A 112,321-nucleotide genomic window follows, 5' to 3' on the forward strand; every position below is an offset into this window, starting at 1 on the left:
TCATGCCCCCGCACTGAGCGGGGGCCGCGTCCCACCCGTCGCCGAGGAGGGCCCGAAGTGTCCCATCGTCCCGTGACCTCCCCTGGGCGCGCCCGGTGAACGCGACCACGGGACTCCAGCTGCTCCTCGTCGCCGGCGGCGCCGTGGCCGTGGCGGCGGTGGCCCGCCGCAGGGGCTGGCCCGCGCCGCTGCTGCTCGTGGCGGCCGGGCTGATCGTCTCGCCGGTGGTCCCGGCCATCCCGCTCGACCCCGAGCTGGTGCTGTTCGTGTTCCTGCCGCCGCTGCTCTACTCGGCCGCGCTCGACAGCTCCTACCTGCGGCTGCGCGACGTGTGGCGGCCGGTGGCGCTGCTGTCGGTGGGCCTGGTGCTGGTGACCACGGCCGCCGTCGGCATGGCCGTCCACCTGCTGCTGCCCGAGCTGCCGCTGGCGGCGGCGTTCGCGCTGGGCGCGATCGTCGCGCCGCCCGACGCGGTGGCGGCGATCGCCGTGGGCCGGCGGCTGGGCCTGCAGCGCCGGACGCTGACGATCCTCGTCGGCGAGAGCCTGTTCAACGACGCGACGGCCCTGACCGCCTACCGGGTCGCCATCGGGGCGGCCACGGGCGCCACGGTGGACCTCGCGATGGCGGCCGGCGAGTTCGTGTACGCGGCGGCGGCCGGCGTGGGCATCGGCCTGGCGCTGGCGCTGGCGTTCGCCTGGGTGTTCCGGCACACCCGCGACTCGCTGGTCGAGAACACGCTCATGCTGCTCATCCCGTTCGCCGCCTACCTCGCGGCCGAGTCGGTCCACGCCTCGGGCGTGATCTCCGTGGTCATCGTCGGCCTCTACCTGGGCAACCAGATGCACCTGCGCGGGTTCGGCACGCGGCTGGTGTCGGCGTCGGTGTGGAAGGTGACCGACTTCTTCCTGGAGACGATCGTGTTCGCGCTGATCGGCCTCCAGCTCGTGACGGTCGTGCGGGGCGTCGGCGGTTACGGCGCGGCGGAGCTGGCGCTGTACGCGGGTGTGGTGTTCCTGGTGACGGTGCTGGTGCGCTTCGCCTGGATGTTCCCCGCGGCGTACGTGCCGAGGCTGCTGCGGCGCGGCGACGACAGACCCGCGCCCGCGCAGGTGGTGATCGTGAGCTGGGCCGGCATGCGGGGCGTGGTGTCGCTGGCCGCCGCGTTCGCCATCCCGGACGACGTGCCGGGCCGGCCGATGCTGCTGTTCCTGACGTTCACCACCGTGATCGGCACGCTGCTGGTGCAGGGGCTGTCGTTCCCCGCGCTGATCCGGCGGCTGCGCGTGTCGAGCGAGGAGGAGCGCTACCAGGACCTGCTGGCCGAGGCCAGTGCCCAGCAGGCGGCGCTCACCGCCGGCCTGGAGGCGCTCGACCGGGCCATGGAGGCCGAGGGCGGCGAGCCGGACGAGATCCAGAAGCAGGTCATCGACCAGCTCAAGGAGAAGTCGTGGCGGCGCTCGCTCACCGCCTGGGAGCGCCTGGGCGGCGGCACGGCGCAGGGCGGCGCGGAGACGCCGAGCTCGCTCTACCGCCGCCTGCGCCGCGACATGCTGCGCGCCGAGCGCGAGGTGTTCGTCCGGCTGCGCGACGAGCGCAGCCTCGACGACGAGGTGATGCGCGAGGTGATGGCCCAGCTCGACTTCGAGGAGGCCATCCTGGACCGCTAGGGGCCGCCGCCCGTGGGCGGCGCGGCTACCCCATGGCGTTGTCGACGTAGCACCACTTCCACTGCTCGCCCGGCTCGTACGACTGGACGACGGGGTGGGCGACCTGGTGGAAGTGCTTGGTCGCGTGCTTGCCCGGCGAGGAGTCGCAGCAGCCGATGTGCCCGCACTCGAGGCAGCGGCGCAGGTGCACCCACCGGCCGCCCGCCGCCAGGCACTCCTCGCACCCCTCCGGGGTACGGGGCGCGGGGTCCGCCGCCTGCGAAAGATGTTCACACATTGCCATAGGCGAAATCCTAGAACTTCACCCGCATATCGGTGCCTCCGCACCCCTCGCTGGCGGCGGGGCCTCCGTGGCTGGAGGTGCGCGACCTGGAGGTCGCCGAGTTCCGAACCCCGGCGCCCGCGCGGAAGCCGTGGCGGCGGAGCGTTGGGTAGGGTCACCGATATGCGCCCCTTCACGACCCGGATCTCCGCGCTCGCCGCCGTCGCCGCCCTCGCCGTCACCGCCGCGGGCTGCGCCGAGGTCAACAACACCATCGACAAGACCCAGGCATGTCTGGAGGCGCCCAAGATCGTCGCCGACCTGGGCAGTGAGATCGCCAGGCTCAAGGACGACCCCCAGGCGATGGACAAGGCACTCGACGACGCCGGCAAGAAGCTGAACGAGGTGGCCGACAAGGCCGCCAACACCACGCTCAAGGAGGCCACCGACGACCTCGCGAGCACGCTGCGGGGCATCGACGTCAAGGACGTCAACGACGCGGTGGACGCGGTCCAGAAGGTCGGCACCGACACGGCCGCCTACCTGAAGAAGGTCGCGGAAGCCTGCGGCTGACCCGGAGCCCGCGATCGAGTCGGGGCTGTAGCTGAGCCGCGCCAACCCCGGCTTCTCTAGGGGAAATAGGGACGAACTAGCTTCACAGGTATGGAGCCGGATCCCCGTTTCACGCTCGCCAACGAGCGCACGTTCCTGACGTGGCTCAGCACCGCCCTGGCCCTCAGCGCGGGCGGGGTGGCCATGGCCGCGGTGCCGGAGGGCGTCTTCGCGCCGTGGGCGCGCACCCTGCTCGCCGTCGTCCTGGTCACGCTGTCAGCGCTGGCCGCCGGCATGGCCTACCCGCGCTGGCGCAACATCCAGCGCGCGCTGCGCCGGCAGGAGCCGCTCCCGCCGCCCGCCCTCGCTGTCGTGTTCGGGGTCGGGGTGACCGCGGTCGCGGTGATCGCGCTGATCTGCATCGTGGTCGCGGCCTGACATGTCCGGGCCGGCGCACGACGACATCTGGGACCCCGGGCTGCAGAGCGAGCGCACCCGGCTGGCCTGGGTGCGCACGGCCGTGGTGCTGTCCACGGGCGGGATCGCCGCCGCCGGGCTGACGCTGCGCCATGGCCTGCCGGCGGCGACCGCGGCCGGGTTCGCGCTGGCCGCGCTGTGCGGGGGCGTGCTGCTGCTGCGCACCGGCCTACGCTTCCGGCGGGTGCAGGAGGCGCTGCACGGCGGCCGGCCCACCGACAACCGGGTGGACGCCCTGCTGGCCTGGATCGGCACGCTGTGCGCCGTGGCCGGCGCGTTCGCGTTCGTGCTCACCGCGTGATCATGCCTGGTGAGGGCATTGATGGTGGCTTGCCGGAAACGCCCCGCCGGGATGACACTCGGTCTAGGGGGTGAACCCATGGAAGAGGTACGCAGAGTAGTACCGTTCGAGTGCCGCCGCTGCTGGCACGTGTGGGAAGAGGAGTACCTCGTCAGGTACGGCGAGGACCGTCACGGCAACGACAGGATCGTCTGGCTCCAGGACGGGGTGGCCGTCCCGCCGCCCACCGAGGGCATGATCTGCCCCCGCTGCCACTGCCAGCAGGCCACCACGTTCCCCGACGGCTACCTGAGGCGCCATCCGGAGCTGATCCCGTCTCAGGAGCCCGCCAAGCCGGACGACAAGCCGCTGCTCAGCCCCGTCCCCAAACGGCTTCGGTTCCTCTGACCCACCAGGTCCCGGGGGCGCCGCCTCCGGGACCTCCGAGCACATGACTCCGGCTCATGTAACGTGACATCCGGTGAGCGTTCTCTAGCCTCAGGTGTCACAAACCCCTTCTTGCGGCGTTCGGCGGGCGTGCCGGAGACTCGAAGCGGCGCCCGCGCTCCTGACGGAACCCGTGGCGGCGGCGCGCCCGCCGCCAGGCGAGGGCGGCACCGCGGCGCGCGGGCGCCCTCTCACCTGGAGGTGGGGGTCCGGCTCAGCTCAGGCTCTCCAGCCCAGCCCAGGTTCGGCTCAGCTCAGGCTCTCCAGCCAGGCCCGGTGGAGCCCGGCGAAGCGGCCGGAGGCGGCGATGAGCCGGTCCGGCGCGCCGTCCTCGACGATCTCGCCCCGGTCCATCACCAGCACCCGGTCGGCGATCTCGACCGTCGAGAGCCGGTGCGCGATGATCAGCGCCGTCCGGTCGGCCAGGATGGTCCGCAGCGCCCGCTGCACCAGCCGCTCGCTCGGCACGTCCAGGCTGGAGGTCGCCTCGTCCAGGATCAGCACCGCCGGGTCGGCGAGGAAGGCCCGGGCGAAGGCGACGAGCTGCCGCTGGCCCGCCGACATCCGGCCGCCCCGCTTGCCCACCTCGGTGTCGTAGCCGTCGGGCAGCGCCGCGATGAAGTCGTGGGCGCCGATGGCCCGCGCCGCCTCGCGTACCTGCCGGTCGGTGGCCTCCGGCCGGCCGAACCTGATGTTGTCGGCGACCGTGCCGCTGAACAGGAAGTTCTCCTGCGTCACCATGACGACGGCCGAGCGCAGCGTGGCCTCGTCCAGCCGGCGCAGGTCCACGCCGTCGAGCAGCACCCGCCCGCCCGTCGGGTCGTAGAAGCGCGAGATCAGCTTGGCCAGCGTCGTCTTGCCCGCGCCGGTCGCGCCGACCAGCGCCACACTCTGGCCCGCCGGGATGGTCAGGTCGAGCCCCGGCAGGATCGGCATCTCCTCGACGTAGGCGAACCTGACCCGCTCGAAGCGCACCTCGCCGCGCGGCTCGGCCAGCGGCTCGGGCTCGCGCGGCTCCGGGACCGACGGCTCCTCCTCCAGCACGCCCGACAGCTTCTCCAGCGCCGCGCCCGCCGACTGGAGCGTGTTGTAGAACTGGCTGATCTCCTGCATCGGCTCGTAGAACTGCCGCAGGTACAGCAGGAACGCCGCCAGCACGCCGACCGTGACCTCGCCGTGCAGCGCCAGCCACCCGCCGTAGAGCAGCACGCCGCCCACGGTGAGGTTGCCGATCAGCTTGATGCCCGGCGTGAACAGCGCGACGAGCTGCATGCTGCGGGCGTTCGCGCCGCGGTAGTCGTCGTTGAGCCGGGTGAAGATCTCCTGGTTGCGCGGCTCGCGGCGGAAGGCCTGCACCGCCCGGATGCCGGTCATCGACTCCACGAAGTGGACGATCACCAGCGCGACGGTCTCGCGCGTGCGCCGGTACACGATCGCCGACTGGCGGCGGAACCAGCGGGTGACCAGCAGCAGAACGGGCAGCGGCAGCAGCGCCACCAGGCCGAGGTGCACGTCCAGCACCAGCAGCAGCACCGCCGTGCCGAACAGCGTGAGGACCGCGGTGACCAGGCTGTCGAAGCCCGACTGCAGCAGCTCGGCGATGGCCTCGATGTCGGAGGTCAGCCGGGAGATCACACGGCCGGAGGTGTACTTCTCGTGGAAGCTCAGCGACAGCCGCTGGAAGTGGTCGAACACCCGCCGGCGCAGCTCCAGCAGGATGCCCTGCCCGATCTTTCCCGAGAGCTGCAGGAACGCCTGCCGGGTGAGCGCCTGCGTGACCGCCGCGGCCAGGATCACGCCGATGACGGTGAGCAGCGTGGCCGGCCCGCTGCCCTTGAGCATCGGCGGGATGCCGGCGTCGATGCCGACCTTCACCAGGTACGGGATGGCCAGGCCGGCCGCGTTGGAGACGACGATGATGCCGGTGAGCAGCGCGATCGCCCTGCGGTGGGGCGAGAGCAGGTCGCCCAGCAGCCGCCGCGAGCGGGCCCGCAGCAGCACCGACACCTTCTCCGACAGCTCGTCCTGCTCCTCGGAGGCGACCCCGCGCCAGTCGGCGACGGCGGTCCCCGTGGTCCCTTCTGTGGTCCCCGTGGTCTCAGAGGCCGCCGTGTCGTCGGCCGTTCCGGTGGACGTGGTGGCGTCGGCGCTCAACGCAGGGCTCCTTCCGAGGGGTCGAGGTCGGCGTCCTGGGCGAGCAGCTCGCGGTAGGCGGGCACCTCGGCCAGCAGCTCGTGGTGGCGTCCGACGTGGGTGATCGTGCCGCCCGACAGCAGCGCGACCTTGTCGGCGAGCAGCACCGTCGAGGCGCGGTGCGCGACCACGATGCCGGTGGCGTCGCGCAGCACGTGGCGCAGCGCCTGCTCGACCAGCGCCTCCGTCTCGACGTCCAGCGCCGAGAGCGTGTCGTCGAGCACGAGGATCCGCGGCCGGTTCAGCACCGCCCGGGCCAGCGCGAGGCGCTGCCGCTGCCCGCCGGACAGCGACATGCCCTGCTCGCCGATCCGGGTGTCGAGGCCCCACGGCAGGTCGTGGACGAACATCGCCTGCGCGGTGCGGATGGCGTCCTCCAGCTCCTCCTCGGTGGCGTCGTGGCGGCCGAGCGTGAGGTTCTCGCGCACGCTCATCGAGAACAGCGTCGGCTCCTCGAAGGCCGTGGCCACCACCTGGCGCAGCGCGGGCAGCGTCAGGTCGCGCACGTCGTGGCCGTCGATGGTCACGCGCCCCGCGGTCGGGTCCACGAGCCGGGGCACCATCGCGGTCAGCGTCGTCTTGCCGGAGCCGGTGGCGCCGACGATCGCGATGGTCTCGCCGGGCCGCACGTCCAGCCAGACGTCGCGCAGCACCGGCTGCTCGGCGCCCGGGAAGCGGAACTCGACGCCCTCGAAGCGCAGGTGGCCGCGCGGGTTCTCGATCACCGCGGTGCCGCCCTGGATGGCCGGGACCGTGTCCATGACCTCCATGACCCGGTCGGCGGAGGTCATCGACTCCTGCGCCATCGCCAGGATGTAGCCGAGGCTGGCGATGGGCCACACGAGCTGGAGCATCATCGTGGTGAAGGCGACCAGCGTGCCCAGCGTCAGCGCGCCCGAGCCCACGGCCAGCGCCCCCAGCAGCAGCACCAGCGCCAGCGTGAAGTTCGGGATCACCTCCAGGAAGGTGAAGAACCGGGCCGACAGCCGCACCTTGTCCATCGACGTGCGGTACACCTTGAGCGCGGCGTCGTCGTAGCGGTCGTAGACGTGGTGGCGGCGGCCGAACGCCTTGATGGTGCGGATGCCGATGGCCGACTCCTCGACGAGCGTGGCGAGGTCGCCCTGCTCGTCCTGCACCTGCCGGGAGATCTTGATGTAGCGCTTCTCGAAGCGCATCGACACCAGCACGATCGGAACGGCGGAGGCGGCCACGAGGAGCCCCAGCGGCCAGTACATGTTCAGCAGCAGCACCGTGACGGTGGTGAGCTGAAGGACGTTCATGACCAGGAAGAGCATGCCGAAGCCGAGGAAGCGGCGGATGGTCGACAGGTCGGTGGTCGCGCGGGACAGGAGCTGCCCCGACTGCCATTCGCCGTGGAAGGCCATCGGCAGGCGCTGCAGGTGCGCGTACAGGTCGTCGCGGATGCGGGTCTCCAGGCCGAGCACGGGACCGACCTGGGTCCAGCGGCGCAGGAAGATCAGCACCGCCTCGGCGGTCCCGACGCCGAGCGCCAGCAGGCCGAGCGGCAGCAGGGCGCCGGAGTCGCCGCTGCGCACGGGGCCGTCGACGACGTCCTTGCCGATGAGCGGCATCACGATGCTGGCGGCGATGGACAGGACCGCGACGAGCCAGATGAGCACCAGCTTGCCCACGTACGGGCGGAGGTAGGACTTCATCCGCCACAGGGCGTGGGACGAGAGCGCGGGGAGTGAGAAGGGCAGGGGACGGCGAGGTGAACGTGTATCGGGAGGCATCCCCACCAGGCTAATACGTGGGATCAACCCATTTTCGGTCCGCCACGCTGACGGTCAGCCGCGCCGTCATGGCCGTCGTGCTCGGCGTTTCCCGCCCTTCTCCGCCCGGCCGAATCGGCCCCGATATATCGCCCGGGTTAGCTTTTTCGAGCAGTTGATAGGGGATGAAGTGGCCGTTCTCCCCGGTCAGGAAGCGTCGTGGCTGTAGAGCGCGTTCATGGCCTGCACCAGCGGCGCGACGTACGTGCCCGAACCTCCCGGGGTCTTCGACCCGCCCCACTGCGCCTGCCACTGCCCGGTCGCGGTCGTGCGCATCGTCGTGTGGTTCAGCGTCCCGCCGGTGCTGCTCTTGTTGTAGATCGTCCAGTGGTGCGCGGTGTAGGCGTTCGTGGCCGACGACCTCGACACCGTGTCGTCGTACGAGGAGGCGAGGAAGGTGTAGTCCGTCCCCATCTGCGACGGCGGCTGGGCGCCCAGCCACTTCAGGAAGCCGCTGCCGTCGCGCATGTCGCTGCACTGCTCGTGGGTGATGGCGCACACGTCCACCACGGCCGTGTTGATGCCCTTGTGCGGGGTGGCGAGGGTGACGACGTCCTCGATGTACAGGTACGGGGGCCAGCCGCTCGGCCAGGCCGTCGCGCCGACGTCCTGCGTCTCCATCGACACGGCGGTCAGGTCGGGCGCCTCGGTGGCCGCGCCGTACCGGTTGACCCCCTCGATGGCGGCCTTGGCGATGAGGCCGCCCATGGAGTGCGCCATGATGTCCACCGGGACGCCCTGGCTGGAGTAGGAGGAGTAGACGGTCCACGCGAGCTGGCGGCCGACCTCCTGGATGCGGGTGTCGGTCGTGCCGTTGAACTTGATGTCGCAGTTCGTGCTCTTGTTGTAGTAGCCGAACGTGTAGACGTCGGTCCACCCGTTGGCGAGGAGCAGGTCCCTGGCGTTCTGCCAGGAGCTCGCGCAGTTGGTGTCGGCCTCGCGGTCGAAGCCGTGCACCAGCAGCGTCACGCGGTGCCCGTCGCCGCGCGAGGGCTCCGCCGAGGCGGGCGTCGCGCCGCCGGCCAGCACCGCCGCGGCGACGGCCGAGGACATGACCGCGGCCAGGCCGCGCCTGAGGAGTCTGTGCATCCGCGCACTCCGTTCCATGGGATCGCAAGCACGGTAGAGCGCGGACGATCATGCGCGAATCGGCCGTCGTACCCGCTAGTAGCGGACGGTCCGGCGCCGCGACTAAGTCGGCGGGAGCCCGCGAGTAGGTCGATCGGGCTCGGCGAGCAGGTCCAGCCCGGCGAGCTGGCCGCGGGAGGAGACGCCGAGCTTGGGGAACGCCTTGTAGAGGTGGTGTCCGACGGTGCGGGGGCTGAGGAGGAGGCGGACGCCGATCTGCCGGTTCGACAGGCCGGCGGCGGCCAGGAGGACCACCTGCCGCTCCTGAGGGGTCAGCCGCCCGAACGCCGCCGTCCTCGCTCTCGCCCCCGCCGCTCGGGTGCCGCCCGGCTGCGCGCTGTCCGGCTTCCTGGGGTTCTCCGGCTTGGTGGTTCTCTCCGGCTTCGGCTTCGCGTTCTGCGGCGGCCCGGGGTGCTCGCGCGGGGTGGCGGTCTCGCCCGCGGCCTGGAGCTCGCCGTGCGCGCGGCGCGCCCACGGGGCCGCGCCCAGCGCCTCGAACGTCGCGAAGGCCGCGCGCAGGTGCCGCCGCGCCTCCGTCCTGCGGTGCGCGCGCCGCAGCCACTCCCCGTACAGCAGCGCCGTACGAGCCTCCTGGTACGGCTGCCCGGCCGGGACGGCGACGGCCCTGGCGTAGTGCCGGCCCGCCTCGTCGCCCTGAGCCAGCAGCCCCTCCAGCCGCGCGGCGACCGCGTGGGCCCAGGGACGCCCGGAGGCCGCGGCCCAGCGCGCGTACCTCGCGGCCGGCTCCACGGCCAGCTCGCGCAGGCCGGCCCGTACGGCGGCCTCCACGAGGTCGGGGGCGGCGTGCGGGGCGACGAGGGGGTGATGGCCGGCGCCGGACCAGACGGCGGCGAGCCGTTCGACCGCGAGGAGCGGGCGCCCCAGCCCCAGCTCGCACAGCCCCAGGGCCCACGCGGCGACGGCCCGCGCGACGCCGCCGGTCAGGTCGGTGGACGGGGCGGCCAGGAGGGGGCTGACGCCGCCGCCCGTCGCGGTCACGAGAGGGCCGACGCCGCCGCCGGTCGCGGCCAGGTGGTGGCAGCGCTCCTCGTCACCGCTCACGGCGGCCAGCCAGGCGAGGAGGGCGCGAAGGTGCGCGGCCCCGTGCCGGTGCCCGGTCGCGTCCGCGTGGCCGATCGCGGAGGCGGCGCGCAGTCCCGCCGTGGCCGCCGCCTCCGCCTCCGCGTGACGCCCGCGCAGCAGCTCGGCCTCCGCGAGGAGCGTCAGGGCGTCCGGGAGCATGCCGAGCAGCCCGAGACCGCGGCACCGCTCGGCCAGCAGGGCGGACAGCTCCCACCCGGCGGCCTCGTCCCCGGCGGCGAGCCCCATCCACGCGGCGGTGGCGAGCACGTCCGGGTGTTCCGTGCCGGAGACCCGTACCGTCTGGACGGCGTCCCGCACCGGGGAAAGGTCCGTGACGTCCTGCCCCGCCGCCATCCGCCCCGCCACCGCCGCGCCTCGCGCGAACGCCTCCAGCGCCACAGTCCCCGCCCGCGGAGTTCCCGCGTTTCCCGCGCCGCCGCCGCACTGAGGGGAGCGGGGAGCATCGTCCACCCGGCCTCCGGCGCGCGCTGACGGATCACCAAGGACGGGCGGATCCCCAAGGACGGCCGGTTCAGCGAGCGGGGAGGGATCATCGAGCGGGGAGGGATCATCGAGCGGGGAGGGATCATCGAGCGCAACGGGATTCCTGAGCGCAGCGGGATCAGTGAGCGCGCACAAGTCAATGAGGGCGGAGGGATCAGGGAGCGTCGCCGGATGATTCCGCGACGGCGGGTGAGTGAGCGCGGGCGGATTAATGAGGGGATGCGGATGGATGAGCGTGGACAGCAGGGCGGCGGCGGTGGCGGCCGACGTGGGATCGCCCGCCGAGGACGCCGCCCGCACGGCCCGCGCCGTCATCACCGTCGCCAGCCGGTTGCCGTCGGCGAACACCTCCTGCCCGGAGCTCGCGTCCGAGAGGCGAGGGAGGCCGCCTGCGCCGAGGGCGGCGTCGCCTGTGCGGGTGAGGACGTGGACCCCGCGACCGGCGTCCGTGCCGTCATACGGGTGGCGCGAATGCTCGGCCCCGGCCAGGAGGAGGCGGGCCGCCCTCTCGGGGAAACCGTGGACGATCTCCACACCCGCGCGCACCGCGGCGAGACGGGCGCGGACGATCGGCGACGACGGATACGCCTCGGCGCGGTCCGCCAGCCCGGCGGCCCGCCTTGTGAGCCCCGCCTGAAGCGCCAGCTCCGCGGCGGCCACCAGCCTCTCGCCCGCCCGCCGGGGATCCGGGCTCAGCTCGCCCGCCCGCTCGTACGCGACCGACGCCTCGACGACCCGGCGCTCGTACGCGGTGGACGCCCCGACCATCCCGCTCTCGTGAGCGGCCGGTATCCCGACCATCCCGCTCTCGTGAGCGGCCGGTATCCCGACCATCCCGCTCTCGTGAGCGGCCGGTATCCCGACCATCCCGCCCTCCTGAGCGCCCGGCATCCCCACCACCTCACCCTCATGAGCGCCCGGCCCCACGACCACCTGCTGGTAGGCGTCGGCGGGCGGCGTCGCCATGACCCCGCCCGGTAGCCCCGCCCCCTCACCCCGTACGGGCGGAAAGGCGTGGGCGGCGGCTCGGTGGAGGGCGGCGGCCAGGGACTCGTCGGGGGAGGTGGCGACGGCGGCGAGATGCCATGCGCCGCCCCCCGAGCGCTTCACCCCGTCCTCCGGTGACGGTGACAGCGCCTCGGCCAGCGCCCGGTGCGCCGCCACCCGCCGGAAGTACGGCGCCGACCGGTAGACCGCGGCCCGGAACAGCGGATGCCGGAAGGTCAGCCCGGTGGGCGAGAGGTGGACCAGCTCCTCGCGTTCGGCCGGCGCGAGGTCGGCAGCCGTGACGCCGAGCCGCCCGGCGGCGCGCAGCACCAGGTCGAGGTCGCCCCTGTCGTCGGCCGCCGCCACCAGCAGGGCGGTCCGAGTTGCCTCGGGGAGGCGGTGCAGGGGAGTCTCGAACGCGCTCCGCGCCCGGCCCGACAGGGGGCCGCACGAGCAGGCCAGCGGCAGCGGCCCGAGCCGGCCCGCCCGCTGCTCGGGAGTCAGGGCGGCCACCAGCTCGACCAGCGCCAGCGGATTGCCCGCGGCCTCCTCGGCGACCCTCCGGCGCACCTGGGGCGCGAGGCCGGGCGCGCGGGCGGTGAGGAGCTCGCGGGCGGCCGCCTCGTCCAGCCCGGCCAGCGGCATCCGGGGGACTCCGGCCGCCTCGCCGAACCCGGTCCCGCGCGGCCCGGCGCCACCCGGTACGCCGTCACCCGCGGCGAAGATCATGGCGACCGGCTCACCGCCGAGCCTTCTGGCCGCGAACAGCAGCGCGTCCGCCGACGCCGCGTCCAGGCGGTGCGCGTCGTCCACCACGCACACCACCGGCCGCTCGGCCGCCAGGTCGGCCAGCAGGCCCAGCACGGCCGGCCCCGCGAGCCGGGCCCGCGACCGGTCGGGCGCCCGCTCCACCGCCTCGCGCAACGCCTCCGCCTGGGCGGCGGGCAGCCGGCCGGCGCGGTCCAGGAACGGGCGGAGCAACGGGTACAGCGCCGCGAACGGCAGCTCGCTCTCCGCCTCGATGCCGAGCGCGCGCAGGACCAGGAACCCGGCGCGCTCCGGAGGCGCGACGTGGTCCAGGAGAGCGGTCTTCCCGATACCGGGCTCGCCCGTGACCACGACGGCTCCACCGCGCCCCGCCCGGGCGGAGGCCAGCAGCGCGTCGATCCGGGCCTGCTCGCCGGCGCGTCCGTACAGCATCCACCCTCCTGACGATCAAGTCAGGAGTCAGTATGGGACCTTGTCCACCCCCGGGTAAGGGGCCTTTCGCGGTGCGCTGTCAGAGGACGAGCCGCTGCTCGCTCTGGGTGCGCCATTCGACGAGCATTACCGTGGCGTCGTCCTGCAGGCGGTCCTGCTGGTGTTCGAGAAGCGTCTGGATGAGCCGGCGCAGCGTCTCGGGCGGCGGCACCCCGTCGGCCTCGCGGCGGATGACGAAGTCCACGAACCGCTCCAGGCCGAACACCTCACCGTCCGGGCTGCGCGCCTCGATCACCCCGTCGGTGTAGAAGAGCAGCCGATCGCCGGGTTCGAGCTGGTAGCGGGCCGGCGGGCGGACGGCGCCCAGCTTGAAGCCCATGGGCGGGTCCGGCTCGGTTCTGAGCGTCGCCACCAGGCGGCCGTGGCGCAGCACCAGCGGCGGGTGGTGGCCGCGGTTGACCCACCGCAGGACGCCGGTGCGCAGGTCGAGAGCGGCCAGCACCCCGGTGGCGAACTGGGTGCCGCCGAACTGCTCGAAGACGGCCGCGTCCACGGCCTCGCCGATGCCGGGCAGATCCACGTCCTCGCGGCGGGTGTTGCGGCAGGCGCCCACCGCGATCGTGGCGGTGAGTCCCGCGGCCGTGTCGTGTCCCATGGCGTCGAACACCGCCAGGTGCAGCAGGTCGCCGCCCACCGCGTAGTCGAAGGCGTCGCCGCCGGCCAGGTAGGCGGGCTCCAGGGCGGCGGTGACCACGACCCGCCCGGTCGCGAACGTCCGCACCGGCAGCAGCCTCCACAGCATCTCCGCCGACAGCTGCATGGGCTGGGCGCGCACGAGCCGGGCGTACGTGTCGCTGGTGCTGCGCTTGTTGGCCAGGATGAGCGCGGTCAGCGCGGCGAGCTGCGAGGCCCGCCACCGCACGCGCTCGTCGTCGCGGGGCACGGTGACGGCGAGCACGCCGAGCCGTTCGGTGCCGTCCAGGAGCGGCAGGTACATCCGGCGCGGCTCCTGGGCGGAGGGCGGCTGCCCCGCCTCGGGCTCGTCGGTGGCGGGGCCGCTGGTGGGCCTGGTCTGGACGATGTCCAGCATGCGGAACGCGCGTCCGGCCACGGTGGAGTCGACGCGGATCCGCTCGAACGGCGTGCCGTCCTCGTGCCGCTGGCCGGGCAGCGGCACGAGGTACTGCTGCTGCAGGTCGGCCACATAGAGCAGCACGTCGGAGAAGCCCACGTGCTCGGCGTGCCGGCTGACCAGCCAGGGCAGCTCTTCGAGCGTGGCGAGGTGATGGGCGGCGACCAGGCCGCCCAGCATGCGCTCACCGTTGTCCCGCACGCGCTCACTCCTCGTAGTCTTCGAAGTCCTTTCTACCTGGGTCCTGCGGGTTTGGCACTGATGTACGGGCCGGTCCCGGGCGGTGTCCCCGGGCGGCGGGGCCGGTGCGGAGACACGCCGGTGGGGGCGCCAAAGAAACGGCAAAGGTTGACCGGCCCGCTCTGGCGCCCCATGTGTGCCGCCGGATGATGGAATCCGGGGGTGAATTCGGATGAGAACGATGAAGGAGAGTCACGAACTTCGCTGGGGCGGCATCGCGGGCATCGCGGCCGTCGTGGTGGCGCTCATCGCCAGGCTCGTCATGGGGAGCGCCCCGAATGTCGCCGAGTCGGCGTCGAGCATCGCGGGGTTCCTGATCGAGTATCGAACCCAGGTCATGGCGGCGTCGGTGCTGTACGCGATAGCCACGATGCTGTTCCTGTGGTTCGGCGTGGCGCTGGCCACGGCGTTCCGGCGCGCGGACGACGCGAGTGACACGCCCACGCTGGTGCTGGCGGGTTACGTGCTCGTCTCCACGGTCATGTTCATCGGCGTGGCGATCTTCGCCGGGCTGACGTACGCCATCACCACGCACCGCGGCGCCCTGATGGCCCTGGCCGCCGGCCCGTACACCGCGCTGACCGTGATGAACATGATCAGCGGCATCGCGGTGGCGGCGACGTTCGCCGTGACGGCCGCCGCGATCATGCACACGCGGGTCCTGCCCATGTGGATGGCCTGGTTCGCGATCGTCGTCGCGGCGCTCAAGCTGCTGACGGCGCTGGGCACGGGCAGCACGGCGCGGGCGCTCGCGCCGGACGCGCCGCTGATGGTGGTGGTGCCGGCCGTGTTCATGGGGGTGTGGGTGCTGGTGGCCAGCTACATGCTGATCCGGGAGCACCTGCCCATGCCCGCCGCGGGCACGCGGCCCGTCATGGGGCACTAGACGGGACGCGCGGCACCGGGCGCGGCCTAGGTCGATTTCGCGCCGCCGCCCGGCCCGGCCTCGCGCCGCCGCCCGGCCCGGCCTCGCGCCGGCGCCGCGCCCGGCCCCGCACCGGCCGGACCCCGGGCGGCCCCGCGCCAGCCGGACCCTGGGCGGCGGCGCGCCGAAGGTCCCTGACATCGCGGACGAAGGTCATCACGGCGCTCGCCGGGCCGGTTTTCGGGACATCCGCCTATTACCGTGAGCCGAGGGAAGACATCCCGTCGTCGTGGAGATGGAGAGCGATATGTCGGATCTCGGGAGCTTCGGACGCAGGGTCGCCGAGCGGCGCGCATCGCTGGGCCTGACCCGTGAGCAACTGGCGGGCCAGGCCGGCGTCGACGCCGGGTACGTCCGGTACCTGGAGGAACAGTCGGAGCCGTCCGCGCGGGAGGTGGCCGACCGGCTGGCCGGCGCGCTGGGCACGACGGTGGCCGAGTTGCTGGACGAGGGGCCGGTCGGCGCGGGCGAGGCGGCGCCGGGCGCGGAACTGGCCGACCTGGACGAGAAGGAGTGCCTGCGCCTGATCGCGCCGGGCGGCGTCGGCCGCATCGCCTTCGAGGGCCGGTACGGCCTGACGGTCCTGCCGGTGAACTACCGGCTGTCCGACGGCGGCGCGATCGTGTTCCGGACGACGCCCGGCGGCGCGACGGACGCCGACCTGCGCACCGGCATGCGGGGCGTCGAGTACAAGGTGGCCTTCGAGGTCGACCGCGTCCACGAGCTGACCGGCGGCGGCTGGAGCGTGCTCGTGCAGGGCTCGCTGCACCACGTCACGGACGAGGAGGAGGCCGCCGCGGCGGCGACGGGCGTCGAGCCCTGGGCCGGCGGCGACCGCCGGCAGTACCTCCAGATCAGGCCGTCGCGCGTGACGGGCCGCCGCATCCTCACCGACTGAGGAGACCTGCGGGGGAGGGCGGCTGACGGGAAGTCTTGACCCGAACCTGGTCACCGGGGGCGAGCCGTTCGGGTACGGAACGAGGGACCAAAGACCCTAACCGGGGTGGATGCGGCTGAAGGAGGCTGGCGGGACCCGCCGGATTGGGCCACGTTTCTCCGGAAGGTGCCGATGACCGCCGTTCCACCAGTCGCGCCCCGTGCCACGACGGCCGGACGCACCTCCCGGCCCGGTCCACGAGGAGCTGCTGGGGCTGAGCGCCACCGCTCTGACCTTCGCCGGCAGCTACCCGGCGCTGCTGGCCGGCGGCCTGGTGCTGGGCATGACCGGGGCGACGTTCGCGCCCGGCATGCCGCTCGCAACGGCCGGGTTCCTGGCCATGGCAGCGGCGCTCGGGCTCGGCAACGGCGCGGTGTTCGCGAACCTCGGCCGGGCCGTGCTCGCCGCGTCCGTGGGCAGCGCCACGGGCGTCGTCGGCGCCTCCGGCGGGCTGGGCGGTTTCCTGCCGCCCATCGTCAACAGGGCCGCCACCGACCGTCCGCTGAACGACGCGCTGCCCGGGCCCGGCCGGGTCTCCGGGGACCTGCGGACTCCGCACCAGAAAAGGGGCCGGGCGGCGAGCCGGAGGAGCTCGCGACCGGCCACGGCCTCGACCACGCGGCTCGAACCGGGACGGCAAGGGCCTGCCCGACGGGCTGTTCCCCAAGCGCAAGGAGGACTCGTGAGCGATCGCGCCATCCACATGACCGCGTCGGTGCTGCTCGGCCACCCGGACGAGCGGCTGGTCGAGGCGCTGCCCCTGCTCACCATGACGGTGGACCGGCTGCCGCCCGGCGAGGCGGCCGCCCGCCTGCGCGCCTTCCTCACGCACCTGGCCACGACCCCGCTGCCGCGCCTGGCCGAGCACTACGTGGCGACGTTCGGCCCCGAGCGCCGCTGCTGCCCGTGCCTGACGTCCTACGCCTACGGCGACACGCGGCAGCGCGGCATGGCGCTGCTGCGCTTCGAGCACGCCTTCCGCGAGGCCGGGTTCGAGCCGGCCGGCGGCGAGCCGCCCGACCATCTGGCCGTGATCTGCGAGCTGTCCGCGCGCGGCGGCGTCGCCCAGGCGGGACGGCTGCTGCGCGAGCACCGCGCCGCCGTGGAGACGCTCCACCGGGCGCTGCGCGAGGAGCGCTCGCCGTACGCCGACGTCGTCGCCGCGGTGGTGGCCACGCTGCCGCCGCCGAGCGCGCGCGAGCGCGCCGCCGCCCTCCGGCAGGCGCAGGAAGGGCCGCCCGAGGAGCAGGCCGGTCTGGAGCCCTACGCGGCGGGCGAGCCGCGGTGAGGCGCGGCCGATGCGGATCGGCGGCCCGTCGCGGCCGGGCCGGCTGATCTCGCATGTGACCAACGGCCAGCACACTCGCATGTGACCAACGGCCCCCACAACCGGGACTTCGTCCCCGGGCGTCCCGGCGGCCCCGCGACCAGGCTGGGAGTGACAGTCCTGGGACGTGGAGGCGATGGGTGATGGGCGGACGGATCGTGGTCGGCGTGGACGGGTCCGCGCCGGCGACGGCGGCGGTGGAATGGGCCGCCGCAGACGCGCGGCGCCGCGGGCTGGCGCTGCGCCTCGTGCACGTGTGCGAGCAGTGGGCGTCGGCGGTGGGCAGCACGGAGTACTGCTCCGGCGTGCTGGAGGCGGCCGCCGAGCGGGCGCGCTCCCTCGCGCCGGACGCCGACGTGAGCACCGGCATGCTGAGCGGTGGCGTGATCGACGCGCTGGTCGGCGAGTCGGCCCTGGCCGAGAGCATGGTGCTGGGCAGCAGGGGCCTCGGCGGGTTCGCCGGGATGGTGCTCGGCTCGGTCAGCATGGCCGTGGCCGGCCACGCGGCCTGTCCCGTGGTGGTCGTGCGCGGCACCGCGGTGGTCCAGCACGGCCAGGTCGTGGTGGGTTACGACGGTTCGGAGCACTCGCAGGCCGCCATGCGCTACGCCGTCGAGCAGGCGCGCGCCCGCGACGCGCAGCTCCACGTCGTCTACGCCTGGCAGCTCCCGGTCTTCTCCCCGTACGCCGCCGGATACGGCCCCCTCCTGGAGGACGCCTACCAGCAGGAGGTCAAGATGGCCGCCGACCGGGTGGTGCCCTGGCGGGAGAAGAACCCCGACGTGCGGATCGTGGACGACCAGGTGTGCGAGCACCCGGTGTCGGCCCTGATGAAGGCGGCGCTCACCGCCGACCTCGTGGTGATCGGCTCGCGCGGGCTGGGCGGGTTCGCCTCGGCCGTGCTCGGCTCGGTCAGCCACGGCGTGCTGCACCACGTGGCGTGCCCGGTCGCGGTCGTACGCCCCAGAAAGGAACGTCCCGGACAGGAACGCCACGGACACGAACGCCCCATGCAGGAACGTGCTGCTGCGCAGGAACGTCCCGGAAAGGAGCGGACATGACCACGTCCCCGGAGGGCGCCGGCCCCGACGTCCGGTCGCTGCGAGCGGAGCAGGTGATGAGCCGCGTGCTCGTCGCCGTCACACCCGACGAGTCGCCCCTGATGGCCTGGGAGCTGATGCGCCGCGCCGGCGTTCACCACCTGCCGGTCGTGGACGGGCGGCACGTGCTCGGCGTCCTGTCGCGTGAGCGGCTGGCCGCCTCCTGGTCCGGCGGCCCGTACGAGCAGTCCGGCCGCCGGGTCGGGACGATGCTGGGAGGCGAGCCCCGGCCGCGCGTCGGCCCGCGCGACACGCTGCGCCGGGTCGCGTGCGTCATGGCGGACGCCGGGGCCGACGCGGTGCCGGTGGTCTCGGAGCGCGGCCTGGTCGGTCTCATCACGGCCAGGGACGTGCTCGTCGCCGTCGCGGGCCGCGCCTGCGCCGAGGACCGGCCGGGCGGCACCGGGGACCGGCCGGGCGAGGTCATCACCGGGATGTTCCACCTCCAGCCGGTCGTGCCGCCCCGGTCGTGACCCAGGGGGCGCGTGACGTCATCTCAGCGCGGCTCTGCCGGACTGTCAACACTGCGTCGGCAGTTCACTGAAAAGTTTCGTCGAAAGCTTGCAAGTCGGCGAAACGCGCGGATAACGTCTGGCCGTGTCAGGCCGTCCTCTGTGCCCCCCAGGAGCTGACCATGGCCAACCTTCCCCGCCGCCGCCTCCTCCAGCTCGGTGCTCTCGCCGCCGGCGGCGCGGCGCTGTCCGCGTGCGGCGGGGGAGACCCGGCCGCCGCGCCGGCCTCCGGTCCCACCGGCACGGCGGCGACCGGCGACGTCACTGTCTGGAGCTGGCAGGGGCCCGCCGCGATGATGAAGCAGCTCGTGCCCGGCTTCCAGAAGGCGTTCCCCGGGATCAGGGTCGACGTCCAGGACATCGGCAACCCGGCCATCTGGGACAAGATCACCACGGGCATGGCGGCGGGCGGCCAGGGGCTCGGCGACGTCCTGCACATCGGCGTCGACTACCTGCCCGCCTACATCGAGAAGTTCCCCGGCGGCCTGGCCGACCTGCGGCCCCTCGGCGCCGACCGCCACCGCGGCGCGTTCGCCCCGGGCATGTGGGAGACCGTGAGCCGGGACGGCAAGACCTACGCCCTGCCCTGGGAGGCGAACTCGGCGGGCTTCTACTACCGGGCCGACCTGTTCGAACGGGCCGGCGTGGACGTGGCCGCGCTGGGCACCTGGGACGACGTCATCGAGGCGGGCGTCACGCTCAAGGCGAAGACCGGCGTCCAGCTCCTCGGCATCGACAAGCCCGCCTCCCAGGCCGACTCCGCCAACCTCTTCCAGATGCTGCTCCAGCTCCAGGACAGCTTCTACTTCGACATGCAGGGCAACATCACGCTGGACACCCCGCAGGCGGTCACCGCGCTGACGATCATCAAGCGGCTCAACGACGCCGGGCTGATCGCCGACATGGCCGGCGGCTGGAACACGATGATCACCTCGATCAAGAAGGGTTCCGTGGCGGTGCAGTCCATGCCCACCTGGTTCGGCGGCATCATCGAGGAGAGCGCCCCCGACCAGAAGGGCAAGTGGAAGGTCCGGCTCCCGCCCGCCGTCACCGAGGGCGGCAAGGTGGCCGCCACCGTCAACTCCACCCACCTGGCGGTGGCCGGCACCAGCAAGGTCAAGGAGGCCGCCTACGCCTTCGCCGAGTACGTGCTGACCCGCCCGGAGAGCCAGGTCGCCATCTACAAGGGCAAGGGCATCGCCCCCGCCCTGATGTCGGCCTACGACGACCCGGTCTTCCACGAGCCGTCCGCGTTCTTCGGCGGCCAGAAGAAGGGCGAGATCTTCCTGGAGGCGCTCAGGAAGCCGTCCTACGTGACCAACTACTCCGCCGACTACCCCCGGGCGCTCAAGGTCGTCACGGACGCCCAGAGCAAGGTGCTGCTCAAGGGCGCCGACCCGGCCACCGTGCTCAGGGAGGCGGCCGACCTGCTCGCCCAGCAGACCGACCGCAAGGTGGTGCGGTGACCGCGCTCGTGGAACGGGCCGGCGCCCCACCGGCGCACCGCGCCCCGTCCCGCCGCGGATGGACGGGCGCGAGGCTCGCGCCGTACCTCTTCGTGGGGCCCGCGCTGCTGCTGTTCGCCGTCTTCAAGCTGTACCCGATCGCGTGGTCGTTCTGGCTCAGCCTGTTCAAGACCGACGGCGCCCTGCAGACCTTCGCCGGCGCGGCGAACTACCGGCGCCTGGTGGCCGACCCGCTGTTCTGGTCGGCGCTCGGCAACACCGTGACCATCCTGCTCGTCCAGGTGCCGCTCATGCTGGCGCTGGCGATCGCCCTGGCGGTGGCGCTGAACTCCCCGCTGCTCGCGGTCAAGGGCTTCGTCCGCCTCGGGTTCTTCATGCCCATGGTCACCGGCCTGGTGGCCTACGGCCTGCTCTTCGCGGTCCTGCTCAACCCCCAGTCCGGCCTGGTCAACTGGGCGCTCGGCCTGGCCGGCGTCGGCCCCGTCCCGTGGCTGACCCACGGACTGTGGGCCAAGGTCGCCGTCGGGCTCGCCCTGACCTGGCACTACACCGGCTACAACGCGGTGATCTACCTGGCGAGGCTGCAGGCCCTGCCCGCCGACCACTACGACGCCGCCGCGGTGGACGGCGCCGGGGCCTGGCAGCGCTTCCGGCACGTCACGCTGCCCGGGCTGCGGCCCGTCATGCTGCTCACGATCGTCATGTCCACGATCGGCACGCTCCAGCTCTTCGACGAGCCCTACGTCATGACCGGCGGCGGCCCGGACAACAGCACGATGACCCTGGGGCTGTACCTGTACGCCAACGGCTTCAAGTTCTTCGACTTCGGCTACGCCTCGGCCATCGCCTACGCCCTGACCGTCATCATCGGCATCCTCGGCGTCGTCCAGTTCAAGGTCCTGGGAGAGCGGTCATGACGCGCCGCGTGATGCTGACCTCGTCGCTGCTGGTGGCGGTCGCGGTGATGCTCGTGCCGTTCTACTGGCTGGTGGTCGGGAGCACGCACCGCACGGCCGAGGTGTTCGGCGACCCGCCGCCGCTGCTGCCCGGCGCGCACCTGCTCGACAACCTCGCCACCCTGGAGTCCACCGTCGGCTTCGGCCGGGTGGTGCTCAACTCCACCCTGATCGCCACCCTCTACACGCTGCTGGCCGGGCTGGTGTGCACGATGGCCGGCTACGGCTTCGCGAAGTACGACTTCCGCGGCAGGGAGCCGCTGTTCGGGCTGCTGATGCTGGGCCTGGTCGTCCCCGGCCAGGTGACGCTGGTGCCGCTGTTCAAGATGATGCTGGCGCTCGAATGGCTCAACACCTACCAGGCGATCGTGCTGCCCAACCTGGCGCTGCCGTTCGGGATCTTCCTGATGCGGCAGTCGATGTCCGCCCTGCCCGACGAGCTGCTGTCGGCCGGGCGCGTGGACGGCTGCGGCGAGCTGCGCCTGTTCTGGCGCGTGGTGCTGCCGCCGATGCGGCCGGCGCTCGCCGCGCTCGGGATCTACCTCTTCCTCTACCAGTGGAACGACTTCGTGTGGCCGCTCATCGCGCTGCGCACGCGCGACGCGTACACGATCCCGCTGGCCATCGCCTCCCTCCAGGGCGCCAACGACACGGACTACGGCGCGATCCTGGCCGGCACCGCCGTCGCCGCGATCCCGATGGCGATCCTGTTCCTCCTTCTGCAACGACACTTCGTCTCCGGACTTCTCGCGGGAGCTGTCAAAGAGTGAGCGTGACGACCGCCGGGCTGGTGCCCGTGCCCACCGAGCCGTTGGTCGACGACGTGCGGCTGGCCGTCCTGAGCGGCGTCCCCGGGACCGCCGCCCGCTGGGAGCGGGCCACGCGGCCCGACGGCACCGAACTCGTGGAGATCCACTCCGGTGAGGAGCTGGAGATCCGCCTGTCGGTGCCGCTCGGCGACGCGGTCGGCTTCTGGCACTCCGACGCCGGATGGAAGCGCACCGTGGTCGCCGACTGGGCGGGCCTGGCGAGGGTCTCGCTGGTGAGCGGCGCCGCGGCCGGCTGCCTGTACGACAGCGCCGGCACGTCCATGCTGGCCTTCGCCGCGCTGGACCCGGTGCCCGAGACCACGATGCGCTACGGCGTCTCCGAGGAGAACAAGACCTTCGTGGTGCACCTGCGCGTCACCGCGACGGACTCGCCGTACCGCCTGATCTTCGCCCGCGCCTCGGCGAGCGTCGCCGCCGCGATGCGGAAGCTGCGCGGCGCGCTCGGACGGCCCGCCCGGCCCCCGGAGGGGGCGCGCGTGCCGGTCTACTCGACCTGGTACGGCTTCAGCCAGGCGGTCGAGGCGGACGCCGTGGAAGCCGAGGCGTCGCTCGCGGCGGAGCTCGGCTGCGGGGCGATCATCCTCGACGACGGCTGGCAGGAGCTCGGCAATGGACGCGGATACCACGGCGTCGGCGACTGGCGCGTGGACACCGCCAAGTTCCCCGACTTCGCCGCGCACGTCGCCCGGGTGCGCGGCATGGGCCTGGCCTACCTCGCCTGGATCGCCCCGCTCCTGCTCGGGCCGCGGGCGGAGTGCTTCCCGGAGCTGTCGGCCCACGCCCCCGCGGCGGACGTCGTGCCGGGCGCGCACGTCCTCGACCCGCGGGTGCCCGAGGTCCGCCGGCACGTCGTGGACACGTGCGCGCGGCTCGTCCGCGACCACGGGCTCGACGGCCTGAAGCTCGACTTCCTGGAGACCGTGATGGCCTACGCGGGCACGCCCTCTCCGGGGGACGTCGCCGACGTGGGCACGGCCATGCGCGTGCTGCTCGCCGAGCTGGTGGCGGCGGTCGAGGTGGTCCGGCCCGGCGCGCTGATAGAGCTCCGGCAGCCGTACGCGGGGCCGGGCATGGCGCCCTTCGGCGCGATGCTGCGCGCCGACGACTGCCCGGCCGACGCGGTCGCCAACCGGGTGCGGACCATCGACCTCGGGCTGCTGGCCGTGGGCGGCGCCGTGCACTCCGACATGCTCATGTGGGACCCGGCGGTGCCCGCCCGCGGCGCCGCCCGGCAGCTCATCGGCGCGTTGCACTCGGTGCCCCAGATCTCGGCGCGGCTGAGCGAGCTGACCGGCGAGCACCGCCGGATGCTGGCGTTCTGGCTGGAGCGGTGGCGCGAGCTGCGGCCGGTGCTGCTGGACGGCGACGTCGAACCGGGCCGCCCCGACGAGCTCTACCCCGTCGTGCGCGCCGAGCTCGGCGCGCGCTGCGTGACCAGCGTGACCGCGGACCGCGTGGTCCCGGTCGACGCCCGGCGGCACGCCGAGGTCACCGTCGTCAACGGCACCTCGTCGGGACGACTGGTGCTGGAGGTCGAGGGAGGGACGCTCCGCGCCGTGCGGATCTTCGACGCCGACGGCTCTAGGATCGAGCCGTCGGACCGGCGGCTGGGGCCAGGCCTGTGCGTGCTGGACGTTCCGCCCTCCGGCCTGGCCGATCTGGAGGTGGCACCATGAAGATCGGCATCGTCGAGGTGGCGGAGAGGGCCGGAGTCAGCGAGGCGACCGTCAGCCGGGTGATCAACCGGCGGGCCGGGGTGTCGGCCAAGACCCGCGCGGCCGTCGAGAGCGCGATGGCCGAGCTCGGCTACGAGCGCTCCACCCGCGGTCAGATCGTCGCCGTGATCACGCCATGGCTGTCCAACCCCTTCTTCGCCGAGGTGGCCGAGCTCGTCGAGGCGGCGCTCGCGCCCCACGGGCTCAAGGGGGTGGTGTGCCCGGCGCTGCCCGGAGGCATCCAGGAACGCGAGTTCGTCACCGCCCTGGCCGAGCACGGGGTGGCGGGAGTGGTGTTCCTGTCGGCCAGCAACACCATCGAGGGAGCCGATCCCGAGACCTACGACGTGCTGGCCGCGCGGCGCATCCCGTTCGTCGGCGTCAACGGCGGTTTCGAGGGGCACGACGCGCCGGTGCTGTCCACCGACGACCACATGTCGGCGGAGCTGGCGGTCGATCACCTGTGGTCGCTGGGGCACCGCAGGATCGGCCTGGCGTCGGGGCCGTCGGGCAACCGGCCGGCCGATCGGCGTGCCGAGGGCTTCCGCACGGCGATGACCCGGCGCGGCGCGGCCGAGTCCGACGCGCCCGTGGTCAGGCAGCACTACACGGTCGAGGGCGGCCAGTCGGCCGCCTCGGAGCTGCTCAGGCGGGGGGTGACCGCCGTCGTGGCGGCCAGCGACTTCATGGCGCTCGGCGTGTACAGGGCGGTGCTCAGGGAGGGGCTCTCGGTGCCCGGCGAGGTCTCGGTCGTGGGGCACGACGGGTCGATGATCATGGAGTTCGTCGACCCGCCGCTGACCACCGTGCGCCAGCCGATCGACCGGCTGGCCAAGGAGGTCGCACGCAGCATCGTCGCGCTGGTGAGCAACCGCGACGTGCCACAGGGGGAACTGCTCTTCAGCCCCGAGCTGGTCGTGCGCGGGTCCACCGCGCCGCCACGCGGGGCCTGACCACCGACAGGTCAACCGATTCCGGGAGTATCCCCATGAAGCGCAAGCTCTGCTCCGTCCTCATCGGCTCTTCCCTGCTGGCCGCGGCCGCCCTCACCCCGGCGCGGGCGGCCGACGGCGGCCCGCTGATCGTCGTCAACCCCGGTTTCGAGAAGGGCACCGAAGGCTGGACCTTCACCCCGGGCACCGGCGTCGCCACCAACCGCCCCCACGGCGGGTCCAGGCTCGTCTACCTCGACGCCGGTCCCGGGATGAGCGTCAGCCAGGCCGTCACCGCACCGGCGGCGGGCCGCTACTCGATCTCGGCCTGGATCTCCACGGGCGGGCCCGGCGGCACGTTCGCCGTCCGGCGCAACGGCGCCGACGCGGGCACCGTCGCCCTGCCCTCCCGCACCGTCTACGCCCGGTACACCGTCTCCGACGTGGAGCTCGCCGCGGGTGACCGGCTGGAGATCGTCTTCGGCTCCGGCTCCGGCTGGGTCAACGTCGACGACGTCATGGTGTCGCCCGGCTCCGCCGGCGGCCCGCGCGTCACCTCCTCCAACGCCGAGATCGTCGAGATGTTCGCGTGGTCGCGGGACAAGGCCCGGAGCTGGGTGCACCAGGACGGCGTGCCCGGCCCGCTCAACGTGGACGAGCGCCGGCCCGGCGGCACCGGCGAGGGCGCCTACGCCGCCACCTACTGGGCCGGGTACGCCCACCGCACCGGCTACTACTCGCGCGACTTCGCCCACCAGCTCGCCGGTGCGCACATCCTGGGGCTGGACCGCGAGAACAAGACGATGCTCCGGTCGTTCGCCGCCTCGGCGACCGAGCAGCACAAGTACTACCCCGTGTGGGCGCTGAACTTCGACGCCACGACCTACCTGGACATCGACTACCGGTCACCGGCCTCCTTCGTCCGGGAGGTCCCGGCCACGTTCGAGCTGGTGGAGAAGGCCAACCAGGCGTTCAGGTGGACGGGCGACCGGGCCTACCTCGACGACGCGGCGTTCTGGGACTACTACCGGCACGCCACCGGGGAGTTCGTCGACCTGCACGACGGCCTGCTGCCCAACGGCCCCGCCAAGGTGGCCGAGGGCACGGGCAAGGGCATCTTCGCCGGGTCGGCCAGCTACAACGAGACCGGCGACGAGCCGCTCGCCGAGGCGGGCGACGCGATCGCCGCCCAGTACCAGGCGTACCGGGCCCTGGCCGAGCTCGCGCGGGACAAGCACGACCCCGCGACCGCGCGGCGGGCCGCCGAGCAGGCCCGGACGCTCAAGAGCTACTTCAACCGCACCTGGAGCGTGAAGCCGGGATCCGGCGAGATGGTCCGCGCCTACACGGTCGACGGGACCCCGCTGACCGGCTTCGGCAAGGAGAACAGCTGGTTCATGCCGATGAAGGGCATCATCGACGCCGGGCCCCGCAACGAGGCGTATCTCGACTTCATCGACGCCCAGGCCAGTGGGGCCGGTCGGCCCGCCAACATCGAGGCCGTCACCTACCTTCCCGACACCTTCTTCCGGCACAACCGCGACGACACCGCCTGGAAGTGGATGCGCTACGTCTACGAGCAGCGCGATGCCGCCCACGTCAGCGGCCGTCAGGGGTTGAACGGCGACTACCCGGAGGTGTCGTTCACGCTGGTCGCGCAGACGGTCGAGGGGCTGATGGGGATCCAGCCCGACGCGCCGCGCCACACGGTCGCCACCCAGTCGCGGCTGCCGTCGGACATCGGGTGGCTGGAGGTGGCGGACGTGCCGGTGGGCGACGGCACCGTGACGGTACGGCACGACGGTCGGACGGCGACTACCTTCACCAACGGGTCAGCGCGTCCGTACCTCTGGGAGGCGCGGTTTTTGGGCGAGCACCGGTGGCTCACGGTCAACGGTCACACCGTCGCGGGGCTGCCCCGGACGATCGACGGCGTCAGGTACACGGTCGCCCTGGTGCCGGTCGCCGGTGGCCGGACGGCCACCGCGCGCGTGACCGGCTGACGGACGGCGGGCCCGGCGTGGACGGTCGCGCCGGGCCCCGTGGTCAGTCGTTGCCCAGCTCCATCGCGGCGCGGTCGAGCATCTCCTCCTCCTCGGAGACCTCGCCGCGCGAGGCGATGGCCTCGGCGCCGCCCTGCGGCATCGCGCCGATCAGCCCGGTCGAGGCGGCCTGGGCGGCGCCGATGAGCGCGGGGTGGTGGGTGCCGACCATGCCGAGGCTGGCGTACTGCTCCAGCTTGGCGCGCGAGTCGGCGATGTCGAGGTTGCGCATGGTGAGCTGGCCGATCCGGTCCACCGGGCCGAACGCGGAGTCCTCGGTGCGTTCCATCGACAGCTTGTCCGGGTGGTAGCTGAAGTTAGGGCCGGAGGTGTCGAGGATCGAGTAGTCCTCGCCGCGCCGCAGCCGCAGCGTCACCTCGCCGATGACGGCCGTGCCGACCCAGCGCTGCAGCGACTCGCGCAGCATGAGCGCCTGCGGGTCGAGCCAGCGGCCCTCGTACATCAGCCTGCCGAGCCGCCGCCCCTCGTTGTGGTAGGTGGCGATGGTGTCCTCGTTGTGGATCGCGTTGACCAGCCGCTCGTACGCGGCGTGCAGCAAGGCCATGCCCGGGGCCTCGTAGATGCCGCGGCTCTTGGCCTCGATCACCCGGTTCTCGATCTGGTCGGACATGCCCATGCCGTGCCGCCCGCCGATGGCGTTGGCCTCCATCACCAGGTCGACCGGGCTGGCGAACTCCTTGCCGTTGATCGTGACCGGGCGGCCCTGGTCGAAGCCGATGGTCACGTCCTCGGCGGGGATCTCGACCGAGGGGTCCCAGAACCGCACGCCCATGATCGGGTCCACGGTCTCGATGTTGGTGTCGAGGTGCTCCAAGGTCTTGGCCTCGTGGGTGGCGCCCCAGATGTTGGCGTCCGTGGAGTACGCCTTCTCCGTGCTGTCGCGGTAGGGCAGCCCGTGGGCCAGCAGCCACTCCGACATCTCCTTGCGCCCGCCGAGCTCGGAGACGAAGTCCGCGTCGAGCCACGGCTTGTAGATGCGCAGGTGCGGGTTGGCCAGCAGGCCGTACCGGTAGAACCGCTCGATGTCGTTGCCCTTGAACGTCGAGCCGTCACCCCAGATCTGCACGTCGTCCTCGAGCATGGCCCGCACCAGCAGGGTGCCCGTGACGGCGCGGCCGAGCGGCGTGGTGTTGAAGTACGACCGCCCGCCCGTGCGGATGTGGAACGCGCCGCAGGTCAGCGCGGCCAGGCCCTCCTCGACCAGCGCCGCGCGGCAGTCGACCAGGCGCGCGACCTCGGCACCGTACGCCAGGGCGCGGGCCGGCACCGAGGCGATGTCGGGCTCGTCGTACTGGCCGATGTCGGCGGTGTAGGTGCACGGGACGGCGCCCTTGTCGCGCATCCAGGCGACGGCCACCGAGGTGTCGAGACCGCCGGAGAAGGCGATGCCGACCCGCTCGCCGGCGGGCAGGGAGGTGAGAACCTTGGACATGGAAAGAGATTATGCATTGCTACGCATGTTCATGCAAAGCGGGTTCGGGTAAAAAGACCGGCGGTCGCCCTCTTCCGCGGGCGGGACGATGGTCCCTCCGCAGACGGGACCTCGTTCCCTGTGCGCCCGGTTCGTGCGGGTGTGTCCTTAATTTGTGGACTTCCGCAACCGGAGGGGGCGGCCATGACGAATCCCGTAGTTGTGGGGATAGACGGATCGGACGCGGCGTACGCGGCACTCGGCTGGGCGGTCCAGGACGCCACGCGCCGGGGCCGGCCCCTGCGGATCGTGCACGTGCGCGAGCCGTGGAGGAGCGAGCACCCGGACGGCGGCGGCGGACTGTCGCTGACCGAGCGGAGCGCGCTGCTGCTCGCCGGCGCCGAGGAACGGGCGCGGCGGCGCGCCCCCCGCCTGGAGGTCACCACGGCGCACCTCTTCGGCGCGGTCGTCGAACGCCTGCGCACCGAGTCCGAGACGGCCGACACCGTCGTGGTGGGCAGCCGGGGGCTCGGCGGGTTCGCCGGGCTCGTGCTCGGCTCGGTCGGGCTGGCCCTGGCCGGCCACGCGCACGGCCCGGTGGTCGTCGTGCGCGCCCCGGAGCGGGGCGCCGGGGGCGGGGGCGAGGTGGTCGCCGGGTTCGACGGCTCCGCCGACGCCGAGGCCGCCCTGGAGTACGCCATGGACCAGGCCGCCGCCCGCGACACGCGGCTGCGCGTCGTCTACGCCCGGCACACCGTGGTCCTCGCGCCGCAGGCCGCCGGGTACGGGCCGCTGCTGGCCGGGGCGATGGCCGACGAGGCGGCCGAGGTCGCGCGGCGGCTGCCGATGTGGCGGGACAAGTACCCCGACGTCGAGGTGGTGGAGTCGGTCATGACCGGCCATCCGGTGCCGGTCCTGGCGGCGGCCTCCCGGACGGCCGCCCTGGTCGTCCTCGGCTCGCGCGGACTGGGCGGGTTCGCCGCCTCCGTGCTGGGCTCGACCTGCCACGGCGTGATCCACCGGGCGCACTGCCCGGTCGCCGTCGTCCGCGCCCCCTGGAGAAGATCATGACCCCCGTCGCCGGCGCCGCCCGGAGGCCCGGTGTCGTCCACGCCGCCGGGGGGCCCGATGTCGTCCGCGCCGCCTGTGGGGGCGCCGTCATCCGTGCCGTCGGCGGGAGTGCCGTCGGCCGCGCCGCCTGGAGGAGATCATGACCGTGGTCGTCGCCCCGCCCTGCCTGACCGACGCCGCCCGCCGCGACTGGGACCTGCTCCAGGCCCCGACGCCGGACCCGGCCGCGTTCGACCCCGAGATGGCCGGGATGCTGCCCGAGCCCGCGCGGAGCTGGGTGCTGCACGCCATCGCGCCCGGCACGCCCCTGCGCCGCGCGGTCGTGCTGGACAGCCACGGCGTCATCCGGCTGAACGGCTGGCACCCCTACCGCGCCGCGCAGGTGCTGCTGCCGCCGGAGGGCTTCGTCTGGTCGGCCGGCGCCCTGTTCGGGCCGCTCACCGTGCGCGGCTTCGACCGGTACCGCGACGGCACGGGGGAGATGCGCTGGCGGCTGTTCGACGCCGTCCCCGTGATGTCCGGGACCGGGCCGGACATCACGCGCAGCGCCGCCGGACGGCTGGCGAGCGAGCTGGTGCTGGCGCCCGCCGCCGCGCTCGACCCCCGGCTCACGTGGAAGCAGGTGGACGAGCGGCGGGCGGCCGTCCGGGTGCCCGTCGCGGGTGAGGAGCACGAGGTGACGCTCACGGTCGCGCCGGGCGGCGCGCTGGAGGCCGTGAGCCTGTCCCGCTGGGGCGCCCCGGAGGGCGGGCCGTACCGGCACGAGCCGTTCGGCGTGGAGGTGCTGCGGGAGGAGACGTTCGGCGGGTACACGATCGCGGCGGAGGCGCGGGGCGGCTGGTGGCCCGGCACCGCCCGGTGGGCCGAGGGCGAGTTCATCCGCTTCTCGATCGAGCGAGCCGTCTTCCGCTGACCCCACCCGCCGTTCAGCGCGCGAGGACGCGGCCCGCGCGGGTGCGGTCCGTGACAGTACGGTCCGCGCGCGAGGACGTGGTCCGCGCGGGCCCCGTCTGTGGGAGTACGGTCCGCGAGCGAGGGTGCGGTCCGCGACTGTGCGGTCAGAGGCCGCGGATACGGCGGCCGGTGACCTGGTGCGGGAGGATCCGGATGTACAGCTCGCGCGCGCCGCCCGCCCAGGGCGAGACCTGCGCCCCCATGACCGCGTCCAGCTCCTCCTCCTTCACCAGGTGGGCGGGGCCCTGCACCAGCACGCTCCACCCTTCGCGCCGCGCCTCGTCGATCTGGTCCACCTCGAACCCGATCTTGACCTCGACGCCCTCCATGCCCGTGCGCAGCGCCTGGTCCATCTGGCCGCCCTGAGCAGTGCGGAAGACGACCGCGCCCTCGTGCAGCTTGTAGTTCACCGGCAGCACGGTCGGGCCGTCCGGCCCGGCGAAGGCGACCCGGCCGATGCCGCCCGGAGCGATCAGGCGCAGGCACTCGTCGCGGTCCAGCTTCTCCAGCATGGGCGCCGCCCGCGCCGGGCCGGGGCCGGGTGGCCGGTCGGCGGAGCCGCCCAGCAGCTCGCCGGGGGAGACCCCAAGCGCCCCGGCCAGCCGGGTCAGCGCGCCGGTGGCGATGGTGTCGGGGTGCTCCTCGACGTACTCGACGTACCCGGGCGCCATCGCGGCGCGCTCGGCGAGCTGCTCGCGCGTCAGCCCCCGGCGCTCGCGGTGGTAGGCGATGCGGCGTCCGAGGTCGCCGGTCATGCCCGGCTCCCCTGCTCGCCCGAGCCCACGGTGGTCCGGCCCCCTTGCTCGCCCGAGGCCACGGTGGTCCGGCCCCCTTGCTCGCCCGAGGCCACGGGGGTCCCGGCCGCCTCGCCGTCCCCGGTGCCGGCGTGCGGGACGCGGCCCGTCACGGACAGCTCCGCGAGGTCCTCCACGACGGCGTCCGCGCCCGCCGCCCGCAGCGCCGCCGCCCGCTCGCCCGACCGGTCCACGCCCACCACCAGGGCGAACCCGCCGCGCCGCCCGGCCTCCACGCCCGGCAGCGCGTCCTCGACGACGGCCGTCCGCCCGGCGGGCGTCCCGAGCCGGCCGGCCGCCTCCAGGAACAGCGCCGGGTCCGGCTTGCCCGCCAGCCCGAGCCGGGCGGCTTCCACGCCGTCCACCGTCACGTCGAACAGGTGCGTCAGCCCCGCCGAGGCCACCATGGCCCGGCAGTGCCGGCTCGCCGACACCACCGCCGTACGGCAGCCGCGCCGCCGCAGCTCGTGGAGCAGGGCGACGGTCGAGGGGAAGGCCGCCACGCCGTGCCGCCCGATCTCGGCCACGAACAGCGCGTCCTTGGCCGCCCCCAGCCCGTGGACGGTGGCGGCGTCCGGACCGTCGCCCGGGCTTCCCTCGGGCAGCGTGATGCCACGAGAGGCCAGGAACGTGCGCACCCCGTCGAGGCGCGGGCGCCCGTCGACGTGGCGCAGGTAGTCGTCGCGGACGTCGAAGGGCGCCGAACGTCCGCGCAGGAAGGCGTCGAAGACGTGTTTCCACGCGGCCGCGTGGACCCGCGCCGTGTCGGTGACCACGCCGTCGGTGTCGAACACGACCGCGTGGACGGTCGCGAGGTCGATGGCGGCCATGCCCAGGACGGTACCCGCCATCCCGGCATCTGAGACATGCGCCGTACGCGCCGTGGAGGACCTTGGGCCCGCGCACCCGGGACGTTCGCCGCTGCCCGGCGCCGGGGCGGGGAGAGGAGCCTGGGAGTGGAAGGAAGGAGAGAGGGGGACACCATGGCACTGGAAGTGAAGGACGTGATGGGCCGCGTGGCCATCGCCGTCCTGGAGGACGCGTCGTTCAGCGAGATCATCGGCGCGATGAGGCGGTTCGCCGTCGGCGCCGTCACCGTCATCGACGCCGGGCGGCGGCCCGTCGGCGTGGTGTCCGAGGACGACCTCCTGCTGAAGGAGAGCGATCCCGTCGGGCACAGCGTCTCGATGTTCGAGTCCCACCGGCGGCACGAGGAGCACCACAAGGCGGCCGGCGTCACGGCGGCCCAGCTCATGACCTCCCCGGCGATCACCGTCACCCCGGAGACGCCGCTGCGCGAGGCGGCGCGGCTGATGCGCGACAGGCGCGTCAAGCAGCTCCCCGTGATCGACCCCGTCAGCGGGCGCATCGCGGGCACCCTGCACCAGCGGGACGTGCTGCGCGTCTTCACCCGCCCGGCGGCCGACCTGCTCGCCGACATCCAGGCCCGGATCCCGGACCTCGCGGCGTACGCGATCGAGATCGACCAGGGCGTCGTGACCATCAGGGGCAGGTGCCGGCGCCGGTCGCAGGCCATCGCGCTGGAGCAGGCCATCCGCGGCATCGAGGGCGTGGTGGACGTCGTCTCCGCGCTCGACCACGACGAGCAGGACGTCCTCGTCGTCCCGCCGCTGCTCTGAGCAGGCGGAACGCGGCCGGGAAAAATTCTTGGGAAAAGGTCGCGGGGGATGTCGAGAACCCGTGAGCGGCTCCGACCAAGCGGTGAACGACGGCCCGGCGGCAGACCGGGCGGTCACCGAACGAGACCAGGGAGCCGGCGCCATGCGGAAGATCATCTACTACGTCCACACCTCTCTCGACGGCCACATCGACGGTCCTGAGGGAGAGTTCGACTGGCCGGCCGTCGGCCCCGAGATGTTCGCCCACTCCGACGAGCTGACCGCCCGGGTGGACACCTTCCTGTACGGGCGCGGCGTGTGGGAGGCCATGTCGAGCTACTGGCCGAACGTCGAGGCGTACTCCGACGACGAGCACGACCTGAAGTTCGCCCCGATCTGGCGGTCCACGCCGAAGGTCGTCTTCTCCACCACCCTCGACAAGGCCGACTGGAACACCCGGGTCATCGGCGCCCGCCTCGCCGAGGAGGTCACCGAGCTGAAGCGGCAGCCCGGCAAGGACATGCTGCTCCTCGGCGGTTCGGCGCTGGGCGGCGAGCTGGCGCGGCTGGGCCTGATCGACGAGTACCACGTCGTGGTCCACCCGGTCGTGCTCGGCGGCGGCCGGCCGCTGCTCGCCACGCGGGGGGAGCGGCGCGCTCTGCGCCTCGTGGAGACGCGCACCTTCGACGGGTGCACGGTGCTGCTCCGCTACGCCCCCGCCGGCGATGAGCCGGAGGCCCGATAGGGCCTCAGCCGGCCTCCCACCTGGAGTCGTCGTGCTTCCAGGTGAGCCGGTCCACGACGTCCACCACGCCGTGGACCCGGCCGGTCATCCGCGCGGCGATGGCCGCCTCCGTGCGGCGCTCCATCCACCCGCTCAGCGTCACGACGCCCCGGCGCACCTCGACGGTGACGCCGGAGGTGTCCGTCCACAGCGCCCGGTCGAGGATGTCGTCGCGGATCTCCGCCGCGATCTCCTCGTCGCCGCGCAGGAACAGCTTGACCAGGTCGCGCCGGCTGACCACGCCCACCAGGCGTCCCTCGCCGTCCACCACGGCCAGCCGCTTGACGTCGCGGGAGTCCATGAGGCGGGCGGCCGAGGCGACCGGCGCCTCCGGCGGGACCGTCACCGGGGGCGACGTCATGAGCTCGGCCGCCGTGTCGCCGGCGGCCTTCTCCCGCCCCTTGGGGTGGCGCAGCCGCGCCCGCAGCGGCGGCCGGTAGCCCTCGCGGTAGAACTGCTCGCGGAACTCCTCCTTGCGCAGCAGGTCGGCCTCGGACACGACGCCGACCACGCGGCGGTCGTCGTCCAGCACGGGCACGGCGCTGACGCCGCCCTCGATGAGCGCCAGGGCGATGTCCTTGAACGGCGTGCTCCCGGTGACGGTGACCACGTCACGCGTCATCACGTCCCTGACGGTCGTCTTCATCGCCGTGTCCGCCTCTCCGTATCGGGTCCGGACTCTCATCACAGCCGCGCCGGGGGCGGCCCTGTAGAGGCGTAGGTCCCGTACGGGACCGCCCTTCGGCGGCTGCGGGCGCCGGCCTCGCCGCGAAGGTCCCGGCGGCGGGGGCGCAGGGCCCCTCGTCGCGGGACCTTCGGCCCTGCACGCGGCGGCGCGCCCGTGATGGTCTGGTGTCATCACCTCCGGGAGGTATCGCCATGATCACCCGAACGGCAGAGCACACGGAACGCGCCATCCAGAAGGCGCTCGAAGCGGCGCGCTGGGCGCCGTCCGTGCACAACACCCAGCCGTGGAGCTTCGCCGTCTCCGGCGAGGAGATCAGCCTGCGCGCCGACGTGGACCGCAAGCTGCGCATGGGCGACCCCTCCGGCCGCGAGCTGCTCATCAGCTGCGGCGCCGCCCTGTTCACGATCCGTACGGCGCTGCGCTGCGAGGGCGTCGAACCCGTCGTGCGCGTGCTGCCGGACCCGGACCGCCCCTCGCTCGTCGCCACGATCACGCTGGGCGAGCCCGCCGAGCCCGACGACCGGGTGCGCGCGATGGGCCGGCAGATCGAGCGGCGGCGCACCCACCGGGCCGGGTTCACCGACCTGCCGGTGCCCGAGCGGCTCATGGACGGCCTGGTGCGCGAGGCCAGGATCGAGGGCGCCCGGCTGACGCCGGTCCGCGCGCCGGTCGCGGTGACCATGCTCGCCGCGCTCACGCAGGCCGCGCAGGGCGCGCAGTCCCAGGACCGCGTCCTCACCCTGGAGGTCATCCGCTGGGCCCGGCCGCCGGGCAGCTCCCGCCGCGACGGCGTGCCCGCCGAGGGCTACCCGCGCACCGCGCCGCCCACCGACCCCGACTTCCCGCAGCGCGACTACGCCTGGCGGCACGAGTGGGGCAGCGAGGCCGACCTCAGCCGCTCCGCGTCCGTGGGCGAGGTTGCGCTGCTGACCACGACCGGCGACACCCGCGAGCAGTGGATCGCGGCCGGCCAGGCGCTCCAGCGGACCCTGCTGCACGCCTGCGCGCACGGCGTCAGCGCCGCCTTCCACACGCAGGCGCTGGAGATGTACCACCTGCGGGAGTTCCTGCGCCACGAGCTGTGCTCCGACGAGTACCCCCAGATGATCATGCGGCTGGGCATCACGTTCGACGACAAGGACAGCGTCCGCCGATCTCTGGCCGAGATGCTCCAGTGACGTGCGGACCCCGGCGGGCGGGGGTGCGAAACTGGTCGTATGACGCAAGGGGAGCACCGCCCGCTGATGCCCAACATGCGCCTGGACGAGCTCCTCGCCGAGCTCCAGGTCCGGCTCAACGCGGTGCTGGCCACCCGTGACCGGGTCCACACCCTGCTGGAGGCGGTCGTCTCGGTCGGCAGCGACCTCGACCTGGAGACCGTGCTGCGGCGCATCGTCGAGACGGCCACCAACCTGGTCGACGCCAGCTACGGCGCCCTCGGCGTGGTCGGGCAGGAGCGCACGCTGCTCCAGTTCATCCCCGTCGGCCTGACGGAGGAGGAGATCGCCCGCATCGAGCACTGGCCGCACGGCCTCGGCCTGCTCGGGCTGCTCATCAAGGACGCCCGGCCGCTGCGGCTGGGCCGCATCTCCGACCACCCCGAGTCGTACGGGTTCCCGCCGGGCCACCCGCCGATGGGCACGTTCCTCGGCGTGCCCGTGCGGGTCCGCGACGAGGTGTTCGGCAACCTCTACCTGACCGAGAAGCGCGGCGGGGGAGAGTTCGACGAGGAGGACGAGGCCATCGTCATCGCGCTGGCCACCGCCGCCGGCGTCGCCATCGAGAACGCCCGCCTGTACGAGGAGACGCGGCGGCGCGAGACCTGGCTGGAGGCGTCCTCCGACGTCACCACCCGGCTGCTGTCCGGGGCCGACCCGCGCGAGGTGCTCGCCCTGATGGCCGCCCGCGCCCGGCAGATGACGGACGCCGACCTGGTGCAGGTCCTCCTGCCGGGCGAGGACGGCGCGCTGCGGGCCGAGGTGGTCGAGGGCGACCTGCCGTCCGAGGCGGCCGGCCTGTCCTACGAGCTGACCGGCTCCGCCGCGGGCGAGGTGTTCACCGGCGGCCGGGCGCTCAGCGCGGGCGACCTGCTGGAGTCCGAGTCGCCGCTGCGCGGGTTCGGCTACGGCCCCGAACTGCTGATGCCGCTCGGCGCGGGCCAGACCGTACGCGGGGTGCTGGCCCTGGCCAAGCGGTCCGGGCGGCTGCCGTTCAGCGGCTCGGAGCTGCGCATGCTGGAGGCGTTCGGCGGACAGGCGGCGATCGCGCTGGAGCTGGCCGAGGCGCGCCGCGACGCCGAGCGCCTCACGCTGCTGGAGGATCGCGACCGCATCGCCAAGGACCTGCACGACGTGGTCATCCAGCGGCTGTTCGCCATCGCCATGACGCTCATGAGCACCGTACGCCTCGTGGAGCGCCCCGAGGCGTCCGGCCGGCTCCAGCACGCCATCGACGAGCTGGACGAGACGATCCGGCAGATCCGCTCCACCATCTTCGCCCTGCAGAACGTGCCCGACGTGGCCGCGCCGAGCCTGCGCGCCCGCGTGGTGGACCTGGTGGAGTCGGCGCGCGGCCACCTCGGGTTCATGCCGGGCCTGCGCATGGAGGGTCAGCTCGACCACCGCGTGCCCGAGGAACTGGCCGAGCAGCTGCTGGCCGTGCTGCGCGAGGCGCTGTCCAACCTGGTGCGCCACGCCAAGGCGTCCAAGGCGGAGGTGTCGGTGGAGGTCGCGGGCGAACGCCTCACGCTCACCGTGCGCGACAACGGGGTCGGGCTGGCCCCGGACGGGCGGCGCAGCGGCCTGCGCAACATGGAGGAGCGCGCCGTCGCGCTCGGCGGCGACTTCGACCTCAGCTCCCCGGAGGGCGGGGGCACCCGGCTGTGCTGGAGCGTCCCCGTCTGATTCCGCGTCCGGCTCAGCCGCGGGTGATCTGCCGGCCCGTCACCTGCTCCATGTCCACCACGATGTAGTGGTTGCGCTCGCCCGGCGCCCAGGCGGCCGGCGCCAGCTCCGACAGCCGCGCGATCTCGTCCGGGTCCCGCACGGCGCGGGCCCGGCCCACGGCGGTCACGGACCAGCCGGTCCGCCGGTCCACGTCGAACTCGTCGGCCTCGAAGGCCACCACGGCGTGCCGGGTGGCCGCGGCCAGCTTCGAGCCCGCGCTGGTGCGGATCACCACGCTGTCGCCGTAGAGGCGGAAGGTCACCGGCTGCACCGCGGGAAGGGCGCGGTCGGTGAACACGATCCGCCCGATCGGCGCGCGGGACAGCAGGCGCAGGCACTCCTCGCGCGTGAGCACCCGCAGTCCGGACGAGTCCAAGGTGTGCATGTCTCCAGGATCGGCGGCCGGGCCGTCCGTGCTCAGGGCCGAAGGTCCCCTCGTGGCCGCCGTTCGGCGCCGGAGACGGCCGAGATCGTCCTGTTCCTGGCTCTTCGTGCTTGTCCGGCCGAGGGGACGTCAGTCGCGCTTGTCGGCGCGCAGGCGGGCGGCCAGCGCGGCGGCCTGGGTGCGGCGCTGCATGTTGAGCTTGGCCAGCAGGTTGGACACGTAGTTCTTGACGGTCTTCTCGGCGAGGAACAGCCGCTCGCCGATCTGCCGGTTCGTCAGGCCCTCGCCGATGAGGTCGAGGATGTGGCGCTCCTGGTCCGACAGGGCGGCCAGCGGGTCCTGACGGGTGGCCTGGTCGCGCAGCCGCTGCAGCATCGCCGCCGTGGTCTGCGGGTCGAGCAGCGACTGCCCCGAGGCCACCGTGCGCACCGCGCCGACCAGGTCGGAGCCGTGGATCTGCTTCAGCACGTAGCCGGACGCCCCGGCCATGACCGCGTCGAACAGCGCGTCGTCGTCCGCGTACGAGGTGAGCATGAGGCACGCCAGCCCCGGGAGCCGCGAGCGGGCCTCCCGGCACACGTCCACCCCGCTGCCGTCGGGCAGGCGCACGTCGAGGACCGCCACGTCGGGCTTGAGCGCGGGGATGCGGGCGACCGCCGACTCGGCGGTGCCGGCCTCGCCGATCACCTCGATGTCGTCTTCGGAGTCGAGCAGGGCGGCCACGCCCCGCCGCACCACCTCATGATCATCGACGAGGAACACACGAATCATGACTCCGACGCTAACCGGCGGCTCGGGCCTTCCGGAAGGGCCGAAGGTCCCGGAAAGCCGCGTGTCCCGGGCGGCGCCCGCGGGGAGGCGCCGGGCCGAGGACGCCCGCGGCGCGGGTGGGGGCATCGGCCGAGGGTGTCCGCGGCGCGGGTGGGGGCATCGCGCCGCGGGTGCCCGTGACGCGGGTGGGAAGGACTCGAAGGGGGCGGACGGGGGAGGACATCGATGATCGTCGCCGGTGTGGACGGATCGCGGGCCGGCCTGGAGGCCGCCGGGTGGGCGGCGGCCGAGGCGGCCCTGCGCGCGGCGCCGCTGAAGCTCGTGCACGCCCTGCCGTCCTGGGCCTGCGAGCCCGGGGGCGGCCGGTACGCCGAGGTGGCCCGCTGGATGCGCGAGGGCGGCAGGACCGTGCTGGCCGCGGCCGAGGAACGGGTGCGGCGCGAGCGGCCGGAGGTCGCCGTCGAGGCCGCGCTGCTGCCCGGCGATCCCAGGGCCGCCCTGGTGAAGGCCGCGGCCGGCGCGGAGCTGCTGGTCATCGGCGGGCACGGCCTCGGCGGCGTGCGCGGCATGCTCGTGGGGTCGGTGGCGTACGGCGTGGCCGGGCACGCGCCGTGCGACGTGGTCGTGGTGCGCGAGGCGGCGCTGCCGGCGCGCGGCGAGGTGGTGGCCGGCGTGGACGGCTCGTCGTCGTCCGGCCGGGTGCTCGGCTTCGCCTTCGCCGAGGCGCGGCTGCGCGGGGCGACCCTGCGGGCCGTGCACGCCTGGTCCTGGCCGAGGATCGGCGGGTTCCCGCCGGCCGACCCCGAGCGGGAGGGCGACGAGCTGGCCGCGCTGAAGGCGGCCCTGGCGGAGTGGCGGGAGCGCCACCTGGACGTGCCGGTGGTCGAGGAGGTCGTCCAGGGACACCCGGTGGCCGTGCTCCTCCAGGCCGCGAAGGCCGCCGACCTGCTGGTCGTGGGCTCGCGCGGTCACGGGACGTTCGCCGGCATGCTGCTCGGCTCCGTCAGCCAGGCCATGCTGCACCACGCGCCCTGCCCGCTCGCCGTGGTCCGCGGCGAGGAGTGACCGCCGCCCGCGCCTTGTCGCCGCCCGCCTTGTCGCCGCCCGCTTTGTCACGGCTCGCGCAGATCGCGGCAGTGATCCGGAAAGGCGATCTTCCCCCCGGCGGAGCGGAGTAGGATGGCGTCGGACCCGACCCGTACGGCGTTCGGATCGAAGGAGGCGCCCCCCGTGAGCGAGCTGGAGCGAGTCCCGCCGGGTGTGGATCCCCGCGTCCCGAGCGTCGCCCGGGTCTACGACTACCTCCTGGGCGGCAAGGACCATCTGGCGATCGACCGCGCCTTCGCCGACAAGCTGCTCGCCGTCGCGCCCGAGACGCGGCTCGTCGCCCGGGCCAACCGGCTCTTCCTCGTCCGCGCCGTACGCCACCTGGCCCGGCAAGGCGTGCGCCAGTTCCTCGACCTCGGCACCGGCATCCCGACCTCGCCCAGCGTGCACGAGGTGGCCCGCGCGGTCGCGCCCGACAGCCGGGTCGTCTACGTCGACTACGACCCCGTCGTCCGCCTCCACAGCGAGGTGCTGCTGGCCAGCTCGCCCGGCGTCGAGGCCGTCCAGGCCGATCTGCGCGAGCCCGGCGTCATCCTCGGCGACCCGCGCGTCATCCGCCTGATCGACTTCGCGCAGCCGGTCGGCGTGCTCATGGTCGGCATCCTGCACTTCATCCTCGACGACGAGGACCCGGCCGGCATCGTGGCGGACTTCCGCAAGTGGATGGCGCCCGGCAGCCACCTCGTGCTCACCCACGCCATGGCCGACAGCTCGCCCGAGGCGATCGCCCAGCTCAGCACCGCGACGGCCGGCACGTCGGCGCAGTCGGTGTTTCGCACCCGCGAGGAGGTGCTCCGGCTGACCGAGGGATTCGAGCTCGTCGGGCCGGGCCTCGCCCCGGTCCACGAGTGGCGGATCGCGGGCGAGGAGGAGGACGAGCCGCCGATCCCGCTGCTGGAAGGCGTGCCGGCGGTCCGCATCGACGCCGCCGTGGGCCGCCTGACCACCCCGGCCGGGCCCGACCGCCTCTGACCGGCCGGGCTGGGCTGGGCCGGGCCGGTCAGGGCGAATCACGGCGGGTCACGGCGGGTCAGGGCAGGGGTCAGCGGTCGGCGCGCAGGCTGCCCACCGGGTGCGGCCCCTCGGTCTCCAGCCGGTACTCGCGGCCGGACTTGTCGGCGTTCTCCTGGACGACGGTCTCGGACGGCGCCTTCTCGCCGCCCATGAGCGCCTCCTGCATCTTCTCGAAGCGCTCGTGGGCGTCCTGGACGTATCCGGTGCCGAGCGTCGTGTAGTCGATCTGGGTGGCGATCAGCTCGCGCAGGTAGCCCTTGTTCGGCTCGAAGGTGAGCGGAGCGGGCAGCGCGGGCGCCACCACCTCCTCGGGGTCGCGGCCGTCGTGCCTCTTGAACAGCTCGGCGGCCAGCCGCAGGTGCTCCAGCTCCATGTTGAGGTGGAGCTCCCAGATGTTCTTCACCTTCGGGTCCGACTCGGTCTGCATGAAGGAGTGGTACAGGTAGCACTCGTTGTACTCGTGGTTGAGCAGCATCTCCCACCAGCTCTCGCCCGGGTCGACCAGCGACTCGTAGTGGGTGACGTGCTCCTCCTCGATCAGCCCGATCTCCTGGTAGAGCCGGCGGGCGATCGGCTCCATGTACGTGGGGCCGACGTTCATGTAGAAGTTCATGGTCTGCTGCTCGGCCGCCATGATGGTCAGCGCGTGCAGCTTCGAGATCGGCTGGGCGGAGCTCCTGTCGTACGGCTCGCGGACGTTGTCGACCGGGTCGCGGTGGTGCAGGTACGTCGGGCGGCCCGGCATGACCTCGGTGAGCTGGTCGACGATCTTCTCGGCCCGGCGGTGCTCGATCATCTCGTACAGGTTGGCGTACCGGTACAGGTGGTCGAAGTCCTCCAGCACGCCGAACTGGTAGGCCTGCTTCAGGTACGGGTCCGGCTCCATCCGCGCCACCCACGCGGTCAGGTCCACCGCCACCTGCTCGTACGCGAGCGTGGTCTCCAGCACCGAGGCCAGGCCGGGCAGCAGCCAGTTGACCGCCTTCTGCTGCTGGGCCTCGATGTAGCGCACCCGCGCGAGCTGCTGCTTGAGCTCCAGGTCGGGGCAGTGGCGGGCGAGCTGGTGGCTGAACAGGATCGCCTCCACCTCGATGCCGTTCATCGCGATGATCCGGCACCTCGTGTAGGGATCGGCGTGGTCCGGGTCGATCGGGGTGACGTTGAGCTCGCGCCAGTTGCGGAGTTGCTTGTCCAGGGGGATTCCGCGCTCCCGCAGCGGGTTGAAGGTCATGTGCCGCGCTCCCTCGCTGTCGGCTCCGTGAACCAGCCGCCCTACCCGAGGGGCCGGAGGGCAATCGCCCGGCCGCGCGTGAAGGGGGGCCTGCCGGGTAGCTGGACGGGAGGAAGCGCCACACCCTGTTCCGAGGGAGGCTCTCGATGGACACCCCGAGAACCAGAGCGGACCGCACGCCCGTCCAAGTCGCCGCGCTCATCGTCGGCGCGGTGTTCCTGCTGGTGGGCGTGCTCGGCTTCATCCCGGGCATCACCACCCACTACAGCGCCATCGCCTTCGCCGGGCACCACTCCGGGGCGTTGCTGATCGGCGTGTTCCAGGTGTCGATCCTGCACAACATCGTCCACCTGCTGTTCGGCATCGCCGGCATCGTGCTCTCCCGGACCTGGAGCGGGGCGCGCGGGTTCCTGATCGGCGGCGGGGTCATCTACCTGCTGCTGTGGATCTACGGGCTGATCGTCGCCAAGACCAGCGCGGCCAACTTCGTGCCGCTGAACACGGCCGACGACTGGCTGCACTTCCTGCTCGGCGTCGTGATGATCGCGCTCGGCTTCCTGCTGGCGCGCCGTCCGGCCCTCACCAAGTAGGTCCGTCCGGCCGTCACCCAGTAGGGCCGTCCGGCCCTCACCGGGCCGCTCTGTCCGGGCCGGGGCCGAGCGGCTCCGGCCGGCGGCGCAGCGACCGCACGCTGTGCGCGGCGCGCCTCAGCCGGCGCCCCGCGTACGGCACGCCGCCGCCCAGCGCGGCGCCCACCGCCAGCCAGGCGCACGTGGCCCGCTCCAGCACCCACACCGGGGCGAACAGCGACGCGGTCCACGGGAACACCCGCCGGCCGCCGGCCCTGCGCCTGCCCGCCTCGGCCAGGCCCACCGCCAGCCCGGCGGCCACGGCCAGCGCGCCGAACCGGCGCCGCGCCAGCCCGGCCGCCGCCGCGGGCAGCACCGACAGGAACAGCGCCAGCCGCGCGGGCTGCGCCAGGTCGTCGTACGCCTGCCGGACACGCTGCGACCAGAACCGGGAGACGTCCGGCGGCAGGCGGCGCACGTACAGGCCCGGCGCGTGGTACTCGACGCCGCCCCGGGCCCGGACGGTGCGGATCAGCTCCAGGTTCTCGAACAGCACATCGCCGTCGTAGCCGCCCATCTCCCAGAAGAAGGAGCGCCGGACCCCGAACGTCCCCGGGTAGTCGGCGCCGACAGCCCGGTTCAGCAGCGTGCGGGCGGTGTCCCAGCGGGCGTGCCAGGGGAGCGGGTCGAAGTGGTTCTGCGGGCGGACCAGGTCGGCCCCGGCCAGCAGGGCGTCCATCCCGGCCAGCGCGGCGGGCTCGTAGCGGACGTCGTCGTCGGCGATCACCACGTGCTGGGCGCGGGCCAGCCGCAGGCCCGTCGTCACGCCGTTCACCTTGCCGTTGGCGAACCGCAGCCCGGGGTCCGGGCGCACGTGGGTGACCAGCCCGCGCCAGCGCCCGGCGTGCCGGTCGAACAGCTCGTCCCGGCTGCCGTCCACGACGATCACCCGCGCGTGCCGGGACAGCTCCCGCAGGTACGCGGTCAGCTCCTCCAGACCCGCGTCGTCCTCCCAGCGCAGGGGCAGCACGTAGTCGAGCCCCTGCCGGTCCTCCATGCCCGCCACGCGGGCGGCGGCCGGCGCGGGCGTCCTCCCGGTCGTCGGCGCGGGCGCCTTCCCGGCCGTGGACGTGGACGGCGTTCCGTTCATGGAGGTCGCGCCCGCCTCGCCCGGTGTGCGGGGCGTGCGGGTCGTGCCGTTCACGGGGGTCGCGCCCACCACGCCCGGTGTGCGCGTCGTGCCGGCCATGGGGGTCGCGTCCGCCTCGCCCGGTGCGCGGGTTCCATGGGGCGTGCAGGCGAGGCGGCTCATGTGGTGCTCGCCACCGCGCTCTCCTCGCCGGCCCGCGCCGCGCCGCCCGCGCCGCCCGCGCCGTCCGCCCCGGGCGGCTCCAGGGAGGACGCCCCGCGCCGCCAGCACCCCAGCACGTGCTCGGCCCACAGCCGCTCCACCTCCAGGGCGCACGCCGCCCCGTACAGGATGTCGCCCGCCAGCGACGGGTCCTGCGCGGCCAGGCCCGCGCACAGGTCGTGCGCGGCGATCTGCTCGTGGACGGCGTCGGCCTGCACGTGTTCGTCGAAGAAGCGGGCCGTCGCCGCGTCGCCGCCGAGCCGCCGCAGGCCCTCGGCGTACTGCCGGTTCGGCAGCGAGGACGTCATCTCCAGCGCCGCGAGGTGCCCGGCCGCCGCGCCCCGCAGCCTCCGGTGCAGCCCGAACAGCGACATCACGTTGGACACCGCCAGCGTGATGCCGGGGACCCGGTCCAGGTAGGCGCCGTAGGAGTCGTCCAGGCCGAGGCCCCGCATGGTGACGCGGAACAGCTCCGCGTGCATCCGCTCCGTACGGCCGCCGCCGTACTCGTCGGACTGGATCTCCACCAGCGCCGCCTTCGGGCCGCCGCGCAGCCGGGGGATCGCCCACGTGTGCGGGTCGGCCTCCTTGAGGTGGTACACCGAGCGGTGCGTCACGAACTCGCGGAACTGCGCCAGGTCGGCGTGCCGCCGCAGGAACGCCGCCGTGGACGGCCCATCGCCGGGCGCGGTCATCTCCGCCAGCGCCGCCCGCACCCCGCCGGGAGGCACGTCCGGCGGCCGTGGCACCGCCCGCGCCAGGGCCCGCTCGAAGCGCCGTTCGAGGACGGACCGGAAGGCCAGCAGCGACGGCTCCCACTCCCAGCGCGCATCGACGCCGTCGAAGCCCTGGTAGTGCAGCTCGTAGCAGGCGAACAGGGCGAGCTGGAGATCCCCGTCGCCCATCTCGTACGGCGCCCGCGCGGACCCGGCGGTGGCCGGCCGGACAGCGGCCCGCCCGTGCGGCAGCGGGGCGTGCCCGCCGTCCGCCCGCGGGTCGGCGGGCGGGGCGGTGGCGAGTCGGGCGAACAGGGCCGCGGTGACCGGCCCGCGGGGACGCGGCAGGCGCATCACGCCTCCCCGGTCAGCCGGTAGACCGACACGTGCGCGCGGCTGTCGTCGCCGAACGGCGCGCCCTCCCAGTCGGCCCAGCGCGACTCCAGCGTCATGCCGGCCAGCCGGCCCATCAGGTCCAGCTCGGCGGGCCAGGCGTAGCGGTGGTTGGCGGGCAGCAGCCGCAGCCCCTCGTCGGTCATGCGGACCCGGGTCGTGTACATCATCTGCGTGGCGGGCGCCAGGCGGGCGGCCTCGGCGGTGACGGCCTCCTCCGACAGGGACAGCAGCCGCAGCGCCGGCCCGCGGGCGAAGCCGTTCAGGTCCGGCACCCACGCCTCCACGACGAACCGGCCGCCCGGCTCCAGATGCCCGGCCGCGTTGCGGAAGCACTCCACCTGGGCGTCCTGGGACGGCAGCGCGAAGATCGTGTTCGTGGTCAGGGCCACCAGGGCGAACCGGCCCTCGACCCTGGTGACCGAGAAGTCGCCGACGGCCACCGGGATGCGGTCGCCGCCCGGTTTCCGCCGCAGCTCCGCGACCATCTCCGGCGAGCCGTCCACGCCCGCCACGGTCAGCCCCCGGGCCGCCAGGGGCAGCGCGAGGCGCCCCGTCCCGATCCCGAACTCCAGCACCGGACCGCCACCGGCCAGCCGGAACAGCCGCTCGACGGTGGCCTCGGTCGGCAGGTCCCGGGCGGTGGCGTCATAGATGTCGGCGATGCTCCGCCCGTAGGCGGAGGCGTCGAATGCTGCCGCCATGAGACCCCCGTTCCCTCATGTTTCCGCAGGTGAAGTGCTGCCCGCGCGGTTCCGGGGCAAACTCGGCCGCTCGGGGGCGGGAGAACGGCCGGGGAGGAAAGGGGGACGCCCCGCGACGGGGTGCCGTCGCGGGGCGTCCTTCGGGAGTGGGGCGGGTCAGCGTGCCGCGAAGTCCTGGGTCCAGTAGATCTGGCCCTTGGAGTTCTTGGCCGCGCCGACACCGATCAGGTTGTACTTGCAGTTCATGATGTTGGCCTTGTGCCCGGAGCTGTTCATCCAGGCCTCGACCACGGAGGCCGGGCTCGGCTGGCCCATGGCGATGTTCTCGGCCCAGCCCGTGCCGCCGGTGAAGCCGGCGCCGCGGATGCGGTCCATGAAGCTGCGGCCGTCCTTGGAGGTGTGGCTGAAGTAGTTCTGCGCCGCCATGTCGGCCGAGTGGTCGTAGGCGGCCTTGTGCAGCTGCGGGTCGTGCTTGAGCGGCTGGCAGCCGCCCTTGGCCCGCTCGGCGTTGGTCAGCCGGACGACCTCGTTCTCCTCCGTGCTGCCGACCGTGCCGGACGTCGAGCTGGAGGTGGGGGTCGGCTTGGTGGTCGCCGTGCGCGTCGGCGTCGGGGTGACCGTGCGGGTCGGCTTCGCGGTCGGCGTCGGGGTCACCGTGCGCGTCGTCGTCGGGGACGCGGTGGCCGTCGGCTTCGGCGACGACGTCTGGGTCCCGCTCGGGGACGGGGTGGCCGTCGGCGTCGCGGTCGCCGTCGCGGTGGAGCTCGACGTCGGCGACGGGGACGGCGTCGCGGCGGGGTCGCAGGTCAGCTTGACGGCCTTGGACTTGCCGCTGTTGCCGCGGTAGTCGGTGGCCGTCGCGTAGTAGGTGCCCGGCGCGCACGCCATGGAGATCGTCACGCGGCTGAAGCGCCCGCGTGCCGCGCCGCTCTTGACGACCGGGTCGTCGCCCGGCACGGCGCGCAGGATGCGGACGCGGACCAGCCCGGGACGGGCGCAGTCCTCCCGGACGGCGGACGCCTGGATCCGGCCGGCGGTGCTGAGAGTGGGCTCGTTCACGGTCAGCCGGCACGCGGCCAGGGACACCGACTCGGCGTGAGCGGTGGCCATGGGCGCGGAGAGCGCCGCGACGCTGACGAGGCCGGCGAGTACCCCTAGGGGTCTACGCATATGGGGTTTCCCTCCAGTTTTGCGGTAAGGCTGGATGGACTCCGCATTCTGTCGGCATCTGACACCCGTGTCATGAAATTCCGGATATTTGGGTGACCAGAAGAGATCAGAGAGACGCCCGGGGCGGTCCGCGACGCCGACCGGAGCGGCCTACGATGTGATCGTGACCAGCAGCCCCCGGAGTGAGGCGCGCGCGTCCGCCCGTGGCAGGGCCGTCCCCAGCATCCGCGACGTCGCCGCCGCCGCGGGCGTGTCCCACCAGACCGTCTCGCGCGTCCTCAACGACTCGCCCCGGGTGAGCGCCGAGACCCGCGCCGCGGTGCTCGCCGCCATCGACCGGCTCGGCTTCCGCCCCAACCGCGCCGCGCGCGCCCTCGGCCTCGGCCGCGCCCACGGCGTGACCGTCGTCATGTCCGACACCATGCTGTACGGCTACGCCTCCACGCTCCAGGGCATCGAGGAGGCGGCCCGGGTGGAGGGCATGGCCGTGGGGGTGCGCGTCGTCGAGTCCGACGGGCCGGGCGACGTCAAGCAGACCGTCGACTACGTCAGCGACCCCAGCGCGGGAGCCGTGGTGGTCATCGCGTTCGACCCGGCGGGCACGGCGGTGCTGGAGGCGCTGCCGCCGCACCTGCCCGCGGTCGCCGCCACCGAACCGGCCGCCCCCGACACGGGCCGGGTCGCCCTGGCCCTCGACGAGCGCGGCGCCGCCGCCGACGCCACCCGGCACCTGCTCGGGCTCGGTCACCGCACCGTCCATCACGTCGCGATCCCCTCGGAGGGCCGCTCCGGCGGGCGCCGCGCCGGCTGGCACGACGCGCTGCGGGGGGCGGGCGCCCCGGTGCCCGCGGTCATCGGCTGCGGCTGGGACGTCGCCGGCGCCTACGAGGCGGGCCGGCGCCTGCTGGCCGACGACCCCGAGGTGACGGCCGTGCTGTGCGGCAACGACGACATCGCGCAGGGCGTGCGCCGGGCGCTGTACGACGCGGGCAAGGACGTGCCGGGGGACGTGAGCATCGTCGGCTTCGACGACATCCCGGGCTGCGCGTACTGGACCCCGGCGCTGACGACGGTGCGGATGGACTTCGCGGGGCTGGGCAGGGCGTGCCTCCGGGCGGCGGTGGCCGAACTCGCGGGCCGGCCGCAGCCCACCCTCACCCTGACCCCGCCCCGCCTGATCATCCGCGAGTCCACCGCCCCTCCCCGCTGAGCCCCTCGAGTGAGGCACGGAAAAGGGCGGGCCACCAGGCCCGCCCTTCATCCCGGTGCGACGGATCAGCGCGCGCCCGCGCCCGCCCGCCGCTTGGTCCACACGTCGAAGGCGACCGCCGCCAGCAGGACGATGCCCTTGACCAGCATGACCCGCTCGCTCGGCGAGCCGATGAGCGACATGCCGTTGTTGATCACGCCCATGATCAGGCCGCCGGTGATCGCGCCGACGACCTTGCCCACGCCGCCCTGGACGGCCGCGCCGCCGATGAACGCCGCGGCGATCGCGTCCAGCTCGAACGAGTTGCCGGCCGTCGGGCCGGCCTGGTTGAGCCGGCCGGCGAAGATGATGCCGGCGATGGACGCCAGCACGCCCATGTTGACGAAGATCCAGAACACCACGGACTTGACCTTGATGCCCGACAGCACCGCGGCCTGGAGGTTGCCGCCGACCGCGTAGATGCGGCGGCCGAACACCGACCGGTTGGCCAGCAGCGAGTAGCCCAGCACCAGCAGGGCCAGCAGCACCAGCACCCACGGCAGGTTCCGGAAGCGCGCGAGCTGCACCACCACGGCCATGATGAGCACGGCCGCCGCGGCGATCTTCAGGACGAACACCGGCAGCGGGTCGACGCTCTGGCCGTACCCGGCGCGGGCGGCGCGGGTGCGCCACTGGGCGGCGGCCATGCCCGCGATGGCGATCAGGCCGATCAGCAGGCTGAACACGTCGGCGCCGCCGAGCGGGCCGAGCCCGACGTTGCCCAGGTAGCCGTCGGTGAAGCCGTTCGACAGGGTGCGCACGGCGTCGGGGAACGGGCCGATGCCCTGGTTGCCGAGCACGGTCAGCGTGAGCGCCCGGAACAGCAGCATGCCGGCGAGCGTCACGATGAACGACGGGATGCCGAAGTAGGCGATCCAGTAGCCCTGCCACGCCCCGATCAGGCCGCCCGCGACCAGGGTGATGAGCAGCGCGAGCGGCCAGGGGACCCCGTAGTTCACCATGAGCACGGCCGCCACGGCGCCCGTGACCGCCACCACCGAGCCGACCGACAGGTCGATGTGCCCGGCGATGATGATCAGGATCATGCCGATGGCCAGGATCAGGATGTAGGAGTTCTGGACGACGATGTTCGAGATGTTCTGCGGCTGAAGGAGGGCGCCGTCGGTCAGCACCGAGAACAGCACCACGATCAGCGCGAACGCGATGTAGATGCCGCTCTGGCGGATGTTGATGGACAGGCCGCCGAGCTTCAGCCGGCCGGGCGGCTCGCCCTTGGCGTCCCGTCGCGGGCCCGCCTCAAGATCGGCGGGGGTCGTACTGCTGCTCATCCGGACTTACTCCTGTCCCATGGTCATGTGGTACATCAGGCGCTCCTGGGTCGCCTCCTCGCGCGGCAGCTCGCCGGTGATCCGGCCCTGCGACAGCGTGTAGATGCGGTCGCACAGCCCGAGCAGCTCCGGCAGCTCCGAGGAGATGACCAGGACGGCCTTCCCCTCGTCGGCGAGCTGGTTGATGATCGTGTAGATCTCGTACTTGGCCCCGACGTCGATGCCGCGCGTCGGCTCGTCGAGGATGAGCACGTCGGGATCCGTGTAGATCCACTTCGACAGCACGACCTTCTGCTGGTTGCCGCCGCTCAGCTTGCCGACGACGCTCTGCACGCTCGGCGCCTTGATGTTCATGCTGCGCCGGAACTGGTCGGCGACCCGGTACTCCTCGTTCTCGTTGACCCAGCCGTTGCGGCTGAGCCGGCCCAGGCTGACCGAGGAGATGTTGCGCTTGATGTCCTCGATGAGGTTGAGGCCGTACCGCTTGCGGTCCTCGGTGGCGTAGGCGATGCCGAGCTTCACCGCGTCCTGGACGTTGCGGATGTGGACCTCGCGGCCCTCCTTGTAGACGCGGCCGGAGATGCCGACGCCGTACGTGCGGCCGAACAGGCTCATCGCCAGCTCGGTGCGACCGGCGCCCATGAGCCCGGCCAGGCCGACGATCTCGCCGCGCCGCAGCGTGAGGCCGGCCTTGGAGACGACCTGCCGGTCGGGCTGGGAGGGGCTGTGCACCGTCCAGTCCTCGATGCGCAGGACCTCCTCGCCGATGTTCGGCTCGTGCGGCGGGAAGCGGTGGTCCAGGTCGCGGCCGACCATGCCGGAGATGATCCGGTCCTCGGTCACCTGGCCGCCGGCCATCTCCAGCGTCTCGATCGTCTGCCCGTCACGGATGATGGTGATCGAGTCGGCGATGTCGATGATCTCGTTCAGCTTGTGCGAGATGATCACGCAGGTGATGCCCTCGTCGCGCAGGCCGCGCAGCAGGTCGAGCAGGTGGGCCGAGTCCTGGTCGTTGAGCGCCGCGGTGGGCTCGTCCAGGATGAGCAGCTTCACCTTCTTCGACAGGGCCTTGGCGATCTCGACGAGCTGCTGCTTGCCCACGCCGATGTCGGCCACCTGCGTGACCGGGCTCTCCTCCAGGCCGACGCGCCGCAGCAGCTCGCCGGCCTGGTGGTTGGTGCGGTTCCAGTCGATGAGCCCGCGGCTGGCCCGCTCGTTGCCGAGGAAGATGTTCTCGGCGATGGACAGCTGCGGGCACAGCGCCAGCTCCTGGTGGATGATGACGATGCCGGCGTCCTCGCTGTCCTTGATTCCGCCGAACCGGCACAGCTCGCCGTCGAACTCGATCCGCCCCTCGTAGCTGCCGAACGGGTAGACCCCGCTCAGCACCTTCATCAGCGTCGACTTGCCGGCGCCGTTCTCGCCGCAGATGGCGTGGATCTCGCCGCGGCGTACGGAGAGGCTCACCTCGTGGAGCGCGCGCACTCCGGGAAACGTCTTGGTGATGCCCCGCATGTGCAGGATGTCATCGGTCATCGAAGGTCCTTCCCGAGGGGCGTCAGCCGCCGAGCTGGGCGGCGGTGTAGTAGCCCGTGTCCACCAGGGCCTTCTGGTAGTTGCTCTTGTCGACGATCATCGGCTCGAGGAGCTGGGCCGGGACGACCTTGTTGCCGTTGTCGTAGTCCTTGGTGTTGTTGACGGCGGGCTTGCCGCCCTTGAGGACGGTGTCGGCCATGGTGACCGTGATCTTGGCCAGCTCGCGGGTGTCCTTGAAGATCGTGGAGTACTGCTCGCCCGCGATGATCGACTTCACCGACGCCAGCTCGGCGTCCTGGCCGGTCACGATCGGGTACGGCTGGCCGGAGGTGCCGTAGCCGTTGGACTTCAGCGCCGACAGGATGCCGATGGACAGGCCGTCGTACGGGGAGAGCACGCCGTCGACCTTGGCGTCGCCGGAGTAGGTCTTGGTGAGGATGTCCTCCATGCGCTTCTGGGCGGTGGCCGGGTCCCAGCGCAGGATGGCGACGGTCTTGAAGTCGGTCTGGCCGCTCTTGACCTTGAGCGTGCCCTTGTCGATGAACGGCTTGAGCACGGACATGGCGCCGTTGAAGAAGAACGTGGCGTTGTTGTCGTCGGGGGAGCCGGCGAACAGCTCGACGTTGAACGGGCCCTTGGCGCTGCCCGCGGAGCCGTCGGCGTTGAGCAGCTTGAGGCCGACCAGCAGCGAGGTGGCCTGCTGGACGCCGACCTTGAAGTTGTCGAACGTCGTGTAGTAGTCGACGTTCGGGCTGTTGCGGATCAGGCGGTCGTAGGCGATGACCGGGATCTTGTTGTCGGCGGCCTGCTGGAGCTGCGTGGTCAGGGCGGTGCCGTCGATCGAGGCGACGATCAGGAGCTTGGCGCCCTTGGTGATCTGGTTCTCGATCTGGTTGACCTGGGTGGGGATGTCGTTCTCCGCGTACTGGAGGTCGACCTTGTAGCCGAGCTTCTCCAGGCTGGACTTGACGTTGTCGCCGTCGTGGATCCAGCGCTCGGAGGACCTCGTCGGCATGGTGACGCCGATGAGGGCGCCGCTGGTGTTGCCGGAGGTGGCCGCCTTGTCGATCGTCTTCTCACTCGATCCGCACGCCGCGACGGTTGCGGTGAGTGCGAGGGCTGAGACGACCGTCGCGATCCGTCCGAATCTCATGTGTGTCTCCTTGCGAGGTTGCGCGTACGCGAAGGGGATGCCGTCCCTCTCGGACGTTCTGCGGAAGGTCCGAAACCCCGGTGCCGGGCATCGACCTGCGCGGTAGCCTACGTCCGATTTGTGGCACTTCGTCCCATCCCACTGCATGTTTGTTGTGGACGACAACTTGCCTAGGGCCTTGAGTGTTATCGCTAACAATTTGCCTGTCAACGGTGTGCGATAACGTCTCGGAAACAGACCATTCACATTCCGGGGACGCTCTTGTCCCAGGTAAACGGCCTGCCAACCCCGCTCTCGCAGGCGATGCGGCGTGCCGGACCCCTCGGCAGGTGGAGTTTTCCATGTGAGCGAGAACACCGGACCCTCTCCGGCCGGCCCCGCGCCGCGCTGACTCCGTGGGGTGCGGTGTGCGCGTCCGCCCCGCGTGCCGTAGTCTGCGCGCACGAGCGGGCGTGGAGGTGAGCATGGCTCGGATCGTCTTCGTCGGCGCGGGTCAGGTCGACCTCATCCGCAGGGTGGTCTCCGACCTGTTCCTCGCCTCCTCGCTGAAGGGCCGCCTGGAGATCGTCCTGCACGACGACGACCCCGGCCACCTGGCGACGGCCGAGGCGCTGGTGCGCGCCCTCGACGCCGAGTCCGGCGCGGCGGCGGCGATCACCGCCTGCCCCGACCGGCGGCGCGCGCTCGACGGCGCCGCCTTCGTGATCAGCCACGTCGACCGCGGCGGGTTCGAGGCCGCGCTGCGCGACTTCGAGATCCCCCGCCGCTACGGCCTGCGCCAGACGATCGGCGACACCATCGGCGTCGGCGGCGTCTTCCGCGGCCTGCGCTCCATCCCGTTCTTCGTCGAGCTGGGCCGCGAGATGGCCGAGCTGTGCCCCGAGGCGTGGCTGCTCAACAGCAGCGACCCCATGGCGATGATCGGCTGGGCGGTGCACGAGGCCACCGGTTTCCGGCGCTTCGCCGGCATGTGCCACGCCGTCTGCGACACCCACGCCTACCTCGCGGACCTGCTCGGCCGCGACCTCGACGAGGTGACGTTCCTCAGCGCCGGGCTCAACCACCAGTCGTTCGTGCTGCGCTTCGAGGCCGGCGGCCGCTCCCTCTACCCCGAGCTGGACGCCGCCCTCGCCGCCGACCCCGACCTCGGGCGGCACGTCCGCATGGAGCTGTACCGGCGCTTCGGCCACTTCCCGACGCAGTCGAGCGAGCACGCCGCCGAGTACGTGCCGTGGTTCATGCGCCACGAGGCCGAGACCGAGCGCCTCGGGGTGCCGATGGAGGAGTTCCTGCGCCGCTTCGGCAAGGACATGCACGCCTACGAGGAGACGCGCCGCGCCCTGGCGGCCGGCCGGCCGCTGCTGATCCGCTGGCAGCACCAGGAGCCGGCCGCCGCCGCGATCCTCGCCATGCTGACCGGCCGCGCCAAGGAGGTCTACGTCAACGTCCGCAACGACGGCCTGATCGGCAACCTGCCGGACGACTGCTGCGTGGAGGTGCCCGCCACGGCCGACGCCACGGGCCTGCACCCCCGCCCCGTGGGCGACCTGCCGGTCCAGCTCGTGGCCCTGAACCGCACGTTCCTCAACGTCGTCGAGCTGACCGTCCGCGCGGTGCTCGACGGCGAGCGCCGGCACGTCCACCACGCCGCGATGCTCGACCCCAACACCGCCGCCACGCTTCCCCTGCCCGCCATCGAGGCGATGTGCGAGGAGCTCATCGAGGCGCACGGCGAGCTGCTGCCGGAGGCGATCCGCCGATGACGGAGTCCATGCCGACCGAGGTGCGCCGCGAGCGCATGCTCGGGCTGCTCATGGAGCAGGAGTTCGCCCGGGTCGCGGAGCTGGCCGAGGCGTTCGGCGTGTCCACCGTGACCGTACGGGCCGACCTCGACGCGCTGGAGGAGCAGGGCAGGGTCCGGCGGGTGCGCGGCGGCGCGGTGGCCGCCGGGTCGCCGCCGCGCGTCGAGCCGTCGTTCGAGCTGTCGCTCGGCGCCGCCGCCGTGGAGAAGACGCTGATCGCCAAGGCGGCTGCCCGGCTGGTCGCCTCGGGGGAGAGCGTGCTCATGGGTGCCGGCACCACCACGGCGTACGTGGCCAGGGAGCTGGTCGCCCGCGCCGACCTCACCGAGGTCACCGTCTTCACCAACGGCCTGCGCACCGCGCTGGAGCTGGAGCCGGCGCTGCCGCGCTTCGCCGTCGTCGTCACCGGCGGCAGCCTGCGCCGCCAGCAGCACTCCCTGGTCGACCCGCTCGCCACCCGCGTCCTGGAGGGCATCCGGGCCGACCTCGTGTTCCTCGGCTGCGGCGGCGTCCACCCCGAGGCCGGCGTGACGAACGTCAACCTGCCCGACGCCGAGATGAAGCAGCGGATGCTGCGCGCCGCCGGGCGGTGCGTGGTGGTCGCCGACTCCTCCAAGCTGGGCAGGGTGGAGATGGCGCCGGTCTGCCCGCTGACGGAGGTGGACCTGCTCATCACGGGGGAGTCGGCCGACCCGGCGACGGTGGCGCTCCTGCGCGAGCGCGGCCTCAAGGTGGACCTCGTCGGCTGAACCGGCCACCCGGGGGTGCCGCGCGCCCGGCTCGCGAGGGCTGCGCCCGGCGGGCTCACGAGGGCGGCGCGCCGGGGCTCGGAGCGGTCAGCTCACGAGGGTGGCGCGCAGCGGCTCGGGGAGCAGGTCGCCGTGGGCGCGGGCCAGGTCGTCGCACATCCGCCAGATCGCCTCCAGCGACAGCGTGGCCGCGGTGTTCGGGTCGGCCATCAGCGCGTGCCGCACGTGCTCCGGCCGCCCCTCCTCGGCCGCCCGCACGGTCAGCTCGTTGACGCTGACGTAGGCCCGGTTGAGCGCCGCGCACTGCGGCGGCAGCGCGCCCACCCGGGTGGGCCGCACCCCCGTGGCGTCCACCGCGCAGGGCACCTCCACCACGCAGCCGGGCGGCAGGTTCGCGACCAGCCCGTCGTTGACGACGTTGCCGTAGACCACGCGCGGCACGCCGGTCACCACGCTGTGGATGATCTGCGGCGCGTACTCGCCGGTGCCCTCGACGGGCAGCTCCCCGCCGGTCCGCACGGCGTCGCGCGTGCGCTTGTACTCGCGGACGTTCTCCTCGCTGATGCCCACGTACGCCCCGACCGGGATGCGCAGCCGCTCGATCTCGGCGTCGTGGCGCAGCAGCCACGGCACGTACTCCGAGGAGTGCTCGCTCGTCTCGGTCGGGTAGTGCCCGAGCCGCCGGTACATCTCCACCCGGACCCGCCGGCGCAGCTCGGGGTCGGCCTCGATCCGCGCGTCGAGCCGCTCGTACAGATCGGCGCCCTCCCGCTCGAAGCGCAGCACCCACGCCTGGTGGTTGACGCCCGCCGCCAGATAGGTGACCTCCTCGTACGGCACCCCCACCAGCGCCGCCAGGTCGTGCATCGTCCAGTAGACCGAGTGGCACAGGCCCACCACGTTGCGGACCCGGGAGGCCAGGTACCAGACGTTCATGGCCATGGGGTTGGTGTAGTTGAGCAGCAGGGCGTCCGGGCAGACGGCGCGGATGTCGGCGGCCAGCGCGTCGAGCACGGGGAACGTGCGCAGGGCGCGGAAGACGCCGCCCACCCCGATCGTGTCGGCGATCGTCTGCCGCAGGCCGTGGCGGGCGGGGATCTCGAAGTCGGCCACGGTGGCGGCGTGCCCGCCCACCTGGATCATGTTGATGACGAAGTCCGCGCCGTCGAGCGCGGCCCGCCGGTCGAGGGTCGCGCTGACCTCGGGGGCGGCGCCGCGGGCGGCGGCGATGCGGCGGGCCACGGCCTCGGCCGTCTCCAGCCGCTCCGGGTCGATGTCGTGCAGCGCGATCCGGGCCTGCCGCAGCTCGGGATGGGCCAGCAGGTCGGCGAGCAGGCCGTGGGTGAACACGACGCTGCCCGCGCCGATGAAGACGATCTTCGGGTATCTCATGAGGTGGCTTCCTCCCAGGTGGGCTGCGCCGCTGTGCCCCCCGCGGCTCGGGTGGAGAGGGTGCCGCAGGCCACGGCCACCTCCAGGCTCCGCCGTACGGGCAGGCCGCGCCGGCGGGCCGCGATCAGGCCCGCGTCGAAGCTGTCGCCCGCCCCGACCGTGTCCACCACGCCGCCCTCGCCGGCGTCCTTCGCCGGCGGGGCGGGCACGCGCAGCGGCTCGCCGTCCACGATCGTCATGGCGCCCTCGGCGCCGCACTTGACCACGGGGGTCGTGCCCCGGGCGGCCAGCTCGCGCACGGCGCGCCCGAGGTCCTCGACGCCCGCGACGGCCAGGGCCTCGCGCTCGTTGGGCAGCAGGACGTCGGTCAGCGGCAGCACCTCGCCCAGGCCCTCCCAGCGCCCGGACGGGTCGTCGTTGGTGTCGAGCGAGGTGGTCGCGCCTCCGGCCCGGGCGGCGCGGAACAGCTCCGGCACGCCCTCGGCCAGCAGCGGCTGGAGATAGAACGAGGAGACGTGCACGTGCGCCGCGCGCGCGAGCAGACCGGGCGGCACGTCGCCGGCGGAGGTGCGGCCGAGGCAGCCGGGGGCGGTCAGGATCGCCCGGTCCTGCCCGTCGGCCAGGATGACGGTGAGCGCGGTGGCCGCTCCGGGCTCGACCACGCAGGCGGAGACGTCCACCCCGCGCCGCCGCAGCGCGTCCAGCACGAACGCGCCGGCCGGGTCGTCGCCCACGCGCCCGGCGAAGGCCACGCGCAGCCCGAGGCGGGCGGCGCCGCACGCGGTGATCGCGCCGGAGCCGCCGAGGACCAGGTCGCCGGTGTCCACCAGGTGTTCGCGCTGGCCGAAGGCGGGCCGCCGGGGCGCGCCCGAGACGATCACGTCCGGGTTGGCGTCGCCGACGACGAGCAGGTCGAAATCCGTGAAGGCCATGGGCAGGACGCTCCCAGGACCTTCGAACTCTTGTCAATACTTTCGAAGACTGTCGTCCATTGACGGCTATAGGGGGATGCTCGAAGGTATTGACAAGTTTTCGAAAGTCACCATGATGGGCTGCACCACGGCCGCTCGGCCGGCTCCCCCGCCCCCAGGAGGTTCGGAGATGCTGCTACGACAGGGCGAGCCCGCCGCGCCACCCGTGGCCGGGCCCGCCCACCGGCTCAAGGCCGGCGCGCGCGGCGACGGGCGGCTCGCCGCCGCCTTCCTCGCGCCCGCGCTCATCGGGTTCGGCCTGTTCTACCTGTATCCGGCGCTGCGCGGCGCCTGGTACTCGATGACCGACTGGAACCTGCTGTCGCGGCCCCGCTTCGTCGGCCTCGACAACTACGCCCGGCTCCTCCACGACCCCCTGTTCTGGAACTCGCTCAAGGTCACCGCCGGCTACGTCGTGCTCAACCTCGGCATCCAGCTCGTCGCCGGCCTGGGCCTGGCGGCTCTGCTGCACCGCCTGACGCGCTCGCTGGTGCTGCGGTCGCTGCTCGTGGTGCCGTGGCTGGTGCCCAACGTGACGACCGGCCTGCTGTGGATGTGGCTGCTCGACGCCGACCTCGGCTTCGTCAACCACCTGCTCACCGGCGCCGGGCTGCCCGCCCAGGGCTTCCTCACCTCGCCCGATCTGGCGCTGCCCAGCGTGGCGGTCATCACCTCGTGGAGCGGCACCGGCTACACCGCGCTGCTGCTGTACGCGGGGATGCTGCTGGTGCCGCGGCACGTCTACGAGGCGGCGGCCCTGGACGGCTCCGGCGAGATCCGCACGTTCTTCCGCGTGACGCTGCCGCTGATGCGCCCCATCCTCGCGTTCGTGCTCGTCGTGTCACTGATCGACTCGTTCCAGCTCTTCGACGCCGTGGCGGTCACCACCAAGGGCGGCCCGGTCAACGCCACCCGGGTCATCTACCACTACATCTACGAGCAGGCGTTCACCCACTTCAAGATGGGCTACGCCTCCGCGCTGGCGCTGAGCCTCGTCCTCGTGCTCGGCGTGCTGACCTTCGTCCAGATGCGCCTGCTGCGCGCCTCAGCCTCGGACCTCGCGTGAACCGCCCCTCCCGGATCCGGATCGGCCGCCCGCTCGCCTGGGCCTGCCTGATCCTGGCCGTCGTGATCTCCCTGTTCCCGCTCTACTGGATGCTCCGCACGGCGATCACGCCCGGCCGCGAGCTGGCCGGCGACAACGCCGGGCTGCTGCCCCGGCATCCGACGCTGCTCAACTTCGAGCGCGTGCTGGGCCTGACCACCCGTGAGGAGGCGCGGGCGGCCGGCGGGTCGGGAGCCGACCTGGACTTCTTCCGGTACCTGGGCAACTCGATCCTGTACACGGGGCTCGTCACGGCGGTGCAGACCCTGCTGTGCGCGATGGCCGGCTACGCCTTCGCCCGGCTCCGCTTCCCCGGCCGCGACCTGCTGTTCGGGATGTTCGTGGCCGCCCTCATGGTGCCGCCGATCTTCACGCTGCTGCCCAACTTCGTGCTGGTCAAGGAGCTGGGCTGGCTCGACACCGTCCCGGGTCTCGTCGCGCCGAGCCTGCTCATGACGCCGTTCGCGGTGTTCTTCCTGCGGCAGTTCTTCCTCGGCGTGCCGCGCGACGTGGAGCAGGCGGCCCTCATCGACGGCGCCGGCAAGGGCCTCATCTTCTGGCGGGTGGTGCTGCCGATGAGCCGCGGCCCGCTGCTCACCCTCGCCCTCACCACCGCGGTCTGGACGTGGAACGACTACCTGTGGCCGCTGCTGGTGGCGCCGGGGGAGGAGACCCGCGTGCTCACGGCGGCGCTCGGCATCTTCCTCAAGCAGTCGCCGAACACCGCCCCCGACTGGACCGGCCTCATGGCCGGCTCCGTCCTGTCGATCATCCCCGTGCTGCTGCTCGTGGTCTTCTTCGGCCGCCGGCTCGTGGACTCCATCCAGTTCTCCGGCATGAAAGGTTGACCATGAACAAGGCACATCTGGCGGCGGGCGCGCTGCTGCTGCTCACGGCGGCCTGCGGCGGCTCGGGCGGCCCGGGTGGTTCGGGAGCGGACGACGGGCCGGTCACGCTGACGTACGCGCTGTGGGACGACGCCCAGCAGGGCGCCTACCAGCAGTGCGCCGACGCCTTCCACAAGGCGAACCCCGGCATCACCATCACGATCAACCAGGCCGCCTGGGACCAGTACTGGCAGAACCTCACCACCCAGATGGTCTCCGGCAAGGCCCCCGACGTGATCACCATGCAGACGACCTACTACCCGCAGTTCGTCAAGAACGGCCAGCTCCTCGACCTCGGTCCGATGGCCGAGGCGGACAAGGTCGACTTCGGTCAGTACCGGCCCGGCCTGGCCGATCTGTGGGTCAAGGACGGCAAGCGGTACGGCCTGCCCAAGGACTGGGACACCATCGCCATCGTCTACAACACCGCCCTGGTCAAGAAGGCCGGCCTCGACCTGGGCGACCTCACCTGGAACCCCGCGGACGGCGGCACCTTCGAGAAGGCCCTCGCCCGGCTCACCGTCGACACCTCCGGCCGGCGCGGCGACGAGCCCGGCTTCGACAAGTCGAAGGTCGCCGTGTACGGGATCGTCGCGGAGCTCAACGACGGCTCCCAGGGGCAGAACGGCTGGGGCGACCTGGCCGTCTCCAACGGCTTCCGCTACATCGACAAGAACCCGTTCGGCACCAGGTACTTCTACGACGACCCGAAGCTGGCCGAGACCGCCGCCTGGTTCAGGCGGCTCATGGACAAGGGCTACGCGGCGCCCTACGACAAGAAGAGCTCCCTCGGGCCCGACGTCGTGCTCGGCTCCGGCAAGGGGGCGCTCGGCATCACCGGCTCCTGGATGATCAAGACGTACCTGGACTCGACGGAGCAGAAGTTCGCCTTCGCCCCGCTGCCGACCGGGCCCCAGGGCCGCAAGTCCGCCTACAACGGCCTGGCCGACACCGTCTACGCGGGCACCGAGCACCCGGAGGCGGCGTGGAAGTGGGTGAAGTTCCTCGGCTCGACCGCCTGCCAGGACATCGTCGCCGACAGCGCCGTGGCGTTCCCCGCCATCACCTCCTCCACCGAGCGCGCCGTCAAGGCGCACAAGGCGGCGCACCGCGACGTCAGCGCCTTCACCAGCCAGGCCGACGCGCCGGGCGGCACGTTCCTGCTGCCGGTCAGCGACCACGGCGACGAGATCGACCAGATCGTGGGCACGGCGATGGAGGAGGTCTGGCTCGGCCAGAAGGACGCGCGCACCGCGCTGACGGCCGCCAACCAGCGGGTCAACGCCCTGTTCACCGCGGGCGGCTGACACCTGCCCGCCCCCACCGCTCCGGGGAGGGGTGATGGACGGCGCGCCGCGGAGGGGTGATGGACGGCGCGCCGGGGCCGGCGTGGCAGGGTGGCGGATGGCAGGCCCTCCGCGGGCGGGGAACGGGACGAGGAGATCGTCATGCGCACGTGGCTCACCGAGCGGTTCGACCTGACGGTCCCCCTGGTGGGGGCGCCCATGGCGGGAGTGGGCGCGGGCCGGCTGGCGGCCGCGGTGTCCGCCGCCGGGGCGCTCGGCATGTTCGGCGTCCCCGCCGCCGCCACGGCCGAGTGGATCCGGGAGCAAGCGTCGGTCGCCGCCGCGCCCGGCCGGCCGTACGGGATCGGGCTCATGGCGTGGGCGCTGCCCGGCAACCCCGCCCAGCTCCAGGCCGTCCTCGACGCCCGGCCCGCGGTCGTGTCCGTGAGTTTCGGCCCGTACGAGAGCTATGTCACGGAGCTGCGGCAGGCGGGCATCACGGTCGTCACCCAGGCCGGCACCACGGAGGAGGCGCTGGCCGCCGAGCGGGCCGGGGTGGACGCCGTCGTGGCCCGCGGCGCCGAGGGCGGCGGCCACGGCCGCGCCGACGTGGCGACGCTGCCCCTCCTGGAGGGCGTGCTCGACGCGGTGCGGATCCCGGTCCTGGCCGCCGGGGGCGTCGCCACGGCCCGCGGGCTGGCCGCCGTGCTGGCCGCGGGCGCCGAGGGCGCCTGGGCGGGCACGGCGTTCATGGGCTGCGAGGAGACGACGATCTCCCCGGAGGCTATGCGGCGCCTGCTGGAGGCGGCGGAGACCGACACGGCGTACGGGCGCGTCTTCGACGTGGCGCAGCGGCTCGGCTGGCCGGTCGAGTACGGCGGGCGGGCCCTGCGCAACGCCTTCTTCGACCGGTGGGCCGGCCGGGAGGACGAGCTGGCAGCCGACGACAGCGCCCGGGCCGACCTGGAGACGGCCCGCCGCGACCAGGACTTCGACACCGCCTTCATCTACGTGGGCCAGGGCGTGGGGCTGGTGCGCGAGCGGCGCACGGCCGCCGACGTGGTCGCCGCATTCGCCGGGGCCGAGAAGCTGCTGAACCGTTTCGCCCGGTAGCCGGCCGGGCCTTGACCGTCCGTGCCGGCAGTCGACGGCCCGCTTCCCGAAGACAGGACCTTGCCTGGGTGAATGCCGCCGATCCGGTGGGAGAACCGTGGCCGGGAGGCCGTGGTAAGCTCATACCCGTTGCAGTGTGGTACCCATGAACGTGTGTGCGCCTGACGGGATCCGACCCCTCGGGCGCCTTTTGTTTTCCGGTCATTTCCGGCGGGGCATCGCGGCGACGCGGGGCCCGTGAGGTGCGGGTCCCAGACCTGCGCCTATCGAAGGAGATTGACATGGCGACCGGTACCGTGAAGTGGTTCAACGCGGAAAAGGGCTTCGGCTTCATCGAGCAGGACGGCGGCGGCGCCGACGTCTTCGCCCACTACTCCAACATCGCCGGCCGCGGCTTCCGCGAGCTGCACGAGGGCCAGAAGGTGACCTTCGACATCACCCAGGGCCAGAAGGGCCCGCAGGCGGAGAACATCACCCCCGCCTGACGCGAGTCACCCGGTGAGCCGGTCCCGCCCCTGAAGAAGGGGCGCGGGCCGGCTCGCTGCTTTTCCGGGCCCCTTCTTCAGGGGCGTGACGTGCGGACTATCCGCGGGTACGCGCGGGTTCACGCGGTGCGCAGCGCCTGGACGGCGTCGTCGGCCGTGTCGTACGTCTGGAAGCGCTTGTCCAGGCCCGTCACGCGCAGCAGCCGCGCCATGCGCGGCCCGATGCCGCTGAGCACCGCCCGGCCGCCCGCGCCCGCCGCGCCGTTGATCGTGGAGACGAGCACGCTGAGGCCGGTGGAGTCGCAGAAGTCGACGGCCAGCATGTCGATCACCAGGAGCGGCGGCTCCTCGGGCGCGCCGGCCAGGGCGTCGGTCACGGCCTGGCGCAGGGCTCCCGCCGTGGCGATGTCGAGCTCGCCGGCCAGGGCGACCACGGTCACGCCATCGTGCCGCCCGCCGGTCCAGGAGAAGCCGGCCCGCCTCGCGCCCGCCCGTTCCACGTCGTGCCCTCCCGCCGCCGCGCCCGGGCGGTCTTTCGCGCTTACGGCGCATACGTTCCGAGACACCATGATTGCACAGCGCAAGAGAACGGCGTAACCCCGGCCGGCGGCGCGGCGCCCGTGGCCTTGACGGACAGAGCGAAGCCGCAGTGACCGACCGAGGCACGATATTTCGGTCGGGTGGGTACGTTCTCATGGGTGTGATCGTTGTCACACGGGGCGGCGCCGGCCGGCCGTCGAGGTCACCGGCCAGCGCCGGGGTCCCGCGTGTAGCGGAGCAGGTCGCCCGGCTGGCAGTCGAGGACCTCGCACAGCCGGGCCAGTGTCGAGAACCTGATGGCCCGGCCCTTGCCGGTCTTGAGGATGGACAGGTTGGCGATCGTCACCTCGACCCGGTGGGACAGCTCGGTCAGCGTCATGCCGCGCCGGGCGAGCAGCTCGTCGAGCCGGACCTCGACGCGCCCGTCGAGCTCTCCGGGCGGCACTCAGACCGTGCCTTCGAGATCGTCGAGCATGGCCAGCCCGCGCCCGATCACCTCGGCCGCCACGAACGCCCCCACTCCCATCAGCACGGCCACGACCGGCGGTTCGATGTCGCCCGGTACCAGCGGCGGATCGACGGTCAGCAGCCGCGCGGCCACGGACGTGGCCGCGAAGTCGAGGGCGAAGGCCGCCAGCGAGCCGAGCGTGAGGACGGTCCCGATCCGGCGCAGGTCACGCACCGTGGCGGCGGAGAAGAACGCCCGGTCCCCGGCCACGCCCCTGCCGGTGATCCGTACCAGCCAGAACAGGGACAGCAGGATCGCCAGCATCCCCGGCAGCCAGGTGGGCAGGTGCAGCACGGCCAGCAGCGGCGCGTGGGCCGGGTCGTACAGGGTCGCGTCCACGGTGACGCCGACCGCCCGCGCCCCGGGGGCGAGGGCGCCGTCGAACGACACGCCGGTGTGGGACGGCCGCAGCCCGGTGAAGCCGAAGTCCGGCCTCGCGGCCGGGACGACGCCGAGGATGACGTCGCCCGCCAGCCGCGCGAGCAGGCCGAGCGTCGTGAGCAATAGCATCGAAAAACGATAAAACAAGTCCGGTTTGTGGCGGGTGTGGCCTGCTGTGTGACGGGAAGCGGGCAGGTATGGGGAGCAGCACGAACGGGGTCGGCGGGGAGAGCGGCGAGGACAGGATCGTCACGGTGTCGTCCTGGCGGGAGCTGGACGACGCGATCAGCGAGGTGAGCGGACGCCGAGGGCCGCACCCGCGCGGCGGCCCCTCGCACTCCGCCGTGGTGTTCCGTGGCCGGTCGCGCCCCCCGCACTCGCACCTGTCCGGGCTGGCGCGGCTGGCCGGTGAGTACCCGGCCGTGGAGCGCCACCTCATCCGCAACTTCCGCAAGTACGCCCATCGCCAGGCGCCCGGCCCGACGATCTGGGACTGGCTGGCGCTCGGCCAGCACCACGGGTTGCCCACGCGGCTGGTCGACTGGACGTTCTCGCCGCTGGTCGCGCTGCACTTCGCCACGGCGGCCTGGCCGCACGACGAGGCCATGCTCATCGGGCTCGACTGCGAGGCGGCGCACCGGCTCCTGCCCGGGCCGCTGCGGGACGTCCTGGACCGCGAGGGCGCGGTGCTGTTCACGACCGAGATGCTCGCCCGCAGCGCCCCCGACCTGGACAGCTTCGGCAAGCTGGCGGGCGCGGAGCCGTTCCTGGCCCTGTTCGAGCCGCCGTCGCTGGACGAGCGGATCGTCACCCAGTCGTCGGTGCTCTCGGCGCTGTCGGACGTGACCTGGTCGGTGGAGCGGTGGCTGAACGCCCATCCCGACCTGTGGTGGGCGTGGCGGATCCCGCCGGACGTCAAGGCCGAGGTGCGCGAACGGCTCGACCAGGCCGGCATCACCGAGCGGGCCCTGCTGCCCGGCCTGGACGGGCTGGCGGCGTGGCTGCGCCGCTACTACTCGCCCGAGGCCAGCCTGGAGCACCAGGGCGACGAGTGCGCCCCCGGCAACGCCGGCAACGCCTGAGCACGGGACCGGACGCGGTCAGGCGGTCTCGGCGCCGCCTCCCGCCGTGCCGCCCACGAGGGTGCCGTCTTCCGCCGTGCCGCCCACGAGGTGGTCGCGGACCGCGGCGAGGATCCGGTCCGACAGGTCGTCGCCGGCGCAGGCCCGTGACAACGTCAGCGCCCCGACGATGGTGGACAGCTCGACGAGCGCGGTCGCCTCGTCCGAGGCCGTGAGGGGCTTCATGGCTTCGACCAGGTCACGCAGGCCGTCGGCGAACGCCCGGCGGAGCGGGTCGCCCGGTTCCGCGCGTGCGGCGTCCATCGCCAGGGCCGGACAGGGGCAGCCGAGGGCGGGGTTGTCGCGGTGCGGGCCGGACAGGTAGGTCGCGAGGAAGACCGCCCGGGCGGGCCGCTCGGGGGCGTCGTCCTCCGCGAGGTCGTCCAGGGCCGTGACGCGCTCGGCGAACGCGGCCGAGCACGCCTGGGCGATCAGGTCGTCCTTCGAGGTGAAGTGGCGGTAGAAACCGCCGTGGGTCAGCCCCGCCGCCGCCATCGCCTGCGGAACGCTCACCTTGTCGACGCCGTGCGCGCGCACCAGCCTCGCCGTGGCCTCGATCACCTGTTCGCGGTGCCGCTCGGCCTCGGCCCGGGACGCTCGGGGCATGGTCCGCACTTCCTTCCGTGCTATAGATGATGCTAATAATCTATTCTAACCGGAAGTCAGAAGGAGGTCCCCATGGTGGCGATCAGAGATTCCGTGGCGCTGGTGACCGGCGGCCAGCGCGGCCTCGGCAGGGCGTTCGCGGACGCGCTCCTGGAGCGCGGCGCGGAGAAGGTCTACGTGACCGCACGCAAGCCCGCCCCCGCCCACGACCCGCGGATCCGGCCCGTCCCCCTCGACGTCACCGACCCCGACGCGGTCTCGGCCCTCGCCGCCCAGGCCCGGGACGTGGACATCGTCTTCAACAACGCGGGAGTCCTGTACCCCTCGCCCCTGCTGACGGCCGACATGGCGGACGTGGTCGCGACGTTCGAGACGAACGTGTTCGGCGCGCTCCGGGTGGCGCAGGGCTTCGCCCCGATCCTCGCGGCGAACGGCGGCGGAGCGCTGGTGGACATGCACTCCGTGCTCTCCTGGGCCGTCGGCGCCGGAGCCTACGGCGCCTCCAAGGCCGCGCTGTGGTCGATGACCAACGCCCTGCGCGTGGAGCTGGCGCCGCAGGGCACCCAGGTCGTCGGCGTCCACCTCGGTCTGGCCGACACGGACATGGTGGCGGAGTTCCCGGCCGCGAAGATCTCGCCCGCCGAGGTCGCCGAAGCGGTCCTGGACGGCATCGAGAACGGCGCCACCGAGGTGCTCGTCGACGCGGTCAGCCGGCAGATCAAGGCGGCGCTGTCCGGCCCGGTCGAAGGACTCACCCTGCCCATCGGACGTTGAAGGAGAAGGCGATGCCGCTCTGGCACATCCACCACCCCGCCGGCGCCTACTCCGAGCAGCAGAAGCGCGAGCTCGCCGAGGACGTCACCGAGTTCTACGCCCGGCACGGGCTGCCGAGGTTCTACGTCGTCACGCTGTTCCACGAGATCCCGCGGGCCTCGTTCCTGGTCGGCGGCGAGCCGTCGGACGACACCGTGCGGATCGTGGTCGAGCACATCGCCCGCCACGCCGAGGATCCCGGCCTGCGCGAGCGGATGAGCGAGGCGCTGAGCCGCCTGCTGGCCCCGCACACCCTCGACCGCGGACTGCACTGCGAGTTCCACGTCGACGAGACCCCACGGGACCTGTGGATGATCGACGGGCTGTGGCCGCCGCCCACGGGCACGGAGGCGGAACGGCGCTGGGCGCGCGAGAACCGGCCCGTGCCCTACTGAACCCGCGCACCGGTCAGGACGTCTGGAACTCGGCGACGTTGGCCTTCGTGGCGATCTTCACCGGCACGGCCACCGTCTTCGCGATCGTCTCGCCGTTGGCCGCCCGCACCGCGGCCTCCACGGCCCGCTGGCCGAGCAGCTTCGGCTGCTGGGCGATCGTCGCGGTCATGGTGCCCGCCGCGACCGCCTTCAGCCCGTCGGGCGTGCCGTCGAAGCCGACCACCTTGACCTGCTGACCGGCCTTGGCGCCGAGCGCCTTGATCGCGCCGAGCGCCATCTCGTCGTTCTCGGCGAACACGCCCTTCAGGTCGGGGTGCGACTGGAGCAGGTTCGTCATGACGTCCAGGCCCTTGGTGCGGTCGAAGTCGGCCGGCTGCTGGGCGACCACCTGGACGCCCGGGAACGCCTTGATGCCCTCGGTGAAGCCCTGGCCGCGGTCACGGCTGGCGGACGTGCCGGGCACCCCCTGCAGGACCACCACCTTGCCGCTCCCGCCCACCGCCTTGGCCAGCTCCTGGGCCGCGTACCGGCCGCCCGCCACGTTGTCGGAGGCGACGGTCTGGGCGACCTCGGCGCCGTTGACGCCGCGGTCGGCGGCGATCACCGGGATGGAGACGCGGTCGGCGGCCTTGACCGCGGGCGCCGCCGCGTCGGAGTCGACCGGGTTGATGATGATCGCCTTCATGCTCTGGCTGGTGAAGTTCTGCACCTGGTTGACCTGCTGCGAGGCGTCGTTCTGGGCGTCGGTGACGGTCAGCGCGACGCCGAGCCGGGCGGCCGCGGCCTGCGCGCCGTCCCTGAACTGCACGAAGTACGGGTTGTTCAGCGTCGACACCGACATGCCGATCTTGACGCCGGCCCCGCCGGACGAGCCGCCCCCGGACGAGCCCGCCGTGGCCGCCGTGCCCGCCGCACCGGACGAGCCGCACCCCGCCAGGCCCGCCACCAGGGCGGCCGTGGCCAGGACTGTCGCGGAAATCCGCATGATCTTCCCCCTCCTAGGACGTTTCCCTGCGGCGCAGGGTGTCGACGAGGACCGCGAGCGCGATGACCACGCCGATCACCACCTGCTGCCAGAAGGCCGAGACCGACAGCAGGTTGAGCCCGTTGCGCAGGACGGCCAGGATGAGCGCCCCGACGAACGTGCCGAGCGCCCGTCCCTTGCCGCCGGACAGGCTGGCCCCGCCGATGACCACGGCCGCGATCGCGTCCAGCTCGTAGCCGGTGGCGGCCTGCGGCTGGGCCGAGGCCAGGCGGCTGGCCAGCACGATGCCGGCCACCGCGGCGAACCCGCCCGACAGCGCGTACGTGATGAGCTTCTGCCGGTCCACCTTGATGCCGGACAGCCGGGCGGCCTCCTCGTTGCCCCCGATCGCGTACATGGCGCGGCCCGCGTACGTGCGGTTGAGGATCACGGCCGCGACGACCCCCATGACGACCATGACGATGACGGGCACGGGCAGGTAGCGGCCGATCGTGTCGCCGAGGTGCGCCACCTGCGCCGGCAGCTCGATGGGGCTGCCCTGCGAGATCACCAGGGCGAGGCCCCGGGCGACGCCGAGCATGGCCAGGGTGGCGATGAACGGCGGCAGCTTGCCGTACGCGATGAGGACGGCGTTGACCAGCCCGCACGCCACGCCCACGGCCAGCCCCGCGACGGTGGCGACCGGCCACGGCCAGCCCGCGGGCGTGGCGCCCCAGGCCAGCACGATGGCCGACAGCGCGGCCACGGACCCGACCGACAGGTCGATGCCGCCGGTGACGATGACGAACGTGGAGCCGAACGCGAGGATCGCGGTCACGGCCGCCTGGACGCCCACGTTGAGCAGGTTGGTGACGCTGAGGAAGTCGGACGACAGCAGTGACAGCCCGACGACGAGCACGACGAGCGCGACCAGCGCGCCGTTCTCGGCGAGCCACAGCGCCACCGGCGAGCGCCGCTGGACGAGCACGTTACTGGACACGGCCACCCTCCACCTCCGCGACGGCCATCGCCATCACGTCGTCCTGCGTGGCGCCGGCGGCCGGGAGCTCGCCGACGAGGCGGCCGCGCGCCATGACGAGGATCCGGTCGCTCATCCCGAGCACCTCCGGCAGGTCGCTGGAGATCATCAGGACGGCGTCGCCCGCGGCGGTCAGCTCGTTGACAAGCTGGTAGATCTCGACCCGCGCGCCCACGTCGACGCCCCGGGTCGGCTCGTCGAGGATGAGCACGCGGGCCCCCGCCACGAGCCACTTGCCGATGACCACCTTCTGCTGGTTGCCGCCGGACAGGGTGCGGACCTCCTGGTCGAGGCCCGCCATGCGGATGCCGAGCCGGCCGGCGACCTTGGCGGCGGCGCTGCGCTGGCCCTTGCGGTCCACGAAGCCGGCCCGGGTGGCGTCGCGCAGGGTGACCAGGCCCAGGTTCTCGGCCACGGCGGCGCCCAGCACCAGGCCCTGGCCCTTGCGGTCCTCGGGGACGAGGCCGAGCCCCGCCTCCATGGCCGCGTGCACGTCCCCGGGCGGCACCCGCCGGCCGTTCACGGTGACCTCGCCCGCGTCGTAGTGGTCGGCGCCGAAGACCGCCCGCGCGACCTCCGTCCGGCCCGCGCCGACGAGCCCGGCCACGCCGACCACCTCACCGGCGCGCACCTCGAACGACACGTCCGCGAACACGCCCCGCCGGGTCAGCCCCCTGACCTTCAGCAGCGGCTCGCCGGGGCGGGCGCGCTTGCGCGGGTACTGCTGGTCGATGGGGCGGCCCACCATGAGGCGGACCAGCTCGTCGTGCGGGGTGGAGGCGGGCACCTCGGCCACGGAGCGGCCGTCGCGCAGCACGGTCACCCGGTCGCCGATCTGCGGGATCTCCTCCAGGTGGTGGGTGATGAACACGATCGACACGCCCTCGTCGCGCAACTGCCGGACGATCGCGAACAGCTTCTCGACCTCGCCGGTGGTCAGCACCGCGGTCGGCTCGTCCATGATGAGGATCCGCGCCTCCAGCGCCAGCGCCTTGGCGATCTCGACCATCTGCATGCGCGCGATGCCGAGCCGGCCGACGGGCGTGCGCGGATCGACGCGCACGTCCACGCGGGCCAGCAGGCCGGCCGCGTCCCGTTCCATGCGGGCCCGGTCCACCAGGCCGAAGCGGCGCGGCGGGCGGCCGAGCGCCAGGTTCTCGGCCACCGTGAGCTGGGGGACCAGGTTGAACTCCTGGTAGATGGTGGCGATCCCGAGCGCCCGGGCGTCGCCCGCCGACCGGATCCGCACCGGCCGCCCGTCCATCAGCACCCGGCCGCCGTCGGGGTGGTAGGCGCCGGACAGGATCTTGATGAGCGTGCTCTTCCCGGCGCCGTTCTCGCCCAGCAGCACGTGGACCTCGCCCGCGCGCAGGCTCAGGTCCACCCCGTCCAGGGCGAGGACGCCCGGGAACTGTTTGCGCAGGCCCTCGGCCCGGAGAATGTCCCCCGTCACGTCGTGATACTTGCCGATAACAGGCCGTACGAACCTGAAAGGCACAGGTCAGGTACGCCGCCGGGGTTCCCGGGAGGTCAGGGGCGGACTGCCGGGGGAGGGGCGGTGCTCCCGCGCGGGACGAGCCGGGCGTCCTCGTCGCGCACGCCCTCGACCAGCTCGCCGCCGATCAGCGCCAGCAGCGCGCGCGCCGCGTGCGCCCCGTACGCGGGGATGTCGCGGGTGAGCGCGCTCAGCGCGGGCCGGACGATCTGCGACAGCGGCGAGTCGTCCCAGGCCACGATCGACAGGTCGCCGGGCACGTCGAGCCGCATCTCCTGGGCCGCCGACATGCCGGCCACGGCCATGATGTCGTTGTCGTAGACGACGGCGGTCGGCCGGGTGGGCGAGCCGACCAGGCGGCGCGTGGCCCGGGCGCCCTCGCCGCCGGTGTAGTCGGTGTGCATGATGGCGTGCCACTCCAGCCCGAGCTCCTCGCACACGGCGGTGAACGCCTGGTCGCGCAGCGCGGTGTGGACCAGCTCGGGCAGGCCCGCCACCCGGGCGATGCGGCGGTGGCCGAGCGCGGCGAGGCACTCGACGGTCTCGCGGACGGCCGCGGCGTCGTCGGACCAGACCGGCGTCAGCGCGCCCGCCTGCGACGGATGGCCGATCACCACCGCGGGCAGCCCCAGCTCCTCCAGCGTGCTCACGCGCGGGTCGTCGAAGCGCAGGTCGACGAGGATCGCGCCGTCCACCCGGCGCTCGCCCCACCAGCGCCGGTGGACCTCCGCCTCCTGCTCGGGCGTGGCGGCCACCTGGAGCATCAGCGCGTACGAGTGGTCGGCGAGCACGCCCTCGATGCCGCTGATCAGCTCCATGAAGAACGGCTCCACGCCGAGGATGCGCGCGGGCCGGCACAGGGTCAGCCCCACCGAGCGGGCCCGCGCCCCGCTCAGCGCCCGCGCCGCGCTGTTGGGCCGCCAGCCGATCTCCTCGGCGATCGCCTTGATCGCGGCGCGCCTGGCCTCCGACACCCCCGGCCGGTCGTTCAGGGCGTACGAGACCGCCACCTTGGACACGCCCGCCCGGCGCGCGATGTCGGCGATCGTCGGTCGCTTCACCGGCCACCCCTCGGTCCGCCGCCGAGTGAACCGGTTAGCCACTCGTGCACCCGAACCCTACTACCGCGCCGCCCGGATGGCACGACCTGGGTCGAGCGCCGGAGGCGGCTCGATCGAAGAGGGGTCTTGACGCGGCGTCCGGGTGACTTTACGTTCGCGTTACTTCACCGGTTCAGTGGGAGCGCTCTCATGCGGGCGGGTGGCGAATCGGGGGCTGACACAGACGGTCGAGCCTCCGCCGCGGAAGGCCGCGGCGGGGGAAGGAGACACAGATGCGCAAGCGGACGCCGATCCTCGTCCCGCTCCTGGCGGCGGCGACTCTGACCGCCGCCGCGTGCTCCGGCGGCGGTCCCACCGTGGGCCCGACGGCAGCCCCTCCGGGTCCCCAGGGGACGAGCGGGCCGAACCCCGGAGCGCTGCCCCGCAACGAGACCCTCTACACCACCGGCACCCAGTGGGGGCCGCCCGCCAACTTCAACCCCATCCGCGAGTGGGACTCCGCGACCGGCACCAAGGGCCTGGTCTACGAGACCCTGTTCCACTACGACCCCAATGCCGCCAAGCTCGTCCCGTGGCTGGCCGAGAGCGGCTCCTGGACCAGCCCCACCGTGTACGAGGCCAGGCTGCGCGCCGGCGTGAAGTGGTCCGACGGCAAGCCGCTGACGGCCAAGGACGTCACCTTCTCCTTCGGGCTCGGCAAGATGGCGACCAGCCCCTACCACCACCTGTGGGACTGGCTGAAGAGCGCCGACGCCGTGGACGAGCGGACCGTGCGCTTCACCTTCACCACCGCCAACTACCAGGAGTGGGACTTCAACCTCTACAGCCGCTCGATCGTGCCCGAGCACCTGTGGTCCGGCCGGTCGGAGGAGGACGTGCTCAACGGCGTCAACGACAGGCCCGTCGGCACCGGCGCCTACACCTACCAGAGCCACGACCAGGACCGCGTCGTCTGGAAACGGCGCGACGACTGGTGGGGCAAGAGCGCGCTCGGGGTCGAGCCGAAGCCCCGCTACATCGTGGACGTGGCCACCCCCGGCAACGAGGTGGCCATGGGCATGCTGCTGCAGAAGGGCCTCGACCTGAGCAACAACTTCCTGCCCGGCGTCGCCAACCTGGTCAAGGGCAACTTCGGCATCGTGTCCTACTACGACCAGCCGCCGTACATGCTGTCGGCCAACACCGCCTGGCTGGTGCCCAACACCCGTAAGAAGCCGATGGACGACCCGGCCTTCCGCAAGGCGCTCGCCTCGTCCGTCGACACCAAGAAGATCGTCGAGGGCGTGTACGGCAACCTGGTCAAGGCGGCCGGCCCGACCGGGCTGCTGCCGCAGTGGGAGCAGTTCGTCGACCAGGCGGTGGTGGCCCGCGCCGGCTTCGCCTTCGACACCGCCAAGGCCAGGAAGACGCTCGCCGACGCCGGCTACCGCGACCGCGACGGCGACGGGCTCGTGGAGGACAAGGACGGCGCCAAGATCAAGCTGACCCTCATCGTGCCCACCGGCTGGACCGACTGGATGGAGGCCGCCCGCACCATCGCGGCCGGCGCCAAGGCCGCCGGCATCGACGTCACCCCCGACTTCCCCGACTTCAACGCCCTCATCGAGAAGCGCGGCAAGGGCGACTTCGACCTGCTGCTCAACAACGAGCGGCAACTGTCCAACACGCCCTGGACCTACTACGACTACCTCTTCCAGCTCCCCGTCCAGAAGACGCAGAACACCGTCAACTTCGGCCGCTACGAGAACAAGCGGGCCTGGCAGCTCGTCCAGCGGCTCGACCAGGTCAGGACCGACGACACGGCGGGCATGAAGGCGATCATCTCCCAGCTCCAGCAGATCCATCTGGACGAGATGCCGGTCATCCCGCTCTGGTACAACGGCCTGTGGGCGCAGTCCAGCGTCAGCGTGTGGAAGAACTGGCCGTCGGCCAAGCCGGGCGCCCCCAAGTCGGCGCCCGCCATGTGGCGCAACTGGATGGAGCTCGGCGGCTTCGAGACCCTCACCCAGATCCAGCCCGCAGCCTCCTAACGCCGGAGCCCTCACGTGCGTCGTTACTTCGGCAGGAAACTGCTCGTCTACGCCCTGACCTTCGTGGTCGCCGTCACCGTCAACTGGATGATCCCGCGCTTCATGCCGGGCGACCCCGTCGCCGGCATGGTGGCCCGGGCCGGCGTCTCCCAGCCCGCCGCCGCCGAGGCCATGCGGGCCTACTACACGAACCTGTTCGGCCTCGACCGGCCGCTGTGGCAGCAGTACGCGAGCTTCTGGGGCACGCTGCTGCGGGGCGACTTCGGCATCAGCATCTGGCTGTTCCCCACCCCGGTCAGCACGGTCATCCTGCGCGCCGTGCCGTACACGCTCGCGCTCATGGTGCCGGCCGTGCTGCTGAGCTGGGTCGCCGGCAACCGGCTCGGCGCGTTCGCGGCGCGGCGCCGGCTGCTCGACAACACCGTCCTGCCCCTCGGGTACGTCCTGACCGCCACGCCGTACATGTGGCTGGCCGTGATCCTCGCCTGGGGGCTGGGCGTCGTGGCCGGCTGGTTCCCCGTGGCCGGCGGCTACAGCTTCTCCCTGCAGCCCTCCCTCACCGCCGGCTTCCTGCTCGACCTGCTGCACCACTGGGTGCTGCCGTTCCTGTCGCTGTTCCTGGTCGCGCTCGGCGGCTGGGCCATCGGCATGCGCAACATGATCATCTATGAGCTGGAGTCGGACTACGCGTCCTACCTGGCCGCGCTCGGCGCGCCCGCCCGGCTGATCCGCCGCTACGCCTTCCGCAACGCCCTGCTGCCGCAGATCACCGGGCTGGCCCTGCAGCTCGGTGTACTGGTGGCCGGCGCGCTCGTCACCGAGATCGTCTTCTCCTATCCCGGCCTGGGCAGCCTCATCCTCAAGGCCATCCAGAACCAGGACTTCTTCCTCCTCCAGGGCACGTTCATGTTCATCGTGATCGGGGTGCTCGTGGCCAACTTCGTCATCGACCTCGTGTACGTCGTCGTCGATCCCCGTACCCGGGCCGGAATGGCGGGGGCGCGGGGATGACGGCGGCCCTCACCGAGACCCGGCCCGAGCCGCGCGCGGTGCGGCGCGAGGCCCTGCACTTCGCCGTGCGCAACGGCAAGCTGGTCACCGGCTTCGCCGTCGTGCTGGTCCTGCTGCTGACCGGCCTGCTCGGGCCGCTGCTGCTCGGCTCGGCCCCGCCCAACGAGTACGTCGCCGCGCCCATGCTGCCGCCGTCGGCCGAGCACTGGTTCGGCACCACGACCTTCGGCCAGGACGTCTTCACCCAGTTCGTCCACGGCCTGCGCACCACGTTCGCCGTCGGCGCGCTCGGCGGCGGCATCGCCGCGCTGATCGCGATGGTGGTCGGCTTCGCCGCCGGCTACCGGGGCGGGCTGCTGGACGAGGCGCTGACCATGCTCACCAACGTCATCCTCGTCATCCCGACCCTGGCGGTGCTGCTCATCGTCAACGCCTACCTCGGCATCCGGGGCGTCGCCGTGCAGGGCCTGTTCATCGGGCTCACCTCCTGGCCGTGGGCGGCCCGCGCGGTCCGGGCGCAGACGTTCTCGCTGCGCACCCGCGACTTCGTGGACCTGGCCCGGCTCAGCGGCCTCGGCACGGGGCGGATCATCGCCCGCGAGATCGCGCCCAACATGAGCTCCTACCTGTTCATGACGTTCATCCTGCTGTTCGGCGGCTCCGTCCTCATCGCCTCCTCCCTCGACTTCATCGGCCTCGGCCCCACCGAGGGCGTCTCGCTCGGGCTGATGCTGCAGAACGCCACCCAGTGGAGCGCTCTCCAGCTCGGCCTGTGGTGGTGGTTCGTCCCGCCCGGCGCGGCGATCACCGCCGTCGTCGGCGCCCTGTACGTCGCCAACGTCGGCCTCGACGAGGTCTTCAACCCGAAGCTGAGGACGACATGAGCCTGACGGTCACCGACCTGCGGGTCTCCTACCAGACGCTGCGCGGCGAGGTGCGGGCGCTCGACGGCGTGTCGTTCACCGTGGCCGACGGCGAGATCCTCGGCCTGGCCGGCGAGTCCGGCTGCGGCAAGACGACGCTCGGCAAGAGCCTCATCCGGCTGGACGGCCGCATGCGCCACGCCGGAGGCACCGTCGAGCTGGACGGCCGCGAGCTGCCCATCGGCGACGACCGGGCCATGAACGCCTTCCGCTTCCGCGAGGTCTCGCTCGTGCCGCAGTACTCGATGAGCGCGCTCAACCCGACCCGCAGGATCGGCCGCATGGTGGCCGAGCTGCTACGCTCGCGCGGCGAGACCCTCGACCGCGCCAAGCTGGAGACGCGCCTCGGCCAGGTCGGGCTGCCGCGCGAGGTGCTCGACCGCTACCCGATCGAGCTGTCCGGCGGCATGAAGCAGCGCGTGGTCATGGTCGTCTCGACCCTGCTCGACCCGTCGCTGCTGATCGCCGACGAGATCACCTCCGCGCTCGACGTCTCCACCCAGCAGGCGGTCGCGCGGGCGCTGGCCGGCTTCCGCGACGCCGGCCACGTCAGGAGCATGGTCTTCATCACCCACGACCTCGCCCTCACCGCCCGCATCGCCGACACGATCATGGTGATGTACGCGGGGATGCTCGCCGAGAAGGCGCCCGCCAAGACCATGGTCGAGCAGCCGCGCCACCCGTACACCCGCATGCTCGTCGACGCGCTGCCCGAGGTCGGCGCCCGGCACGCGGGCCGGCGGCTGACCGGCATCGCCGGCAGCCCGCCCGCGCTGCTCGACCCGCCGCCCGGCTGCCGCTTCCGCGAGCGCTGCCCCCTCGCCGACGACGGCTGCGCCGAGCGGCCGCCCGTCACCGAGGTCGCCCCCGGTCACCACGTCGCCTGCTGGAAGGTCTGATGCTCACCCCCGACATGCTGAAACTCGACGACGTCACCAAGACGTACCGCGTCGGCGCCCTCGGCGGGAAGGCGGTGACCGCCGTGGACCGCGTCAGCTTCGACGTCCGGGCCGGCGAGGTGGTCTCGCTCATCGGCGAGAGCGGCAGCGGCAAGTCCACGATCGGCCGCATGGTCCTCGGCCTCACCCCCGTCACGAGCGGCTCCATCACCGTCGCCGGCGCCCCCGTCCGCCCCGGCCGCGCCTACTACCGCTCCGTCCAGGGCGTCTTCCAGGACCCGTTCAGCTGCTACAACCCGGTCTTCAAGGCCGACCGGGTGTTCCGGCTGATCAAGGAGACGTACCATCCGGGCGTGCCCGAGGACGAGTGGGCCGAGCGGGTCCGCGCGGCCGTGCGCGACGTCCGCCTCAACCCCGGGGAGGTCCTCGGCAAGTACCCCCACCAGCTCAGCGGCGGCCAGCTCCAGCGCCTGCTCATCGCCCGCGCGCTGCTGCTGGACCTCAAGCTGCTCGTCGCCGACGAGATCACCAGCATGCTCGACGCCTCCACCCGCGTCGACGTGCTGAACCTGCTGGCCGACCTCAAGACCCGCGGTCTGGCCGTGCTGTACGTCACGCACGACCTCGCGCTCGGCACCTACCTCGCCGAGCGGACCGTCGTGCTGTGGCGCGGCACGGTCGTGGAGCGCGGCCCGACCGAGCAGGTGTTCGGCGACCCGCTGCACCCCTACACCCGCCGGCTGCTGGCGGCCGTGCCCCGGCTGCACGCTCCCTGGGAGGACGCGCCCGAGGTGCGATCCTGCCCCTACCACGACGTGGGCGGCACCGGAGGGCTGGCGGAGGCCACGCCGGGGCACTTCGTGGCCTGCGCCCGGCTCAGCGACTGCCGAGGAGACGTTCCTTGACCGTGTACCACCCGCTGTACCACCCGCTGTCGGACGGCTGGACCCTGCGACCCGCCGTCCCCGCCGTCGTCCCCTCCGCGGTCCTGGACGCCGGAGCGGTGCCCGCGACCGTGCCCGGCTGCGTCCACACCGACCTGCTCGCCGCGGGCCTCATCGACGACCCCTACCTCGACGACAACGAGAACCGCCTGGGCTGGATCGGCGACACCGCCTGGACCTACGCCACCGCCTTCACCTGGACGCCCGACGGGCACGAGCGCACCGACCTCGTGTGCGAGGGCCTGGACACCGTCGCCACGGTCACGCTCAACGGCGTCCGCCTCGGGCGCACCGCCAACCAGCACCGCTCCTACCGCTTCCCGGCGCGCCACCTGCTGCGCGAGGGCGACAACACGCTGGAGATCCGCTTCGACCCGGCCCCCGCGTACGCCGAGGCGTGGCGGGCGGCCCTCGGCGAGCGGCCCGGCGCGTACGCGGCGCCGTACCCGTTCGTGCGCAAGGCGGCCTGCAACTTCGGCTGGGACTGGGGCCCCGCCCTCGTCACGGCCGGCCTCTGGCGGCCCGCCGGGCTGGAGAGCTGGAGCGGCGCCCGCCTGGCCGAGGTCCGGCCCGTGGTCCGCGTCGAGGGAGGCCGGGGGGAGGTGGAGGTGCACGTCCGGGTCGAGCGGACGTCGGAGGAGCCGCTGGCGGTGACGGCCGAGGTGGCCGGGGCGAGCGTCGAGGTGCCGGTCCCCGCCGGGCGGCGCCGCGCGGTCGCCCGCCTGTCGGCGGACGACCCGGCGCTGTGGTGGCCGCGCGGATACGGCGCCCCGCACCGCCACGACCTGACCGTCCGGCTGCGCGACGCGCGCGGCCGGGCCGCGGGGGAGTGGCGGCGGAAGATCGGCTTCCGGACCGTCGAGCTGGAGCCCGAGGAGTTCCGGCTGTCGGTCAACGGCGTGCCGGTGTTCGTGCGCGGCGTCAACTGGATCCCCGACGACTGCTTCCCGGCCCGCGTCACCCGCGACCGCCTGGCCGCGCGGTTCGCCCAGGCCACCGGGGCCGGCGTCAACCTGCTGCGCGTGTGGGGCGGCGGCCTGTACGAGAGCGAGGACTTCTACGACCTGGCCGACGAGCTGGGCCTCATGGTCTGGCAGGACTTCCCGTTCGCCTGCGCCGCGTACCCGGAGGAGGAGCCGTTCCGCACGGAGGTGGAGGCCGAGGCCCGCGAGAACGTCACCCGCCTGGCCCCCCACCCCAGCCTCGTGCTGTGGTGCGGCAACAACGAGAACCTGGAGGGACACGCCGACTGGGGCTGGCCCGAGCGCCTGGAGGGCCGCACCTGGGGCGCCGGCTTCTACCACGACCTGCTGCCGTCGATCGTCGCCGAGCTCGACCCCACGCGGCCGTACTGGCCGGGCAGCCCCTACTCCGGGTCGCCCGAGCTGCCGCCCAACGACCCGGCGAGCGGCACCGTGCACATCTGGGACGTGTGGAACCGCGAGGACTACACCCGCTACGCCGCCTACACCCCGCGCTTCGTCGCCGAGTTCGGCTTCCAGGGCCCGGCGGCGTACGCGACCATGCGGCGCGCCGTCAGCGGCGAGCTGGCCCGCGACGCGCCGCTCGTGCTGCACCACCAGAAGGCCGACGACGGCGACGGCAAGCTGCTGCGCGGCCTCGGCGACCACCTGCCGCGGCCCGCGACGTTCGACGACTGGCACTGGCTGACCCAGCTCAACCAGGCCCGCGCCGTCACCTACGGCATCGAGCGCTTCCGCGCGCTCGCCCCGCACTGCTCCGGCACGATCCTGTGGCAGCTCAACGACTGCTGGCCGGTCACCTCCTGGTCGGCGGTGGACGGCGACGGGCGGCGCAAGCCGCTGTGGTACGCGCTGCGCCGCGCCTACGCCGACCGGCTGCTCGCCGTGCTGGACGGCGAGGTCGCCGTCGTCAACGACACCGACCGGCCGTGGCGGGGCGAGCTGCTGCTCGTCCGGCACGGGCTCGGCGGCGAGCCGCTGGCCAAGGAGGGCGTCCCGGTCGACGCGCCGCCCCGGTCGGCGGCCCGGGTCCCGCTGCCCCCGGCCGTCGGCGCTCCGGGCGACCCGCGCCGCGAGCTGCTGGTCGCCCGGCTGGGCGAGAGCCGGGCCGTGGGCTTCTACGCCGAGGACACCGCCGTGGACTTCCCGCCGGCCGCCTACGAGGCGCGCGCCGAGCCGGTCGCGGGCGGCTACCGGGTCACGGTGACCGCGCGGACGGTGCTGCGCGACCTGGCGCTGTTCCCCGACCGGCTCGATCCCGCCGCCTCGGTGGACGACATGCTCGTCACCCTGCTGCCGGGGGAGTCGGCGACGTTCACCGTGGCGACCGGTCAGGAGCTGGATCCTGGCGCCCTGACCGGCCACCCCGTCCTACGGTGCGTCAACGAGACTGCGCCCTGACGCGTGAACAGGGCCGTCCTGCTCCGGCAGGGCGGCCCGCGCGGCCACCTCCACCCGGCCGTCCACCACCCGCGCCGGATAGGTCGGCACCGCCGCCCCGGGCTCGTCCAGGCAGGCGCCCGTGACCAGCGAGAACACCTGCTTGTGCAGCGGCGAGGCCACCGTCGGCTCGCCGCCCCGGGTGCCGACGATGCCTCGGGAGAGCACGTGGGCGCCGCTGAACGGGTCGAGGTTGCCGATCGCGTGCACGGCGCCGTCGAAGGTGCGGAAGACGGCCACCTGCTCGCCGCCCACCAGGGCGCACACGCCGCGCTCCGGCAGCAGGGCGTGGTAGTCGCACACGGTCGTCCAGGTCGCGGGAAGGGTCATGGTCATGGGGTCACCACCATCGGCTTGATCTGGTCACGTTCGCGTTCGAAGACGATCGAGGGGTCGGGGACGCCGGGGGCGTTGACGAAGCTGACGAAGCGGCTCAGCTTCTCCGGGTCCTCGATGGTGGCGCGCCACTCGTCCTCGTACGTGGTCACGTGGTGCGCCATCTGGGCGTCCAGCTCGGCGCACAGCCCCAGCGAGTCGTTCACGATCACGTCGCGGACGTGGTCGAGGCCGCCCTCGATGGACTCGATCCAGGCGGCGGTGCGCTGGAGCCGGTCGGCCGTGCGGATGTAGTACATGAGGAACCGGTCGATGGTCCTGACCAGCTCCTCCGTGGACAGGTCGGAGGCGAACAGGTCGGCGTGGCGGGGCTTGAAGCCGCCGTTGCCGCCGACGTACAGGTTCCAGCCCTGCTCGGTCGCGATGATCCCGAAGTCCTTCGAGCGGGCCTCGGCGCACTCGCGGGCGCAGCCCGACACCGCCGACTTCAGCTTGTGCGGGGCCCGCAGGCCGCGGTAGCGCAGTTCGAGGGCGATGGCCAGGCCCACCGAGTCCTGCACGCCGTAGCGGCACCAGGTGGAGCCGACGCACGACTTGACCGTGCGCAGCGCCTTGCCGTACGCGTGGCCCGACTCGAACCCGGCGTCCACCAGCCGCTTCCAGATCTGCGGGAGCTGCTCGACGCGGGCGCCGAACAGGTCGATCCGCTGCCCACCGGTGATCTTGGTGTAGAGGCCGAAGTCGCGGGCCACCTCGCCGATCACGATGAGCTTGTCCGGCGTGATCTCGCCGCCCGGGATGCGCGGGACGACCGAGTAGGTGCCGTTCTTCTGGATGTTGGCCAGATATGCGTCGTTGGTGTCCTGCAGCGCCGCCCGCTCGCCCTCCAGCACGTGCCCGTTGTGCAGCGAGGCCAGGATCGAGGCCACCGTGGGCTTGCAGATGTCGCAGCCGCGCCCCGTCCCGTGGTGGGCGATCAGCTCGGAGAACGTCGTGACGCCGCGGACGCGGATGATGTCGAACAGCTCGGCCCGCGAGTAGGTGAAATGCTCGCACAGCGCCTTGCTGAGCTCGACGCCCGACCTCTCCAGGAGCTGCTTGAGCATCGGCACGCAGCTCCCGCACGTCGTTCCGGCCCGCGTGCACGCCTTGATCCCCGGGACGTCGGTCACGCCCTTGTCGGCGACGGCGGCCCGCACCGCGCCGGCGCTCACGTTGTTGCACGAGCAGACCTGCGCCTCGTCCGGCAGGTCCAGGTCGGCCGCGCCCGTCCCGGTGAACAGCAGGTCGGCCGGCGCGGCCGGCAGCGGCTTGCCGACGAACGGCCGCAGCGTCGCGTACGGCGCGGCGTCGCCCACGCAGATGCCGCCGAGCAGCGTCCGGGCGTCGTCGCTGATGAACAGCCTCTTGTAGACGCCGCCCACCGGGTCCATGTACGTGACGTCGAGTGCCCCGCTCATCGCGCCGAACTGGGCCACCTCGACACCGAGCAGCTTCAGCTTGGTCGACAGGTCGGCCCCCTCGAAGACGGCCGTCCCGCCGAGGACCCGGTCGGCGGCCACCTCGGCCATCGTGTTGCACGGCCCGACCAGGCCGTAGACCTGGCCGCCGGCCAGCGCGCACTCGCCGATCGCGTACACGGCGGGGTCGGAGGTGCGCATGCCGGCGTCCACCACGACGCCGCCGCGCTCGCCCACGTCGATCCCGGCGGCCCGGGCCAGCTCGTCGCGCGGCCTGATCCCGGCCGAGAAGACGACGATCTGCGCGTCGAGCAGGGTGCCGTCGGGCTTGCGCAGGCCGGTCACCCGCCCTTCGGCGTCGGTGACGATCTCCTGGACGCCCGCGCCGGCGTGGACGCTCAGCCCGAGGCCCTCGATGTGGCCCTTCAGCACCGCGCCGCCGCCCTCGTCCACCTGGCGCGGCATGAGCCACGGGCTCATCTCCACGATGTGCGTGCGCAGGCCCAGGCCGCGCAGCGCGTCGGCCGCCTCCAAACCGAGCAGGCCGCCGCCGACGACCACGCCCTCCGCCGCGCCGTCCGACGCCTCCCGGATCGCGTCGAGGTCGTCGATGGTGCGGTAGACGTGGGCGTGCTCCGCGCCGGGCACCGGCGGCACGAACGGCGCCGACCCGGTCGCCAGGACCAGCACGTCGTACGGCACCGTGGCGCCCCCGGCCGTGGTGACCGTCCGCGCCTGCCGGTCGATGCCGGTGACCCGGGTCCCGAGCAGGGTCTCGACGCCCTCGGGCACCTCGTAGGTGAGGTCGGCGAGGCTCGCGCCGGTCAGGTACGAGGTCAGCGCCACCCGGTCGTAGGCGGGGCGGGGCTCCTCGCCGATCACCGTGATCCGGCCGCCGAAGCCCCGCTCGCGCAGCGCCTCCACGAACCGGTGGGCGGTGGGCCCGTACCCCGCGACGACGACTCGGCTCATGCCGAAACTCCTTCCTGCTCACACAGCCAGCCGACGATGCCCTCGACCGCGTCGCGGCACGTGCCGCAGCCGGTCGTGGCCCTCGTCGCCGCCGCTATCCCGGCCACGTCCCGCGCGCCGGCCTCCCAGCACGCCCGGATCTGGCCCTTGGTCACGTTGTTGCACTGGCACACGCGGGCCGCGTCCGGCATGAGCGTCGGGCTGTCGGCCACGTGCGCCGCCGACGACAGGCCCGGGAACAGCAGCCCGGCCCGGTCGCCCGGCAGCGTGCCGCCCCGGTCGAACAGCTGCGTCAGCGTGCCGACCGCGTCGCTCTCGCCCAGCAGGATCGCGCCCACGAGCCGGCCGTCGCGGATGACGAGCTTGCGGTAGGTGCCGCGGGCCCGGTGGCTGAAGCGCACCACCTCGGCGTGCTCCTCGGTGAGCTGCGTCTCGCCCATCGCGGCCAGCTCCACGCTCTTGGCCTTCAGCCGCGTCACCAGCCGCGAGCCCCGGTAGAGCGCCTTGCCGCCGGTGATGACGTCGGCCGCGACCGTGGCCTGCTCCCAGGCCGGCGCCACCAGGCCGTACACCGTGCCGTCGTGCTCGGCGCACTCGCCGATCGCGAAGATCGACGGGTCGTCGGTGCGCATCTCGTCGTCCACGACGACGCCGCGCCGCACCTCCAGCCCGGCGTCGGCGGCCAGGCCGGTGAGCGGGCGCACGCCGCAGGCCAGGATCACCAGGTCGCCCTCGACCAGCTCGCCGTCCGCCAGCGCCACGCCGTCCGCGCGCACCTCCCGCGCGGTCACGCCGGTGCGGATGTCCACGCCCAGCCCGGCCAGCGTCTCGCCGAGCACCTGCCCGGCCTCCACGTCGAGCTGGCGCTCCATCAGGTGGCCGGCCAGGTGCAGCAGCGTCACGGGCAGGCCCCGCCCGGCCAGGCCGCGGGCGGCCTCGATGCCGAGCAGCCCCCCGCCGACGACCACGGCCCGCCGGCTGCGCCCGGCGGCCGCCAGGATGCGCTCGCAGTCGTCCAGCGTGCGGAACGGGATCGCCCGCTCCACGCCGGGGATGGGCGGCACGACCGCCTCGCTGCCGGTGGCCAGGACGAGCACGTCGTACGGCACCCGCCGCCCGTCCTCGGTGACCACCATGCGGGCGTCCCGGTCCAGGCACGTGACGGCGCTGCCGAACACCGCCTCCACCCGGTGCGCGGCGTACCACGACGGGTCCACCAGCCGCACCTGGTCGGGCCGGGTGGTCCCGGCGAGCACGTTCGACAGCAGCACCCTGTTGTACGGCCGGCACGTCTCGGCGCCGAGCACCGTGACCGCGACGTGCGGGTCGCGCGCCCGCACCTCGCTGACCAGCCGCGAGCCGGCCATGCCGTTGCCTACGACGACGAGTCTCATGCGACCCTCTCCACTCTGACGGCGCACACCTTGAACTCCGGCATCCGGGAGACGGGATCGAGCGCGGGGTTGGTCAGGCGGTTGACGCCCTCCCAGTGGAACGGCATGAACACCGTGTCGCGCCGGATCGCGTCGCTGATCCTGGCCACCCACCGGCCCTCGCCCCGCCTGCTGCTGACCCGCACCAGGTCGCCGGCGCCGATCTCCAGCTCGCCGGCGAGGTCGGGGTGCAGCTCCACGAACGGCTCGGGCGCCGCCTCGGCCAGCGCGGCGATGCGCCGCGTCTGCGCGCCGCTCTGGTACTGGGCGAGCACCCGGCCGGTCGTGAGGTAGAGCGGGTAGTCCTCGTCGATCTCCTCGACGGCCGGCCGGTGCTCGACCGCCACGAACCTGGCCCGGCCGTCCGGGGTGGCGAACCGGTCGAGGAACGGCCGCGGAGTGCCGGGGTGGTCGGGGGAGGGGCAGGGCCAGAAGACGCCCTTCTCCCGCTCGATCCGGTCGTACGTGATGCCCGCGTAGTCGGCGAGCCCGCCCGCGCTGGCCCGGCGCAGCTCGTCGAACACCTCGCGCGGGTCGGCGGAGAACGCGTGCCCGAACCGCTTGGCCAGCCCCTGCAGCAGCTCCAGGTCGCCGCGGACGCCGTCGGGCGGCCGGACCGCCTGGCGGCGCAGCAGCACCCTGCCCTCCAGGTTCGTCATCGTGCCGGTCTCCTCGGCCCACTGGGTGACCGGGAAGACCACGTCCGCCATGGCGGCCGTCTCCGACAGCACGACGTCGGCCACCACCAGCAGGTCCAGGCCGCGCAGCCGGTCGGCGACGTGCCCGGAGCGGGGCGCCGACACGACCGGGTTGGAGCCGAACAGCAGCAGCGCCCGCGGCCCCTCCGGGGTGCCGAGCGCGTCCAGCAGCTCGTAGGCCGAACGGCCGGGGCCGGGCAGGTCCTCGGGCGACACCCCCCACACGCGGGCGACGTGCTCGCGGGCGGCCGGGTCGTCGATCCTGCGGTAGCCGGGGAGCTGGTCGGCCTTCTGGCCGTGCTCCCGCCCGCCCTGGCCGTTGCCCTGCCCGGTCAGGCAGCCGTACCCGGAGCCCTCCCGGCCGGGCAGGCCGAGCGCGAGCGCCAGGTTGATGAACGCGGTCACCGTGTCGGTGCCCTTGGCGTGCTGCTCGGCGCCGCGCCCGGTCAGCACGACCCCGCGCCCGGCCGAGGCCAGCGCGCGGACCGCCTGCCGCATGCGGGGCACCGGGACGCCGGTGATCCGCTCCACCCGCTCCGGCCACCACGCGGCGAGCGAGGTGCGCACCGCGTCGAAGCCGGAGGTGCGGGCGGCGACGTACTCCTCGTCCACGAGCCCGTCGGCGATCGCCAGGTGCAGCAGTCCCAGCGCCAGCGCCAGGTCGGTGCCCGGGGTCGGCTGCAGGTGCAGCCAGGCGAGCTTGGCGGTGGCGGTGCGGCGCGGGTCCACGACGATGAGCCGCGGCCCGTTCAGGTGCCGCACGAACGGCGGCATCGTCTCGGCCACGTTGCCGCCGGCCAGCAGCACCACGTCGGCCTCGGCGAGGTCCGTGATCGGGAACGGCATGCCGCGGTCCATCCCGAACGCCCGCGACGAGGCGGCCGCGGCCGACGACATGCAGAAGCGGCCGTTGTAGTCGATCTGGCTGGTGCCGAGCACCACCCGCGCGAACTTGCCGAGCTGGTAGGCCTTCTCGTTGGTCAGCCCGCCGCCGCCGAACACGGCCACGCCGTCGGGGCCGTGCTCGGCGCGGATCTCGGACAGCCGGCCGGCCACGTGGTCGAGCGCGGTCTCCCACGAGACGGGCCGGCCGTGCAGGAGCGGGGTGGTCAGGCGCGCGCCGCCGGTCAGCAGCTCGGCCGCGGTCCACCCCTTCTGGCACAGGGCGCCGCCGGCGTTGGCGGGGATGTCGGTCCGGGGACTGATCACCGCCTCGGCGGTGATGGCCATGCCGCACTGCAGGGCGCAGTAGGGGCAGTGGCTCGGCACGGGAAGGTCCGTCATGTCTCAGACCCGCGCGTGGGCGAGGCTGGCCACCCGCGAGACGCCGACCGTCCGCGTGTAGCACCACCAGGTCAGGGCGAAGCAGGCCGCGTAGAAGGCGCCGAAGGCGGCCAGCGCGGTCGCGGGGCTGCCGGTCTGCGCGAACGACATCCCGAACGCCCGGTTGATGAGGAACCCGCCGAGCGCGCCGACCGCCGAGATGATGCCGATCGCCGCCGCGGCCTGCCGCTTGCCGTACAGCAGCGCCTCCTCGCTCTGGCCGCGCTCGGCGACCGCCTTCGCCTGGAAGATCGCGGGGATCATCCGGTACGTGGAGCCGTTGCCGATCCCCGCCGTGACGAACAGCACCTGGAAGGCCAGGAAGAACGGCCAGAACGCGCCCGCCTCGACCGCCAGCCAGACCAGCGCGACGCCGGCGCCCATGCCGGCGAAGTTCCACAGCGTGACCGGGGCGCCGCCGAGACGGTCGGCCAGCCAGCCGCCCACGGGCCGGATCAGCGAGCCGACCAGCGGCCCGGCGAAGGCGACCGCCGCCCACGGCGAGTCCGGGAACAGGCTCTTGGCCAGCAGCGGGAACGCCGTCGAGTAGCCGATGAACGAGCCGAACGTGCCGATGTAGAGGAACGACATCACCCATGTCTGGGCGCGCCCGGCCACCGCGAGCTGCTCGCGCGGGCTGGCCTTGGCGCTGGCCAGGTTGTCCATGAAGAACCACGCGCACCCGGCGGCCAGCAGGATGAACGGCACCCAGAACCACCCCGCGGCGGCCAGCCCGAGCCCGCCGATCACCAGCGGCATGACGAGCTGCACGGAGCTGACGCCGATGTTGCCGCCGGCGGCGTTCAGCCCGAGGGCGACGCCCTGCCGGGAGCGGGGGTAGAAGTAGGTGATGTTGGCCATGCTGGAGGCGAAGTTGCCGCCGCCGACACCGGCCAGCGCCGCGATCAGCAGGAACAGCCAGTACGGCGTCCCCGGGTCCCGCACCGCCACCCCGAGCAGGACGGCGGGGACCAGCAGCATGAGCGCGCTGAAGGTGGTGAAGGTGCGCCCGCCGAAGCGCGCCGGGCCGAACGTGTAGGGCACCCGCAGCGCCGACCCGATCAGGTTGGGCAGCGCGACCAGCCAGAAGAGCTGGTCGGTCGAGAACTGGTAGGCGCCCATCCTGGTCGCCACGATGCTCCACAGGGTCCAGACGGTGAAGCCCAGATGCTCCGCGAAGATCGAGAAGATGAGGTTGCGCCGTGCGATCCTCTTGCCCGTGGTCTCCCAGAAGGTCTCGTCATCGGGGTGCCATTCGGCGAGCCACCGCGCCATCATCTCCTCCTACGCTCTTCCTCTTACTGGTCGCCGAGCGTAGGAAGCGCGGGTTACGCACTCGGACGGGCCGTGGCGGTGGTCCGGTTACGTGTGTCGCACGGTTGTAACAAGGCGCACACATGGGTAACGCGCGAAACACGTCGGCAACAAAGGCACTGTGAGAACGGACTTCAGAGGCGCTTCGCGCGACGGGGCTCGGGTGCCGGGGCTCTGAAGGCGAGGTCCTCACGGGGCGCGCTTCGCGCGATGGGGCTCGGGCTGTGACTGTGGGGGAGCCGAGCTCCCCCACACCCCCTTGCCGGTGGCCTCCGGCCCCCGGACCCCCGAGCGCCGGCCGGCTCGACGGGAAAGACTTGGTGACAGAAGACGCGCCCAACGGATGGCGAACCTCTTATCACCGAGATCGAGGCAGACGCTGAAGTACATACTTCTCTCAAGGGGCACACTGCTCCCCCCTTCGACCTTTTGAGCCGAGCAAGTACGCAACAGAAGCGCAATGAGGAGCACGCAGACCCCGCCCCCTGCGGGGACCGGACGAGCCGAGATCCGCAGATCGCCACCAGCCTGCCGGCCAGGGCGGAGCGGGCGGGCAATGATCCCTCACCAGTATCTGTTCCGAGTCGGCGGCCCTTGCGGGCGTCGGCGGAGATGGGTTGACCTGTACCCCAGGGGGCGGGTTTAGGGTTCCGGCCATGTCTGATCACTCTGTCGTTCTGTTCTCCTACGGCACGCTGCGCCAGCGTGAGGTGCAGCTTTCAGTGTTCGGCCGCGAGGTGAGCGGCACTCCGGACCAGTTGCCCGGCTATGAGCTGTCCATGGTGGAGATCTCCGATCCCGAGGTCATCGCGATCAGCGGTGCCACGCATCATCCGATCCTGCGGGCCACGGGAAGCGCCGCCGACGTCGTGGAGGGCACGGCGCTGCGCCTGAGCGAGGATGAACTCGCCGCGGCCGACGACTACGAGGTCGACGACTACCGGCGTGCTCTCGTGCCGCTGGCGTCGGGTCTGCACGGCTGGGTGTACGCGGCTGATCACGACGGGCCGGGAGCATGACGGCTGATCACGGGGGGCCGGAGGAGGCCCGTCGGGTCGCGGGCCTGGTGGCGGCGCAGGAGAAGGCCATCGCCCTGTTCGACGAGGTGGAGGCACGCGGACTGGTCGTCCCCGGAGCCGGGGAGCGGGAGGTGAGCGACCGCATCCGGGACCTGGCCAACGACATGTTCGGCACGACCAAGCACTGGCACAAGCGGATCATCCGCTCCGGGCCCAACACCCTGCTCCCGTACCGGGACAACCCGCCCGATCGCATCATCGGTGAGGACGACGTCGCCTTCGCCGACTTCGGGCCGATCTTCGAGGAGTACGAAGCCGACTTCGGCCGCACGTACGTCTTCGGCGACGACCCGGACAAGCACCGGCTGCTGCGCGACCTGCCGCGCGTCTTCGACAGCGGACGCGCGGCCTTCGCGGCCGATTCGGACATCACCGGCCGGCAGTTGTACGCCGAGGTGGAACGGCTGGCGGGCGAAGCCGGCTGGGAGCTCGGCATCTGGCACGCCGGGCATCTCGTGGGGGAGTTCCCGCACGAGGTGAACGACGGCGCGAAGGCGGAGTCCTACATCACCCCGGAGAACGACACCCCGCTGCGGCGCACCGACCGGGCGGGGAAGACCTGCCACTGGATTCTGGAGCTGCACTTCGTGGACCGGGCTCGCGGCTTCGGCGGCTTCTACGAGCAGTTGCTCGATCTGGCGTGACCACTGCCCCGGCGGCTGTGCCCCACGGGGCCGGCTGGTGCGTTGACCTGGGTCTCGAAGCGTGGGTCTAGGGTTTCGGTCATGCGAGTGGGTGAGTTGGCGCGGCGTACCGGTGTCACGGTGCGGGCGTTGCGCTACTACGAGGCGGCCGGCCTGGTCGTCCCGCGTCGCTGCGCCAACGGCTACCGGGAGTACGACCCGATCGCGGTGCGGCTCGTGGAGCAGATCCGGTCGCTGATGGCGTTGGGCCTTCCGGTGGAGGAGACGCGACCCTTCGTCGAGTGCCTGGTCAGCGGTGCCGACGCCGGTGATCTGTGTCCGGCGTCGCTGGCCACGTACCAGCGGGCCATCGACCAGATGGAGCAGCGCATCGCGCAGCTCGCCGAACAGCGTGACAGGCTGCGCGGCCGGCTCGACGTGGCCGCGCAGCTCATGATGCGGCCGCAGGCCGGCCGGCGGCGGGTCGTCGCGGCCGTGGACCCGGCCAGGCTGGTCGGGACTGAGCTGCCGGACCTGGAGCTGGTGGCAACCGATGCGAGCAGGGTCCGCGTCCAGGCGCTCGGCCATGGGCGCAGCGTGCTGTTCATGTATCCGCTGACCGGGCGGCCCGGCGTGGACCTGCCGCAGGGCTGGGAGACGATACCGGGCGCGCGGGGCTGCACCGAGCAGGCGTGCGGGTTCCGCGACCATCACGACGACCTGCTGAAGGCCGGTGCGGCGCGGGTCTACGGGCTGTCGGCGCAGTCGAGCGGGTATCAGCGGGAGGTGGTGCACCGGCTGCGGTTGCCGTACCCGCTGTTGGCCGACCCGCGCCTGACCCTGGCCGCCGCTCTCGGCCTGCCCACACTCGATACCGACGAGATGACGCTGTACCGCCGGCTGACCCTCATCGTGGCCGATGGCCGGGTCGAGCATGTGTTCTTTCCCGTCGAGGAGCCGGCCGGCCACGCCGAACAGGTCATGCGGTGGCTGGTGGAGCATCAGGCCTGAGAGGGAGAAGGCGGTCCCAGTGGTGCGATCGCCTCCGCCGGCGGGCGCGCTTCGCGCGGGGAAGCCCGGGCTATGACTGTGGGGGAGCCGAGCCCCCACACCCCCTTGCCGGTATCCTCCGCCGCCGGACCGCGAGCGCCGGCCGAATCACCGTGGCGCCCAAGGCCCACCGGCCCTAACGTTGCTCCATGTCCGAAATGCCATCACGGGTCGAACTGCGCCCGCTCACCCTCTCCGACCAGGACGAGTTCTGCTCGCTCGTGCAGGCCAGCGCCGAGCTGCACCACCCATGGATGCAGCTCCCCGCGACCGCCGAGGACTTCAAGGCCTGGATGCGCCGCTTCGACGACGGCCTCAACCTGGGCTTCCTGATCCGCGTCCGGGAGACCGGCGCGACCGCCGGCACGGTCAACATCAACTCGATCATCCGGGGCCGCTACCAGGGCGCGTCCCTCGGCTACGCGGCCTTCGCCCCATCTGCGGGGCAGGGTTACATGACCGAAGGGCTGACCCTCGCCCTCCAGCACGCCTTCACCGACCTGCGGCTGCACCGACTCGAAGCCAACATCCAGCCGGGGAACAAGGCGTCCCTGGCCGTGGCCCAGCGCCTGGGCTTCCGCTACGAAGGGCTGTCGCCCGCCTACCTCTACATCGACGGGGCCTGGCGCGACCACGAACGCTGGTCCATCACCGCACCGAACCCCTGGGAACCCGACCCCTCCCTTCCGAAGGTATGAGCCACACGGCGCCGCCGGTGAAACACGTCCTGCCGGGACAGCGTGAAGGCTGACGCCGTAGGCCAGGCCATGGGCGACCTGGACCGGGTCGATGCCCCTGGTCACGAAGAGCGCCTCCGGGCGGCCGTTCTGGGGCCACGGGGCTTCGCGGCAGGGCAGGGAGACTCCGGGAAGCAGTATGTCGGCGACGGCCGCCGCACGGTCACCGTGGCATTGGGTCGGAGTTTTAGGTCATATGACCTATAGTGCTGGTCATGAGCGATATGTTGCGTCTGGACGAGACGGGACCCGTGCTGGTGGTCGGTGGCTACGGCACGGTGGGGGCGGAGCTGGCGGCGATGGCGGCCCCGCGGTGGCCGTTGCTGCTGACCGGCCGCTCCCCCCAGCGGGGCCGGGCCGTGGCCGACAGCCTGGGGGCCGAGGTGCGGCGCTGGGACCTGGCCGACCCGGAGGGGTTCTCGGCGTCGGTGCGGGCGGTGGTCAGCGCGGTCAACGACCCCGATGACCGGGTGCTGCGTGCCGCGCTGGCCGCGGGTGTGCCCTATGTCGACATCACCCGGTGGACCACGCGGCTGCAGCGGGCCGCCACGGTGGCGGCCATGGCGGGTCCCGACGCGCCGGTCCTGCTGTCGTCGGGCTGGATGGGCGGGGTGACCAGCCTGGTGGCCGCGGCGCTGGCGGCCGAGCTCGGCGGGGCGGACCGCGTGGAGGTGGCGATCCGCTGGGACCTGGCCGACCGGGCCGGGGCCGACTCGGTGGAGTTCATGGACCGTCTCGGCCTGGACTACGAGGTGGTCGAGGAGGGCCGGCGACGGCTGGTGATGCCGCTCACCGACACCCGCCGCGTCCAGATCGGCGACACGATGACGTGCGTGGCGCGCATCGACACCCCAGAACAGTTCACGCTGCCGCTCGCCCTGGGCGCGACCACCGCGACGACCCGCATCGGGTTCAGCTCGACCGCCACCACCTCGGCGCTGCTGGCGGTCAAGGGCACCGGCCTGTTCCGGTGGGGGCGTGGAGAGCGTTTCGCCGCCCTGCGCCGCGCGCTGCTGTACTCGCCGGGCAACGGCGGCACCGCCCGGGTGCGCGTCGATGTCGCCCACGGCGATCGGAGCGCGGCGGCGACCGTCAGCGACCCGCGCGGTCAGGCCCATCTCACCGCGGTCGGCGCGCTGGCGGGCCTGTCTCGCGTCCTGGGCGCCGACGGCGCCCCCGCCCCTCGGGGCGTGGTCTTCCCCGAGATGACCCCTCGTCCCGCACAGGTCCTGGACATGCTCAAGGAGACGGACGTGATGGTGCTGCGCCATCTCACCACCGTGAGACGGGTGGCCTGATGAGCGGGCAGCCGGCGCGTGACGAGCACACCCCGCCGTTGACCGCCAAGGGCGACGACCGGCGCCGCGCGCTCCTGGACGCCGCCGAGCACATCCTGATCGAACAGGGCAACGCGCGGTTGTCGATGCGGGCCGTCGCCGCCACCGCCGGAGTGCGGCTCGGCCATCTGCAGTACTACTTCCCGGCCCGCGCCGACCTGATCCAGGCGGTCCTGGCGCGGGCGCTGGAACGTTCGCTGGACCGGCTCACCCGCACCACCGGGGCGCCCGCCGAAGCGCCCGCCGGTGCGCCCGCCGGAACGGCCCTGGACGGTGACCCGGCCGACCTGGTCGCCGCGCTGCTGACCGAACACGCCGACCCGCGCCTGACCCGGCTGTTCGCCGAGATCTGGGCGCTGGCCGCGCGGGACGACGCCGTCGCCTCCGTCGCCCGCGCGTTCTACCGCGACTACCGCGACCACGTCGCCACGGTCATCGCCCGCGCCAACCCGGGTCAGCCCGATGCCGTGAACCTCGCCCGGGCGGAGGTCCTGGTCATGCTGCTGGAGGGAGCGTCCCTGTTCCGCTCGGGCATCACGGGCGACCGCTCCGCCGCCACCGACACCGAGCTGGTGCGGACCGCTCTGCGTCTGCTCGGCGATGCCGCTCACGAGCGATGAGACAGGTCACTTCCCCGTCGCGAGGGTTCGTGCGCGTTCTGCACCACGAGGACGATCTTGCCCCTGGCCCGGCCGGTCTCGCTGAGCTCGTGCGCCTCGGCCGCCTGCGCCAGCGGTAGGGCGGCATGCGGATGTCCACCACGGCGACGTCGGGCCGGTGCTCGTCCATCGCGGCGAGGAGTTCGGGCGCCGTCCCGGCGGTGGCCACCACCTCGCACCCGCGGTCTGCGAGCAGCTCGACCATGCCGCCCCGGAGGATGACGGAGTCCTCGGCCACTACCACGCGCAGGTGCCGGTCGATCACGTTGCCACTATCGGCGCGCGGCTGACGGCGGGCGCTGCCCGGTGCCGCGATCGAGCGGGTTCCGCGGGCTGGCAGCCCGGCGGTGCCGGCCGCCACCATCTCGCGTGACGGGGCCAGCGTGTCGGTGAACACGGCCCTCACCGCGGCCTCGTCCCGCTCCTGGACGAAGTCCTGACGGTCGCGGACCTGGACCGGGTCGTGCTGGTGGGCGATTCGCCGGGCGCGGCGGTGGCGCCGGCAGCAGGCTCACTTCGGATCGCGGCGCGGGCGCTCGCGTCTCCCGGCGGTTTCCTACATCTCTCGGTTGCCCCGGCGCTCGTGCTGGCGCGGTGTAGTGGCTGTTGCGTCCCACGGCCGACCACACCCGCCCACGGCACAGCCCGGTGAGAAACGTCGGGCTGTGCCGCCTTGATCTTGGTCCTTGAGGTCCGTACCTCCGCCCCCGATACCGCATTGTGTGCGTTTCTCGGTCGGGACACACGATCGGGCAGCTATCGGGGGCGGGGGGAAGAGTGGCAGTTGGATGTACAGGCCAGCCTGACGTGATGGTCCAGCTCGCGTACACACTCGGGACACGCGCGGCTGGCCGTGGGGACGAACGGCATGGACCATTCCAGGACCGGCAAGGGGCGGGCCGGATTCCCGCACAGGCTCTCGGTCGAGTCAGCCGGTACGGCATGGTAGGTGAGCCGGTGACGAGCCCCGGAGATCCCGAGCCGGTAGGGATGGGCATGCTGCGGCTGCCCGACGCTGTAGTGGATCTCCAGGTCATCCCAGTGGACGGGCCAGCGGAGCACCCCACCGGGTGACTCCTCAGGCTCGCCGTCGAGTTCGATCAATGCCAAGGCTCCGTGCCGCAGGATGCCCGCCACTATTCCTTGCCGTCCGATCAGACACGTTGCGTTGTCACGAGTCCGAGCCGGGCTGTGCAGCAGCCGCACGATCACGGCCCGGCGCCCCACCTTCGACCACGGCGTGCTCACCGCACGCTCCCGTCTTCACAGCGTGTGGAGGAGGCGAGATCGGCGATCACCTCCGAGTACGAATGGTTGCTGTGAAGCTCGGCATAACGGAAGGCCACCCGCCGAGCGGCCCGCACAGGTTCGACGGCCGCATGCCAGGCGTACACCACGCTTTTCCGGCGTATGTCCCAGCCTGCACGCCACCAGTACCGGTCGCAGTCGCACCACACCACCAGGCCGACCCAGACCGACACGAGCGCCAGCCCGTACCCGTCATGGACGTCGGCGGCGATGCCGTGATCCTTGAGGGCCGTTTGCAAGCGTTCGGCGGCCAGGACGGGGAGGGGTGTCATGCTCGCGTGCTCGGCGGGAACGCTCATCGGTAGTTCCTCCTGACGCCGGTGATCCGGTCAGCAGGAACCGTAGGCAAGCCCGAACAGGGCGGCCCGCAGTGTTGTGAAGGTCAAGAACCCGCAGAAAAGTGCGGGTCAGACGATGCCGGCACGCTGCGCCAGAGGCCGGAGTTCGGGTGTGCTCGCCCGATGTTCACGCTTGAGCAACTGCGTCAGCAGTTCGCGGGGCCGCCCGCCGTACCGTACGAGTTCGGGCGAGAGCTGTTCGGCTTGCAGGAGCATGTTCACCGACGCGGCGTCCTTGCGCTGCACCGCGTACGCCCGAGCCATGTCCAGGTGGACCTGTGCCCGCCGTCCGACGAGACCCGATGCCAGCGCCGACAGGTTCAAGGACTCCCCTGTCCTGATCGCCCGCCGCGCGTCGCCGAACTCCACGGCCGCCGAGACCTCGTGAATGGCCACGCTCGTCATGCCGAAGGCCGTCCAGAAGTCGTTACGATCTCCACCGATCGTCTCGGCGGTGCGTCGTGCCTGAGCGAGGAAGCTCTCGACACCGGCCCGGTCGTAGGCCGCCGCAGCGGCCGTGACGGCCACCAGATAGAGCGCGCCCAACACGGGCAAGGATCGGGGGCCACGGCGCAGAGAGTCGGCGGCCTGGAGGACAAGCTGTAGGGCCCGCTCCGTCTCACGCAGCCGGGTCAGGACATAGCCGAGCCGATACGCGCTCACAGCGACCAGCAGCGGCCGGTCGGCCTCCTCCGCAGCGGCAAGGGAGCGATCCGCCGCCACCCAGGCCAGCTCTGGTTCGCCCACACGCCGGAGCGTGGTCGTGACGCAGTGGTACGTCAGCGACCGGAGCGTCTGATAGGCCCGGCGCGCACCTACGGGAGCGTGTCTGCTGCCCAGTTCGGTCGCCACGATCAGGCGTGGCAGCCTGCGCCCGACCTCGTCATAGCGCGTCGCCTGGTAGAGGGCGTTCACCCTGCGGATCTCGTGGTGGAGCCAGACGAGGGATTCCACCGATCCTCCGGAGCGATGGAGGAGGACAACCCGTCGTAGCCCATCATGGCCCGCCGGATGCCGGGAGCAGCCTGGTAACGCGTCATGGCGGTGCTCTTCTTCGCGGTGAGTTCATCGACGGGCAGGCCCAGGATCTCGGCGAGGGCGTTGATCACGGTGTGGTTGTCCACCGGGCGTTGCCCTCGTTCCACCTGACTGAGCCAGCTCTCGGAGCGGCCGACGAGGCCGGACAGGACGGCTTGCGACAGGCCCCGCCGACGGCGTGCGCGAGCGATACGCTGGCCGATCGCCTGCCGGGCGTCCATGACATCACTCCCGCGAGTGTCGCTCCCGAACCACGCTGCGCAACTCCTGCATGATGCGTTCCCAGGATGGCATGCGGGACTCCGGTGGGGCATCGGGATCGAACAGGACCCGCACGCCCATCTCTTCAAGGCAGGCGACGTTGCGGGCGAAGGCGACATGCCGGGCGAGCGGCGCCTTGAGCAGGGGCACAGCGAGGATAGGCACGCCGAAGCCCATCACCTCGCACAGCAACCCGACCGCGAACGTGTCGGCGATCCCGCCCGCCCATTTGTTGATCGTGTTGAACGTGGCCGGAGCGACGATCACCGCGTCGGCCGGAGGCAGCCCTTTGGGCTCCCCTGGCATCCGGTACGCACTGCGCACCCGGTCACCGGTCAACCGATCCAGTTCGGGGACGTTGACGAAGCGTTCGCCCATCGGTGTCGTGACGACATGCACCTGCCACCCGGCGGCCTGAGCCAGCGGAACCAGGTGATGCACGTCGGCAGCCGCAGGCGCCCCACAAGCGATCACATAGAGGACGCCGCGCGTCGCCGGCTCAGCTCCCATAGGCCGTGATCCTAATCCGAACGTTGCCTGGCGATCCGCCTTGCGGTGGCGATCCGGTCCCGGGCGACCTCGGCCCAGAACGCCTCTCCGTTGCGGTGACCGCTTCCCGCGTAGGTCCACTCCGCCAAGATGAAGGTCTTGTCCGGGGTGGGTTCCGGCAGGCCGAGGAGGAGGCGTGCCTGCTCGGCGCGGTAGTCGGCGCGAGCCCGGCGCAGGTCACCGAGCCTGATCGAGTAGTGGCGCGACTTCGTGGAGAAGTGTCCCCGATAGCCGAGCATGTGCGCCCACTGCCGCAAGGGCACGTCCCGATATTCCGGCAGGTCCGCCAGCGCGAAGCAGGTGTAGATCATCCGCCGGGCGTGCTCGGTCACGTCAAGACCGGCCACCTCCCAGGCGTTGCGGATCGGCCGGTCCAGTGTCCCCGCAGACTCGGCGCCCGGGCGATGCCTGACAGGAGGTAGCGGTGTTCCCGTAGATCCTGCGGGATGGGCAGCCCGATCGAGCCGTCTGTGTTTTCGCGCCGAATGTTGGGGTCCAGCGTCGAGTTAGTCCAGCTGTCTCGTTTTGAACGAGGTCGTGTCCGGGTCTTCGGTGACCGCCTCCCCATCACAGCAGCCGGCGCTCGGGGGTTCGGGGGCCGGAGGCCACCGGCCAGGGGGTGTGGGGGAGCTTGGCTCCCCCACAGTCACAGCCCGAACCCCTCCGCGCGAAGCGCGCCCCCGGGAGGACCTCGCCTGTGATGTTCTCAGCCAGTGATGGTCCGCCAGGACTGCTCCTCGACCAGCTCGCGGCTGCGCCAGCCGTCGGCGGTGCGGCACACGCGGTGGTGGTACCAGCCGCCGCCCCGCAGCAGCCCGGCGGTGCCGGCCGCCACCATCTCGCGTGACGGGGCCAGCGTGTCGGTGAACGCGGCGCTCACCGCGGCCTCGTCCAGCCCCGCGGAGCCGGCCCCGTCGAAGCCGATGGTGACGGAGCCGATCAGGTGCAGCCGGCCGGGCCACCCGGACAGCACCTCGGCCAGCCATGCCGTCACCTCGGCGCGGGTGCCCCGGATGCCGCCCGCGGAGCGGTAGTCGATGACGGCGTCGGGGGTGAAGACGTCGTCGAGCAGGTGCCACTGACCGGAGTCGACGGCGCGGGCGTACCGGCCGAGCAGGTCGATGATCTCCAGCCGGTCGGCGATCTCGCGGAGGTCCATCCCTGGATTTAACCAAACGCTTGGTAGGTAAGCCAGGAGCTCCCGTGGGGCCTGAAGTCGACGGCCGAACACCAGGGCACGCGCTCGTGCAGGGCTGCGGCGCATCGCGGACGCATCGCGGCCGTATCAACGGCACGCCCCAGACTCGGGAGACGTGAGGGACACACGAACCGCACAGACCTTCGAGGTGTCCCACAACCGTTCTGCCCGCTCTCCAGCACCAATGACAGGAGAACCTCCCATGTCGACCACCTACGTCATCGCCACAGTCATCACCGCCGCCTGGGTCGGCTTCTCCGGCTTCTCGCTGCTGCGCAGGGCCGACTTCGTCACCCAGCCACTCATCGAGTACGGCGTCCCGCAGTCGTGGTGGCCGCTGCTGGGCGCGGCCAAGGCCGCCGGAGCGGTCGGCCTGCTGGCCGGGCCGGCGGTTCCCGCGATCGGCATCGCCGCCGCGATCGGCCTGGTCCTGTACTTCGCGGGGGCGGTCGTCACGGTGCTGCGGGCCCGCTCGTACAAGACCGTCGTCTTCCCTTTCCTGTACCTGGCGCCCGTGGTCGTCACCCTGGCACTGGGCGCGGCGGTATGACGTCAGGGGATGAGGGAGACCTCGGGGAAGCGCGCGTCCGGGGCGTCGAACAGGCGGGTCGGCTCGCCGCGCAGGTGCAGGTCGAAGAACGCCCCGACATAGGCGCGCTGGGCCGCCACCGACCGGCCGGGGTCGATCGTGCCCACGTAGTCCGCGAGCGGCACCGTGGACAGCTTGGCCGCGACCTGCGGCAGCAGCGGCTGCAGATCGGTGAACGAGCCGTGGGCCGCGCCCTTGAAGCGCAGCTCCCGCTTCCATCCGGTCGAGGCGCGCCAGAACGACCTCCAGCTCGGCTCGCTGTCACGCGTGTGAGCCTCGGCCGCCAGTTGCAGGAACGGCCTGGCCACCCCGCGTGCGGCCACCGGTCCGACATAGGCGCCGTCGACGTTGACGCCCGCGTCCACACGGGCGTCGTCGCGGGTCAGCTGCGCGGCGACCGAACCGCCCAGCGACTGCCCCAGCACCCCCACCCGTGAGGCGTCGGGCGCGCCGAGCATCCCCTCGGGCAGCCTGCCGCCGATGGGGCGGCCGTGGGCGAGGGCGGTGACCTGGTCCAGGACGTGGCGCATGTCCGCCAGGCGCGCCCGCGAGTGCTTGGCCAGCAGCTTGGCGATGACCTTCGGCGTCAGCTTCGCGGGCAGTGGCAGGGCGCGCACCAGACGCCGGCCGGGGAACTCCACCTGGTCGGCCTCGTAGGTGTGGTCGACGGTGACGACCAGGTAGCCGCGCGAAGCCAGGTCCTCGACCAGGGTGGTGCCGAGCGTGCGCGGCCCGCCGTCCCCCGAACCGAACAGCACCACCGGCAGCTTCCCCGCACGCGGCTCGACGGGCGCGCCCACCCGGGCATGGGTGCGCGTGGCGGCCCAGGCGACGGCGCCCTTGGCGACGCCCAGGGGCGGCGCCGAGTGCCGGTCCCAGTCGGCGGCGGCCAGCGGCGCCATGTGCGGCGCGAGCGGCCCGCCGCCCTCGGCCGGGTACCACAGACTGATCATCAGCTCCCGGTACGGCTTGGCCGCCATCAGCGGATCGGGCCGGGACCGGTCGACCAGCCACATGGCCACGGTCCCGACCGGGTACGGGCCGCCGGGCGCGGGCAGGCTCACCGCGATCGGGCCGCCGGGCGCGGGCAGGCTCACCGCGATCGGGCCGCCGGGCGCGGGCAGGCTCACCGCGATCGGGCCGCCGGGCGCGGACAGGCTCACCGGGATCGGGGCGCCGGGCGCGGACAGGCTCACCGGGATCGGGGCGCCGGGCGCGGGCAGGCTCGCCCCGATCGGGCCGCCGGTGTCGGCTCCGGCCGCAGCCGGGGATGCCGCCAGCACCAGGACGGCCAGGCCCGCGACCACGCCTGCGGCCTTCGAGATGGCGGACTCCCGCCTCCTGGAGGCAACGGACGCACCCGTGGTCCTGCTCCCTCTGGACAGACCTGTACGTGTCGCGACATAAGACATGCGAAAGCTCCTCGAACGGAAAAAGGAACACGGCAGTGGACGTTCGACGAGGCTGGCAGCCGGGCACACCCGCGGACGAGCGGCGGAGGTCGCACGCGCGCATGCGACTTTCGGATGACGGTCGTCCTCGCGAAGGAGCGGGAACGAACTCGCAGGACAACTAGGGTGAAGCGGGTGAACCCAGCCGACCGTCCGGCGGCCCGCCTCACCGCGCCGGGCCGGTGGCCGACCGTGGCCGTCGACGCGACGGCGGGCGCCGCGCTGTTCCTGGCCACGCTCGGGCCCGGCCAGGTGCTGTCCGGCCCCTCATGGTTGCTCGCGTTGCAGACGGCGCTGGTGGCGCCGCTGGCCTGGAGGCGGCGCGCCCCGATGACGGTCCTGGCCGCGATCGGCCTCGCCGCCGCCGTCCAGTGGGCGCTGGACGTGCAGCTTCCCGCCGACGCCGCCCTCCTGGTGGCCCTGTACACGGTCGCCGCGCACCGCCCGTGGCGCCACGCTCTCCTGGCGGCGCTCGCGCTGCAGGCCGGGATACTGCTGGCCGCCGCCCGCTGGGCGCCGCCCGGCCAGTTCCCCTTCACGGTGGCCGCGCTGAGCGCGATGGCGGCCGCCGCCCTCATGACCGGCCTGTGGACACGGGAACGACGGGCGTACGTGACATCCCTGGAACGCGACCGCGAGCAGCGGGCACGGCTCGCCGTCGCCGAGGAACGCGCGCGGATGACCCGCGACATGCACGACATCGTCACCCACAACCTGTCGGTCATGGTGGCGCTGGCGGACAGCGCCGCCCACGTCCGCCACAGCGCGCCGGACCGGGCCGCGGCGGCGATGGAGCACATCGCCGTGACAGGACGCCAAGCCCTGGAGGACATGCGCCGCTCCCTGAGCACCGGCCACGACTTCGCCGCCTCACGCGACCTCACCACCTCAAGCGACGGCCTCGCCATCTCAAGCGACGGCCTCGCCGCCTCACATGAGCTCGCCGCCTCGGGAGTCGTCGTCACCTCTGGCGGCGACTCTCTCGACGCGATGCGGCAGCCCGCGCCCGGGATCGCCGATCTCGGCCCGCTGGCCGAGCGGATGCGCGCGGCCGGGCTGGCGACGCGTCTCCGGGTCACCGGCGACGCCGAGGCGGTTCCCGCCGCCGCCCAGCTGACGATCTACCGGCTGGTCCAGGAGGCGCTGACGAACACGCTGCGGCACGCGCCCACGACCGGCGCCGATGTGCGGGTCGATGTGTCGGCGCGCCGTGCCGAGGTGGAGGTCATCGACGTTCCCGGCCTCGTCGCGCCTGCCGACACCGGACCCCGTGACACGGGCCCCGGCGACACGGGCCTCCGCGACAAGGGACCCCGCGACCCGAGGCCCCGGGGATCCGGGCCCCGTTCAGGGCTCCGGGGCGAGGGGCGCGGGATCGCGGGCATGCGGGAACGGGTGGCCGCCTACGGCGGGACCCTGGACGCCGGACCGGTGGCAGGCGGCGGATGGCGGGTCCTGGCGGTGCTGGATCTACGGCCGCCCCGATGAACGAAGTGCCGGCCGCGCCGTCCATGGGAGCTCCACGATGATCCGGCTGCTGATCGCCGACGACGAGTCGCTGCTGCGGATGGCCTTCCGCATGGTCTTCGAGGCCGAGCCGGACATGGAGGTGGCCGGCGAGGCGGACGACGGCGAGCAGGCGGCCCGGCTGGCGCGGCGCCTGCGTCCGGACGTCGTGCTGATGGACGTGCGCATGCCCGGCCTGGACGGCATCGAGGCCACCCGCAGGATCGTGCGCGACAGCCCGCGCTCGCGCGTGCTCATCCTGACCACCTTCGACCTGGACGAGTACGCCTTCGCCGGGCTGCGGGCCGGAGCCGCCGGGTTCCTGCCGAAGAACACGCGGCCACCGGAACTGCTGAGCGCGATCCGCGCCGTCGCGGCGGGGGAGGCGGCGCTGTCGCCGCGCGTCACCCGCCGCGTGCTGGAGAGGTTCGCGCCGCAGATGACGCCGGGGCCCGCCGAGCGGGACGAACGGCTGGCGCGGCTGACCGCGCGCGAGTACGAGGTGCTGACGCAGGTGGCGCGCGGGCTGTCTAACGCCGAGGTCGCCGCGGCGCTGCGGCTGGCGGAGGCGACGGTCAAGACGCATCTGAGCCGCGTGCTGGTCAAGCTCGGGCTGCGCGATCGCGCCCAGGTGGTGGTCTTCGCCTATGAGAGCGGCCTCGTCCGCCCGGCTCCGCCGTTGTAGGTCCCACGGCCAGGCCGGGTTTCACAGCCGCCGGACGCGCAGCACACAGGTCAGCATCGGGAGGGTGAACTCGCCGTCGCCGGTCTCGGACCGGCTCGCGAGGTAGGCGCGGACCCGGCCGAGCGTGGCCGCTCGTTCCCGTTCGGGCATGACCAGCATCCCCGCTCTCGTCGCCAGGGTCTCGACGAGGGAGCCGGCGGTGCGGCGCTGCCCGTGCGGGAACTCCGCCTGCTCCGGCGAGCCGAACCGGGCGGCCACGCCCGTCCGGGGGAGGTGCATGCCGGCCGTCGCGGCGCGCCAGCTCGCGGGTGTGTCGCGTGGTCCGACGGCCGCGCTCCCGCCGGCCCGGGCGAGCCCGGCGACCCAGTCGACCCGGTCGTCGAGGACGTTCCACAGGCCGGCCAGGATGCCGCCGGGCGCGAGGACCCTGGCGATCTCGGGGCCCGCGACGGCCATGTCGAACCAGTGCATGGCGTTGCCCGCCAGCACCGCGTCGACGGACCCGTCCGGCAGCGGTATCGCCTCGGCGCTGCCCGGCAGGGCGCGTACCGCCGGCAGCGCGCGGCGCAGCTCGGCCAGCATCGCCGGGTCGGGCTCCACCGCGACGACGTCGGCGCCCGCCGCGACCAGCGTCGCGGTCAGCTTGCCGGTGCCGGCGCCGAGGTCGAGCACCCGCGGCCCGGACCCGGACCCGGACCTAGACCCGGGCCCGGACCCCGACCCGGGCGCGGGCGCGAGCGCCCAGCGGACGGCGGCCTGCGCGTAGTCCGGGCGGTGCTCGGCGTAGGCGGCCGCCGCCGCGCCGAACGACGAGGCGAGAGCCGATCGGGCGTCCTGTTCCATGCGATCACCCTATGCGGGCCCCACCTACCTGCTGAGGCCGCCGGAAAACGGTTTGAGCCGTCCGTCCGCGTTCCCGTAGGTTGCCTGCGGCCCCGTCGCCGTGAGGACAGAGGACAAAACCGCGTGACCCCGCCTGCTCTTCAGACCTGACACCTTCTTCCGCTCACCTTCAGGCCGACCCTCTCGTCGGCTCCGCCGGGCTGCCCGCGTGCGCCCGGTCATTCAGCGTTTGAGGTCGCGCGCAATCGGCCTCGTGTCAGGTCCAGAGAGATCATGTCTTCACAACCTCATACCGTGCTGTCCTGGGTCGTCCGCCGGACCAGGCTGCCTCTGCTGTCGTTGCGGTGCGTGGACTGCGGGTCGGAGTCGGCCACCACCGGCAAGGGCAGGTTCCGGGTCAACGCCAACGGCAAGCTGCTGCACGTGTGGCTGCTGGTCCGCTGCGTGTCCTGCGATCGGACGGTCAAGATCGCCGTGTACGAGCGAGCGCCGGTCAGGTCCTTCGACCCGGCCCAGCTCGACCGCTACCACGCCAACGATCCGGAGCTGGTGGCGTCCACGCTGCTGGATCCGCTGATCGCCCGGCGCAACCGCTTCACCCTGGACTGGACGGGGGCCTGGCGGCTCGATGCCCAGCCGGTGGGGCTCGCCGAGGCGTGGCCGGTCCGGGTGGAGGTCGTCTTCGAGGATCCGGTGCCGGTGCGTCCGGACCGGCTCGTCGCGCAGGGGCTCGGCCTCAGCAGGAACGAGATGCTGCGCCGGGTCAAGTGCGACATCCCGCTGCGCCGTCCGAGGATCGCCGGGTTCACCTTCACCGTGATGGCCGGCGACTAGCGGAGACGCCGTCCCCGGGCGGCTCCGGCGGTTCGGAGCCGCCCAGGGGCGGCGCTCGTCCCCGTGGGCGCGGCGTGAGATGCCACGTGACCTGGCCGGAGCCCGGGGCCGGGGAGGAGCGGACGGAGGCGCGGGGCCGGCGATGTACTGTCCGGCGTTATGCATGGACAGCAGCACGCGGTGTCGCCGCACGAGAGCTTCTACCGCGCCTACTCCGCGGCGCAGGTGGACGCCATCGTCGACGCGCTCGGCCACCGTGCCGAGTTCCCGTACGAACTGACCTACCTCGGTGACGGCAGCGAGATGTGGCGCGAGAGCGAAGTGCCGTCCCACCCCGGACGCGCGCCGATGCTGAGCGACTTCGACACGCTCCTGACCCGCCACGCCGAGCGGCTCCTCGCCCTCGCGCCGCCGTCGTCGCCGGTGCGGATCGTCGATCTCGGGCCGGGCACGACGCGTCCCGTGCGCGGGCTGATCCGCCACCTGCTGGACAGGTCGCGCCTGGCCGGCTACCACGCGATCGACATCAGCCCCGAGATCCTCGACCTGGCCAGGGAGCACCTCCGCGTCGACTTCCCCGCCCACGCGGAGCGCTTCGAGCTGTGCCGCGGCGACTTCACCGGCCCCGACCTCGCCCGCGTCCTCGCCGCCGGGCCCGCGTCCGGCCACGACGGCGCTGATCCGGTCCGCTTCGTCGTCCTGGCCGGCGGTACGCCGTACAATTTCGCCGACCCGGCCCGGCTCCTGCGTCACGTACGTCACGCCATGGGCGACCACGACGTGCTGCTGCTGACGCTGCGCATCGACACCGGCGTGGACCGGCCGCCGTTCATGGACGAGGTCAGCGTCGGCGGCCCGTACAAGCCCCAGCAACTGGTGGGACTCGACCTGCTCGCCGTCGACCGCTCCTGGTACGTCACCGAAACGGGGTTCGACCGCGCTCGCAGCGAGGTCTTCGTCCGGGCGCGCTTCCTGGAGCCGGTCACCGTGACCTTCGACGTCGGCGAGGACCGGCGGACGGTGTCGTTCGAGCCGGGCGAGACCGTGCTCGTCTGGCGCTACCTCTACCACGACGGCGCGGCGGTGGCCGACCAGCTCACCCGCTGCGGGCTCCGGGTGCGCCTGTTCGAACACGGTGAGGACAGCCAGGTGGTCCTCGTCGCCGCGACGCCCGCGCCGGGAACGGCGGAGCCGGCGACCGCACAGCCGGGGGAGACCTTCTCCGGAAGATCGGACACGGCTACGCTCGGCGGATGATCGCCGGTGCAGGACCGGCCGACGACGGAAAGGTCGGCGGATGAACCTCAACCTCCCCACCGCGGCGGAACTCCGCGGCGAGCAGACCAGCGTGATCCAGATGGCGAGCAAGGACTCGTCCTGGGTCGTCAAGCTGAAGGACAACGACGATCTCGAACCCGCCGACGTCCACGGCGCGTGACGGTTCGGACTCCGGCGCTGAGACGCCGGCGCGGCGGACCCCGGAGCCCGCGCCGGTACTTCGAGGTAGCAAGTCTTTTCAGGAAGTTCAGACTTGGCTAAACTTTGCGATCGATCGCCGGTGCGATACCGGACGACGACAGAAAGGTCGACGGATGAAGATCAACTTCCCCACCGCAACCCAACTCCGTGGCGACCTGACCAGCTTGATGCAGACGACGAGCAAGGACACCTGCTGGAGCGTCAAGCTGAAGGACAACGACGACCTCGAGCCCGCCGACGTCCACGGCGCGTGACGGTTCGGCGTGAGGGTGTAGATTGAGCCGCCCCACCACTGTCGACCAGGCCGACGGCGGCATGGCGGACAACCTGTCGGGCGGGAACGGGGTGCTCGCGCGCCCCGTTCCCGCTCCCGGCGACACCCGCAAGGTCTGCCTGTCCGGCACTCACCGCGTCCTGACCCCCGCGGAGACGCTGCGCCGGATCCGGCCGCTGTTCCCGGTCGTCGGCATCACCCGGATCGCCGACGTCACCTGGCTCGACGAGATCGGCATACCGGTCCACCAGGCCGTCCGCCCGAACTCCCGGACGGTGTCGGTGAGCCAGGGCAAGGGCCTCACCCACGACCTCGCCAAGGTCTCGGCCGCCATGGAGTCGATCGAGTCCTGGCACGCCGAGCGCGTCGATCCCGGCGAGACGACCGCGACCGTCGCCGACATGGAACGCGCGTGCGGCTACCGCGTCCGCGAGCTGGCCCCGGAACCCCGCCACCACCTCTGGCCGGGCCTGGAGCTCGAATGGACCAGGGCGAGCCGCCTGGACGACGGAACGGACACCTTCCTGCCGACCGACCTGCTGCGCCTGGACGGCCGGGTGCGCGACACCTGGATGCCGCCCCTGTTCGCCCAGAACAGCAACGGGCTCGCCAGCGGCAACACCTTCGCCGAGGCGGCGCTCCACGGCCTGTACGAGGTCATCGAACGCGACTGCCTGGCCCGCGCCGCGACGGGCCCGTCGCCGGCCCTGGACCTGGGCACCGTGGACGGCCCGGCCCGGGAGCCGCTGGACCTCATGGCCGCGGCCGCGGTGGAGGTCCGGGTCGAGGTGCTGCCCTCGCCCACGGGGCTCGCCTGCTTCCTGGCCACGATCTGGAGCGAGGAGTTCCCGGTGCCCTTCGCCGGGGCGGGCGCTCACCTGGACCGTGACGTCGCGTTGTGCCGCGCCCTGACCGAAGCCGCGCAGTCACGCGTCACCCAGATCGCCGGGGCGCGGGACGACCTCACCACGGGCGCCTACCGGCGCGCCGTCTCCAGCGGCTCCGCGCGTCCCGAACCGCTCCCGGAGGCCGTCCGGCTCACCTACGACGAGATCGCCTCCGTCCGCAACGAAACCCTCGCGGAGGACCTGCGCGCCACGGTCGGCGGCGTCCTCGCGCTGACCGGGCGGTCTCCGCTGGTCGCCGACCACACCAGGCCCGACCTCGGCATCCCGGTGGTACGAGTGGTCTGCCCGGGCCTCCTCTGCGAACCGGCGTTCATGTGATGAACCGGTACCTCTTCGTCGGCCCCAGCCTGCCGGAGGCCGCCGACCTGCTCGCGGCGGACGGCATCACCGTCCTCCCGCCGGTGGCGGCGGGAGACCTGCTGAACCTCGCGCCCCGGCGGGGAGACGTCGTCGGCGTCATCGACGGCTACTTCCGCCAGACCCGCGCCGTCCGGCACAAGGAGATCCTGTCGCTCCTCCAGGCGGGCGTGACGGTCCTCGGCGCCGCCAGCATGGGCGCCCTGCGCGCGGCCGAACTCGACACCTTCGGCATGCTCGGCGTGGGACGCGTCTACCGCGACTACGCGGAAGGCCGGCTGACGGCCGACGACGAGGTGGCCCTCCTGCACGGTCCTGCCGAGGAAGGCTACCGGCCGATCTCCGAGGCCCTCGTCAACATCCGCGCGACCCTGAGCCTGTGCGTCGAGGAAGGGATCCTGGACGAGCCCGCCGCCGGTCGTCTCGTCGCCGCGCTGGCCCGGCGGCCGTACCGCCTGCGCTCCTACCCGGAACTCGTCCGGCTCGCCCGCGAGTCCGGCGTACCGGACGCGAAGGCCGAAGCGCTGCGGCGGCTGTGCGCGACCCGGGCCGTCAACGTCAAACGCGAGGACGCGCTGCACCTGGTCCACAGACTGCGCACGCTCCAGGAAGGCCCCGCGGACGCCGCCGAGCACCCCGCGCCCGGCTTCACCATGGCGCCCACCGTCTACGTGCACCGCTGGCGGCTGGGAGCCCGCGGCCTCGACACCGAGGACGGCCGGGTCGCCGAGATGAGCGTCCTGCGGATGTGCCAGCTCTTCGCCCGCGACTACCCGGACTTCCACCGAAACCTGGTCTTCGCCCACCTGGCCCGGGAATGCGCCGCCCGCTGCCGGAGCGGGCGCACGGAGGCGACCCTCGACGGGGCGCTGGAGCACGCGCGGCACCGCAACGTCATCCCGGACCCGCGAACGGCCGAGCCCGGGGAGCTGGGCTTCCTCGACCTGTGGCTGACCCCGGCGGAGCGGGCCTCGCGCCCGGTGAGGGACCAGCTCGGCACCTTCCTGGTGCGCAGCTTCCAGCTGACGCCCGGAGTCGCCGCGGACGGCCCGGCCCTGGACGCGCTGCGCCGGCGACCCGTCGCCGCGGCGGCGGCGACGCTGGTCAACGCCGCGAGGTCGGTGAACGAGCACGCGCGGCGGACCGAGTCCACCTTCGACATCCACAGCCTGTCGGCGGACCGGGTGCTGGCCCACATCGGCGAACGCTGGGGCGCCGAACCCGAAGCTCTGGAGCTGCACGCGCTGGACCGGGGGATGGGCTCCCGGGACGTCCTGCTCGCCGCGGCCCGGCCGTTCTACCTCCTGTCGCGGTACAACCCGGACCTGGTGGATCTGCACATCGCACGGCAATAGTGAACTTTTGTGCCGAACGGGATGAACATCCCCGATGAGGTCTCGGCCGGAGAACCCTCACCTGTCTAGTTTTGTCGCGTGTCAAAGACTATGGATCGCATCTTACGCGCCGCCCGGGTGATGGCGGTGTTCGTGACGGCGCTGGGCGCGACGCTCGGCATCTCCGCAGGCCCCGCGTCCGCCCACCTGACCCGTGACCATGCCGAACTGGTCGTGAGCACCGGTGGGGACATGGCAAGCGGTCGCTTGGTTGTGCACAGAGATGTCGTGGCCCCTGAGCGCGCCGGTGCCTGGGCGAGCGAACTGCTGAGCGGCGGCTGCCCGGTCAGCGCGCACGGGGTGGCCGGTGACGGCGGCGGCCTGCCCGGCGGCGTGGTCGTCGAACTCGCCTGGTCGTGCCCCGTGGGCAGTTTGGATCTGGGCGCGCTGATGCGCGCGGGCGGGCTGTCGCAGATCGTGGCCGAGTTCGACGGCGTGACGTCGAACGTGACGGACGCGTTTCCGGTCGTCGACGCGACCGGCTCGCACGCGCCGCGCTCGCCGTGGCCGCCGCCGTCCCTCGTGGCGATTCTGCTCGGGGCCGTCCTGGCCGTCACCGCGGTGCTGTGGTCGCGCCGCCGTACAGGATGGCTGGGTGTCGTGGCGGCAGGGGTCGTGATCGCGGTGCTCGCGCCGGGCACCGCGCAGGCCGCCGTGGACGACCCCCCGACCACCACGTCGCCGAGCGCTGCCGCCGGCGGCACGCTGGAGCTCACCACCGTCGATCCGAAGATCGGCGATCCGCTCACGTTCCGCTACACCACCGACAAGCCGGGCTCCCGTAACTGGGTGGGCGTGTACGGCCCGGACGACAAGCCCGGCGACGTCGCGTCGAAGACCTGGGTGTACGCGCCGCTCGCCGCGGGCACCGTCACGCTCCCCAGCGGCGCTCTCGGAGAGGGCACCTGGAAGGCGTACTTCCTGGCCGACGACGGCTACGACCCGCTGGGCCGGCCGGTCACGTTCACCCTCGCCGGCCGCGGCGCCGACCGCACGACCGTCGAAGGGACGGTCTTCGCCGACGAGGACCGTGACGGCGTCAAGGACGCCGGTGAGAAGGGCGTGCCGGGCGTGTCCGTCACCGATGGCGAGGTGTGGGCGACCACCGGCGCCGACGGCGGCTACTCGATGACCGTCGATCGCAACCGCAGGGAGACCGACCTCGTCAGCATCGTCTCGCCGGACGGTTACACCCCTGTGCTGCGCGACGACTACGTGCCGGCGTTCTTCCGCGAGCTGCCCGCTGGACAGGGACCGCTGAAGGGGCTCGACTTCGCGCTGCGTCCCGACGCCAACGCGAAGAACCCCCAAGAGAAGTGGCTGATGGTCTCCGACGTCGAGGTGAGCAACCGCTCCGACGCCGAGGCCAGGAACACCCTGCCCCGCTGGCAGGGGCAGGTCGAGGCGATGTCCGAGGTGCGGGGCGCCACGCTCACCATGACCACCGGCGACCTCACGGTGAGCGACTACGCCGCAGAGCCGCGCCGTCAGGGCGGCTACGACATCCTGCGCGAGGGCCTGCGCAAGGGCAGGCTCGGCCATCCGTACTATCCGGTCATCGGCAACCACGACATCGGCGGCACCGCGACCTCCGCCGGCTACGGCGGCAGCCTGGAGTACTGGCGCAGGAACATGGGCCCCGAGTGGTACAGCTTCGACCGTGGCGGGCGCCACGTCGTGGTGCTGGAGGACAACTACGACTCCAGCGGTCTTGGCCCGCAGCTCGCGTGGCTGCGTGAGGACCTGCGCAGGCACGCGGTGGGCAAGCAGGTGCTGGTCTTCGCGCACCGCTCGCTGTTCACCAAGTGGGGTCCCGGCGCCGGCATGCAGCCGACCGTCGACGAGCTGGCCAAGTACGACGTGCGGATGTTCGCGGCGGGCCACAACCAGCAGGCCGAGTACCGGCGCGGCGCCTTCGCCAGGTCGGTGGAGGTCAACAACATGGGCGTGTACGGCATCGACTCCGCCAGGCCCGACTACAAGATCCTCGACTTCTCCGGCATCACCGACGACCCGGGCACCAAGGAGAACGAGGACACCGGCTACATCGCGGGCACCCACCGCCAGTTCGAGGTCGACGACGACGTCGCGCTGGTCAGCCCGGGCGAGGGCAGCGTCCACGGCATGAAGGCCGGCGTCCCGGTCGAGCTGTACGCCGAGGACGACGGCCGCACCCCGGCCACCGCCGCGCTGACCGTCCGCGCCAAGAACGGCAGGGTGGTCTGGCATGACGATCGCATGCGGTTCGGCCGGGAGACCAAGCCCACGGGCCAGGTCAACTGCTACGCCCCGCCCGGCGGCAAGGCGGAGCCGTGCCCCAAGGCGCACATCTCGTGGACCAGGGTGAGCTCCCGCGTCGCCGGCCTGCACCCGGGCACCTACACGGCGGAGATGGTCGCGGTCGACACAGCGGGCAAGGCTTGGCCGACGGTCAAGAACACCTTCCAGGTGCTCGCCGACGCCCGCATCGACCAGCCCGAGCTGGGCCAGGACTGGACCAGGCAGGGCGGCGACGAGGAGTCCCGTTCGTCGGCCGAGGACGACCCGGGCGCCAGGCTCGGCCTGCGCTGGGCGGCCAGCACCGGCGAGCAGTTCCACCTCAACGGCGCGGCCGTGTGGGACGGCAAGGTGATCGTCGCCTCGCAGGCGTTCGACTCGCCGTACAGCATGATGCTCGCCTACGACGCGCTGACCGGCGCTGAGGTGTGGCGGACCTACCTGGACGGCGACGCCGAGTCCTTCCCGACCGTGCACGACGGCAAGGTCTACCTGACCACGGGTGTCGGCCGCGTCTACGCGCTCGACGCGCGCACCGGCAAGGTGGACTGGGAGACGATCGACGACGAGCACGTCACCGGCTCGACCGTGCGCCGCTACGGCCGGGCCGGCGGACCGGTGAGCGTCTTCGACCTGCGCGACCGCTCCGTGGCGGTCTACCAGGCATGGGACACCGTGACGTGCCGCGACGCGAAGACCGGCGCCAAGCTGCCCGGCGGGTTCGGCGCACCCGTCGCCTGGGGCGAGTTCCACAGTGTCGCCGTACGGCGGCCCGGCGCCACCACCGCCTACCTGCACTCGGGGTCCAGCCAGACGCTGATCGCGATGGACCTGACCACCTGCAAGCAGTTGGCGTCGGTGGACACCGGAGGCGAACTGTTCACGCAGTCCTCGCCCGCCTTCACGGACACGCAGATGGTGACCGCCACCTCCTCCGGTGTACGCGGCCACGACCTGCAGGCGGGCGCGAAGGTGCTCTGGCAGGCCAAGCTCGGTACGACCAGCACCTGCGAGCCCGGGCCGCCTCCGGTGACCAGCCCGGCGACCAGGGGCGCCATGGCGTACGTGGCCACCGTCGACGGCGTCGTCAGGGCCTACGACACCGCCTCGGCGACCCCCGCCGAGCCGATCTGGGAGACCCCGCTGGGCTACCTGCCGGGTGAGAGCCCGATGGACGACAGGTGGCGGGTCGCGGCCGGATGCACGGCGGCCGGTCCCGGGTCCCCGGCGATGCACATGCTGGCGACCGAGACCGTCGTCTACGCCACGACCTGGGACGGACGCGTGGTGGCGCTCGACCGGGCGAGCGGCCGCAAGCTGGCCGAGTACAACCTGGGCGCGGGCGTGGCCTCCGCGCTGTCGGTGAGCGGGGACATGCTCTACGCGCTGACCGACGACGGCTCGATCCACGCGCTCGCGACCACGAGGATCCGCGGTCAGTGATCGGGACCATGGCACGGGGTCTGGCGCGCCTGCTCGCGGTCGCGGGACTGGCGGCCCTGACCCTGCTGGGAGCGGCGGGCCCGGGGGCGGCACACCCCTTCGGCCCGCCGCTCGCGGCGAAGGTGACCGCGCGCGATGACACGGTCGAGGTGACCTGGTCGGCCGCCGCCGACGACCTGGCGCGGCTCGCGCGGCCGGTGGGCGGCTATCTCGGTGAGCACATCGCGGTGTCGCAGGACGGGACGGCCTGTCGGCTGGAGGCGGTGCGGGATGTCGCCGCCTCCGGCGCGGTTCTCCGGTTCCGGTGCCCGGCCGCCGTCCGCGCCGTCACGCTCACCATCACCGCTCTCACCGACCTGGACCCGGCCTATCGGACGGTGTCCACGACGCCGAGCGGCGGAGGCGCCCTGCACACGGCGGCCTCGCCGGCGCACGTGCTGCGCTTCGACGGCACGGGGACCGCTTCCGGGCCACTCGACGGTACGGGGACCGCTCTGGAGCCGCCGGGCGGGTCCGCCCTGTGGACGGCCGAGCTGTCCTCCCTGGTGGACGGCGACGTGGTGCTGCCGCTGGCGCTTCTGGTCGCTCTGGTGGCCGGCGCGGCGCACGCCTGCGCACCTGGGCACGGCAAGACTCTGACGGCCGGTTACCTGGTGGGGGGCAACGGCAGGGCCCGGGACGCGGTGCTGCTGGGGGTGGTGGTGGCGGCCATGCACACCGTGTCGGTCGCCGTGCTGGCGGTCGGCTGGTGGCTCGCCATGGACGGCGCGCCCTCCCTGGCAGCGGTGACACGGTGGCTGCAACTGGGAGGGGCGCTCGTCGTGCTCGGGGTCGGCGTCGGCCTCCTGCGCCGGCACGTCCGCCTCCGGTCCACCCACGGCCACGGTCACGGGCATGGGCACGGTCACGGTCACGGCCACGAGGACCTGAGGTCGTTGCTGACGTGGCGTGGCATCGTGATGATGGGCGCCTCCGGCGGGCTCCTGCCCTCGCCCTCGGCCTTCCTGCTCCTGCTCACCGGCTTGCTCACGGGAAGAGCCGGGCTCGCTCTCGCCATGGTGACGGCCTTCGGCGTGGGGATGGCGGGCACCCTGACAGGAGTCGGCATCGCCGTGCTGCGAGGCAGGAAAGCGTTGCTGAGCGTGGCGGGAACCCCGCGGCTACGGCGGTGGATCGGACGCCTGCCACTGATCGCGGCGACCCTGGTGACAGCAGGCGGCCTGGCCGCCTCAGCCCTGGCAGCTGTGGCACTGGCTTCCCCCTGACGCCCGCCCCTGTGCAGGGTCACAAGGCAAGGTCCTCATCAGGGGCGCGCGTTCCACCCGCCCGAGCCTCGTCGTGCGAAGCTTCCCTCGGGGGAGGACCTTGCCTTGTGGCATGTGCTACGAGCGGGCGGGCGCGATGATCAGCGCGAGGCCGAGCACCGCCAGGGCGAGGTTGGCGAACAGCGGCTGGGCGGCCAGGATCTCCACGCGGGGCACGATCACCCGGTTGAAGAAGTTGAGGAACACCCCCATGAAGGGCTGGACGGCCAGATGGTCGATGGCGCCGCTGACGCCCTGGAGCAGCAGGATCAGACCGGTCACCTGGATGGCTTTGCGCATGATCGGACACTATGACCCGGTCCTCTCCCGGCGGATCGGTCATCGGGAGGGGGCCGGGCGACTTTCGTAGAGGATGCCTTCCGGTGGGGCCGCGGATGCGCTCTTAAGTGAGCTGGGCTCGCTGTACATGGCGCCAGGTGGCGGGAGGCATGTCGGCCTGGCGCCGGAAGAACGTGGTGAAGTTGCCGACGTCCCGGAAGCCGAGCCGCCGGGCGCAGCCGCTGACCGGCAGGTCGGTGTGGGCCAGCAGTCTTCTGGCTTCCAGCAGGATGCGCTGGTCGAGGAAGGTCTTGGCGCCCGTGCCGGTGGCGGCGCGCGTCGCCCGGGTGAGCGTGCGCACGTCATGGCCCAGGTGCCGCGCGTAGTCGGCCACGTGGTGCCAGTCGGTGAAGTGCTCCTCGAC

General features: G+C 72.8%; 103 protein-coding genes and 3 pseudogenes (1 of these 106 running past the window's edge). 59 read left to right on the plus strand and 47 right to left on the minus strand.

Annotated elements, in window-relative coordinates; genetic code table 11:
• Positions 1-95 precede the first annotated feature (95 nt).
• The gene (locus HD595_RS30835; RefSeq protein ID WP_253775110.1) at positions 96-1,670 is read left to right on the plus strand and encodes a Na+/H+ antiporter; all 1,575 of its coding nucleotides are present in this window, start codon (positions 96-98) and stop codon (positions 1,668-1,670) included.
• Positions 1,671-1,695: 25 nt separating this feature from the next.
• Here HD595_RS30835 and HD595_RS30840 read toward each other — a convergent pair whose 3' ends face one another.
• Positions 1,696-1,953: a ubiquitin carboxyl-terminal hydrolase 14 gene (locus tag HD595_RS30840; protein WP_253775112.1), complete on the minus strand. Its 258-nt coding sequence runs from the start codon at positions 1,951-1,953 to the stop codon at positions 1,696-1,698.
• Between the two features lie 162 nt (positions 1,954-2,115).
• On the opposite strand from HD595_RS30840, the gene HD595_RS30845 reads away from it, so the two are divergent.
• The 4 genes from HD595_RS30845 to HD595_RS30860 all read left to right on the plus strand — a co-directional run bounded on the left by HD595_RS30845 (position 2,116) and on the right by HD595_RS30860 (position 3,649).
• Positions 2,116-2,505, plus strand: coding sequence for a hypothetical protein (locus HD595_RS30845; RefSeq protein WP_253775114.1), 390 nt, complete (start codon positions 2,116-2,118; stop codon positions 2,503-2,505).
• Between the two features lie 90 nt (positions 2,506-2,595).
• On the plus strand, positions 2,596-2,922 hold the full coding sequence (locus HD595_RS30850; RefSeq protein ID WP_175588498.1) for a YidH family protein: 327 nt from the start codon (positions 2,596-2,598) through the stop codon (positions 2,920-2,922).
• 1 nt (position 2,923) lies between these two features.
• Positions 2,924-3,262 (plus strand): DUF202 domain-containing protein, encoded by a 339-nt coding sequence (locus tag HD595_RS30855; RefSeq protein WP_253775116.1) that lies wholly within the window; start codon positions 2,924-2,926, stop codon positions 3,260-3,262.
• 78 nt (positions 3,263-3,340) lie between these two features.
• The gene (locus tag HD595_RS30860; RefSeq protein WP_253775118.1) at positions 3,341-3,649 is read left to right on the plus strand and encodes a hypothetical protein; all 309 of its coding nucleotides are present in this window, start codon (positions 3,341-3,343) and stop codon (positions 3,647-3,649) included.
• 288 nt (positions 3,650-3,937) lie between these two features.
• Here HD595_RS30860 and HD595_RS30865 read toward each other — a convergent pair whose 3' ends face one another.
• The 5 genes from HD595_RS30865 to HD595_RS30890 all read right to left on the minus strand — a co-directional run bounded on the left by HD595_RS30865 (position 3,938) and on the right by HD595_RS30890 (position 13,912).
• Positions 3,938-5,842 (minus strand): ABC transporter ATP-binding protein, encoded by a 1,905-nt coding sequence (locus tag HD595_RS30865; RefSeq protein ID WP_253775120.1) that lies wholly within the window; start codon positions 5,840-5,842, stop codon positions 3,938-3,940.
• Positions 5,839-7,560, minus strand: a complete 1,722-nt coding sequence (locus HD595_RS30870; RefSeq protein WP_253775121.1) for an ABC transporter ATP-binding protein — start codon at positions 7,558-7,560, stop codon at positions 5,839-5,841. Before HD595_RS30870 ends, HD595_RS30865 begins: the two co-directional genes overlap by 4 nt.
• Positions 7,561-7,824: 264 nt before the next feature.
• A complete protein-coding gene (locus tag HD595_RS30875) occupies positions 7,825-8,766 on the minus strand; it encodes an esterase/lipase family protein (RefSeq protein ID WP_253775123.1) in 942 nt (313 codons plus the stop codon).
• Positions 8,767-8,868: 102 nt separating this feature from the next.
• Positions 8,869-12,579 (minus strand): helix-turn-helix transcriptional regulator, encoded by a 3,711-nt coding sequence (locus HD595_RS46205; RefSeq protein WP_301309648.1) that lies wholly within the window; start codon positions 12,577-12,579, stop codon positions 8,869-8,871.
• 79 nt (positions 12,580-12,658) lie between these two features.
• Positions 12,659-13,912, minus strand: a complete 1,254-nt coding sequence (locus HD595_RS30890; protein ID WP_253775127.1) for a PP2C family protein-serine/threonine phosphatase — start codon at positions 13,910-13,912, stop codon at positions 12,659-12,661.
• A 220-nt stretch (positions 13,913-14,132) separates the two neighbouring features.
• Between HD595_RS30890 and HD595_RS30895 the strand changes: the two genes are divergently transcribed.
• From HD595_RS30895 to HD595_RS30945, 11 genes are all read left to right on the plus strand, one after another.
• On the plus strand, positions 14,133-14,837 hold the full coding sequence (locus tag HD595_RS30895) for a hypothetical protein (RefSeq protein WP_253775129.1): 705 nt from the start codon (positions 14,133-14,135) through the stop codon (positions 14,835-14,837).
• Between the two features lie 286 nt (positions 14,838-15,123).
• On the plus strand, positions 15,124-15,774 hold the full coding sequence (locus tag HD595_RS30900; protein ID WP_253775131.1) for a helix-turn-helix domain-containing protein: 651 nt from the start codon (positions 15,124-15,126) through the stop codon (positions 15,772-15,774).
• 199 nt (positions 15,775-15,973) lie between these two features.
• A complete protein-coding gene (narJ, locus tag HD595_RS46930; protein WP_253775133.1) occupies positions 15,974-17,101 on the plus strand; it encodes a nitrate reductase molybdenum cofactor assembly chaperone in 1,128 nt (375 codons plus the stop codon).
• A gap of 182 nt (positions 17,102-17,283) precedes the next feature.
• Positions 17,284-18,201, plus strand: coding sequence for a universal stress protein (locus tag HD595_RS30910; RefSeq protein ID WP_253781376.1), 918 nt, complete (start codon positions 17,284-17,286; stop codon positions 18,199-18,201).
• Positions 18,198-18,713, plus strand: coding sequence for a CBS domain-containing protein (locus HD595_RS30915; protein ID WP_253775135.1), 516 nt, complete (start codon positions 18,198-18,200; stop codon positions 18,711-18,713). The genes HD595_RS30910 and HD595_RS30915 overlap by 4 nt, the downstream gene beginning before the upstream one ends.
• Positions 18,714-18,874: 161 nt before the next feature.
• On the plus strand, positions 18,875-20,218 hold the full coding sequence (locus HD595_RS30920; protein WP_253775137.1) for an ABC transporter substrate-binding protein: 1,344 nt from the start codon (positions 18,875-18,877) through the stop codon (positions 20,216-20,218).
• Positions 20,215-21,135: a carbohydrate ABC transporter permease gene (locus HD595_RS30925; RefSeq protein WP_253775139.1), complete on the plus strand. Its 921-nt coding sequence runs from the start codon at positions 20,215-20,217 to the stop codon at positions 21,133-21,135. Before HD595_RS30920 ends, HD595_RS30925 begins: the two co-directional genes overlap by 4 nt.
• Entirely contained in the window at positions 21,132-21,944 is an 813-nt protein-coding gene (locus HD595_RS30930; protein WP_253775141.1) for a carbohydrate ABC transporter permease, read from the plus strand. The genes HD595_RS30925 and HD595_RS30930 overlap by 4 nt, the downstream gene beginning before the upstream one ends.
• Positions 21,945-21,946: 2 nt before the next feature.
• Complete coding sequence (locus tag HD595_RS30935) at positions 21,947-23,680, plus strand: glycoside hydrolase family 36 protein (RefSeq protein WP_253775143.1); 1,734 nt, start codon at positions 21,947-21,949, stop codon at positions 23,678-23,680.
• Positions 23,677-24,672 (plus strand): LacI family DNA-binding transcriptional regulator, encoded by a 996-nt coding sequence (locus tag HD595_RS30940; RefSeq protein ID WP_253775145.1) that lies wholly within the window; start codon positions 23,677-23,679, stop codon positions 24,670-24,672. Before HD595_RS30935 ends, HD595_RS30940 begins: the two co-directional genes overlap by 4 nt.
• 35 nt (positions 24,673-24,707) lie before the next feature.
• Complete coding sequence (locus HD595_RS30945; RefSeq protein WP_253775147.1) at positions 24,708-26,654, plus strand: CBM35 domain-containing protein; 1,947 nt, start codon at positions 24,708-24,710, stop codon at positions 26,652-26,654.
• A gap of 43 nt (positions 26,655-26,697) precedes the next feature.
• Here HD595_RS30945 and argG read toward each other — a convergent pair whose 3' ends face one another.
• Positions 26,698-28,146, minus strand: coding sequence for an argininosuccinate synthase (gene argG / locus HD595_RS30950; protein WP_253775149.1), 1,449 nt, complete (start codon positions 28,144-28,146; stop codon positions 26,698-26,700).
• A 183-nt stretch (positions 28,147-28,329) separates the two neighbouring features.
• Here argG and HD595_RS30955 point away from each other — a divergent pair, with 183 nt between their 5' ends.
• On the plus strand, positions 28,330-29,196 hold the full coding sequence (locus HD595_RS30955; protein ID WP_253775151.1) for a universal stress protein: 867 nt from the start codon (positions 28,330-28,332) through the stop codon (positions 29,194-29,196).
• A gap of 139 nt (positions 29,197-29,335) precedes the next feature.
• A complete protein-coding gene (locus tag HD595_RS30960; RefSeq protein ID WP_253775153.1) occupies positions 29,336-30,109 on the plus strand; it encodes a DUF6544 family protein in 774 nt (257 codons plus the stop codon).
• Positions 30,110-30,254: 145 nt separating this feature from the next.
• Here the strand turns inward: HD595_RS30960 and HD595_RS30965 are convergent, their stop codons facing one another.
• Together HD595_RS30965 and HD595_RS30970 are read right to left on the minus strand one after the other, a co-directional pair.
• Positions 30,255-30,905: a pyridoxamine 5'-phosphate oxidase family protein gene (locus HD595_RS30965; protein WP_253775155.1), complete on the minus strand. Its 651-nt coding sequence runs from the start codon at positions 30,903-30,905 to the stop codon at positions 30,255-30,257.
• A gap of 137 nt (positions 30,906-31,042) precedes the next feature.
• Positions 31,043-31,795 (minus strand): annotated as a pseudogene (locus tag HD595_RS30970) (HAD family hydrolase); the annotation flags it as partial.
• Between the two features lie 132 nt (positions 31,796-31,927).
• Here HD595_RS30970 and HD595_RS30975 point away from each other — a divergent pair.
• Positions 31,928-32,584: a CBS domain-containing protein gene (locus tag HD595_RS30975; RefSeq protein ID WP_253775157.1), complete on the plus strand. Its 657-nt coding sequence runs from the start codon at positions 31,928-31,930 to the stop codon at positions 32,582-32,584.
• Positions 32,585-32,726: 142 nt separating this feature from the next.
• The gene (locus HD595_RS30980; RefSeq protein WP_253775159.1) at positions 32,727-33,308 is read left to right on the plus strand and encodes a dihydrofolate reductase family protein; all 582 of its coding nucleotides are present in this window, start codon (positions 32,727-32,729) and stop codon (positions 33,306-33,308) included.
• Between the two features lie 4 nt (positions 33,309-33,312).
• Here HD595_RS30980 and HD595_RS30985 read toward each other — a convergent pair whose 3' ends face one another.
• Positions 33,313-33,993, minus strand: coding sequence for a CBS domain-containing protein (locus HD595_RS30985; RefSeq protein ID WP_253775161.1), 681 nt, complete (start codon positions 33,991-33,993; stop codon positions 33,313-33,315).
• A gap of 233 nt (positions 33,994-34,226) precedes the next feature.
• On the opposite strand from HD595_RS30985, the gene HD595_RS30990 reads away from it, so the two are divergent.
• Positions 34,227-35,213, plus strand: a complete 987-nt coding sequence (locus HD595_RS30990; RefSeq protein ID WP_253775163.1) for an Acg family FMN-binding oxidoreductase — start codon at positions 34,227-34,229, stop codon at positions 35,211-35,213.
• A 39-nt stretch (positions 35,214-35,252) separates the two neighbouring features.
• Positions 35,253-36,938: a sensor histidine kinase gene (locus HD595_RS30995; RefSeq protein ID WP_253775165.1), complete on the plus strand. Its 1,686-nt coding sequence runs from the start codon at positions 35,253-35,255 to the stop codon at positions 36,936-36,938.
• A gap of 13 nt (positions 36,939-36,951) precedes the next feature.
• On the opposite strand, the gene HD595_RS31000 is transcribed toward HD595_RS30995, so the two are convergent.
• Both HD595_RS31000 and HD595_RS31005 read right to left on the minus strand, forming a co-directional pair.
• A complete protein-coding gene (locus HD595_RS31000) occupies positions 36,952-37,365 on the minus strand; it encodes a pyridoxamine 5'-phosphate oxidase family protein (protein WP_253775168.1) in 414 nt (137 codons plus the stop codon).
• A 129-nt stretch (positions 37,366-37,494) separates the two neighbouring features.
• A complete protein-coding gene (locus HD595_RS31005) occupies positions 37,495-38,136 on the minus strand; it encodes a response regulator transcription factor (protein WP_175603704.1) in 642 nt (213 codons plus the stop codon).
• 225 nt (positions 38,137-38,361) lie between these two features.
• Between HD595_RS31005 and HD595_RS31010 the strand changes: the two genes are divergently transcribed.
• Positions 38,362-39,201 (plus strand): universal stress protein, encoded by an 840-nt coding sequence (locus HD595_RS31010; protein WP_253775170.1) that lies wholly within the window; start codon positions 38,362-38,364, stop codon positions 39,199-39,201.
• A gap of 165 nt (positions 39,202-39,366) precedes the next feature.
• Positions 39,367-40,215 (plus strand): SAM-dependent methyltransferase, encoded by an 849-nt coding sequence (locus HD595_RS31015; protein ID WP_253775172.1) that lies wholly within the window; start codon positions 39,367-39,369, stop codon positions 40,213-40,215.
• Positions 40,216-40,285: 70 nt separating this feature from the next.
• On the opposite strand, the gene HD595_RS31020 is transcribed toward HD595_RS31015, so the two are convergent.
• Entirely contained in the window at positions 40,286-41,488 is a 1,203-nt protein-coding gene (locus HD595_RS31020; RefSeq protein ID WP_253775174.1) for a hypothetical protein, read from the minus strand.
• 146 nt (positions 41,489-41,634) lie between these two features.
• Here HD595_RS31020 and HD595_RS31025 point away from each other — a divergent pair, with 146 nt between their 5' ends.
• A complete protein-coding gene (locus HD595_RS31025) occupies positions 41,635-42,078 on the plus strand; it encodes a DUF4383 domain-containing protein (RefSeq protein WP_253775175.1) in 444 nt (147 codons plus the stop codon).
• A gap of 37 nt (positions 42,079-42,115) precedes the next feature.
• Here the strand turns inward: HD595_RS31025 and HD595_RS31030 are convergent, their stop codons facing one another.
• The 4 genes from HD595_RS31030 to HD595_RS31045 all read right to left on the minus strand — a co-directional run bounded on the left by HD595_RS31030 (position 42,116) and on the right by HD595_RS31045 (position 46,391).
• Positions 42,116-43,369 (minus strand): glycosyltransferase family 2 protein, encoded by a 1,254-nt coding sequence (locus HD595_RS31030; RefSeq protein WP_253775177.1) that lies wholly within the window; start codon positions 43,367-43,369, stop codon positions 42,116-42,118.
• Positions 43,366-44,478, minus strand: coding sequence for an iron-containing redox enzyme family protein (locus tag HD595_RS31035; RefSeq protein ID WP_253775179.1), 1,113 nt, complete (start codon positions 44,476-44,478; stop codon positions 43,366-43,368). The genes HD595_RS31030 and HD595_RS31035 overlap by 4 nt, the downstream gene beginning before the upstream one ends.
• The gene (locus tag HD595_RS31040; protein ID WP_253775181.1) at positions 44,478-45,221 is read right to left on the minus strand and encodes a class I SAM-dependent DNA methyltransferase; all 744 of its coding nucleotides are present in this window, start codon (positions 45,219-45,221) and stop codon (positions 44,478-44,480) included. The genes HD595_RS31035 and HD595_RS31040 overlap by 1 nt, the downstream gene beginning before the upstream one ends.
• Before the next feature lie 156 nt (positions 45,222-45,377).
• Positions 45,378-46,391: a CAP domain-containing protein gene (locus HD595_RS31045; protein ID WP_253775182.1), complete on the minus strand. Its 1,014-nt coding sequence runs from the start codon at positions 46,389-46,391 to the stop codon at positions 45,378-45,380.
• 163 nt (positions 46,392-46,554) lie between these two features.
• On the opposite strand from HD595_RS31045, the gene HD595_RS31050 reads away from it, so the two are divergent.
• On the plus strand, positions 46,555-47,601 hold the full coding sequence (locus HD595_RS31050) for a LacI family DNA-binding transcriptional regulator (protein WP_253775184.1): 1,047 nt from the start codon (positions 46,555-46,557) through the stop codon (positions 47,599-47,601).
• 65 nt (positions 47,602-47,666) lie between these two features.
• On the opposite strand, the gene mmsB is transcribed toward HD595_RS31050, so the two are convergent.
• From mmsB to chvE, 3 genes are read right to left on the minus strand one after another with little or no spacing between them, the layout of a single operon-like run.
• Positions 47,667-48,929 (minus strand): multiple monosaccharide ABC transporter permease, encoded by a 1,263-nt coding sequence (gene mmsB / locus HD595_RS31055; protein WP_253775186.1) that lies wholly within the window; start codon positions 48,927-48,929, stop codon positions 47,667-47,669.
• 6 nt (positions 48,930-48,935) lie between these two features.
• The gene (mmsA, locus tag HD595_RS31060; RefSeq protein WP_253775188.1) at positions 48,936-50,465 is read right to left on the minus strand and encodes a multiple monosaccharide ABC transporter ATP-binding protein; all 1,530 of its coding nucleotides are present in this window, start codon (positions 50,463-50,465) and stop codon (positions 48,936-48,938) included.
• A 22-nt stretch (positions 50,466-50,487) separates the two neighbouring features.
• The gene (gene chvE, locus HD595_RS31065) at positions 50,488-51,618 is read right to left on the minus strand and encodes a multiple monosaccharide ABC transporter substrate-binding protein (RefSeq protein WP_253775190.1); all 1,131 of its coding nucleotides are present in this window, start codon (positions 51,616-51,618) and stop codon (positions 50,488-50,490) included.
• Between the two features lie 464 nt (positions 51,619-52,082).
• Here chvE and HD595_RS31070 point away from each other — a divergent pair, with 464 nt between their 5' ends.
• Complete coding sequence (locus HD595_RS31070; protein WP_253775192.1) at positions 52,083-53,381, plus strand: family 4 glycosyl hydrolase; 1,299 nt, start codon at positions 52,083-52,085, stop codon at positions 53,379-53,381.
• Positions 53,378-54,169, plus strand: coding sequence for a DeoR/GlpR family DNA-binding transcription regulator (locus tag HD595_RS31075; RefSeq protein ID WP_253775194.1), 792 nt, complete (start codon positions 53,378-53,380; stop codon positions 54,167-54,169). Before HD595_RS31070 ends, HD595_RS31075 begins: the two co-directional genes overlap by 4 nt.
• 87 nt (positions 54,170-54,256) lie before the next feature.
• Here the strand turns inward: HD595_RS31075 and melA are convergent, their stop codons facing one another.
• Both melA and HD595_RS31085 read right to left on the minus strand, forming a co-directional pair.
• Positions 54,257-55,561 carry an alpha-glucosidase/alpha-galactosidase gene (melA, locus tag HD595_RS31080; protein ID WP_253775196.1) on the minus strand — a complete coding sequence of 435 codons (1,305 nt, stop codon included), beginning with the start codon at positions 55,559-55,561 and terminating at the stop codon, positions 54,257-54,259.
• Positions 55,558-56,493 (minus strand): carbohydrate kinase family protein, encoded by a 936-nt coding sequence (locus tag HD595_RS31085; RefSeq protein ID WP_253775198.1) that lies wholly within the window; start codon positions 56,491-56,493, stop codon positions 55,558-55,560. Before HD595_RS31085 ends, melA begins: the two co-directional genes overlap by 4 nt.
• A 169-nt stretch (positions 56,494-56,662) precedes the next feature.
• Here HD595_RS31085 and HD595_RS31090 point away from each other — a divergent pair, with 169 nt between their 5' ends.
• The 5 genes from HD595_RS31090 (at position 56,663) to HD595_RS31110 (ending at position 61,408) form a co-directional block, all read left to right on the plus strand.
• Positions 56,663-57,598, plus strand: a complete 936-nt coding sequence (locus HD595_RS31090) for a carbohydrate ABC transporter permease (protein ID WP_253775200.1) — start codon at positions 56,663-56,665, stop codon at positions 57,596-57,598.
• Positions 57,595-58,485, plus strand: coding sequence for a carbohydrate ABC transporter permease (locus HD595_RS46935; protein ID WP_253775202.1), 891 nt, complete (start codon positions 57,595-57,597; stop codon positions 58,483-58,485). Before HD595_RS31090 ends, HD595_RS46935 begins: the two co-directional genes overlap by 4 nt.
• 2 nt (positions 58,486-58,487) lie before the next feature.
• Positions 58,488-59,831 carry an ABC transporter substrate-binding protein gene (locus HD595_RS31100; RefSeq protein WP_253775204.1) on the plus strand — a complete coding sequence of 448 codons (1,344 nt, stop codon included), beginning with the start codon at positions 58,488-58,490 and terminating at the stop codon, positions 59,829-59,831.
• Positions 59,832-59,972: 141 nt separating this feature from the next.
• Positions 59,973-60,923: an NAD(P)H-dependent flavin oxidoreductase gene (locus HD595_RS31105; RefSeq protein WP_253775206.1), complete on the plus strand. Its 951-nt coding sequence runs from the start codon at positions 59,973-59,975 to the stop codon at positions 60,921-60,923.
• Positions 60,924-61,204: 281 nt separating this feature from the next.
• Entirely contained in the window at positions 61,205-61,408 is a 204-nt protein-coding gene (locus tag HD595_RS31110) for a cold-shock protein (protein WP_253775208.1), read from the plus strand.
• A 119-nt stretch (positions 61,409-61,527) separates the two neighbouring features.
• Here HD595_RS31110 and HD595_RS31115 read toward each other — a convergent pair whose 3' ends face one another.
• From HD595_RS31115 to HD595_RS31125, 3 genes are all read right to left on the minus strand, one after another.
• Positions 61,528-61,908, minus strand: coding sequence for an STAS domain-containing protein (locus HD595_RS31115; protein ID WP_253775209.1), 381 nt, complete (start codon positions 61,906-61,908; stop codon positions 61,528-61,530).
• Between the two features lie 242 nt (positions 61,909-62,150).
• Positions 62,151-62,393, minus strand: a complete 243-nt coding sequence (locus HD595_RS31120) for a helix-turn-helix domain-containing protein (RefSeq protein ID WP_253775210.1) — start codon at positions 62,391-62,393, stop codon at positions 62,151-62,153.
• Positions 62,394-62,966, minus strand: a complete 573-nt coding sequence (locus HD595_RS31125) for a DUF2975 domain-containing protein (RefSeq protein ID WP_253775211.1) — start codon at positions 62,964-62,966, stop codon at positions 62,394-62,396. It abuts the gene before it with no gap.
• Positions 62,967-63,034: 68 nt separating this feature from the next.
• Between HD595_RS31125 and HD595_RS31130 the strand changes: the two genes are divergently transcribed.
• Positions 63,035-63,919, plus strand: a complete 885-nt coding sequence (locus HD595_RS31130) for an FRG domain-containing protein (RefSeq protein ID WP_253775212.1) — start codon at positions 63,035-63,037, stop codon at positions 63,917-63,919.
• Between the two features lie 18 nt (positions 63,920-63,937).
• Here HD595_RS31130 and HD595_RS31135 read toward each other — a convergent pair whose 3' ends face one another.
• The gene (locus HD595_RS31135) at positions 63,938-64,564 is read right to left on the minus strand and encodes a TetR/AcrR family transcriptional regulator (RefSeq protein ID WP_253775214.1); all 627 of its coding nucleotides are present in this window, start codon (positions 64,562-64,564) and stop codon (positions 63,938-63,940) included.
• 72 nt (positions 64,565-64,636) lie between these two features.
• Here HD595_RS31135 and HD595_RS31140 point away from each other — a divergent pair, with 72 nt between their 5' ends.
• A complete protein-coding gene (locus HD595_RS31140) occupies positions 64,637-65,338 on the plus strand; it encodes an SDR family oxidoreductase (protein ID WP_253775216.1) in 702 nt (233 codons plus the stop codon).
• An 11-nt stretch (positions 65,339-65,349) separates the two neighbouring features.
• Positions 65,350-65,772, plus strand: coding sequence for a tautomerase family protein (locus HD595_RS31145; protein WP_253775218.1), 423 nt, complete (start codon positions 65,350-65,352; stop codon positions 65,770-65,772).
• 13 nt (positions 65,773-65,785) lie between these two features.
• Here the strand turns inward: HD595_RS31145 and HD595_RS31150 are convergent, their stop codons facing one another.
• The 4 genes from HD595_RS31150 to HD595_RS31165 form a co-directional block, all read right to left on the minus strand.
• Positions 65,786-66,757 (minus strand): substrate-binding domain-containing protein, encoded by a 972-nt coding sequence (locus HD595_RS31150; protein WP_253775220.1) that lies wholly within the window; start codon positions 66,755-66,757, stop codon positions 65,786-65,788.
• A 13-nt stretch (positions 66,758-66,770) separates the two neighbouring features.
• Positions 66,771-67,736: an ABC transporter permease gene (locus tag HD595_RS31155; protein ID WP_253775221.1), complete on the minus strand. Its 966-nt coding sequence runs from the start codon at positions 67,734-67,736 to the stop codon at positions 66,771-66,773.
• The gene (locus HD595_RS31160; protein ID WP_253775223.1) at positions 67,726-69,228 is read right to left on the minus strand and encodes a sugar ABC transporter ATP-binding protein; all 1,503 of its coding nucleotides are present in this window, start codon (positions 69,226-69,228) and stop codon (positions 67,726-67,728) included. The genes HD595_RS31155 and HD595_RS31160 overlap by 11 nt, the downstream gene beginning before the upstream one ends.
• A gap of 77 nt (positions 69,229-69,305) precedes the next feature.
• Positions 69,306-70,331, minus strand: a complete 1,026-nt coding sequence (locus tag HD595_RS31165; protein ID WP_253775225.1) for a LacI family DNA-binding transcriptional regulator — start codon at positions 70,329-70,331, stop codon at positions 69,306-69,308.
• 272 nt (positions 70,332-70,603) lie between these two features.
• Here HD595_RS31165 and HD595_RS31170 point away from each other — a divergent pair, with 272 nt between their 5' ends.
• From HD595_RS31170 to HD595_RS31195, 6 genes are read left to right on the plus strand one after another with little or no spacing between them, the layout of a single operon-like run.
• Positions 70,604-72,361 carry an ABC transporter substrate-binding protein gene (locus HD595_RS31170; protein WP_253775227.1) on the plus strand — a complete coding sequence of 586 codons (1,758 nt, stop codon included), beginning with the start codon at positions 70,604-70,606 and terminating at the stop codon, positions 72,359-72,361.
• A gap of 15 nt (positions 72,362-72,376) precedes the next feature.
• Complete coding sequence (locus HD595_RS31175) at positions 72,377-73,372, plus strand: ABC transporter permease (protein WP_253775229.1); 996 nt, start codon at positions 72,377-72,379, stop codon at positions 73,370-73,372.
• Entirely contained in the window at positions 73,369-74,256 is an 888-nt protein-coding gene (locus tag HD595_RS31180; protein WP_253775231.1) for an ABC transporter permease, read from the plus strand. The genes HD595_RS31175 and HD595_RS31180 overlap by 4 nt, the downstream gene beginning before the upstream one ends.
• A complete protein-coding gene (locus HD595_RS31185) occupies positions 74,253-75,194 on the plus strand; it encodes an ABC transporter ATP-binding protein (RefSeq protein WP_253775233.1) in 942 nt (313 codons plus the stop codon). Before HD595_RS31180 ends, HD595_RS31185 begins: the two co-directional genes overlap by 4 nt.
• Before the next feature lie 14 nt (positions 75,195-75,208).
• On the plus strand, positions 75,209-76,099 hold the full coding sequence (locus HD595_RS31190; protein WP_253781377.1) for an ABC transporter ATP-binding protein: 891 nt from the start codon (positions 75,209-75,211) through the stop codon (positions 76,097-76,099).
• Positions 76,100-76,101: 2 nt separating this feature from the next.
• A complete protein-coding gene (locus tag HD595_RS31195; RefSeq protein WP_253781379.1) occupies positions 76,102-78,522 on the plus strand; it encodes a glycoside hydrolase family 2 protein in 2,421 nt (806 codons plus the stop codon).
• On the opposite strand, the gene nirD is transcribed toward HD595_RS31195, so the two are convergent.
• Genes nirD through HD595_RS31220 form a run of 5 tightly spaced genes read right to left on the minus strand, consistent with a single transcriptional unit; the run spans position 78,493 to position 86,061 of the window.
• A complete protein-coding gene (nirD, locus tag HD595_RS31200) occupies positions 78,493-78,897 on the minus strand; it encodes a nitrite reductase small subunit NirD (protein WP_253775235.1) in 405 nt (134 codons plus the stop codon). The two genes, HD595_RS31195 and nirD, sit on opposite strands and share 30 nt — an antisense overlap.
• The gene (gene nirB / locus HD595_RS31205; protein WP_253775237.1) at positions 78,894-81,329 is read right to left on the minus strand and encodes a nitrite reductase large subunit NirB; all 2,436 of its coding nucleotides are present in this window, start codon (positions 81,327-81,329) and stop codon (positions 78,894-78,896) included. The genes nirD and nirB overlap by 4 nt, the downstream gene beginning before the upstream one ends.
• The gene (locus tag HD595_RS31210) at positions 81,326-82,723 is read right to left on the minus strand and encodes an FAD-dependent oxidoreductase (RefSeq protein WP_253775239.1); all 1,398 of its coding nucleotides are present in this window, start codon (positions 82,721-82,723) and stop codon (positions 81,326-81,328) included. Before HD595_RS31210 ends, nirB begins: the two co-directional genes overlap by 4 nt.
• Complete coding sequence (locus tag HD595_RS31215; protein ID WP_253775240.1) at positions 82,720-84,744, minus strand: molybdopterin oxidoreductase family protein; 2,025 nt, start codon at positions 84,742-84,744, stop codon at positions 82,720-82,722. The genes HD595_RS31210 and HD595_RS31215 overlap by 4 nt, the downstream gene beginning before the upstream one ends.
• A 3-nt stretch (positions 84,745-84,747) precedes the next feature.
• Complete coding sequence (locus HD595_RS31220) at positions 84,748-86,061, minus strand: MFS transporter (RefSeq protein WP_301309654.1); 1,314 nt, start codon at positions 86,059-86,061, stop codon at positions 84,748-84,750.
• A 692-nt stretch (positions 86,062-86,753) separates the two neighbouring features.
• On the opposite strand from HD595_RS31220, the gene HD595_RS31225 reads away from it, so the two are divergent.
• From HD595_RS31225 to HD595_RS31250, 6 genes are all read left to right on the plus strand, one after another.
• Complete coding sequence (locus HD595_RS31225) at positions 86,754-87,116, plus strand: gamma-glutamylcyclotransferase family protein (RefSeq protein ID WP_253775242.1); 363 nt, start codon at positions 86,754-86,756, stop codon at positions 87,114-87,116.
• Complete coding sequence (locus HD595_RS31230) at positions 87,113-87,820, plus strand: M24 family metallopeptidase (RefSeq protein ID WP_253775244.1); 708 nt, start codon at positions 87,113-87,115, stop codon at positions 87,818-87,820. Before HD595_RS31225 ends, HD595_RS31230 begins: the two co-directional genes overlap by 4 nt.
• Before the next feature lie 81 nt (positions 87,821-87,901).
• A complete protein-coding gene (locus HD595_RS31235; protein ID WP_253775246.1) occupies positions 87,902-88,810 on the plus strand; it encodes a redoxin family protein in 909 nt (302 codons plus the stop codon).
• 188 nt (positions 88,811-88,998) lie between these two features.
• Entirely contained in the window at positions 88,999-89,547 is a 549-nt protein-coding gene (locus HD595_RS31240; protein ID WP_253775248.1) for a GNAT family N-acetyltransferase, read from the plus strand.
• Between the two features lie 254 nt (positions 89,548-89,801).
• Positions 89,802-90,884: a saccharopine dehydrogenase family protein gene (locus tag HD595_RS31245; RefSeq protein ID WP_253775250.1), complete on the plus strand. Its 1,083-nt coding sequence runs from the start codon at positions 89,802-89,804 to the stop codon at positions 90,882-90,884.
• Positions 90,884-91,543, plus strand: a complete 660-nt coding sequence (locus HD595_RS31250; RefSeq protein ID WP_253775252.1) for a TetR/AcrR family transcriptional regulator — start codon at positions 90,884-90,886, stop codon at positions 91,541-91,543. Before HD595_RS31245 ends, HD595_RS31250 begins: the two co-directional genes overlap by 1 nt.
• On the opposite strand, the gene HD595_RS46940 is transcribed toward HD595_RS31250, so the two are convergent.
• From HD595_RS46940 to HD595_RS31290, 8 genes and pseudogenes are all read right to left on the minus strand, one after another.
• Positions 91,531-91,761 carry a zinc-binding dehydrogenase gene (locus HD595_RS46940; protein ID WP_308211375.1) on the minus strand — a complete coding sequence of 77 codons (231 nt, stop codon included), beginning with the start codon at positions 91,759-91,761 and terminating at the stop codon, positions 91,531-91,533. The genes HD595_RS31250 and HD595_RS46940 overlap by 13 nt on opposite strands.
• Positions 91,677-91,946 (minus strand): annotated as a pseudogene (locus HD595_RS46945) (helix-turn-helix domain-containing protein); the annotation flags it as partial. The gene HD595_RS46940 and the pseudogene HD595_RS46945, both read right to left, overlap by 85 nt.
• A gap of 880 nt (positions 91,947-92,826) precedes the next feature.
• Positions 92,827-93,189: a hypothetical protein gene (locus HD595_RS31265; protein ID WP_253775254.1), complete on the minus strand. Its 363-nt coding sequence runs from the start codon at positions 93,187-93,189 to the stop codon at positions 92,827-92,829.
• 108 nt (positions 93,190-93,297) lie between these two features.
• Entirely contained in the window at positions 93,298-94,182 is an 885-nt protein-coding gene (locus HD595_RS31270; protein WP_253775256.1) for an XRE family transcriptional regulator, read from the minus strand.
• A complete protein-coding gene (locus tag HD595_RS31275; RefSeq protein ID WP_253775258.1) occupies positions 94,140-94,487 on the minus strand; it encodes a helix-turn-helix domain-containing protein in 348 nt (115 codons plus the stop codon). The genes HD595_RS31270 and HD595_RS31275 overlap by 43 nt, the downstream gene beginning before the upstream one ends.
• Positions 94,488-94,491: 4 nt before the next feature.
• On the minus strand, positions 94,492-95,037 hold the full coding sequence (locus tag HD595_RS31280) for a flavoprotein (protein ID WP_253775260.1): 546 nt from the start codon (positions 95,035-95,037) through the stop codon (positions 94,492-94,494).
• 11 nt (positions 95,038-95,048) lie between these two features.
• Positions 95,049-95,459, minus strand: a pseudogene (locus tag HD595_RS31285) (replication initiator); the annotation flags it as partial.
• A 323-nt stretch (positions 95,460-95,782) separates the two neighbouring features.
• The gene (locus HD595_RS31290) at positions 95,783-96,235 is read right to left on the minus strand and encodes a nuclear transport factor 2 family protein (RefSeq protein ID WP_253775264.1); all 453 of its coding nucleotides are present in this window, start codon (positions 96,233-96,235) and stop codon (positions 95,783-95,785) included.
• Between the two features lie 241 nt (positions 96,236-96,476).
• Here HD595_RS31290 and HD595_RS31295 point away from each other — a divergent pair, with 241 nt between their 5' ends.
• On the plus strand, positions 96,477-96,824 hold the full coding sequence (locus HD595_RS31295; RefSeq protein ID WP_253775266.1) for a DoxX family protein: 348 nt from the start codon (positions 96,477-96,479) through the stop codon (positions 96,822-96,824).
• Positions 96,825-96,826: 2 nt separating this feature from the next.
• Here HD595_RS31295 and HD595_RS31300 read toward each other — a convergent pair whose 3' ends face one another.
• The gene (locus tag HD595_RS31300) at positions 96,827-98,170 is read right to left on the minus strand and encodes an alpha/beta hydrolase (protein ID WP_253775268.1); all 1,344 of its coding nucleotides are present in this window, start codon (positions 98,168-98,170) and stop codon (positions 96,827-96,829) included.
• A gap of 279 nt (positions 98,171-98,449) precedes the next feature.
• Between HD595_RS31300 and HD595_RS31305 the strand changes: the two genes are divergently transcribed.
• Together HD595_RS31305 and HD595_RS31310 are read left to right on the plus strand one after the other, a co-directional pair.
• Entirely contained in the window at positions 98,450-99,802 is a 1,353-nt protein-coding gene (locus tag HD595_RS31305; RefSeq protein WP_253775270.1) for a sensor histidine kinase, read from the plus strand.
• Positions 99,803-99,839: 37 nt separating this feature from the next.
• Positions 99,840-100,505 carry a response regulator gene (locus tag HD595_RS31310; protein WP_253775272.1) on the plus strand — a complete coding sequence of 222 codons (666 nt, stop codon included), beginning with the start codon at positions 99,840-99,842 and terminating at the stop codon, positions 100,503-100,505.
• A gap of 21 nt (positions 100,506-100,526) precedes the next feature.
• On the opposite strand, the gene HD595_RS31315 is transcribed toward HD595_RS31310, so the two are convergent.
• On the minus strand, positions 100,527-101,348 hold the full coding sequence (locus HD595_RS31315; RefSeq protein ID WP_253775274.1) for a class I SAM-dependent methyltransferase: 822 nt from the start codon (positions 101,346-101,348) through the stop codon (positions 100,527-100,529).
• A 294-nt stretch (positions 101,349-101,642) separates the two neighbouring features.
• Here HD595_RS31315 and HD595_RS31320 point away from each other — a divergent pair, with 294 nt between their 5' ends.
• From HD595_RS31320 to HD595_RS31355, 8 genes are all read left to right on the plus strand, one after another.
• Complete coding sequence (locus HD595_RS31320; protein WP_253775276.1) at positions 101,643-102,182, plus strand: DUF1062 domain-containing protein; 540 nt, start codon at positions 101,643-101,645, stop codon at positions 102,180-102,182.
• Between the two features lie 159 nt (positions 102,183-102,341).
• A complete protein-coding gene (locus HD595_RS31325; RefSeq protein ID WP_253775278.1) occupies positions 102,342-103,439 on the plus strand; it encodes an L-histidine N(alpha)-methyltransferase in 1,098 nt (365 codons plus the stop codon).
• A 40-nt stretch (positions 103,440-103,479) separates the two neighbouring features.
• Positions 103,480-103,620: a hypothetical protein gene (locus HD595_RS31330; RefSeq protein WP_253775280.1), complete on the plus strand. Its 141-nt coding sequence runs from the start codon at positions 103,480-103,482 to the stop codon at positions 103,618-103,620.
• A 154-nt stretch (positions 103,621-103,774) separates the two neighbouring features.
• Positions 103,775-103,915, plus strand: a complete 141-nt coding sequence (locus HD595_RS31335; protein ID WP_253775282.1) for a hypothetical protein — start codon at positions 103,775-103,777, stop codon at positions 103,913-103,915.
• 22 nt (positions 103,916-103,937) lie between these two features.
• Positions 103,938-105,161 (plus strand): YcaO-like family protein, encoded by a 1,224-nt coding sequence (locus tag HD595_RS31340; protein ID WP_253775284.1) that lies wholly within the window; start codon positions 103,938-103,940, stop codon positions 105,159-105,161.
• Positions 105,161-106,555, plus strand: a complete 1,395-nt coding sequence (locus HD595_RS31345) for a TfuA-like protein (protein WP_253775286.1) — start codon at positions 105,161-105,163, stop codon at positions 106,553-106,555. Before HD595_RS31340 ends, HD595_RS31345 begins: the two co-directional genes overlap by 1 nt.
• Before the next feature lie 267 nt (positions 106,556-106,822).
• The gene (locus HD595_RS31350) at positions 106,823-110,314 is read left to right on the plus strand and encodes an outer membrane protein assembly factor BamB family protein (RefSeq protein ID WP_253775288.1); all 3,492 of its coding nucleotides are present in this window, start codon (positions 106,823-106,825) and stop codon (positions 110,312-110,314) included.
• 8 nt (positions 110,315-110,322) lie between these two features.
• Positions 110,323-111,579, plus strand: a complete 1,257-nt coding sequence (locus HD595_RS31355; protein ID WP_253775290.1) for a hypothetical protein — start codon at positions 110,323-110,325, stop codon at positions 111,577-111,579.
• A gap of 117 nt (positions 111,580-111,696) precedes the next feature.
• Here the strand turns inward: HD595_RS31355 and HD595_RS31360 are convergent, their stop codons facing one another.
• Together HD595_RS31360 and HD595_RS31365 are read right to left on the minus strand one after the other, a co-directional pair.
• Positions 111,697-111,918: a hypothetical protein gene (locus HD595_RS31360; protein WP_253775291.1), complete on the minus strand. Its 222-nt coding sequence runs from the start codon at positions 111,916-111,918 to the stop codon at positions 111,697-111,699.
• 103 nt (positions 111,919-112,021) lie between these two features.
• Positions 112,022-112,321, minus strand: partial view of a helix-turn-helix transcriptional regulator gene (locus HD595_RS31365; protein WP_253775293.1) — the 3' portion only. Its footprint extends 576 nt past the window's final position; only the last 300 of its 876 coding nucleotides appear in the window; its start codon lies off the right edge, out of view; it ends in the stop codon at positions 112,022-112,024.

It is taken from the genome of Nonomuraea roseoviolacea subsp. carminata (genome assembly GCF_024172185.1).
In the GTDB taxonomy this organism is placed as follows: Bacteria; Actinomycetota; Actinomycetes; order Streptosporangiales; family Streptosporangiaceae; genus Nonomuraea; species Nonomuraea roseoviolacea.

Excerpts from the sequence above, each read along its gene's own strand:
- HD595_RS30840 (WP_253775112.1), bottom strand. The coding sequence starts at position 1,953 with ATGGCAATGTGTGAACATCTTTCGCAGGCGGCGGACCCCGCGCCCCGT.
- HD595_RS30845 (WP_253775114.1), top strand. The coding sequence starts at position 2,116 with ATGCGCCCCTTCACGACCCGGATCTCCGCGCTCGCCGCCGTCGCCGCC.
- HD595_RS30850 (WP_175588498.1), top strand. The coding sequence starts at position 2,596 with ATGGAGCCGGATCCCCGTTTCACGCTCGCCAACGAGCGCACGTTCCTG.
- HD595_RS30855 (WP_253775116.1), top strand. The coding sequence starts at position 2,924 with ATGTCCGGGCCGGCGCACGACGACATCTGGGACCCCGGGCTGCAGAGC.
- HD595_RS30860 (WP_253775118.1), top strand. The coding sequence starts at position 3,341 with ATGGAAGAGGTACGCAGAGTAGTACCGTTCGAGTGCCGCCGCTGCTGG.
- HD595_RS30870 (WP_253775121.1), bottom strand. The coding sequence starts at position 7,560 with ATGAAGTCCTACCTCCGCCCGTACGTGGGCAAGCTGGTGCTCATCTGG.
- HD595_RS30875 (WP_253775123.1), bottom strand. The coding sequence starts at position 8,766 with ATGCACAGACTCCTCAGGCGCGGCCTGGCCGCGGTCATGTCCTCGGCC.
- HD595_RS46205 (WP_301309648.1), bottom strand. The coding sequence starts at position 12,579 with ATGCTGTACGGACGCGCCGGCGAGCAGGCCCGGATCGACGCGCTGCTG.
- HD595_RS30895 (WP_253775129.1), top strand. The coding sequence starts at position 14,133 with ATGAAGGAGAGTCACGAACTTCGCTGGGGCGGCATCGCGGGCATCGCG.
- HD595_RS30900 (WP_253775131.1), top strand. The coding sequence starts at position 15,124 with ATGTCGGATCTCGGGAGCTTCGGACGCAGGGTCGCCGAGCGGCGCGCA.
- HD595_RS30910 (WP_253781376.1), top strand. The coding sequence starts at position 17,284 with ATGGGCGGACGGATCGTGGTCGGCGTGGACGGGTCCGCGCCGGCGACG.
- HD595_RS30915 (WP_253775135.1), top strand. The coding sequence starts at position 18,198 with ATGACCACGTCCCCGGAGGGCGCCGGCCCCGACGTCCGGTCGCTGCGA.
- HD595_RS30920 (WP_253775137.1), top strand. The coding sequence starts at position 18,875 with ATGGCCAACCTTCCCCGCCGCCGCCTCCTCCAGCTCGGTGCTCTCGCC.
- HD595_RS30930 (WP_253775141.1), top strand. The coding sequence starts at position 21,132 with ATGACGCGCCGCGTGATGCTGACCTCGTCGCTGCTGGTGGCGGTCGCG.
- HD595_RS30940 (WP_253775145.1), top strand. The coding sequence starts at position 23,677 with ATGAAGATCGGCATCGTCGAGGTGGCGGAGAGGGCCGGAGTCAGCGAG.
- HD595_RS30945 (WP_253775147.1), top strand. The coding sequence starts at position 24,708 with ATGAAGCGCAAGCTCTGCTCCGTCCTCATCGGCTCTTCCCTGCTGGCC.
- argG (WP_253775149.1), bottom strand. The coding sequence starts at position 28,146 with ATGTCCAAGGTTCTCACCTCCCTGCCCGCCGGCGAGCGGGTCGGCATC.
- HD595_RS30955 (WP_253775151.1), top strand. The coding sequence starts at position 28,330 with ATGACGAATCCCGTAGTTGTGGGGATAGACGGATCGGACGCGGCGTAC.
- HD595_RS30960 (WP_253775153.1), top strand. The coding sequence starts at position 29,336 with ATGACCGTGGTCGTCGCCCCGCCCTGCCTGACCGACGCCGCCCGCCGC.
- HD595_RS30965 (WP_253775155.1), bottom strand. The coding sequence starts at position 30,905 with ATGACCGGCGACCTCGGACGCCGCATCGCCTACCACCGCGAGCGCCGG.
- HD595_RS30975 (WP_253775157.1), top strand. The coding sequence starts at position 31,928 with ATGGCACTGGAAGTGAAGGACGTGATGGGCCGCGTGGCCATCGCCGTC.
- HD595_RS30980 (WP_253775159.1), top strand. The coding sequence starts at position 32,727 with ATGCGGAAGATCATCTACTACGTCCACACCTCTCTCGACGGCCACATC.
- HD595_RS30985 (WP_253775161.1), bottom strand. The coding sequence starts at position 33,993 with ATGAAGACGACCGTCAGGGACGTGATGACGCGTGACGTGGTCACCGTC.
- HD595_RS30990 (WP_253775163.1), top strand. The coding sequence starts at position 34,227 with ATGATCACCCGAACGGCAGAGCACACGGAACGCGCCATCCAGAAGGCG.
- HD595_RS30995 (WP_253775165.1), top strand. The coding sequence starts at position 35,253 with ATGACGCAAGGGGAGCACCGCCCGCTGATGCCCAACATGCGCCTGGAC.
- HD595_RS31000 (WP_253775168.1), bottom strand. The coding sequence starts at position 37,365 with ATGCACACCTTGGACTCGTCCGGACTGCGGGTGCTCACGCGCGAGGAG.
- HD595_RS31005 (WP_175603704.1), bottom strand. The coding sequence starts at position 38,136 with ATGATTCGTGTGTTCCTCGTCGATGATCATGAGGTGGTGCGGCGGGGC.
- HD595_RS31010 (WP_253775170.1), top strand. The coding sequence starts at position 38,362 with ATGATCGTCGCCGGTGTGGACGGATCGCGGGCCGGCCTGGAGGCCGCC.
- HD595_RS31020 (WP_253775174.1), bottom strand. The coding sequence starts at position 41,488 with ATGACCTTCAACCCGCTGCGGGAGCGCGGAATCCCCCTGGACAAGCAA.
- HD595_RS31025 (WP_253775175.1), top strand. The coding sequence starts at position 41,635 with ATGGACACCCCGAGAACCAGAGCGGACCGCACGCCCGTCCAAGTCGCC.
- HD595_RS31030 (WP_253775177.1), bottom strand. The coding sequence starts at position 43,369 with ATGAGCCGCCTCGCCTGCACGCCCCATGGAACCCGCGCACCGGGCGAG.
- HD595_RS31035 (WP_253775179.1), bottom strand. The coding sequence starts at position 44,478 with ATGCGCCTGCCGCGTCCCCGCGGGCCGGTCACCGCGGCCCTGTTCGCC.
- HD595_RS31040 (WP_253775181.1), bottom strand. The coding sequence starts at position 45,221 with ATGGCGGCAGCATTCGACGCCTCCGCCTACGGGCGGAGCATCGCCGAC.
- HD595_RS31045 (WP_253775182.1), bottom strand. The coding sequence starts at position 46,391 with ATGCGTAGACCCCTAGGGGTACTCGCCGGCCTCGTCAGCGTCGCGGCG.
- mmsB (WP_253775186.1), bottom strand. The coding sequence starts at position 48,929 with ATGAGCAGCAGTACGACCCCCGCCGATCTTGAGGCGGGCCCGCGACGG.
- mmsA (WP_253775188.1), bottom strand. The coding sequence starts at position 50,465 with ATGACCGATGACATCCTGCACATGCGGGGCATCACCAAGACGTTTCCC.
- chvE (WP_253775190.1), bottom strand. The coding sequence starts at position 51,618 with ATGAGATTCGGACGGATCGCGACGGTCGTCTCAGCCCTCGCACTCACC.
- HD595_RS31070 (WP_253775192.1), top strand. The coding sequence starts at position 52,083 with ATGGCTCGGATCGTCTTCGTCGGCGCGGGTCAGGTCGACCTCATCCGC.
- HD595_RS31075 (WP_253775194.1), top strand. The coding sequence starts at position 53,378 with ATGACGGAGTCCATGCCGACCGAGGTGCGCCGCGAGCGCATGCTCGGG.
- melA (WP_253775196.1), bottom strand. The coding sequence starts at position 55,561 with ATGAGATACCCGAAGATCGTCTTCATCGGCGCGGGCAGCGTCGTGTTC.
- HD595_RS31085 (WP_253775198.1), bottom strand. The coding sequence starts at position 56,493 with ATGGCCTTCACGGATTTCGACCTGCTCGTCGTCGGCGACGCCAACCCG.
- HD595_RS31090 (WP_253775200.1), top strand. The coding sequence starts at position 56,663 with ATGCTGCTACGACAGGGCGAGCCCGCCGCGCCACCCGTGGCCGGGCCC.
- HD595_RS31100 (WP_253775204.1), top strand. The coding sequence starts at position 58,488 with ATGAACAAGGCACATCTGGCGGCGGGCGCGCTGCTGCTGCTCACGGCG.
- HD595_RS31105 (WP_253775206.1), top strand. The coding sequence starts at position 59,973 with ATGCGCACGTGGCTCACCGAGCGGTTCGACCTGACGGTCCCCCTGGTG.
- HD595_RS31110 (WP_253775208.1), top strand. The coding sequence starts at position 61,205 with ATGGCGACCGGTACCGTGAAGTGGTTCAACGCGGAAAAGGGCTTCGGC.
- HD595_RS31125 (WP_253775211.1), bottom strand. The coding sequence starts at position 62,966 with ATGCTATTGCTCACGACGCTCGGCCTGCTCGCGCGGCTGGCGGGCGAC.
- HD595_RS31130 (WP_253775212.1), top strand. The coding sequence starts at position 63,035 with ATGGGGAGCAGCACGAACGGGGTCGGCGGGGAGAGCGGCGAGGACAGG.
- HD595_RS31135 (WP_253775214.1), bottom strand. The coding sequence starts at position 64,564 with ATGCCCCGAGCGTCCCGGGCCGAGGCCGAGCGGCACCGCGAACAGGTG.
- HD595_RS31140 (WP_253775216.1), top strand. The coding sequence starts at position 64,637 with ATGGTGGCGATCAGAGATTCCGTGGCGCTGGTGACCGGCGGCCAGCGC.
- HD595_RS31145 (WP_253775218.1), top strand. The coding sequence starts at position 65,350 with ATGCCGCTCTGGCACATCCACCACCCCGCCGGCGCCTACTCCGAGCAG.
- HD595_RS31150 (WP_253775220.1), bottom strand. The coding sequence starts at position 66,757 with ATGCGGATTTCCGCGACAGTCCTGGCCACGGCCGCCCTGGTGGCGGGC.
- HD595_RS31170 (WP_253775227.1), top strand. The coding sequence starts at position 70,604 with ATGCGCAAGCGGACGCCGATCCTCGTCCCGCTCCTGGCGGCGGCGACT.
- HD595_RS31180 (WP_253775231.1), top strand. The coding sequence starts at position 73,369 with ATGACGGCGGCCCTCACCGAGACCCGGCCCGAGCCGCGCGCGGTGCGG.
- HD595_RS31185 (WP_253775233.1), top strand. The coding sequence starts at position 74,253 with ATGAGCCTGACGGTCACCGACCTGCGGGTCTCCTACCAGACGCTGCGC.
- HD595_RS31190 (WP_253781377.1), top strand. The coding sequence starts at position 75,209 with ATGCTGAAACTCGACGACGTCACCAAGACGTACCGCGTCGGCGCCCTC.
- nirD (WP_253775235.1), bottom strand. The coding sequence starts at position 78,897 with ATGACCATGACCCTTCCCGCGACCTGGACGACCGTGTGCGACTACCAC.
- nirB (WP_253775237.1), bottom strand. The coding sequence starts at position 81,329 with ATGAGCCGAGTCGTCGTCGCGGGGTACGGGCCCACCGCCCACCGGTTC.
- HD595_RS31210 (WP_253775239.1), bottom strand. The coding sequence starts at position 82,723 with ATGAGACTCGTCGTCGTAGGCAACGGCATGGCCGGCTCGCGGCTGGTC.
- HD595_RS31215 (WP_253775240.1), bottom strand. The coding sequence starts at position 84,744 with ATGACGGACCTTCCCGTGCCGAGCCACTGCCCCTACTGCGCCCTGCAG.
- HD595_RS31220 (WP_301309654.1), bottom strand. The coding sequence starts at position 86,061 with ATGATGGCGCGGTGGCTCGCCGAATGGCACCCCGATGACGAGACCTTC.
- HD595_RS31225 (WP_253775242.1), top strand. The coding sequence starts at position 86,754 with ATGTCTGATCACTCTGTCGTTCTGTTCTCCTACGGCACGCTGCGCCAG.
- HD595_RS31230 (WP_253775244.1), top strand. The coding sequence starts at position 87,113 with ATGACGGCTGATCACGGGGGGCCGGAGGAGGCCCGTCGGGTCGCGGGC.
- HD595_RS31235 (WP_253775246.1), top strand. The coding sequence starts at position 87,902 with ATGCGAGTGGGTGAGTTGGCGCGGCGTACCGGTGTCACGGTGCGGGCG.
- HD595_RS31240 (WP_253775248.1), top strand. The coding sequence starts at position 88,999 with ATGTCCGAAATGCCATCACGGGTCGAACTGCGCCCGCTCACCCTCTCC.
- HD595_RS31245 (WP_253775250.1), top strand. The coding sequence starts at position 89,802 with ATGAGCGATATGTTGCGTCTGGACGAGACGGGACCCGTGCTGGTGGTC.
- HD595_RS31250 (WP_253775252.1), top strand. The coding sequence starts at position 90,884 with ATGAGCGGGCAGCCGGCGCGTGACGAGCACACCCCGCCGTTGACCGCC.
- HD595_RS31265 (WP_253775254.1), bottom strand. The coding sequence starts at position 93,189 with ATGAGCGTTCCCGCCGAGCACGCGAGCATGACACCCCTCCCCGTCCTG.
- HD595_RS31275 (WP_253775258.1), bottom strand. The coding sequence starts at position 94,487 with ATGGACGCCCGGCAGGCGATCGGCCAGCGTATCGCTCGCGCACGCCGT.
- HD595_RS31280 (WP_253775260.1), bottom strand. The coding sequence starts at position 95,037 with ATGGGAGCTGAGCCGGCGACGCGCGGCGTCCTCTATGTGATCGCTTGT.
- HD595_RS31290 (WP_253775264.1), bottom strand. The coding sequence starts at position 96,235 with ATGGACCTCCGCGAGATCGCCGACCGGCTGGAGATCATCGACCTGCTC.
- HD595_RS31295 (WP_253775266.1), top strand. The coding sequence starts at position 96,477 with ATGTCGACCACCTACGTCATCGCCACAGTCATCACCGCCGCCTGGGTC.
- HD595_RS31310 (WP_253775272.1), top strand. The coding sequence starts at position 99,840 with ATGATCCGGCTGCTGATCGCCGACGACGAGTCGCTGCTGCGGATGGCC.
- HD595_RS31315 (WP_253775274.1), bottom strand. The coding sequence starts at position 101,348 with ATGGAACAGGACGCCCGATCGGCTCTCGCCTCGTCGTTCGGCGCGGCG.
- HD595_RS31325 (WP_253775278.1), top strand. The coding sequence starts at position 102,342 with ATGCATGGACAGCAGCACGCGGTGTCGCCGCACGAGAGCTTCTACCGC.
- HD595_RS31330 (WP_253775280.1), top strand. The coding sequence starts at position 103,480 with ATGAACCTCAACCTCCCCACCGCGGCGGAACTCCGCGGCGAGCAGACC.
- HD595_RS31335 (WP_253775282.1), top strand. The coding sequence starts at position 103,775 with ATGAAGATCAACTTCCCCACCGCAACCCAACTCCGTGGCGACCTGACC.
- HD595_RS31345 (WP_253775286.1), top strand. The coding sequence starts at position 105,161 with ATGAACCGGTACCTCTTCGTCGGCCCCAGCCTGCCGGAGGCCGCCGAC.
- HD595_RS31355 (WP_253775290.1), top strand. The coding sequence starts at position 110,323 with ATGGCACGGGGTCTGGCGCGCCTGCTCGCGGTCGCGGGACTGGCGGCC.
- HD595_RS31360 (WP_253775291.1), bottom strand. The coding sequence starts at position 111,918 with ATGCGCAAAGCCATCCAGGTGACCGGTCTGATCCTGCTGCTCCAGGGC.